This window comes from Streptomyces sp. AA4, from assembly GCF_000158875.1.
GTDB lineage: Bacteria > Actinomycetota > Actinomycetes > Mycobacteriales > Pseudonocardiaceae > Amycolatopsis.
In genome coordinates this window covers 7,133,433-7,248,775 of record NZ_GG657746.1, presented here as the reverse complement: position 1 = coordinate 7,248,775, position 115,343 = coordinate 7,133,433, and the positions used below count along the sequence as shown (strand labels likewise).

General features: G+C 69.7%; 99 protein-coding genes and 2 pseudogenes (1 of these 101 only partly in view). 53 read left to right on the top strand and 48 right to left on the bottom strand.

Annotated features, from left to right (window positions below):
• On the bottom strand, positions 1-519 hold the 5' portion of the coding sequence (locus tag SSMG_RS32935) for a response regulator transcription factor (protein WP_009083281.1). 123 nt of this gene lie to the left of the window's left edge; 519 of the gene's 642 nt are visible here — the first part of the coding sequence; its start codon is at positions 517-519; its stop codon lies beyond the left edge, outside the window.
• Positions 507-1,706: a sensor histidine kinase gene (locus SSMG_RS32930; RefSeq protein ID WP_037715635.1), complete on the bottom strand. Its 1,200-nt coding sequence runs from the start codon at positions 1,704-1,706 to the stop codon at positions 507-509. Before SSMG_RS32930 ends, SSMG_RS32935 begins: the two co-directional genes overlap by 13 nt.
• 149 nt (positions 1,707-1,855) lie before the next feature.
• On the opposite strand from SSMG_RS32930, the gene SSMG_RS32925 reads away from it, so the two are divergent.
• The 4 genes from SSMG_RS32925 (at position 1,856) to SSMG_RS32910 (ending at position 7,880) form a co-directional block, all read left to right on the top strand.
• Complete coding sequence (locus SSMG_RS32925; protein WP_037715632.1) at positions 1,856-2,596, top strand: ABC transporter ATP-binding protein; 741 nt, start codon at positions 1,856-1,858, stop codon at positions 2,594-2,596.
• Positions 2,597-2,601: 5 nt separating this feature from the next.
• Complete coding sequence (locus SSMG_RS32920) at positions 2,602-5,172, top strand: FtsX-like permease family protein (protein ID WP_078561171.1); 2,571 nt, start codon at positions 2,602-2,604, stop codon at positions 5,170-5,172.
• A gap of 7 nt (positions 5,173-5,179) precedes the next feature.
• Positions 5,180-6,745, top strand: a complete 1,566-nt coding sequence (locus tag SSMG_RS32915; protein ID WP_009083274.1) for an amidase — start codon at positions 5,180-5,182, stop codon at positions 6,743-6,745.
• Between the two features lie 280 nt (positions 6,746-7,025).
• Positions 7,026-7,880 carry a trypsin-like serine protease gene (locus tag SSMG_RS32910; RefSeq protein WP_037715631.1) on the top strand — a complete coding sequence of 285 codons (855 nt, stop codon included), beginning with the start codon at positions 7,026-7,028 and terminating at the stop codon, positions 7,878-7,880.
• Positions 7,881-7,884: 4 nt separating this feature from the next.
• Here the strand turns inward: SSMG_RS32910 and SSMG_RS32905 are convergent, their stop codons facing one another.
• Positions 7,885-8,625 carry an IclR family transcriptional regulator gene (locus tag SSMG_RS32905; protein WP_009083271.1) on the bottom strand — a complete coding sequence of 247 codons (741 nt, stop codon included), beginning with the start codon at positions 8,623-8,625 and terminating at the stop codon, positions 7,885-7,887.
• A 120-nt stretch (positions 8,626-8,745) separates the two neighbouring features.
• On the opposite strand from SSMG_RS32905, the gene SSMG_RS32900 reads away from it, so the two are divergent.
• Both SSMG_RS32900 and SSMG_RS32895 read left to right on the top strand, forming a co-directional pair.
• Positions 8,746-10,023, top strand: a complete 1,278-nt coding sequence (locus SSMG_RS32900) for an MFS transporter (RefSeq protein WP_037715630.1) — start codon at positions 8,746-8,748, stop codon at positions 10,021-10,023.
• Positions 10,020-10,913 (top strand): 2-hydroxyacid dehydrogenase, encoded by an 894-nt coding sequence (locus SSMG_RS32895; RefSeq protein ID WP_009083267.1) that lies wholly within the window; start codon positions 10,020-10,022, stop codon positions 10,911-10,913. Before SSMG_RS32900 ends, SSMG_RS32895 begins: the two co-directional genes overlap by 4 nt.
• Here SSMG_RS32895 and SSMG_RS32890 read toward each other — a convergent pair.
• Positions 10,906-11,724, bottom strand: coding sequence for a TIGR02569 family protein (locus SSMG_RS32890; protein WP_009083266.1), 819 nt, complete (start codon positions 11,722-11,724; stop codon positions 10,906-10,908). The genes SSMG_RS32895 and SSMG_RS32890 overlap by 8 nt on opposite strands.
• 257 nt (positions 11,725-11,981) lie before the next feature.
• Between SSMG_RS32890 and SSMG_RS32885 the strand changes: the two genes are divergently transcribed.
• Positions 11,982-13,154, top strand: coding sequence for a thioester domain-containing protein (locus tag SSMG_RS32885; RefSeq protein ID WP_037715628.1), 1,173 nt, complete (start codon positions 11,982-11,984; stop codon positions 13,152-13,154).
• A gap of 569 nt (positions 13,155-13,723) precedes the next feature.
• Here the strand turns inward: SSMG_RS32885 and SSMG_RS32880 are convergent.
• Entirely contained in the window at positions 13,724-15,199 is a 1,476-nt protein-coding gene (locus SSMG_RS32880) for an LCP family protein (RefSeq protein ID WP_037715625.1), read from the bottom strand.
• A gap of 210 nt (positions 15,200-15,409) precedes the next feature.
• On the opposite strand from SSMG_RS32880, the gene SSMG_RS32875 reads away from it, so the two are divergent.
• On the top strand, positions 15,410-16,429 hold the full coding sequence (locus SSMG_RS32875) for a glycosyltransferase (protein WP_009083263.1): 1,020 nt from the start codon (positions 15,410-15,412) through the stop codon (positions 16,427-16,429).
• The gene (locus tag SSMG_RS43995; protein ID WP_009083262.1) at positions 16,426-17,175 is read left to right on the top strand and encodes a polysaccharide deacetylase family protein; all 750 of its coding nucleotides are present in this window, start codon (positions 16,426-16,428) and stop codon (positions 17,173-17,175) included. The genes SSMG_RS32875 and SSMG_RS43995 overlap by 4 nt, the downstream gene beginning before the upstream one ends.
• A 306-nt stretch (positions 17,176-17,481) precedes the next feature.
• Here the strand turns inward: SSMG_RS43995 and SSMG_RS47385 are convergent.
• Together SSMG_RS47385 and SSMG_RS32865 are read right to left on the bottom strand one after the other, a co-directional pair.
• Positions 17,482-17,643, bottom strand: a pseudogene (locus SSMG_RS47385) (M48 family metalloprotease); the annotation flags it as partial.
• A 383-nt stretch (positions 17,644-18,026) separates the two neighbouring features.
• On the bottom strand, positions 18,027-18,404 hold the full coding sequence (locus tag SSMG_RS32865) for a BlaI/MecI/CopY family transcriptional regulator (protein ID WP_009083260.1): 378 nt from the start codon (positions 18,402-18,404) through the stop codon (positions 18,027-18,029).
• Between the two features lie 89 nt (positions 18,405-18,493).
• Here SSMG_RS32865 and SSMG_RS32860 point away from each other — a divergent pair, with 89 nt between their 5' ends.
• The 7 genes and pseudogenes from SSMG_RS32860 (at position 18,494) to SSMG_RS32830 (ending at position 23,348) form a co-directional block, all read left to right on the top strand.
• Entirely contained in the window at positions 18,494-19,096 is a 603-nt protein-coding gene (locus SSMG_RS32860) for a DedA family protein (RefSeq protein ID WP_009083259.1), read from the top strand.
• The gene (locus SSMG_RS32855) at positions 19,093-19,662 is read left to right on the top strand and encodes a phosphatase PAP2 family protein (RefSeq protein ID WP_009083258.1); all 570 of its coding nucleotides are present in this window, start codon (positions 19,093-19,095) and stop codon (positions 19,660-19,662) included. Before SSMG_RS32860 ends, SSMG_RS32855 begins: the two co-directional genes overlap by 4 nt.
• Positions 19,659-20,027 carry a DUF1707 domain-containing protein gene (locus SSMG_RS32850; RefSeq protein ID WP_009083257.1) on the top strand — a complete coding sequence of 123 codons (369 nt, stop codon included), beginning with the start codon at positions 19,659-19,661 and terminating at the stop codon, positions 20,025-20,027. The genes SSMG_RS32855 and SSMG_RS32850 overlap by 4 nt, the downstream gene beginning before the upstream one ends.
• A gap of 9 nt (positions 20,028-20,036) precedes the next feature.
• Positions 20,037-20,772: pseudogene (locus SSMG_RS47820) on the top strand (SDR family oxidoreductase).
• A 136-nt stretch (positions 20,773-20,908) separates the two neighbouring features.
• Positions 20,909-21,940, top strand: a complete 1,032-nt coding sequence (locus SSMG_RS32840; protein ID WP_009083254.1) for a Dyp-type peroxidase — start codon at positions 20,909-20,911, stop codon at positions 21,938-21,940.
• Complete coding sequence (locus tag SSMG_RS32835) at positions 21,937-22,734, top strand: family 1 encapsulin nanocompartment shell protein (protein ID WP_009083253.1); 798 nt, start codon at positions 21,937-21,939, stop codon at positions 22,732-22,734. The genes SSMG_RS32840 and SSMG_RS32835 overlap by 4 nt, the downstream gene beginning before the upstream one ends.
• 86 nt (positions 22,735-22,820) lie before the next feature.
• Positions 22,821-23,348 carry a M15 family metallopeptidase gene (locus SSMG_RS32830; RefSeq protein WP_009083251.1) on the top strand — a complete coding sequence of 176 codons (528 nt, stop codon included), beginning with the start codon at positions 22,821-22,823 and terminating at the stop codon, positions 23,346-23,348.
• Between the two features lie 24 nt (positions 23,349-23,372).
• Here the strand turns inward: SSMG_RS32830 and SSMG_RS32825 are convergent, their stop codons facing one another.
• A complete protein-coding gene (locus SSMG_RS32825; RefSeq protein ID WP_009083250.1) occupies positions 23,373-24,578 on the bottom strand; it encodes a glycosyl hydrolase family 8 in 1,206 nt (401 codons plus the stop codon).
• Between the two features lie 1,010 nt (positions 24,579-25,588).
• Between SSMG_RS32825 and SSMG_RS32820 the strand changes: the two genes are divergently transcribed.
• Positions 25,589-26,443: an ion transporter gene (locus SSMG_RS32820; RefSeq protein ID WP_009083249.1), complete on the top strand. Its 855-nt coding sequence runs from the start codon at positions 25,589-25,591 to the stop codon at positions 26,441-26,443.
• A 588-nt stretch (positions 26,444-27,031) separates the two neighbouring features.
• On the opposite strand, the gene SSMG_RS32810 is transcribed toward SSMG_RS32820, so the two are convergent.
• From SSMG_RS32810 to SSMG_RS32790, 5 genes are all read right to left on the bottom strand, one after another.
• Positions 27,032-27,265 carry a hypothetical protein gene (locus SSMG_RS32810; protein WP_009083248.1) on the bottom strand — a complete coding sequence of 78 codons (234 nt, stop codon included), beginning with the start codon at positions 27,263-27,265 and terminating at the stop codon, positions 27,032-27,034.
• 134 nt (positions 27,266-27,399) lie between these two features.
• Positions 27,400-28,776: a GH1 family beta-glucosidase gene (locus SSMG_RS32805; protein WP_050788338.1), complete on the bottom strand. Its 1,377-nt coding sequence runs from the start codon at positions 28,774-28,776 to the stop codon at positions 27,400-27,402.
• Between the two features lie 2 nt (positions 28,777-28,778).
• On the bottom strand, positions 28,779-29,633 hold the full coding sequence (locus tag SSMG_RS32800; protein WP_009083245.1) for a carbohydrate ABC transporter permease: 855 nt from the start codon (positions 29,631-29,633) through the stop codon (positions 28,779-28,781).
• On the bottom strand, positions 29,630-30,610 hold the full coding sequence (locus tag SSMG_RS32795) for a carbohydrate ABC transporter permease (protein WP_037715620.1): 981 nt from the start codon (positions 30,608-30,610) through the stop codon (positions 29,630-29,632). Before SSMG_RS32795 ends, SSMG_RS32800 begins: the two co-directional genes overlap by 4 nt.
• Before the next feature lie 2 nt (positions 30,611-30,612).
• Entirely contained in the window at positions 30,613-31,911 is a 1,299-nt protein-coding gene (locus SSMG_RS32790; protein WP_009083241.1) for an ABC transporter substrate-binding protein, read from the bottom strand.
• 155 nt (positions 31,912-32,066) lie between these two features.
• On the opposite strand from SSMG_RS32790, the gene SSMG_RS32785 reads away from it, so the two are divergent.
• From SSMG_RS32785 to SSMG_RS32765, 5 genes are read left to right on the top strand one after another with little or no spacing between them, the layout of a single operon-like run.
• Positions 32,067-33,095 carry a LacI family DNA-binding transcriptional regulator gene (locus tag SSMG_RS32785; RefSeq protein ID WP_009083238.1) on the top strand — a complete coding sequence of 343 codons (1,029 nt, stop codon included), beginning with the start codon at positions 32,067-32,069 and terminating at the stop codon, positions 33,093-33,095.
• 59 nt (positions 33,096-33,154) lie between these two features.
• Positions 33,155-34,498, top strand: a complete 1,344-nt coding sequence (locus tag SSMG_RS32780; RefSeq protein WP_009083236.1) for a hypothetical protein — start codon at positions 33,155-33,157, stop codon at positions 34,496-34,498.
• Positions 34,498-34,980 (top strand): hypothetical protein, encoded by a 483-nt coding sequence (locus tag SSMG_RS32775; RefSeq protein ID WP_009083234.1) that lies wholly within the window; start codon positions 34,498-34,500, stop codon positions 34,978-34,980. Before SSMG_RS32780 ends, SSMG_RS32775 begins: the two co-directional genes overlap by 1 nt.
• Entirely contained in the window at positions 34,973-37,456 is a 2,484-nt protein-coding gene (locus SSMG_RS32770) for an Hsp70 family protein (RefSeq protein ID WP_009083232.1), read from the top strand. Before SSMG_RS32775 ends, SSMG_RS32770 begins: the two co-directional genes overlap by 8 nt.
• A complete protein-coding gene (locus tag SSMG_RS32765; protein WP_037715618.1) occupies positions 37,456-38,325 on the top strand; it encodes a hypothetical protein in 870 nt (289 codons plus the stop codon). Before SSMG_RS32770 ends, SSMG_RS32765 begins: the two co-directional genes overlap by 1 nt.
• Here the strand turns inward: SSMG_RS32765 and SSMG_RS32760 are convergent.
• A complete protein-coding gene (locus SSMG_RS32760) occupies positions 38,294-39,658 on the bottom strand; it encodes a cytosine permease (RefSeq protein ID WP_009083229.1) in 1,365 nt (454 codons plus the stop codon). The genes SSMG_RS32765 and SSMG_RS32760 overlap by 32 nt on opposite strands.
• A 210-nt stretch (positions 39,659-39,868) precedes the next feature.
• On the opposite strand from SSMG_RS32760, the gene SSMG_RS32755 reads away from it, so the two are divergent.
• Positions 39,869-41,029: an NAD(P)/FAD-dependent oxidoreductase gene (locus SSMG_RS32755; protein ID WP_009083227.1), complete on the top strand. Its 1,161-nt coding sequence runs from the start codon at positions 39,869-39,871 to the stop codon at positions 41,027-41,029.
• Positions 41,030-41,051: 22 nt separating this feature from the next.
• On the opposite strand, the gene SSMG_RS32750 is transcribed toward SSMG_RS32755, so the two are convergent.
• Both SSMG_RS32750 and SSMG_RS32745 read right to left on the bottom strand, forming a co-directional pair.
• On the bottom strand, positions 41,052-41,435 hold the full coding sequence (locus tag SSMG_RS32750) for a hypothetical protein (protein WP_009083226.1): 384 nt from the start codon (positions 41,433-41,435) through the stop codon (positions 41,052-41,054).
• Between the two features lie 42 nt (positions 41,436-41,477).
• On the bottom strand, positions 41,478-42,389 hold the full coding sequence (locus SSMG_RS32745; protein ID WP_009083224.1) for a PHB depolymerase family esterase: 912 nt from the start codon (positions 42,387-42,389) through the stop codon (positions 41,478-41,480).
• 99 nt (positions 42,390-42,488) lie between these two features.
• On the opposite strand from SSMG_RS32745, the gene SSMG_RS45005 reads away from it, so the two are divergent.
• Entirely contained in the window at positions 42,489-43,910 is a 1,422-nt protein-coding gene (locus tag SSMG_RS45005) for a tetratricopeptide repeat protein (protein WP_100266956.1), read from the top strand.
• Positions 43,911-43,913: 3 nt separating this feature from the next.
• Here the strand turns inward: SSMG_RS45005 and SSMG_RS47370 are convergent, their stop codons facing one another.
• Both SSMG_RS47370 and SSMG_RS32735 read right to left on the bottom strand, forming a co-directional pair.
• A complete protein-coding gene (locus SSMG_RS47370; RefSeq protein WP_286156990.1) occupies positions 43,914-44,045 on the bottom strand; it encodes a hypothetical protein in 132 nt (43 codons plus the stop codon).
• 205 nt (positions 44,046-44,250) lie between these two features.
• Positions 44,251-45,222, bottom strand: a complete 972-nt coding sequence (locus SSMG_RS32735) for a glycoside hydrolase family 3 N-terminal domain-containing protein (RefSeq protein WP_037718372.1) — start codon at positions 45,220-45,222, stop codon at positions 44,251-44,253.
• Positions 45,223-45,623: 401 nt separating this feature from the next.
• Between SSMG_RS32735 and SSMG_RS32730 the strand changes: the two genes are divergently transcribed.
• Genes SSMG_RS32730 through SSMG_RS32715 form a run of 4 tightly spaced genes read left to right on the top strand, consistent with a single transcriptional unit; the run spans position 45,624 to position 49,211 of the window.
• Positions 45,624-46,217 (top strand): LuxR C-terminal-related transcriptional regulator, encoded by a 594-nt coding sequence (locus SSMG_RS32730; protein ID WP_009083220.1) that lies wholly within the window; start codon positions 45,624-45,626, stop codon positions 46,215-46,217.
• 14 nt (positions 46,218-46,231) lie between these two features.
• The gene (locus SSMG_RS32725) at positions 46,232-47,497 is read left to right on the top strand and encodes an ABC transporter substrate-binding protein (RefSeq protein WP_009083218.1); all 1,266 of its coding nucleotides are present in this window, start codon (positions 46,232-46,234) and stop codon (positions 47,495-47,497) included.
• 5 nt (positions 47,498-47,502) lie between these two features.
• Positions 47,503-48,387, top strand: a complete 885-nt coding sequence (locus tag SSMG_RS32720) for a carbohydrate ABC transporter permease (RefSeq protein WP_050788337.1) — start codon at positions 47,503-47,505, stop codon at positions 48,385-48,387.
• Entirely contained in the window at positions 48,384-49,211 is an 828-nt protein-coding gene (locus tag SSMG_RS32715; protein WP_286156989.1) for a carbohydrate ABC transporter permease, read from the top strand. Before SSMG_RS32720 ends, SSMG_RS32715 begins: the two co-directional genes overlap by 4 nt.
• 1 nt (position 49,212) lies before the next feature.
• On the opposite strand, the gene SSMG_RS32710 is transcribed toward SSMG_RS32715, so the two are convergent.
• The 3 genes from SSMG_RS32710 to SSMG_RS32700 form a co-directional block, all read right to left on the bottom strand.
• Positions 49,213-50,283 (bottom strand): dienelactone hydrolase family protein, encoded by a 1,071-nt coding sequence (locus SSMG_RS32710; RefSeq protein ID WP_009083214.1) that lies wholly within the window; start codon positions 50,281-50,283, stop codon positions 49,213-49,215.
• A 69-nt stretch (positions 50,284-50,352) separates the two neighbouring features.
• Positions 50,353-53,973 (bottom strand): BTAD domain-containing putative transcriptional regulator, encoded by a 3,621-nt coding sequence (locus tag SSMG_RS32705; RefSeq protein WP_037715616.1) that lies wholly within the window; start codon positions 53,971-53,973, stop codon positions 50,353-50,355.
• 63 nt (positions 53,974-54,036) lie between these two features.
• Positions 54,037-57,276 (bottom strand): BTAD domain-containing putative transcriptional regulator, encoded by a 3,240-nt coding sequence (locus tag SSMG_RS32700; protein ID WP_009083210.1) that lies wholly within the window; start codon positions 57,274-57,276, stop codon positions 54,037-54,039.
• A gap of 320 nt (positions 57,277-57,596) precedes the next feature.
• Here SSMG_RS32700 and SSMG_RS32695 point away from each other — a divergent pair, with 320 nt between their 5' ends.
• The 4 genes from SSMG_RS32695 to SSMG_RS32680 all read left to right on the top strand — a co-directional run bounded on the left by SSMG_RS32695 (position 57,597) and on the right by SSMG_RS32680 (position 60,199).
• Entirely contained in the window at positions 57,597-57,869 is a 273-nt protein-coding gene (locus tag SSMG_RS32695; RefSeq protein WP_009083209.1) for a WXG100 family type VII secretion target, read from the top strand.
• Positions 57,866-58,129, top strand: coding sequence for a WXG100 family type VII secretion target (locus SSMG_RS32690; protein WP_037715613.1), 264 nt, complete (start codon positions 57,866-57,868; stop codon positions 58,127-58,129). The genes SSMG_RS32695 and SSMG_RS32690 overlap by 4 nt, the downstream gene beginning before the upstream one ends.
• Positions 58,130-58,230: 101 nt before the next feature.
• A complete protein-coding gene (locus SSMG_RS32685; RefSeq protein WP_037715612.1) occupies positions 58,231-58,866 on the top strand; it encodes a LuxR family transcriptional regulator in 636 nt (211 codons plus the stop codon).
• A gap of 10 nt (positions 58,867-58,876) precedes the next feature.
• A complete protein-coding gene (locus tag SSMG_RS32680) occupies positions 58,877-60,199 on the top strand; it encodes an amidase family protein (protein ID WP_037718369.1) in 1,323 nt (440 codons plus the stop codon).
• 109 nt (positions 60,200-60,308) lie between these two features.
• Here the strand turns inward: SSMG_RS32680 and SSMG_RS32675 are convergent, their stop codons facing one another.
• The 4 genes from SSMG_RS32675 to SSMG_RS32660 all read right to left on the bottom strand — a co-directional run bounded on the left by SSMG_RS32675 (position 60,309) and on the right by SSMG_RS32660 (position 66,005).
• The gene (locus tag SSMG_RS32675) at positions 60,309-61,454 is read right to left on the bottom strand and encodes a cell division protein DivIVA (RefSeq protein WP_037715609.1); all 1,146 of its coding nucleotides are present in this window, start codon (positions 61,452-61,454) and stop codon (positions 60,309-60,311) included.
• Between the two features lie 119 nt (positions 61,455-61,573).
• Positions 61,574-63,565, bottom strand: a complete 1,992-nt coding sequence (locus SSMG_RS32670) for an SDR family oxidoreductase (protein WP_037718367.1) — start codon at positions 63,563-63,565, stop codon at positions 61,574-61,576.
• Positions 63,566-63,782: 217 nt separating this feature from the next.
• Positions 63,783-64,499: a class F sortase gene (locus tag SSMG_RS32665; protein WP_037715607.1), complete on the bottom strand. Its 717-nt coding sequence runs from the start codon at positions 64,497-64,499 to the stop codon at positions 63,783-63,785.
• 18 nt (positions 64,500-64,517) lie between these two features.
• On the bottom strand, positions 64,518-66,005 hold the full coding sequence (locus tag SSMG_RS32660; RefSeq protein WP_009083197.1) for a collagen binding domain-containing protein: 1,488 nt from the start codon (positions 66,003-66,005) through the stop codon (positions 64,518-64,520).
• A 321-nt stretch (positions 66,006-66,326) separates the two neighbouring features.
• On the opposite strand from SSMG_RS32660, the gene SSMG_RS32655 reads away from it, so the two are divergent.
• The 4 genes from SSMG_RS32655 (at position 66,327) to SSMG_RS32640 (ending at position 71,096) form a co-directional block, all read left to right on the top strand.
• Positions 66,327-67,187: a Bax inhibitor-1/YccA family protein gene (locus SSMG_RS32655; RefSeq protein ID WP_009083196.1), complete on the top strand. Its 861-nt coding sequence runs from the start codon at positions 66,327-66,329 to the stop codon at positions 67,185-67,187.
• Between the two features lie 148 nt (positions 67,188-67,335).
• Complete coding sequence (locus SSMG_RS32650) at positions 67,336-67,953, top strand: hypothetical protein (RefSeq protein WP_100266954.1); 618 nt, start codon at positions 67,336-67,338, stop codon at positions 67,951-67,953.
• 190 nt (positions 67,954-68,143) lie between these two features.
• Positions 68,144-69,382 carry a YeeE/YedE family protein gene (locus tag SSMG_RS32645; RefSeq protein WP_286157088.1) on the top strand — a complete coding sequence of 413 codons (1,239 nt, stop codon included), beginning with the start codon at positions 68,144-68,146 and terminating at the stop codon, positions 69,380-69,382.
• A 181-nt stretch (positions 69,383-69,563) separates the two neighbouring features.
• Complete coding sequence (locus tag SSMG_RS32640) at positions 69,564-71,096, top strand: DHA2 family efflux MFS transporter permease subunit (protein ID WP_037715602.1); 1,533 nt, start codon at positions 69,564-69,566, stop codon at positions 71,094-71,096.
• 62 nt (positions 71,097-71,158) lie between these two features.
• Here the strand turns inward: SSMG_RS32640 and SSMG_RS32635 are convergent, their stop codons facing one another.
• Entirely contained in the window at positions 71,159-72,379 is a 1,221-nt protein-coding gene (locus SSMG_RS32635) for an acetyl-CoA C-acetyltransferase (RefSeq protein WP_009083192.1), read from the bottom strand.
• Between the two features lie 120 nt (positions 72,380-72,499).
• On the opposite strand from SSMG_RS32635, the gene SSMG_RS32630 reads away from it, so the two are divergent.
• The 6 genes from SSMG_RS32630 (at position 72,500) to SSMG_RS32605 (ending at position 79,132) form a co-directional block, all read left to right on the top strand.
• Entirely contained in the window at positions 72,500-73,402 is a 903-nt protein-coding gene (locus SSMG_RS32630) for a pentapeptide repeat-containing protein (RefSeq protein ID WP_009083191.1), read from the top strand.
• Between the two features lie 33 nt (positions 73,403-73,435).
• Complete coding sequence (locus tag SSMG_RS32625; protein WP_009083190.1) at positions 73,436-74,806, top strand: cystathionine beta-synthase; 1,371 nt, start codon at positions 73,436-73,438, stop codon at positions 74,804-74,806.
• Between the two features lie 115 nt (positions 74,807-74,921).
• A complete protein-coding gene (locus SSMG_RS32620) occupies positions 74,922-76,358 on the top strand; it encodes a hypothetical protein (protein WP_009083189.1) in 1,437 nt (478 codons plus the stop codon).
• 227 nt (positions 76,359-76,585) lie between these two features.
• Positions 76,586-77,131, top strand: a complete 546-nt coding sequence (locus SSMG_RS32615) for a hypothetical protein (protein WP_199786047.1) — start codon at positions 76,586-76,588, stop codon at positions 77,129-77,131.
• A gap of 85 nt (positions 77,132-77,216) precedes the next feature.
• Positions 77,217-77,873: a hypothetical protein gene (locus tag SSMG_RS45000; RefSeq protein WP_050788336.1), complete on the top strand. Its 657-nt coding sequence runs from the start codon at positions 77,217-77,219 to the stop codon at positions 77,871-77,873.
• A gap of 101 nt (positions 77,874-77,974) precedes the next feature.
• Positions 77,975-79,132 (top strand): cystathionine gamma-synthase, encoded by a 1,158-nt coding sequence (locus tag SSMG_RS32605; RefSeq protein WP_009083187.1) that lies wholly within the window; start codon positions 77,975-77,977, stop codon positions 79,130-79,132.
• Positions 79,133-79,606: 474 nt separating this feature from the next.
• On the opposite strand, the gene SSMG_RS32600 is transcribed toward SSMG_RS32605, so the two are convergent.
• On the bottom strand, positions 79,607-79,870 hold the full coding sequence (locus SSMG_RS32600) for a hypothetical protein (RefSeq protein WP_009083185.1): 264 nt from the start codon (positions 79,868-79,870) through the stop codon (positions 79,607-79,609).
• Positions 79,871-79,966: 96 nt separating this feature from the next.
• On the opposite strand from SSMG_RS32600, the gene ilvA reads away from it, so the two are divergent.
• Positions 79,967-81,169 (top strand): threonine ammonia-lyase, encoded by a 1,203-nt coding sequence (gene ilvA / locus SSMG_RS32595; RefSeq protein WP_009083184.1) that lies wholly within the window; start codon positions 79,967-79,969, stop codon positions 81,167-81,169.
• Between the two features lie 4 nt (positions 81,170-81,173).
• On the opposite strand, the gene SSMG_RS42735 is transcribed toward ilvA, so the two are convergent.
• The 6 genes from SSMG_RS42735 to hppD all read right to left on the bottom strand — a co-directional run bounded on the left by SSMG_RS42735 (position 81,174) and on the right by hppD (position 90,493).
• Positions 81,174-83,039, bottom strand: coding sequence for a hypothetical protein (locus SSMG_RS42735; RefSeq protein WP_009083182.1), 1,866 nt, complete (start codon positions 83,037-83,039; stop codon positions 81,174-81,176).
• A 40-nt stretch (positions 83,040-83,079) separates the two neighbouring features.
• On the bottom strand, positions 83,080-83,931 hold the full coding sequence (locus tag SSMG_RS32580; RefSeq protein ID WP_009083181.1) for an immunity 49 family protein: 852 nt from the start codon (positions 83,929-83,931) through the stop codon (positions 83,080-83,082).
• Between the two features lie 5 nt (positions 83,932-83,936).
• Entirely contained in the window at positions 83,937-88,193 is a 4,257-nt protein-coding gene (locus tag SSMG_RS42730) for a hypothetical protein (protein WP_009083179.1), read from the bottom strand.
• A complete protein-coding gene (locus tag SSMG_RS32570; protein ID WP_009083178.1) occupies positions 88,193-88,498 on the bottom strand; it encodes a type VII secretion target in 306 nt (101 codons plus the stop codon). The genes SSMG_RS42730 and SSMG_RS32570 overlap by 1 nt, the downstream gene beginning before the upstream one ends.
• A gap of 30 nt (positions 88,499-88,528) precedes the next feature.
• A complete protein-coding gene (locus SSMG_RS32565) occupies positions 88,529-89,092 on the bottom strand; it encodes a YbaB/EbfC family nucleoid-associated protein (RefSeq protein WP_009083175.1) in 564 nt (187 codons plus the stop codon).
• Positions 89,093-89,293: 201 nt separating this feature from the next.
• Positions 89,294-90,493 (bottom strand): 4-hydroxyphenylpyruvate dioxygenase, encoded by a 1,200-nt coding sequence (hppD, locus tag SSMG_RS32560; protein WP_009083173.1) that lies wholly within the window; start codon positions 90,491-90,493, stop codon positions 89,294-89,296.
• Between the two features lie 121 nt (positions 90,494-90,614).
• Here hppD and SSMG_RS32555 point away from each other — a divergent pair, with 121 nt between their 5' ends.
• The gene (locus SSMG_RS32555) at positions 90,615-91,085 is read left to right on the top strand and encodes an Lrp/AsnC family transcriptional regulator (RefSeq protein ID WP_009083170.1); all 471 of its coding nucleotides are present in this window, start codon (positions 90,615-90,617) and stop codon (positions 91,083-91,085) included.
• Here the strand turns inward: SSMG_RS32555 and SSMG_RS32550 are convergent.
• The 3 genes from SSMG_RS32550 to SSMG_RS32540 all read right to left on the bottom strand — a co-directional run bounded on the left by SSMG_RS32550 (position 91,069) and on the right by SSMG_RS32540 (position 93,099).
• Positions 91,069-91,872, bottom strand: coding sequence for a hypothetical protein (locus SSMG_RS32550; RefSeq protein ID WP_009083168.1), 804 nt, complete (start codon positions 91,870-91,872; stop codon positions 91,069-91,071). The two genes, SSMG_RS32555 and SSMG_RS32550, sit on opposite strands and share 17 nt — an antisense overlap.
• A gap of 98 nt (positions 91,873-91,970) precedes the next feature.
• Entirely contained in the window at positions 91,971-92,471 is a 501-nt protein-coding gene (greA, locus tag SSMG_RS32545) for a transcription elongation factor GreA (RefSeq protein ID WP_037715598.1), read from the bottom strand.
• Positions 92,472-92,658: 187 nt separating this feature from the next.
• Entirely contained in the window at positions 92,659-93,099 is a 441-nt protein-coding gene (locus tag SSMG_RS32540) for a DUF4307 domain-containing protein (protein WP_009083166.1), read from the bottom strand.
• A 249-nt stretch (positions 93,100-93,348) separates the two neighbouring features.
• On the opposite strand from SSMG_RS32540, the gene mca reads away from it, so the two are divergent.
• Together mca and SSMG_RS32530 are read left to right on the top strand one after the other, a co-directional pair.
• On the top strand, positions 93,349-94,209 hold the full coding sequence (mca, locus tag SSMG_RS32535) for a mycothiol conjugate amidase Mca (protein ID WP_286157087.1): 861 nt from the start codon (positions 93,349-93,351) through the stop codon (positions 94,207-94,209).
• On the top strand, positions 94,206-94,565 hold the full coding sequence (locus SSMG_RS32530; protein WP_009083162.1) for a hypothetical protein: 360 nt from the start codon (positions 94,206-94,208) through the stop codon (positions 94,563-94,565). Before mca ends, SSMG_RS32530 begins: the two co-directional genes overlap by 4 nt.
• A gap of 21 nt (positions 94,566-94,586) precedes the next feature.
• On the opposite strand, the gene SSMG_RS46460 is transcribed toward SSMG_RS32530, so the two are convergent.
• The 5 genes from SSMG_RS46460 to SSMG_RS32505 form a co-directional block, all read right to left on the bottom strand.
• Complete coding sequence (locus SSMG_RS46460; protein ID WP_009083160.1) at positions 94,587-95,306, bottom strand: ESX secretion-associated protein EspG; 720 nt, start codon at positions 95,304-95,306, stop codon at positions 94,587-94,589.
• A 14-nt stretch (positions 95,307-95,320) separates the two neighbouring features.
• Positions 95,321-96,517, bottom strand: a complete 1,197-nt coding sequence (locus tag SSMG_RS46455) for a hypothetical protein (protein WP_009083158.1) — start codon at positions 96,515-96,517, stop codon at positions 95,321-95,323.
• Positions 96,517-97,242 (bottom strand): DUF3558 domain-containing protein, encoded by a 726-nt coding sequence (locus SSMG_RS32515; RefSeq protein ID WP_100266952.1) that lies wholly within the window; start codon positions 97,240-97,242, stop codon positions 96,517-96,519. The genes SSMG_RS46455 and SSMG_RS32515 overlap by 1 nt, the downstream gene beginning before the upstream one ends.
• Entirely contained in the window at positions 97,128-97,529 is a 402-nt protein-coding gene (locus SSMG_RS45710; RefSeq protein ID WP_009083155.1) for a hypothetical protein, read from the bottom strand. The genes SSMG_RS32515 and SSMG_RS45710 overlap by 115 nt, the downstream gene beginning before the upstream one ends.
• 232 nt (positions 97,530-97,761) lie before the next feature.
• Positions 97,762-99,240: a hypothetical protein gene (locus tag SSMG_RS32505; protein WP_199786045.1), complete on the bottom strand. Its 1,479-nt coding sequence runs from the start codon at positions 99,238-99,240 to the stop codon at positions 97,762-97,764.
• A gap of 244 nt (positions 99,241-99,484) precedes the next feature.
• Here SSMG_RS32505 and SSMG_RS32500 point away from each other — a divergent pair, with 244 nt between their 5' ends.
• From SSMG_RS32500 to SSMG_RS32490, 3 genes are all read left to right on the top strand, one after another.
• The gene (locus tag SSMG_RS32500; RefSeq protein ID WP_009083153.1) at positions 99,485-101,476 is read left to right on the top strand and encodes a thioredoxin domain-containing protein; all 1,992 of its coding nucleotides are present in this window, start codon (positions 99,485-99,487) and stop codon (positions 101,474-101,476) included.
• A 94-nt stretch (positions 101,477-101,570) separates the two neighbouring features.
• The gene (locus SSMG_RS32495; RefSeq protein WP_037715594.1) at positions 101,571-102,125 is read left to right on the top strand and encodes a hypothetical protein; all 555 of its coding nucleotides are present in this window, start codon (positions 101,571-101,573) and stop codon (positions 102,123-102,125) included.
• 59 nt (positions 102,126-102,184) lie between these two features.
• Complete coding sequence (locus tag SSMG_RS32490; protein WP_037715592.1) at positions 102,185-104,080, top strand: acyl-CoA dehydrogenase; 1,896 nt, start codon at positions 102,185-102,187, stop codon at positions 104,078-104,080.
• A 90-nt stretch (positions 104,081-104,170) separates the two neighbouring features.
• Here the strand turns inward: SSMG_RS32490 and SSMG_RS32485 are convergent, their stop codons facing one another.
• Positions 104,171-104,845 (bottom strand): hemolysin III family protein, encoded by a 675-nt coding sequence (locus SSMG_RS32485; RefSeq protein ID WP_009083146.1) that lies wholly within the window; start codon positions 104,843-104,845, stop codon positions 104,171-104,173.
• 87 nt (positions 104,846-104,932) lie between these two features.
• On the opposite strand from SSMG_RS32485, the gene uppS reads away from it, so the two are divergent.
• On the top strand, positions 104,933-105,733 hold the full coding sequence (gene uppS, locus SSMG_RS32480) for a polyprenyl diphosphate synthase (RefSeq protein ID WP_286156988.1): 801 nt from the start codon (positions 104,933-104,935) through the stop codon (positions 105,731-105,733).
• A gap of 55 nt (positions 105,734-105,788) precedes the next feature.
• Here the strand turns inward: uppS and SSMG_RS47365 are convergent, their stop codons facing one another.
• Positions 105,789-106,037 (bottom strand): hypothetical protein, encoded by a 249-nt coding sequence (locus SSMG_RS47365; RefSeq protein WP_037715588.1) that lies wholly within the window; start codon positions 106,035-106,037, stop codon positions 105,789-105,791.
• A gap of 630 nt (positions 106,038-106,667) precedes the next feature.
• Here SSMG_RS47365 and SSMG_RS32470 point away from each other — a divergent pair.
• Positions 106,668-108,059 (top strand): PhoH family protein, encoded by a 1,392-nt coding sequence (locus SSMG_RS32470; RefSeq protein WP_009083141.1) that lies wholly within the window; start codon positions 106,668-106,670, stop codon positions 108,057-108,059.
• Between the two features lie 71 nt (positions 108,060-108,130).
• Here the strand turns inward: SSMG_RS32470 and SSMG_RS32465 are convergent, their stop codons facing one another.
• Complete coding sequence (locus SSMG_RS32465) at positions 108,131-109,570, bottom strand: GuaB1 family IMP dehydrogenase-related protein (protein WP_009083139.1); 1,440 nt, start codon at positions 109,568-109,570, stop codon at positions 108,131-108,133.
• Between the two features lie 67 nt (positions 109,571-109,637).
• Between SSMG_RS32465 and SSMG_RS32460 the strand changes: the two genes are divergently transcribed.
• Complete coding sequence (locus SSMG_RS32460; RefSeq protein WP_009083138.1) at positions 109,638-110,105, top strand: DUF309 domain-containing protein; 468 nt, start codon at positions 109,638-109,640, stop codon at positions 110,103-110,105.
• Positions 110,106-110,496: 391 nt separating this feature from the next.
• Here SSMG_RS32460 and SSMG_RS32455 read toward each other — a convergent pair whose 3' ends face one another.
• Positions 110,497-111,120: an MBL fold metallo-hydrolase gene (locus SSMG_RS32455; RefSeq protein WP_009083135.1), complete on the bottom strand. Its 624-nt coding sequence runs from the start codon at positions 111,118-111,120 to the stop codon at positions 110,497-110,499.
• Between the two features lie 94 nt (positions 111,121-111,214).
• On the opposite strand from SSMG_RS32455, the gene SSMG_RS32450 reads away from it, so the two are divergent.
• A complete protein-coding gene (locus SSMG_RS32450) occupies positions 111,215-112,435 on the top strand; it encodes an NADH:flavin oxidoreductase/NADH oxidase family protein (RefSeq protein ID WP_037715586.1) in 1,221 nt (406 codons plus the stop codon).
• Here SSMG_RS32450 and SSMG_RS32445 read toward each other — a convergent pair.
• From SSMG_RS32445 to SSMG_RS32435, 3 genes are all read right to left on the bottom strand, one after another.
• Positions 112,395-113,042: a Pr6Pr family membrane protein gene (locus SSMG_RS32445; RefSeq protein WP_009083133.1), complete on the bottom strand. Its 648-nt coding sequence runs from the start codon at positions 113,040-113,042 to the stop codon at positions 112,395-112,397. The genes SSMG_RS32450 and SSMG_RS32445 overlap by 41 nt on opposite strands.
• 134 nt (positions 113,043-113,176) lie before the next feature.
• Complete coding sequence (locus tag SSMG_RS32440; protein WP_199786044.1) at positions 113,177-114,481, bottom strand: S8 family serine peptidase; 1,305 nt, start codon at positions 114,479-114,481, stop codon at positions 113,177-113,179.
• Positions 114,482-114,639: 158 nt separating this feature from the next.
• On the bottom strand, positions 114,640-115,343 hold a 704-nt coding region (locus SSMG_RS32435), incomplete at its 5' end, for a hypothetical protein (protein ID WP_199786043.1).

Here is a 115,343-nt window from a genome sequence, read left to right as displayed (position 1 = left end):
CAGCAGTTCCGCGATCGTGGCGTTGTTGTAGCCCTCCGCCATCAGGCCGAGCACCTCGCGTTCGCGGGCGGTCAGGGCGTCGAGCGGGTCGCGGCGGTGGGCCAGCAGCTGGGTCACCACCTCCGGGTCCATCGCCGTGCCGCCTTCCACGACCCGGTGCAGCGAGTCGAGGAACTTGGCGACCTTGCCGACGCGTTCCTTCAGCAGGTACCCGACCGCGCCCTTGCCGTCCGCGAGAAGCTCGGCCGCGTAGCCGGTTTCCACGTGTGCGGACAGCACCAGCACCGGCAGCCCGGGGTGCAGCTGCCGCGCCTGGACGGCCGCGCGCAGGCCCTCGTCGGTGTGCGTCGGGGGCAGGCGGACGTCGGTGATCACCGCGTCCGGACGGTCCTCGCGGACGAACGCGAGGAACTCGTCGGTGTGGTCGAAAGCCGCGGCGACCTCGATGCCCGAGGTGTCGAGCAGCAGGACCAAACCTTCTCGCAGCAGGGCGTCGTCCTCGACGATCACGACCCGCATGGCAACTCCACTTCCAGAACAGTCGGTCCGCCGGGCGGGCTCGTGAGCGTGACCGTCCCGTCGAAGGCCTCGGCGCGTTTCCGGATCCCGGCCAGCCCGCTGCCCTGGGATTCGTCCGCCCCGCCGCGTCCGTCGTCGCGGATGCGGATCCGCAGGGTGTCGACGGTGCCGTCGAGCGTAATCGACGCGTGTTTCGCGCCCGAATGCTTGGTCACGTTCGCGAGAGCTTCGGCGACGATGAAGTACCCCGCCGCCTCGACCGCGGCCGGTCGCCGCGCACTGCTGCGAACGTCCACAGTGCACGGAACCGCGCACCGGTCGGCGAGGGCGGTGATCGCGCCGTCGAGGCCGCGATCGGTCAGCAGCGGCGGGTGGATGCTCCGCACGACCGTGCGCAGTTCGGCGAGTGCTTCGGTGGCCGCGTCCTGCGCCTTGCCGAGCAATTCCCGTGCCTTGGCCGGGTTTCCTTCGAAAAGCTGGTCCGCGATCCCGAGCTGCAGCACGACCGCGGACAGCCGCGCTTGCGTCCCGTCGTGGAGGTCGCGTTCGAGCCGGCGGAGTTCGGCGCCGTGCGCCTCGAGCGCGGCCGCACGGGTCGCGGTCAGCTCGACGACCCGGTCGGTCAGCGCGGCACCCGGCTTCGTGCCGAGAAACGCCCGCGTCGCAAGGGCTTGCCAGCGCGCCAGCGGCGAGGCCCAGAAGGTGAGCGCGATCATCACGAGCCCGCTGAACACGCAGAGCGCGGCCAGCGGCCACGAGTTCACCACGAACTCCAGCGAACTGGGGATCCCTCCGGGCACCAGCCACCAGAACAGGCCGGTGAGGATCTGCCGCACCCCGCCGAGCGGCAGGCCGAACGCGAGAATTCCGACGAGGAAGCCGACCACCGCGTGCACCGCGAGCCACGCGAGGTCGCGCAGGCTCGCCGGGTCGCGAATCGGCGACACGTTGGCGTACGGCTCCGCGATCGGCTCGTCCAGCCTGCGCCCGGCGCGGCGGCGTTCGAACCGCAGCGGGCGGCGGATCAGCTTCAGCGCGACCGGCAGCGCCGGGATCCCGACGCCGATCAGGCACGTCATGAGCACGACGGCCATGGCGAAGAAAAGCAGCATGGCGAGGAACGAGGTCGCGGCCCCGACCAGCAAGTAGCGGAGTCCGGACCACCACGAGCGCAGCCAGCCTTTCACCCGCACAGTGTCCCATTAGGACTTCCCCACCGGGGGTGGTGGTGCCTGCGCTACCCCCAAGACTCCCGCGCTCGGGATCGTTTTCGCGCACCCGCCGCCATAGCTTCGTTACCGACAGAGAATCTGCTGGTCCGAGGAGCGACACGAACATGAACACAGGCGGAACACACGCCCTGAGGCTGGAAGCGGTGCGCAAGATCTACGGCTCCGGCGACGGCGCGGTCACCGCGCTGGACGGCGTGTCGGTCGGGATCCAGCGAGGCTCGTTCACCGCGGTGATGGGGCCGTCCGGATCCGGCAAGAGCACCTTCCTGCACTGCGCCGCCGGACTGGACCGGCCGAGTTCCGGACGCGTGCTGCTCGGCGAAACCGAACTCGGCGGGCTCCGCGAGCGCGCGCTCACCGAACTGCGCCGGACCCGGATCGGGTTCATTTTCCAGGCCTACAACCTGCTGCCGTCGCTGAACGTGCTGCAGAACATCACCTTGCCGATGCGGCTGGCCGGCAAGAAGCCGGACGCGCGCTGGCTGCGCGAGATCGTCGACGGCGTCGGCATCGCGAAGCGGCTCGAACACCGCCCGGCGGAACTGTCCGGCGGGCAGCAGCAGCGCGTCGCGATCGCCCGCGCGCTGATCACCCGGCCCGAGGTCGTGCTCGCCGACGAACCGACCGGCGCGCTCGACACCCGCACCGCCCGGCAGGTGCTCGACCTGTTGCGCACCGTGGTCGACCAGATGGGCCAGACCGTGCTGATGGTCACCCACGACCCGGTCGCCGCGTCCGCCGCGCACGGAGTGCTGTTCCTCGCCGACGGCAAGCTCGCCGGCCATCTCCCGCAGCCGACCCCGGAACGGGTCGCCGAGCGGATGACCCACCTCGGGGAGTGGTGACCGCCATGTGGTCGTTGGCTTGGCAGACGACGAAGGCCCGGCTGAGCGGGTTCGTCGGCGCGTTCATCGCGATTCTCTGCGGCACCGCGCTCGTCGCGGGCTGCGGCATTCTCATGGAATCCGGCCTGCGCGCCGGGGTCCCGACCCAGCGGTACGCCGACGCGGCCGTGGTGGTCGGCGGGGTGCAGACGACGAAACCGCCGGGCGCGGATTTCGGCGAGTCCGAGCAGGTCACCGAGCAGACGACGGTGCCCGAGACGTTGGTCAAGCGGATCGCCGAGGTGCCGGGGGTGCGCCAGGCGGTGCCGGAGCAGGACTTCCCGGCGAACGTCGTGACGGCCGGCGGCAAGGTGCTCACCGGCCCGAACGGCACGCAGTCGCGCGGACACAACTGGGACGCGGCCGTGCTGGCCCCGTTCACCCTCCGCGAAGGCCACGCGCCCGAAGCGGCGAACGAGGTCGTCCTCGACGCGGAACTGGCGGCGCGCGGCGGCGTTTCGGTCGGCAGCACGGTGCGGATCTCGACCCGCTCCACGCCGATGGAGTTCCTGGTCACCGGCATCGCCGCGGCGAAATCCGGCAACGGGCTGACCCGGCAGTCGGCGTTGTTCTTCTCCGCCGCGCGCGCCGCGGATCTCGCCGGAAAGCCCGGCCAGGTGCACGCGGTCGGCGTGCTCGCCGCACCCGGAGTGCCGGCGGGCGAGCTGGAAGACCGCATCGGCGCGGCGGTCAAGGGCGAACCGGTCACCGTGACCACCGGGATGGGCCGCAGCACGGTCGAATTCCTCGACGTGAGCCAAACCCGGGTAATGCTGTTCGCGCTCGCCGGTTCCTTCGGCGGGTTCGCCATCCTGGTCGCGGTGTTCGTCGTGTCGAGCACGCTGGCGCTGGTGATCAACCAGCGGCGGCGGGAATTCGCGCTGCTGCGGGCGATCGCGGCCACGCCGAAGCAGATCCGCAAGCTGATCAGCGCCGAAACCATGCTGGTCGCGACCCTCGCCGGAGTGCTCGGCGCGGGACTGGGCGTGGCCGTCGGCTACGGATTGCGCAACGCGTTCGCCGGGATCGGCGTGATTCCGCCGGACTTCGGTCTCGCGATCGGCCCGCTCCCGCTCGTCGTCGCGTTCCTGCTCGGCATGGGCGCGGCGCGGCTGGCGGCGTGGTCGGCGGCCCGGCGTCCGTCGTCGATCCGCCCGATCGAAGCGCTCGGCGAGGCGGCTGTCGAACGCCGCGAACTCGGCCGGAGCCGGGTCCTGATCGGCTGGCTGCTGGTGGTGCTCGGCTTCGGCGGCGCGACCGTCCCGATGTACGTGACCGGCCCGGGTGCGCTGGCCGCCTCCTCGATGTCCGCGCTGGTGGTCGTGATCGGGCTCTCGGTGCTCGGGCCGAAGGTGGTCGCCTTCATGACCCGGATCATCGCCCCGGTCTACTCCGGCGTCTCGCGGATCAGCGGCTACCTGGCCGCCGCGAACAGCCAGGCCAACGCCCGGCGCCTCGCGTCGGCGGTGACCCCGGTGATGCTCGCGGTCGCGTTCGCGATCTCGATGTTCTACAGCCAGACGTCGTCCGCCGCGGCCCAGCAAGAGCAGGCCGTCCGGTCGACCACCGCGGACCACGTCCTCACGAGCACCACCGGCGCCCTGTCCCCGGAAGTCGCCGCGGCGGCGCGGGCGATTCCCGGCGTCGTGGCGGCGACCTCGGTGATCCGCACCGACGTCGTCACGACGGTCCAGGAGGACAAGCGGCTGCGCGTCATGAAGTACCCGGCGCAGGGATTGGACGGCGACCAGGTCCGCGGCGTGCTCGACCTCGGCGTCGTGTCCGGGAATCTGGCCGACCTGCGCGGCGGCGCCGTCGCGATGAGCAAGGGCGAGGCCGATTGGTACGACAAGAAAATCGGCGACGAGGTCGACTTCTGGTTCGCCGACGGCCGTCCCGCGAAGGTGAAACTGGTCGCGGTCTATACGCACAACCAGGCCTTCGGCGAGTACGTGCTGCCCTCCGAACTGGCTCGCGCGCACACCGGCGACCGGATGGACAATTCCGTTCTGGTGCGCCAAGACCCGAAGGCCGATCCGGCCGCGGTGACCGCCGCCCTGCGCGACCTCAGCGCGCGTTACCCCGGCCTCACCGTGACGCCCGGTTCCACGTTTTCCGCGGTGGAAAGCGCTTCGGGACAACAGCAGTTCTATCTGAACCTCGTCGCGGTCGGCGTGATCCTCGGCTACGTGGTGATTTCGGTGGCCAACACGCTGGTGATGACCACCGCGCAGCGGTCGCGGGAGTTCGCGCTGCTGCGGTTGATCGGCACCACGCGCGGCCAGGTCGTGCGGATGATGCGCCTGGAAGCCTTGACGACCGCTGGTATCGCGGCCTTGCTCGGCACCGTGGTGGCAGCGATTCCGTTGGTACTGCTCAATCTTTCCCTGCGCGACACTCCGCTGCCGTCCGGAACGCCCGCGGTGTTCGGCGGAATCATCGCCGGAGCATTCCTGCTCAGCCTGGTCTCGCTCGGTCTGTCCACTCGGGTCACCTTGCACGCCAAGCCCATGGACGCCATCGGCCTTCGCGAATAGGAACTCCATGCGCACCTCGCTGAAACGGCTTTCGGCGGCAGTCCTCACCGCGGCGGGCCTGTTCGTGCCCGCCGCGGCGGACGCCTCGCCGTCTCGATTCCTCGACCGAACCACGATTCCCGACCTGCAGCGCGCCATGGACCACCGGCAGCTGACGGCGGAACAACTGACCCGGGGCTACCTGCGCCGGATCGAAGAGCTGAACCCCAAGCTGCACGCCGTCGTGCAAACCAATCCCGACGCGCTGGCGGCGGCCAAGGAAAGCGACACCCGCCGCCGCGCCCATTCCTCCCGCAGTGCGTTGGAAGGAATTCCGGTACTGCTGAAGGAAAACATCGACACCGCGGACCGGCAAACCACCACCGCCGGGTCGACCGCGATGCTCGGTTCGCGTCCGGCCAAGGACGCGTTCCTGGTCCAGCGCCTGCGCGCCGCCGGTGCGATCGTGCTCGGCAAAGCGAACCTGTCGGAATGGTCGAACTTCCGCTCGGACGCACAGATCCCCGGCTGGAGCGGAGTCGCGGGCCAGACCCGCAATCCGTACGCGCTGGACCGCAGCCCATGCGGTTCGTCAAGCGGCTCCGCGGTCGCCGCGGCGGCCGGTCTCGCGACGGTCGCCATCGGCACCGAGACCGACGGTTCGATCGTGTGCCCGGCGGCCGCGACCTCGACGGTCGGCGTGAAGACCAGCCTCGGCGTGGTGAGCCGCAGCGGTGTCGTGCCGATCACCGCTCAGCACGACACTCCCGGTCCGATCGCGCGCAACGTCACCGACGCCGCGCTCACCCTCTCCGTACTAGCCGGTGCCGACCCAGCGGACCCCGCCTCGGTCGCCGCCGAGGCAGCGATTCCGAAGGACCTGCGCTTGGACCGAAACGCCTTGCGCGGCCAGCGAATCGGTATCTGGCGTAAGGGTCACACCGGCATCGACGAGCAAGCCGATCGCGTCTTCGAGTCCACAGTGCACACTCTGCGCTCGCTGGGCGTGACGGTCGTTGACGGGGCCGACGTCGAGGACATCTCCTGGTCAGTCACCCCGGATCTCCTCCCCGCGTTGCTGACCGAGTGCAAGCATGACCTGAACGCCTACCTGGCCGTGACCCCCGGCGACCATCCGCGGAATCTGTCCGAGCTGATCGCCTACAACGACCAGCACCGCGACGTCGAAATGCCGCTCTTCGACCAAAGCCTGCTGATCGACGCGAACAAGGCCGACGGCATCCTGACCGACCAGACGTACCGCCGCCACCGCGCCGCCGCGACGGGACTCGCGCAACGGTCGATCGACGACGTGTTGGCCGCGAAAGGCCTCGACGCGATCGTCACCCTGAGCGGCTTGCCCGCCTCCCCTCTGGACCGCCCCGGCGACCCGAGGTTCCTGAGCAGCACCCGCAACACGTCCGTCGCGGGCTGCCCGAACATCACGGTGCCAGCCGGATTCGCCGGTCCGCTGCCGGTCGGGATCTCGTTCCTGGGCGCGAAGTACCACGACGCTCAGCTGCTCGCCTTCGCCTACGCGTACGAGCAGGCGTCCCACGCGCGGCAGGCACCCCGGTACCTGCCGCACGCCTAGCCGGGGAGTCGCCGGGAGCCAGGTGTCCCGCTGAACGGGAACAACCGCCACAATCCGGGCCCGGCGGCCGAACGGCCCAGCCGCCAGGCAAAACGCACCCGCGCCGTTAGCATTCCGTGACCAACCGCGGACGTGGCGTATCAGCCGTGTCAGTTTCTACCCTGGTCGCCGGATTAATCGGGCACACTCACTCATTCGGGTTAACAACTTCGCTATCTTGGACCCCGTGGTGAACGCAAAGTCACGCTCCGCTCAGCGGACGAGCCTTCGGCTGGGTGCCGTGGCGGCCGCCACGATCGTGGGGGCCGGGCTCGCCGGGGCCTACGTCGGCCTGCACCGGACCGCCGAGGCCGAGACCGCGAAGCCGGTGTCGAACGTCGCCGTCGCCCGCAGCTCCGGCGGCAACGCGGGCAACGCGAGCAGCACCGTCAGCGGCGGCAAGGCCCAAGCTTCGACGGCGCCGCCCGCGTTGCCCGACCACCCGACGCCGTTCAGCGTCAAACTGTCCGCAAAGGACATTCCGGAGAAGGGCGGCGGCGTCCGCACCGGCGGCTGCAGCGGTTCGCTGATCGCCCCGCAGTGGGTCATCACCGCGGGCCACTGCTTCCACGACCTCGACGGCACGCGCGTCAGCGGCAAACCCGACTACACGATGACCGCCGCGATCGGGAAGCTCACCGATTCCGACCCGCGCGGGCACGTGCTGAAGATCGTGGACACGCGCCAGTCCGCGGTCAACGACCTCGCGCTCGCCAAACTCTCCGAGCCGGTCACCGACATCGAACCGCTCGCGCTGCCGGACGGCCCGCCGGATCCGGGCCAGCACACGACGTTCGTCGGCTGGGGTTCGCTGTCCTCGAAGGTCATCGTGCAGACCGACCACCTCAAACGCGGCGACTTCCAGGTCGACGAGGTGCGCAAGAACGAGATCACCCTCGAACCGCTGAAGAAGCGCACCGTCGAGAACAGCCCCTGCCCGGACGACTCGGGTTCGCCGTTTTTCGTGCCGGTGAAGGGAAAGAACACGCTGATCGCGGTCGAGAACTTCGGCCCGGACTGTCCGCAGCCCGGCCTCGAAACCGCGGCGCGCGTGGACCAGCTCGTCTCGTGGATCCGGGAGCAGATCGGCGCGTAAGCGCTCACCGGGGCAGCACTGCCGCCAGTTCCCGTGCCGCAGCACGCAAAGCGGGCACGAATTCCTCCAGCTGAGCCACCGTCAGCCGATAAGCCGGTGCCGCGGTGGACAACGCGGCGATGGCGGTCCCGTCCGGAGTCCGGATCGGCACGCCGACCGCGCGGATGCCTTCCTCGTGCTCCTCGTCGGCGATCGCGAAACCCCGTTCGCGCACCGCCGCGATCTCCGCCGCGAACGCCTCCCGCGAGGTGATCGTGCGCGGGCCCAGCGCAGGCAGCTCCAGGGAGGCGACCAGCTCGTCCCGGTTCGCCGCGAACGCGATCAGGCATTTGCCCATCGACGTGCAGTGCAGCGGCCCCCGCGCGCCCGGTTCGCCGCGGATCTGCAGCCGCTGCGACCCCTGCACCGAGTGCACGTAGACCTGGTTGTGCCCGTCCAGCACGGCCAGCAGCGTCGGCTCGCCGGTCTCCGCGGACAGCTTCTGCATCACCGGCAGCGCGACCCCGGCGAACCCGCGCGCCTGCGATACCGACTGGCCCAGCTCGAACAGCCGCAACCCCAGCGAATACCGCTTCGAAACCGGGTCGTTGCGCGCGAATCCCTCGCTCTGCAAGGAACTCAGCAGCCGATGCGTCGTGCTCACCGGATACCCGGCGGCCCGCGCCAGTTCGGAGAGCGGCACGCCCTCGGGGTAGCCGCCGAGCAGGGACAGCACCCGCAGAGCCTTGCCGACCATGTCCGCCATCGGACCCCCTTGACGTCCCGCGCGCGGCGACGCACACTGCCTCTCACCGCATTGCGGAATAGCTTTCCAGATGACGGAAAGCGCGTCAAGGACTTGGGTCAGCGGCGACAGGAGTACCGGATGAACACCGTCGAGCAGGCGGGCACGCTCGGGAGGCAGCGCTGGCTGCGGTTGATCCCGATCGTCTTCGTCACCTACAGCCTCGCCTACCTCGACCGGTCGAACTTCTCGATCGCGACCGCGGGCGGCATGGCCGAGGAACTGCACCTCACGAGCACGACGTCCGGCCTGATCGCCGCGTCGTTCTTCCTCGGCTACTTCCTGCTGCAGGTCCCCGGCGTGCTCTACGCCGACCGCCGCAGCGTGCGGAGCCTGATCTTCTGGTCGGTGCTCGCGTGGGGCGTCCTGGCGACCGCGCAGGGCCTGCTCAGCTCGGTGCCGGTGCTGATCGTGGTCCGGTTCCTGCTCGGCGCGGTGGAAGCGGCGGTGCTGCCCGCGCTCGTGGTGCTGCTCGCGCGGTGGTTCACGAAGGCCGAACGCGGCCGGGCCAACGCTTTCCTGATCCTCGGCAACCCGGTCACGGTGATGTGGCTGTCGGCGGCGTCCGGGTATTTGATCGAGGCGACGTCCTGGCGCGGCATGTTCGTCATCGAGGGAATCCCGGCGCTCATCTGGGCTTTCGTGTTCCGCGCGCAGGTCCGCGACCGGCCCGCCGACACGCCGTGGCTCGACCCGGCCGGTCGCGACGCGGTCGAACGCGCGATCGCCGCGGAACAGGCGCAGCTGCCGGAACCGGCCGAGCGTCCGGTGCGCGAAGTGCTGCGGTCCAAGGCGGTTCTGCTGCTGGCGGCGCAGTATCTGTTGTGGAGCATCGGGGTTTACGGCTTCGTGTTCTGGCTGCCGTCGATCGTCAAGGCGGGTTCGTCGGCCGGGATCGGCGCGACCGGGTTGCTGTCGGCGATTCCGTACGCGTTCGCGGTGGTGGCGATGCTGCTCAACTCGCGCGGTTCGGACCGGTCCGGAGCGCGGCGGCGGTTCGTGTGGCCGTGGCTGCTGGCCGGCGCGGTCGCGTTCTACGGTTCGTACCTCTTGGGCAAGCAGCACTTCTGGTGGGCGTTCGTGCTGCTTGCGGTCGCCGCGGTGGCGTTGTACGCGCCGTACGGCCCGTTCTTCGCGATGATTTCCGAACTCCTGCCGCAGCGGACCGCCGGGGTGGCGGTGGCCGTGGTCAACGCCGCGGGCGCGCTCGGCGGGTTCCTCGGGACCTACCTGGTCGGCTGGCTCGAATCCGTCACCGGCAGCACGGCCGCCGCGTTCTTGATGCTGGCGGGGACAATGGCCGCGGCCGCGGTGCTCGTGCTCGCGGTTCCGGCGAAGACGAAGGAAAGGCGAGCATGACCGCGCGTGTACTGGTGCCCTGGTCCGACATTTCCGTTCCGGCCGAACTGAACGCGGTCGTGTGGGACGGCCGCGGCGCCCCGCCGGACGGCCTCGACGACGTCGAGTTCTACGTCCTGCCCTACGACCAGGGTCCGGCGGCGGCGAAGCTGATCCCCGAACTGCCGTCGCTGCGCGCGGTCCAGACCCTCTCCTCGGGTTACGACAACCTGCTGCCGCTCGTCCCGTCCGGCGTGCGGCTGGCGAACGGACGGGGCCTGCACGACCTCAGCGTCGCCGAGCACGCGCTCGCGCTGATCCTTGCCGCGCAACGGTATTTCCCGCGCTGGTTCGCGCAGGAGCGGACCGGGTCGTGGGACCGGGTGCACACGCGCTCGCTCGCCGACTGCCGCGTCCTGCTGGTCGGCTACGGCTCGATCGGCCGCGCCATCGAGCGGTACCTGGAAGCGGGCGAGGCCGAGGTGGTCCGGGTCGCCAGCACCGCGCGCTCCGGCGTGCACGGCATCGCCGAACTGCCGGAACTCCTGCCGACCGCGGACATCGTCGTCCTCGTCCTGCCCGACACCCCGCAGACGCGCGGCCTCCTCGGCGCCGCGGAACTGGCTCTGCTGCCGGACACCGCGCTGGTCGTCAACGTCGGCCGCGGCACCGCCGTGGACACGGACGCACTCACCGCCGAAGTTTCGGCCGGTCGCCTACGGGCCGCGCTGGACGTCGTAGACCCGGAACCGCTGCCCGCCGACCATCCTCTGTGGACCCTCGACGGCGCGATCATCACCCCGCACATCGCCGGCGGTTCGGATTCGTTCTACCCGCGCGCGAAGCGGCTGGCCGAACGGCAGCTCGCCCACTACGCGAAGGGCGAGCCGCTGGAGAACCTGGTCAACTGAGCACGGCCGCGACCGCGGGCTGGTAAGCGGCGACCTGGCCGGGCGTCCAGTCCTCGGCGACGTCGTGCGTGACGATCCGGTAGATCAGCGCGCGGATCAGCATCTGCCGCCATTCCGGCAGATGCGCCCAGCGCTCGATCAGGCCGGGATCCGCGCCGTACCAGCACAACGCGTCGACGACCGCCACCGCGGCGGCCCAGGACGGCGGTCGCCAGTAGACCGCCCAGTCGATCACCGCGGGCGGCTGTCCCGGCGCGAAGAGGACGTTGCCGGGGAGATCGCCGTGCACCGCCTGCGCGGGCATCTCGACCCGGCGGCGCGCCTCGAACAACGGGCGAAGGAGGTCGCGCGCGGTCGCCGAGCCTTCGGGCGGCAATTCCTCCCAGGCCATCCGGTCGCCGACGGACCAGGGATCGTCGCGGAACTCGAGGAAGTCCGGACGTGGCAGGTGAGCGATCGCCTGATGGAACGCGATCCCGGCCCGAATCGCGTCGTCGGGCCGGGAAGTGTCCGGGCGGCCCGGGACCAGCCGGCTCGCCTCCCAGCCGAGCGGCGGATCACCGGCGGAGGTTCTGTTCCCGGCGATCCATTCTCCGTCGCGAGTCCGAAGCGGACGAGCGATCCGGAACTCCGCGGACTCCGCCACCTCGGCGAGCGCCGCCGCCCGCCACCGCGTTTCCGGAGCGAACTCCACCGGTTTCAGCACCACGTCCCCGGCGCGCCAAGCCTCGCCTTTCCCGCCCTCCATCCGAACCGGCGCACCGGCACAGCCGAACGCGGCCAGCACGTCCGCCGAAGGTTGCTTGTTCAACGTTTACGCCCTTTCTTTCGCGGGTTTCCCCAGCTCCTCGCACACCTACCCAGAGCAACGCAAGAGGAGGAACGACTCCGACTGGTGGTACGGAAGCGCACACGGGGGACCACCCACAGTGCACATGTGCGCCCTGTGTATGCTTCGCCATCGCTTGACTGGGTGGATTCTTCACCCGAATTGGTGGCCGCTGTGGTCGGGGAGATGTTGTCTCACGCGGTCCGTCGTTCGTGGTTCGGGACTTGATGGGAGAAAGCATGCACGGCAGGTCAATGCTGGTCCGGGGAGGGGCCGCGGCGGCGTCCGCGGCAGCGGCGCTCATGATCGCCGCGCCGGTCGCCCTCGCGGATGACAACGCCCCCGCGGCGCGGAGCGGCGCCGCCTCGGGCGAGCTGGTGTCCGGCGGCACGTCGGGCTTCGACGTCAACATCGCCGGCAAGGGCAAGGTCCAGACGACCCTGTTCAACTTCAAGCTGTCCGACGGCGCCCTCTCGAAGATGTACTGCGTGCAGATCGAGGTCGGCGCGCGCTTCGGCGAGCCGATGCTCGAGCACGCCTGGAACGACTACCCCGACGCGAAGTCGCCGTTCCGCAAGAACAACAAGAACATCAACTGGGTGCTGCACCACAGCTTCCCGGCCGAGGACGTCGCGACCCTCGAGAAGACGCTGAGCGACAAGGGCGTCAAGCTCCACGACGGTCTGTCCACGGAGGAAGCGCTGACCGCGACCCAGGCCGCGGTGTGGCACTACAGCGACGGCAAGGATCTCGACGCCAAGAACCCGCTGGCCAACGGTTCCGAGGACGAGGCAGCCGACGTGCTCGCGCTGTACGACTACCTGACCGGCGACGCGAACACCGGTGTCGAGGAGACGAAGCCGGCGCTGAGCATCACCCCCGCCAAGGCAAGCGGCGAAGCGGGCACGAAGATCGGCCCGTTCACCGTCGCGACGACCGGCAGCATCACCGACTTCACGAGCAAGCTCCCCGAGGGCGTGAAGCTGGTCGGTGAAAATGGCGAGGAGATCAAGTCGTCGGCGATCAAGAACGGCACGAAGCTGTTCCTGGACGTCCCGAAGGACGCAAAGCCCGGCACGGCCGAACTCGCGGTGAAGGCCGCGGGCGACGTCAACACGGGCCGCCTGTTCGTGGCGAAGAACTACGCCGACAAGCCGGCGCAGTCGCTGATCGTGGCGCAGTCGCAGAAGAGCAGCGTCCAGGCCGCCGCAACGGGCACCTGGACCGAAACGGGCCCGGTCACCACCGCCCCCGCGACGACCGCCCCCGCGGCCGGCGGCAACAACTCGGGCCAGACCCCGCTGGCGAACACCGGCGTGAACGCCGCGCTCCCCATCGGAATCGGTGCCGCCCTGGTAATCGCAGGCGGCGCAATGATGCTGGTGGTCCGCCGCCGGCGCAGCAACGCCTGATCGCTGCTTAACCCAATAACAAACGGGCCGGTCCGCGAGGACCGGCCCGTTTTGCATTCCCTCGCGATCCTCCGCCGTCCGTGAGGGCCACCTTCACGGACCCTGAGTCCCTCAGGGTTCCCCTCACGACCCCTCTGTCGGACGTGAAGGGCTCCTTGAGGGAATTAGATTCCCTCAAGGAGCCCTTCACGGACCGCTCCCCGCCGACCCCGCCGAGATCTCCCCAATGTGGCATTGGGTGCGTCTGACGCACCGAACGCCACATTGGGTGCGTCCCATGCACCCAATGCCACATTGGGGCGCTACCCGCTACCCGCTACCCGGACGCCGCCCCACTCAAAGCAACCACGCACCCAAGCCGCGCAACAAACCGCCGCCAGTGCACCCAAACACCGGGGGCACCCACTCCCTCCCCCATCCCCGATACGAAGCCTCTCTGCGGTTCGGGGGTGCTTGTCAAGGCATCTTTCCCGCCTTGACAAGCACCCCCGAACCGTCAGCACAATCAAACTTCGGGGTGCCCCACGCAACCCACAACCAGCAATGTCGCCCCCCAGGGCGACGAGCAGTCAGTTAACGCAAGTAACCCCATCAGCCGTAATCTCGGGAGCACCCCCAGCAGGAGGCCCCATAACCACCGGAGCAGCAGCCGGACGAACCGAAGAATCATCCGAATACTTCTGCCCCAAATAAACCCGAAAATGATCCTTCTCCAACGAAGAATCCGAAGCTACCGCAACCCCGCCAAGCTTCTCCGCAATAGCATCAGCCTGAGAACGCTGCCCATGCCCGTAATAAACAGTAGAAGTCCGCCGAGTAGCACTATTGGAAATAGACCCCCGCTGATACCCGGCAGCAGCAAGCTTGTCAGCAACCCGATTAGCCAACCCATCCACCCCAGACGAGTTGCGCACATCCACCACGTAAGACGCCAGCGCAGGATCCCCACCAGACGACGACGGCGGCGGCGCAGAAGCAGAAGAAGACGGCGAAGAAGGACCCCCACCAGTCTGCTCCCGAACAAACCGCTGCACCTGCTGCGGATCCACCTGCACCGCATCCCCGTCATTGGGCGTCTTCAACGTAATACTAACCACCGGCACAGTGACGAAATTGATACTCCCAGCACTCATCCCATGCAGCTGCTGAGCAAACGCCAACAAATCCCAGTTAGTATCAACAATAACAGCCTTCTTAACCGCCCCAATCAACGCATCCAGCTTACTGGGATCCGTCAACGTCCCAGCGGAAAGAATAGTCTTGGCCATGGAAGCCATGAAAACCTGCTGCCGCTTGATCCGATCCAGATCCCCGTTAGGCAACCCATGCCGCTGTCGAACAAACTGCAACGCCTGCGCCCCGGACACATTCTGCGGCCCAGCGCCAAAATTAGCCCCAGAATAAGAATCCTTCACGGGGGCCTTAAGGCAAACCGGCACGCCGCCCACAGCCTGGCTGACATAATAAAACCCAGCAAGATTAACCGCCGCATAATGCGTGATCTTCAGCCCGGTCAACTGCTGCACAGTCTCAATAGCAGTCTTGGCCCCAGCCTGCGCCGAATCAGTCTCCAGCTGCGCCCCAGACTCGCCAGCGGCCTTCAACTCGGCCTTCCGCGCCATCTGCCCATAGGTATAAGCCGAGTTGATCTTATGCTTCCCGAACTTCCCGGCAAGCTGGACATAAGAGTCACGCGGGATCGAAATGGCCGTCGCTTGCCCGCCCCCGGCCGGAATGTGCACGACGATCATCGTGTCGGTCGTGTCGCCGCCGTCCTCCGCGCCGCCCGCGTGCAGCTGGTCGAGCACGTCCTCGGGCAGCGGATTGCCCTCCGCGTCGGTGCGCGTGTCCAGGCCGACCATCAGGATGTTCTGCTCGTCCATCGGCGAGTTCGAGCCGGAGCCGATCACATCGGACCTGGTCAGGCCGTCGGTGATCTGGTTCAGCTTCGACCACGCGAACGCGGTGCCGCCGAGGACCAGCAGCGAAACTACGGCCAGGAGCACCTGGGCGACGCGGAGCGCGCTTGAAGTCTTGCGACGCATCGGGGTTCCTCTTCCTGCCACATCCGGTGGTCGAAAGACCCACGGTAGCGGGCGTCTCACCTGGACGGGTTACCGCTTACCCCAATTTGCGGAGACGGCGCCCGGAATGTCGGACAGACGGTGTATCTCCGCGAAGCGGCCCGGCCTCGACTCTCATTCTACAGCGATGTAGTTTTACTACAGCAGTGTAGAAGCAGAGAGAGGTGCCCGATGGCCCGCGTGGTGATCGTGTCCGCCCGGATCGGAGCGGGGCACGACGGTGCCGCCAGGGAACTGGACCGGTGGTTTTCCGGCCGCGGCGCGCAGGTCGTCCGCGCCGATTTCCTGGACCTGCTGCCCGGAAGGCTCGGCGAACTGCTCTGCGGCGCCTACCACCAGCAGCTGAACACGGTCCCGCGCAGCTGGGACTGGCTGCTCAGCGCCCTCGGCACCCCCGCGCTGGCCGGAGCCGCCCGCCGGTTCGCCGGACTCGCCACGCCGCGGCTGCGGGACCTGCTCGCCGAGAACTCCGAAGACACCGACGTCGTCGTATCGACCTACCCGCTCGCCACCCACGCGGTAGCCCGGCTGCGGCGGTCGAAAGAACTGACCGCGCCGCTGGTTGTCTACCTCACCGACCCGTCGGTGCACCGGCTGTGCGTGAGCCCGGACGCGACGCTCACCGTCGCCCCCAACGAAACCGCCGCCCGTCAAGCCCAAGCGCTCGGAGCCGGTCGCACGCTCGTCTCGCGTCCGCTGGTCGCACCCGCCTTCCGGCCCGCCGCCGGGATCACCGAACGGCTGCGGCTCCGGCTCGCCTTCGGCCTTCCGCACGACGGCCCGCTCGCGTTGGTCGTGGCCGGTTCCTGGGGCGTCGGCCAAATCGGACAGACCGCCGACGACCTCCTCGCGACCGGTCTCGTCGAGCCGGTCGTGGTGTGCGGCCGCAACGAAGTGCTGGCCGAAAAACTCCGGAAAACCGGACACCGGCACGTATTCGGTTGGGTCGACCGGATGCCGGAACTGATGCGCGCGTGCGACGTCGTGGTGCAGAACGCGGGCGGGCTGACGACGTCGGAGGCGCTCGCGACCGGCCTGCCAGTGCTGACCTACCGCTGCCTGCCCGGCCACGGCCGAGCCAACGCCGCGGTGCTGCACAACGACGGCATCGTGCCGTGGGTCCACTCGCTCACCGAACTGACCGAGGCGCTCGAGTGGCTGCTGCGCCGACCGGTCAAGGCGGCCGGATGATCCGCGGACTCGCCGCCGCAGCAGTCGCGCACGCGGCGCCAGCCGCGTTGTTCGTCCCGCAGCTGCGAACGCCCAAGCTGGCCGGACGAGGCGACCCCGGCCACGTGGCACTCACCTTCGACGACGGCCCGAACCCGGAGTCCACGCCACAGTTCCTCCGAGCGCTTGAGAAGCTCGACGTCCGCGCGACCTTCTTCGTGCTGGGCCGGGAACTGGCCGCCGCGCCGGAGCTGGGCCGGGAGATCGCCGCGGCCGGACACGAGATCGCGGTCCACGGCTGGGATCACCGCTGCTTCCTGCGCCGCTCCCCGAAGGCCCTGCACGACGACCTGACCCGCACCGTCGACCTGATCGAACTCATCACCGGCACGCGACCCCAGTGGCTGCGCGCGCCGTACGGAGTGTTCAGCGCGAGCGCCTTGGTCTCGGCGCACAGGCTCGGACTTCGGCCCGTTTTGTGGACTACCTGGGGATTCGACTGGACCAGTCGCGCCACTCCGCGCTCGGTCGTGCGCACCGTGTGCCGAAGGCTGAACGGCGGCGGCACGATTCTGCTGCACGACTCCGACGTCGCCGCCGCGCCGGGGGCGTGGCGCTCAGCGCTCGGCGCAGTCCCGGTGCTGGTGTCGGAGTGCCGGGAGCGCGGACTCGCCGTGGGACCCCTGCGCGAGCACGCAAGCGGCGCGCTGCGCGGTCTCGAGTCCGGAGTGGAGGTCGGTCGCCGCGTCGAGCGTGCTGGCCGCTGACCAGGCGCACGCGCCGAGCACCGCCGCCACGGCCACCGCTGCCAACGGGTTCCGCCGCGAATGCGACGACGGGGCGGACAGCAGCGCACGCACCCGTTGCGGCACCGGCCCGCCGGTCGCGGCAAGCGCGAGCGACGGCTGGGACCGGCTGGCCAACGCGGCCTTCGCGACCGCCGTGGCCACCAGCTTCCGGTCGCCGACGCGGTCCGCGGCCGCCTCGTCCGCCCAGCGTTCCAGCGCGAACCGGGCCGCCGCGCCGAGCGGACGCAGCAGTGGATTGACCGTGGTCGAGACCGTCACGATCGCGGCGAAAACGTGGTGCCGCAGCCGCAGATGCGCGCGTTCGTGGGCCAGCAGCGCGCGGCGTTCCGAGGGTTCCAGCGCGGAGAGCATGCCGCTGGACACCGCGATCCGGCCGCCGCCTCCGGCCACCGCGAACGCGACCGGTTCCTCGCCCGGCAACAGCACGAAGCCGGCCTCGCGGGTATGCGTGTTCAGCTCGGCGTGCACCTTCCGATGCCAGCGCACGTACTGCAGCGCCGCACGCGTCAACGCGGCCCCGGCGACGACGAGCGCGACCCCGCAGGCGATCGCCAGCCACAGGTTCACCGCGTCGGCCCCGTGGAACGCGACCGCGGAGAAATCGCCCAGTTCGCCGACGAACGGCAGCTGCGCGAGCCCCGCCGCCGCGAGCACCGCGAGCGTGGCCGTGCTGCCTATCGCCAGCACCAGCGCGGAACCGGCGAGCAGCCAGCTGCCCAGCCGCGGCGACAACCGGGGCGCGACCCAGCGCGCCACCGGCCAGGAAGCCAACGGCAGCAACAGGGGAGTGAGCAGGTCGAGGTTCACGGTCAGCCGCCGCTCTGGCGCAGCAGGTCGCGCAGCACGGCTTCGTCCGATTCGGACAGGTTCGAGACGAATTTCGCGAGCACGCTGGACCGGTCCGCTTCCGCGTCGAGCACCTTGCTCATCCGGCGGGCGGCGAGCCCGGGTTCGTCGTCGGCGGCGCGGTAGGTGAACGAGCGGCCCTGTTTCTCGCGGGTCGCCACGCCCTTCTCGAACAGCCGGGACAGGATCGTGACGACAGTGGTGTAGGCCAGTCCGCCGCCGAGCCGCTCCTGCACGCCGGCGGCCGACATCGGCTCGTCGGATTCCCACAGCACGGCGAGCACCTCGGCCTCCAGCTCGCCGGGTGCTCGCCGGGCGCTCTCGCCCCGTCCGTTGCGCATGCCCCAAATTCTACCGGTTTGTCGAAGCAGCTCAGCTCACTACTACGTTCATGTAGAATTTCGACAGTTGTGTAGTAGTTGGAGGTGGCATGCTCGACCCGAAGTGGCTGCTGGCCGCGTTCGGCCCGCTCGGCGTCTTCGCGGTGATGTTCGCCGAGACCGGCCTGCTCGTGGGCTTCTTTCTGCCCGGCGACTCGCTGTTGTTCACCGCGGGGGTGCTGGCGGCCTCGTCGAAGCTCCACCTGCCGCTCGCGGCCGTCATCGTCGCCGCCGCGGCCGGAGCGCTGCTCGGCGCGCAGACCGGATACGTCCTCGGCCGGCGAGGCGGCGGCGCGCTGCTCGTCCGGGTGCGGAACAAGCACCTGCACGAGGGCGTCGCGCGCGGATCGGCGCTGCTCACCCGGTACGGCCTGGGCAAGGCCGTGGTGCTGGCGCGGTTCATCCCGGTGGTCCGCACCGTGCTGAACCCGCTCGTCGGCATCGCCGGGATGCCCGCCGCGAAATTCGCGTTGTGGCAGGTAATCGGCGGTCTGCTGTGGACAGTCGGGGTTACGCTCGCTGGATACGCGCTGGGCGCGTCGGTGCCGAACATCGACACGTACCTGCTGCCGGTCATCGCCGTGGTGGTGCTGCTTTCGCTGAGCCCGCTGCTGGTGGAACTGGTCCGCGCACGAAGGAGGGCGATGCGATGATCGACGCTGGCTGGTATCGCGACGTCACGGATTTCGCCTGGGCACAGCATTGGCTGGCCGGAATCGTGACGACGTTCAGCGAGTACGGGGTTTTCCTGGTGGCGCCGGTGATCCTCGCGCTGCTCTGGCGGGCTCGCACGAGGGGACCGGCGGCGCTGGCAGCCGCGGCATGGGTGCCGATCGCGATCGCGGTGGCGTTCGCCGTGGACACGGTGCTGAAGTCGGTGTTCGCCGAGGTCCGGCCGTGCCGCGTGGTTCCTGGTGTGCACACGCTGCTGCCGTGCGACCCGCCGACCGACTACGCGTTTCCCAGCAACCACACGGTCATCGTGGCGGCGTTCGCGGTGGCGTTGCTGCTGGTCAACCGCAAATGGGGGCTCTGGGCGCTCGTTTTCGCGGTGCTGATGGGGATTTCGCGGGTGTACGTCGGGGCGCATTACCCGCACGACGTGCTCGCGGGGTTCGTGGTCGGCGCCGGGGTCGGTGCGCTCGGGCTCGTGGTCCGCGAGCCGCTGGCGAAGCTGGCGGCTCGGCTGATTCCTGTTTTGCCCGGGAGGAAAGCATGACTGACGATCGACCCGTCCGCTGCTCCGACGCCGAACGCGAGCAGACGACGAAAGCCCTGAACGCCGCGGCGGGGGAGGGGCGGCTGAGCCTGGCCGAGGTGGAAGAACGGGTCACGACGGTCTACGCGGCGCAGTACCGGCACGAGCTGGACGCGGTGGTCGCGGACCTGCCCTCGCCGGCGCCGCGGACCCGCTGGCAGCCGTTGCTCCTGCTGGCCGGACACCAGCTGGTCACGGAGTTCGGGACCGCGCCGCCGCGGCGGAAGCTGGCTGCCGGGATTTTGCTGATGTTCGCGGTGGCGATGCTGGTTTTCCTTGCCGCGCACGGTTTCGCCGACGAAGGGCATCATTTCGGGCGCCACTAGACTGGTGCTGTGCAGACCGAAGCAAGCGTCGCGTTGGTCACCGGAAGCTCGCGGGGGATCGGCAGGGCGATCGCGGAACGGCTGGGCGCGGACGGGCTTTCCGTCGCGGTCAACTACCGCTCGGACCAGGCGTCCGCCGAAGCCGTCGTCGCGAAGATCCGTGCGGACGGCGGGCAGGCCGTCGCCCTGCGCGCGGACGTCACCGACGACACTGAGCTGCGCGGCCTTTTCGACCGCACGGAAAAGGAATTCGGCGGTCTCGACGTGGTCGTCGCCAACGTGGGCATCGCGCGGTTCGTGCCGCTCGCGGAGGCCTCCGACGAGGTCTTCGACCTGATTTTCAACACCAACCTGCGGCCCACCTTCGTCGCCTTGCGCGAGGCGGCCCGGCGAGTGCGCGACGGCGGCCGGATCGTCGTGGTGTCGAGCGGGGTCGTTCAGACGGCGCGGCCGGGCACCGCGATCTACGGGGCCGCGAAGGCCGCCGGAGACCAGTTCGTGCGCGTGCTGGCGAAGGAACTCGGCCCGCGGCGTGACGGTGAACAGCGTGCTTCCGGGCGCGGTCCGCACCGAGGCGCTTCTCGCCGACGGGCCGCCGGACGTGGTCGAGTACAGCGCGAAACAGACGCCGCTCGGCCGGATCGCCGAGCCTGGCGACATCGCGGACATCGTGGGGTTCCTGGCGTCGGACCAGGCCCGCTGGGTCACCGGCCAGACGGTCCACGCGGGCGGCGGCCAGTTCTGACGCGCTGTGGAGCCGGACAAGGTCGCTTGTGCCGCGCCACTCGGTTACCCCGCCGGAGTGGCGATGCCGGGTGCGCTCGCCCGTCCGTGGTTAGGATGCGCTCGGACGGTCACCGGGCGAAAAGGGGTACGCGAGCGTGCAAGCGGGGGACCTTGAACCGCCTGAGCCGCAGGCCGTTTCCGCACCGTTGACCAGGGCCGCGATCTTCCTGATGGTCCAGGTCAACGCTGGCGCCGAGCAGATCGCGAAAGACCTCCTCTCCGACCTGGCCGGACTGCAGCGCGCGGTCGGTTTCCGCGACGCCGGGGCCGGGCTCACCTGTGTCGCCGGGATCTCGTCGGCGGCGTGGGACCGGATCTACGGCGGTCCGCGGCCCGCGGAACTGCACGAGCTGCCGGTCTTCGCCGGCGAGAAGCACACGAGCGTCCTCACCGCCGAGGCCGACCTGCTGTTCCACCTCCGCGCCGAGCGGCTCGATCTGTGCTTCGAGCTGGAATCGCTGATCATGGACCGGCTGCGCGGTTCGGTGCAGGTGCTCGACGAGGTGCAGGGCTTCCGGTACTTCGACGCGCGCGACGTGCTCGGGTTCGTCGACGGCACCGAGAATCCGACCGGCAACGGCGTCAATCAGGCCGTGCTGGTGGACGACGACGAACCGTTCAATCGCGGCAGTTACGTGGTCGTGCAGAAGTACCTGCACGACATGGCGGCGTGGAACGCGCTCACCACCGAACAGCAGGAGCTGGTGATCGGGCGGCGCAAACTGTCCGATGTGGAGCTTTCGGACGAGGAAAAGCCCGCCGATTCCCACATCGCGCTCAACGTGATCACCGACGACGAGGGCAACGAACTCGACATCCTGCGCGACAACATGCCGTTCGGCCGTCCCGGGCACGACGAGTTCGGCACGTATTTCATCGGCTACACCAAATCTCCGGCGGTCATAGAGAAAATGCTGGAGAACATGTTCGTCGGGTCGCCGCCGGGCAATTACGACCGGATTCTCGACTTCTCCACGCCCCACACCGGCGCGCTGTTCTACGTGCCGACCGCGGACTTCCTCGAAGATCCGCCGGACGCCCCGCCCGAGCCGGAACCGCCGGCTGCCGCGACGCCCGCCGGGACGTCGCTGGGCATCGGAAGCCTGCGAAGGAGCACTCGGTCATGAACAACCTGCATCGCGAACTCGCCCCGATCTCCGCCGCCGCGTGGGCGGACCTGGAGGAGGAGGCGAAGCGCACCTTCGCCGAGTTCGCCGCGGCGCGCCGGGTGGTCGACGTCGTCGTCGCCGGGGACCCGGCACTCGCCGCGGTCGGCACCGGACGCCGCGAACGCGTCAGCGGCAAGTTCGACGGCGTCGCGACAAGCCTGCGCACGGCGCAGCGGATCGTCGAACTGCGGGTGCCGTTCACGGTGTCGCGCGAGGAAGTCGATTCGGTCGAGTGGGGCGCGAAAGACGCGGACTGGCAGCCGGTGAAGGACGCCGCGCAGCAGATCGCGTACGCCGAGGACCGGATCGTGGTCGACGGTTTCGCCGAGGCGGGCATCACCGGGATCCGCCCGGCTTCGTCGCTGTCGCCGATCGCGCTGCCGCCGGAGGCCCCGGGCTACCCGAAGGCGATCGGCGACGCGATCGCCGAACTGTGCGACGCGGGCGTGGCCGGGCCGTACACCGTCCTGCTCAGCGACGACGAGTTCACCGCCGCGTACGAGGCGGCCAACCACGGTTATCCGGTGCTGGAACACCTGAAGCAGATCGTGGACGGCGAACTCATCCGCACGCCCGCGATCAACGGCGCCTGTGTGCTGTCCACCCGCGGCGGCGACTACGAACTCCACTTCGGACAGGACCTGTCCATCGGGTACTCCAGCCATGACGCGTCCACTGTGGAGCTGTACTTCTACGAGACGCTGACGTTCCTGGTCAACACCGCCGAAGCGGGGATCGGGCTGACCGCCTGAGGCCCGTTACCTGACCATGCGGTCTTGTTACGCAGCGCGGACATTCGCCGAACCTTCCGGGGATACCCGCTCGCGATAGTTGCGGCGTGCTGCGGAACAAGATCCTGCTCGTGCTGCCCGCGTTCGTCGTCGCCGGGTGCTCCGGCCTTCCGGTGCTCGACGGCGACCCAGACCACGACCCGGCTCAAGGCGGTGCCCCGGAAGGCGTCACGCTCACGCCCTTCGACACGAACTACCCCGCGGTCGGGAATCTCGACCCGGCATTGCGAAAAGCATTGCAGGAGGCGGCAACTGACGCTCGGCAGCGCAAAGTGGACATTCGCATCGCGTCGGGCTGGCGGACGAAGGAGTACCAGCAGAAGCTGCTTGACGCCGGCATCGAAAAGTACGGCAGCCTGGAACAGGCGCGGAAATTCGTGAACACGCCGGAAAAGTCGACGCACGTATCCGGCAAAGCCGTCGACGTCGCCCCCACCCGAGCCGCTGACTGGCTGATCCAGCACGGCGCGAAGTACGGGCTGTGCCAGGTGTACGCGAACGAGATGTGGCACTTCGAACTGCTGACCACCCCCGGCGGAACGTGCCCGCCTGCCCGCACGGACGCCGCTGGCTAGCCGTCCGCGCGGGCAGGTCCGGGGTCACGGGGCCCAGTAGTTGCCGGACATCACCAGGTAGACGAGCAGTTTGATGGTCTCGCCGTAGTACGTGTCGTCGTACGGGTTGGTCGCCATGTACTTCCACAGCGTGTCGGTCCAGGCCTGATCGCCCGCGACCATCGCCGCGACCCCGACCGGGTTGGCCGCGACCTCGGACTGGTCACTGGTCTTGGTCGGCGTGCCGTCCAGTTTGGTGTGCGGGTAAATCTTGGCCGGGTTGGCCCCGGAGTGGCTCTTGTAGCTGGCCGATTCCTTCTTGGCGACGTCGGTCGCGACCTTGCCGCCGTACAGCAGCGCGTCCGTGCCCATGTGCCAAGGCACGCGAACCGAGTTGTAGCCGACGATGTTGTCCGGCTGGTTCTCCAGATGATCCGCGGGCGCCGGCTTCGGGCTGTTGGTGTTCGCCCCGACCACGAAGTCGGACAGCAGATTCGCGGTCGGCGAATACTTGGCGGTGAACTGCGTGATCAACTGCTCGGTGCGAGTGACGACCTTGTTCCAGTCGTGCGCGGTGTCATACTTGGCGAACGCGCGCAGGTGGTCGAGCATGAAGTCGGACGGCCGGGTGTCGTCGTTGCCCGCGCCGTCGGCGATCTTGAGATGCCCATCGGACGCGACGTCGTTCTGGTAAATCTTGGCAAGCCAGTCCTTGGCGGCGGAGCTGTAGCCGCCCCACTGCTTGTCCGCGAGAATCAGCCCGTAACCGACGTCGAGGTCGCCGTCGGTAGCGGAGTCAGGCGTGCCGTCGTCGGCGTACTTGCAGGTCTTGCCGTCGATCTTCCACTGGAAGAGCCCCTTGCTGTCCCGGTGGTCCTGAACGAACTTCCACATCCCGTCGAAAATGGTCTTGGCCTGGTCGTCGTACCCCGCCATCAACGGGACGATGTTCATCCCGTACCCCTGCGCCTCGGAAACGGTGCCCTTGTTGGGCGCGTCGTCGGTCGCCCAGACGAGGTAACCGCCGCAAGCCTGGCGGAGGTAGGTTTGCTTCCAGGAGTCGTACTGCTTCTTGACCGCAGCGTCCTGATCAGCCTGACTGACCGACGGCCGGACACCGGTCTGGTAGGTAACGTGCGCGGGAAACGGACGAGCCACGGAAACCGCGGAGGCGGGCCCAGCACCAGCCAACACAGCGGTAACCGATACGGAAACGGCGGCGAACAACGCCACCTTCCGGGAAGCAGGCATGCGGGACTCCTTGTTAGTAAACTTTCCTAACTAGGCGGCGTGAGAAAAGCCTGCTGCACGGGGTGTTTGGTGTCAAGATGTCGGACTCGAACTCCCCAGGTGAACCGGTTCCGAAGCGTTCCGTGAGGGACTCCTTGAGGGAATCTGATTCCCGGAAGGAGCCCTTCAAGGCTCAGGTCCCCTGCGGGTTCGGCGGGAAGGCCGGCAGCGGATGGCTCCGGGACGCGAGCAGCGCGGTCCGGACTCCCGCAGTCCGGAGCCCTCGCGGCCTGTGCCCCGGCGATGTTCCCCTGACGGCCCTCCACCGAACGGTGGCGAAGAACTCCACCACCTCTCGCCGACGGCGCACCGGTTCGTGAGGGTTCCCCTCGCGATCCTCCGCCGTCCGTGAGGGCCACCTTCACGGACTCAGAGTCCCTCAGGGTTCCCCTCACGACCTTTCCGTCGGGCGTGAAGGGCTCCTTGAGGGAATTAGATTCCCTCAAGGAGCCCTTCACGGACCGCTCCCCGCCGGCGCCGCCGAGATCTCCTCGCACCGAACGCCACATTGGGTGCGTCGCACGCACCGAACGCCACATTGGGTGCGTCGCACGCACCGAACGCCACATTGGGTGCGTCGCACGCACCGAACGCCACATTGGGTGCATCACATGCACCCAATGCCACATTGGGGCGCTACCCGCCCGCCGCCCCACTCAAAGCAGCAACGCCAGAGTCGCGCAAAAACCGCCGCCAGTGCACCCAACCACCGGGGGCACCCACCCCTCCCCCAACCCCGATACGAAGCCTCTCTGCGGTTCGGGGGTGCTTGTCAAGGCATCTTTCCCGCCTTGACAAGCACCCCCGAACCGTCAGCACAATCAACAATCGGGGTGCCCCACGCAACCAGGGGCGGCGCAATGTCGCCCCCAGGGCGACGAGCCGAAACCCACCCCCCACAGCTCCCAGCCCCACCGACCACCCCATGGGATCATCACCAGGGCCACACCCCCAGTGATCAGGGAGCCAGCATGACCACCGGCCGTTCAGCCGAAGCCGAAGCTGAACTCAACAGCGGCATCCTCCCCGGCAACGTCCGGGCCGACGACTGGATCATGCTAGCCCTGGCCGTCGTCTCCACCGGAATGCTGGCCTGGCTCCTCATCAGCCCCCCGCCGCCCGACATCAGCCAATGGTTCTTCCCGGCAGACTGCGTAATCTGCGGCATCTTCCTCCTGGAACTCCTCCACCGCTGGCGCAAACAAGGCTGGCGAGCCGCCTTCCTCGCCCGCACCTGGTACGAGGTCTTCGCGATGATCCCGGTGGCCCACCCGGCCTTCACCGCGCACCACCACGTCATCGGCGTGATCCTCCTGATCGTCCGCCTGGGCAGGGCGGCCGACCGCGCGGTAGGGGAGCAGTTCACCTACCGCCTGGTGGACAAACTCTCCGAACCCATCGTCCACGCCATCAAAAAGCCGGTGACCATCGCCGTCCTGGACGAGGTGGTCAAGGTTCTCGAAACCGGCAACTACCCGGAGAACCTCGCCAAATCCCTCAGCGAGAACAAGACCGAACTGCGCGCGATCATCACCGAGAAGATCTCCGAGGACCCGCAGCTCGGCAAACTGCGCAGGCTGCCGTTCCACGACGAGATCGTCCGCGCGACCGTCGACACGTCCTTCCGGGTCCTGCTGGAAGTCCTTCTGGACCCGCGCATCGACGACTTCTTCTCCTCCGTCGTCCGCGACAACCGCGAGCAGATCCGCCGTGCGGTCGCGCTCGGACTGGCCGATGTGGACGACTCCCCGGACGAGAAGCTCCTGCGCACCCGTACTCAACGCACCGCCGCGCACGAGTACGACGTCAATCATCCGCGGCGCTGATCATCCACTGTGGACATACCTACCGTGCGCCGTCGGACGCGCACTCTCCGTTGCAGCACAGGAAAATCACCGGGAACGCCGCGCACGGGAGGCGTCAACCGCTGAAAGAGTGCACTGTGGTCGCGCGGTGCGCGCACAGGTGCCTGGAGTAGGCTGGGACTTCCCGTTCCGTTGCTGCACAAGGGTTGTGTTGGCGCGAGTGCGGGGCGTTCCCGCCGGAGCCGAGGCAGACTGGAGCCGGCGGGGAGGTTGAGCGCGGTTTGGAGTCGTGGACGTGATTGATAGCGGGCAGCAGGTACGCAGGTGTCGTCGGCGGGACTGTGCGGAGGATTCCTTGTGGCGCGGACTGTGCGCCGTGCACTGGAACCGCTGGCAGAGCGGCGCGGACGCGCTCGAGCTTCCGGACGATGACGTTCCCCCGCCGCCCGCGCAGGTCTGGTGGCCGCCGGAGCGTTCGCACGCGCCGTTGAGCAGCCGGGTACCGGGCTCGTAGCGGCCCGCGGCGCGCGCCGGACACGGTCGGCGCGCGGCCGGTTACCTCATGCCACCGGAGGAACTCGGACCCGTGGGGGTCCGGGGGCAAACGGCTTATCCCCGGGAACGCGGGATGCGCGGCTCTTCCGGCACGGAGAGCATCCGCACCAGCCGGGCCCGCGCCACGCGGTACAGCAGGTCGCCGTGCTCGTCCGGGACGACCCGGCCGTCGAGGTCCCGTCCGGCCGCCCGCACCACCACCTTGACCGCCTCGGCGGGCACCCGGCCCGCGAATTCCCCGGTCAGCCACGCGGTGACCTCGTCGGCCACCCGGCTCCGCACCGTCATCGGACGCTCCAGTCTCCGCTCGCGGGACCGTTCGGGGCGGCCCCGGCACTGGTCCGACGGCCGCGTCCGGACCCCGTGACGCGAAACACCAAGAGAAAGTCATTCCCGGCGGTGCGGATAAACCCGGGAGTAGGTCACGGCAGAGCGTTGCGCGCGATCACCTCCGCATACCACCGCGCGCTGCGCTTCGGCGTGCGCCGCTGGGTGCGGTAGTCGACGTGCACCAGGCCGAAGCGCTTCGCGTAGCCCTCGGCCCATTCGAAGTTGTCGAGCAGCGACCAGTAGAAATACCCCCGCAGGTCGACTCCGTGGGCCAGCGCGTCGTGCGCGGCCCGCAGATGCGCGTCGAGGAAGGCGATGCGGTCGTCGTCGGAGACCTCGCCGTCGCGGATCGGATCCGGATACGCCGCACCGTTCTCCGTGACGTACAACGGGACCGGCGGGTAGTCCCGGTGCACTTGCAGCAGCGATTCGGTCAGCCCGCCGGGACGCACCTCCCAGCCGGAAGCCGTGCGCGGCGCGGCCGGGTCCGGGACGAAGTGCACCTGGTCGGCTCCCGGCCATTCCCGGCCCGCCGGGGTGCTTCCCGGCCGCGCCGAACCGGCCACCCGGTAGCCGCGGTAGTAGTTGACGCCCAGCCAGTCGATCGGCTTGCCGACCACCGCCTCGTCACCGTCGCGCACCACGGTGTCGAAGCCGAACCGGGCGAGGTCCTCGCGCAGGTCAGCGGGGTAGCCGCCGCTCAGCAGCGGGTCTAGGAACAACCGGTTCTGCAGTCCGTCGATCCGGCGAACCGCGTCAGCGTCCTCCGGGGAGTCCGCGACGACCGGGTACAGGTTGAGCGTGATCCCGGACGGCGTGCTCGTGTGCTGCCGGAGCACGTCCATCGCCAGCCCGTGCCCCAGCAGCAGATGATGCGCCGCGGCCACGGCCCCTTCCGGCGACGTCCGGCCGGGCGCGTGCACGCCCGAGCCGTAGCCGAGCATCGCCGCGCACCACGGTTCGTTCAGCGTCGACCAGCTGGCCACGCGGTCGCCGAGCCGGGCCGCGATGGTCTCGGCGTATTCGGCGAACCGGTACGCGGTGTCGCGCGCGGTCCAGCCGCCGCGGTCTTCCAGCGACTGCGGAAGATCCCAGTGGTACAGCGTCGCCCACGGCTGGATTCCCGCCGCCAGCAGCCGGTCCACGAGCCGGTCGTAGAAGTCCAGCCCGCGCGGTTCCGGCTTGCCGTGCGGCAGGATTCGCGGCCAGGAAAGGGAAAACCGGTACGCGGTGAGCCCGAGCGAGCGCATCAGCGCGACGTCGTCGGCATAGCGGCGGTAGTGGTCGGCCGCCGGGTCGCCGGTGTCGCCGCCGGCCACCGCGCCCGGACGTGCGGCGAAGGTGTCCCAGACGGAGGCCTCGCGACCGTCGGCGGTGGTCGATCCTTCGACCTGGAAGGCCGCCGTGGCGGCGCCCCAGACGAACGCGTCCGGGAACGCGAGCACGTCGGGGATCGGCTGTGCGGACATGGTCACCCTTTCACGGCGCCTTGCATGATCCCGGCCACGATCTGGCGGCCGAGCAGGAGGAAGACGATGAGGATCGGAATCGTGGCCAGCGTGGTGCCCGCGAGCACCAGCGAATAGTCGACGTAGTAGCCGCTCTGCAGTTTTTCGAGCGCCACCTGCACGGTCGGATTGCCCGCGTCGAGCACCACGAGCGGCCACAGGAAATCGTTCCAGGACGTCATGAACGTGAACATCGCGAGGATCGCCGCGGCCGGGCGGACGGCGGGCAGGCACACGTTCCAGAAGATCCGGATCATGCTGCACCCGTCCATGCGCGCGGCTTCGATCAGCTCGTACGGCAGAGCGTCCACTGTGTACTGTCGCATCCAGAACACGCCGAACGCGGTGACCAGGTTGGGCACGATAACCGACTGCAGTCCGCCCGCCCAGCCGAGTTTCGACATCGCGATGAACAACGGGATGATGCCGAGTTGAGTCGGCACCGCGAGCGTCACGACGATGAAGACGAACAAACCGTTGCGGCCGCGGAAGCGCAGTTTGGCGAAGGCGAACCCGGCCAGCGACGAGAACAACACCGTGGTGAGCGTGACCGTGCCGGAGACGATGACGCTGTTGGCCAGCGCTCGCCAGAACGGCACGGTGTCGAACACCCGTGCCGCGTTGGCGAAGAAGTTGCCGCCCGGCAGCAGCGGCGGAATCCGTTCGGTGAGCATTCCGTTGTCGCGGCTGGCGACGAGAAACGACCAGTAGAACGGGAACAGCGAACCGAGCACGAACACGATCAGCACGCCGTAGGTCGCCTTGCGCGGTTTGCCGAGCCGGGCCGCGCGGGCCCGCAAGCTGGGGTGCCCGCTCATTTGCGCCTCCCCGCGAGCCGCCCGGTGAGGAAGTAGTTGATCAGCGCGATCACGACGATGATCAGGAAGAGCACCCACGCGATCGCGGACGCGTAGCCGAGATCGAAATTCTCGAAAGCGGTCTGGTACAGATACAGCGTCACGGTCTGGAACTGATGGGTGGAACCGCCGTTGTTCGACCCGGGCATCGCGTCGAACAGCTTGGGCTCGGTGAAAATCTGCAGCCCGCCGATCGTCGAGGTGATGGTGACGAAGATCAGTGTCGGCTTGAGCAGGGGCAGGGTCACGTGGGTGAACCGGCGCACGGTGCCCGCGCCGTCGATCAGCGCGGCCTCGTGCAATTCCTTCGGAATCGCTTGCATCGCAGCGAGAACGATCAGCGCGTTGTAGCCGGTCCACCGCCAGTTCACCATGATCGCGATGGCGACGTGGCTGGCGAACCGGTTGGCCTGCCAGTCCACCGGGGACAGTCCGAGGGTCTGGAGCACGCCGTTGACGAGCCCGTAGCGCGGGCCGAACAGGTTCGCGAAGATGATCCCGAGCGCCACCAGACTCGCCGCGTACGGCAGCAGAATGCCGACGCGCCACCCGGTCGCGCCGCGCAGCCGCAACGTGAGCACCGCGGCGAGCAGCAACGCGATGATCAGCTGGGGAACGCTGGAGAGCAGGAAGATGCTGACCGTGTTTTCCAGCGCGTGCCAGAACTGTGTGTCCGCAAACAGTTCCTTGAAGTTGTCCAGGCCGATGAAATCCGGATCGTCGTCGCCGGCTTTCCAGGAAAACAACGACACGTACGCGGTGTACAGCAACGGGAACATGCCCACGATGGCGAAGACGATGAAGAACGGCGCGACGTACAGATAGGGCGAGATTTTGACGTCCCAGCGCGCCAATCGGTCCCGCAGGCCGGGCCGCGGCGCGGTTTGCGGCCGCGTCGTGGCCCGGCTTTCCGGAGCGGTCTTGTTGGTGACAGTCATCGTCAACGAGCGAGTTTCTTCGCGCCGTCGACGAGACGCTGCCAGCCGTCCGCGGCCGAGGCGCCCTGTTCCACCGACTGCAGTGCCGGGCTGGCCACGTTCTCCTGGATCTGCCCGTCGTTCGGGCCCTTGTACTGCGGTTTCGCCACCTTCTTCGCCTGCTCGGCGAACAGTTCGCCGATCTTCGCGCCGCCGAAGTACGCGTCGGTCGCGTTCAGCAGTTGCGGGCTTTCCAGCGCCTTCGTCTGGCTCGGGAAGTTGCCCTTCGCCTCGAACGCCTTGATCTGCTGCTCCGGCGCGGTGAGCCAGGCGGCCAGTTCAGCGGCCTCCCGCGGATGCTTGCTCTGCTTCGGCACGGTCAGGTACGAACCGCCCCAGTTGCCGCCTCCGCCGGGAAACGCCGCGGTGACCGCCCATTTGCCCGCGTTGTCCGGCCCGGCCTGCTCCTTGATCACCCCGAGCATCCACGCCGGACAGGCCTTCGTGGCGAACGCGCTCTGCTTGAACCCGGAATTCCATTCGTTGCTGAACGCGGTGAGCTTCGCCGATTCGCCCTTCGCGACCGCGTCGGTCACCTTCGTCCAGGCGTCCTTGATGCCCTGGTTGTTCTCGACGGTGAGCTTGTCGCTGGTGTCGAGGTAGCCGACCGGCAGTTGGTTGACCATCGAGTTGAAGTTCTGCGCCGCCGAATCGAACCAGGCCTTGCCGGTTTTGGCGGTGTACTGGGCACCGGCCGCGAAATAGCTGTCCCACGTCGCGAACAGCGGTTTCACCGCCTCCGGGTCGCTCGGCAGGCCGGCCGCGGCGAGCAGGTCCTTGCGGTAGCACATGGCGAGCGGGCCGATGTCCGTGCCGTAGCCGATCAGCTTGCCGTTTTTGTCTTTGCCCGCCTCGTATTTCCACGAAAGCCACCGGTCCGGCGAAACGCCCGAGGGACCGATCTGGCTCAGGTCGTTCAACTTCGAGGACTTGCTGAGGATGTCCGACAGGTGGCCTTCCTCGACGGCCTGCACGTCGGCCAGCCCGGAGCCCGCCGCGAGCTTCGTCATCATGTCCTGGGCGTACGGTCCGCCCTGGCCGGTTTTGCGGTGGGTGATCTTGATGTTCGGGTGCAGCCGCTCGTACTCCGGGATGAGTGCCTCGTAGCCGAATTCCGTGAACGTCGCGAGCGTCAGCTCCACGTGCTCGTTCGGCCCGGCCGCGGCGGGCACGTCGCCGTCGCCGCCGCCGCACGCCGCGGCGCTCACCGCGGTCATCGTGATGCCCAGTGCCAGCACCAGGCCCTTCCGGAACGTTGTCACCGTCGTCAACCCCTTGGAAGTCGTTCTGGGAGCGCTCCCAGATGCCGAACGAGTGTGTTGCAGGTAACGGGGGATGTCAAGGCTGCAGTCTCCGGGAGCGCTCCCGGGCGGACCCGGTTAAGCTGGGCCCGATCGACAGGCAGGGGGTGGGCGGAGTGGCGCCTCGGTCCGAGGACGAGCGGCCGACGCTGGAGGACGTCGCGGCGTTCGCCGGGGTCTCGCGGTCCACCGCGTCGCGCGCGCTGAACGACGACGCGTACGTCAGCGCGCGCTCGCGCGAGAAGGTGCTGGCCGCGGCGCGGGACCTCGGGTATTCGCCGAATCAGGCCGCGCGCTCGCTCGTCACCCGGCGGACCGGCGCGATCGCGGTGGTGCTGTCGGAACCGGAAGCGCGGCTGCTCGACGACCCGTACCGGACCGCGGTGATGCGCGCCGGCTACCGCGAACTGGCCGACGTCGGCTGCCAGATGGTGCTGCTTTTCAGCGACACCCGCGAGGATCTCGGCCGCACCGTGCGATTTCTCGAGGGCGGACACGTCGACGGGGTCCTCGTCTTCGCTCCGCACCGCGCCGACCCGCTGCCCCGGGCATTGCGGTTGCTGAAGCTGCCCGTGGTGTTCGGCGGGCAGGCGGCCGATCTGCGCCGAGGCGTGCATCTGGTTGATTTCGACAACGAGGGCGGCGCTCGGCAGGCGGTGACGCATCTGGTCGATTCCGGCCGCCGGCGGATCGCGACCATCGCGGGTCCGCAGGACCAGGGCGCGCCGATCGACCGGCTCGCCGGCTGGCGCAAGACCCTGGTGGACGCCGGGATCGACCCGTCTGGCCTGGCCGAGGAAGCCGATTTCACGCTGGCCGGCGGCGCGAAAGCAATGGCCGCGCTGCTGGAGCGGGTGCCGGATCTCGACGCGGTGTTCGTCGGCAGCGACATGATGGCGGTGGGCGCGTTGCGCACGCTGTCAGACGCCGGACGCGCCGTGCCCGGCGACGTCGCGGTGGTCAGCTTCGACGACAACGCCGCGCTCGCTCCGGCCATGACGCCGCCGTTGACCTCGGTGCACCAGGATCCGCGCGAGCAGGTCCACGCGATGGTTTCCACGCTGATGCGGCTGCTGGACGGCGAGGACGTCGCGCCGGGCGCGCAGATCTTGCCGGTGTCGCTGGTCGTGCGCGAGTCCAGCTAGTCCCGCGGGCCCGGTTGTTCCGGGACCCCTCCCCGCCGGGTCGCCCTACCTTCCCCGGCATGGAAGCGAACGAGGGGCGCGGTCGGACCGCCGCGGCGCGGGTGCGGGAGGTGTCGACGCCCGAGTTGTACCGGCGCAACCCGTTCCGGATCGTCGGCCTCCCCGCGACCGCGACGCGGCGCGAGGTGCGGGAGCGGCGGCTTCGAGTCCTGGGGGTGCTTGAAGTCGGCGGTGCGCCGCCGGACGGGGTGCCCGCGGAGGCCACGGCCGACGAGGTGCGGGCGGCCTTCGACGCGCTCGGCAACGCCGAGCATCGGCTCGTCGACGAGGTCTTCTGGACCTGGGGCTCGCCGGCCGAATGCGGATGCCCGCTCCAGTTGCACCGCAAGCACGACAACGCGGTCGCGGCCTACGCGGCGGCCCTCGACGCGGAAGCTGGCCGCACCGACGACCATCCCACTCCATTGTGGACCGAAGCTGCTCGGTGTTGGGCAGTTGTCCTCCGAAGTGAATCGTTCTGGCGGCATCTGAACCATCGCGTCGAGAAGCTGGGCGACCGGCGGCTTGATGAATCCACTGTGGACGGGTTACGGGCCGCGTTGCCGGACGCGGTGCTCGCGCCGATGATCGAAGTCGCCGCGAAATCGGCTGAGCCACGGCGGTTCACGGGGTACCTCGCGTTGTTCGGGGCTGATCGGCACACCATCGAGGACGCGCGGACGGCTATCGCGGACGGGACGTATCGGCGGGTCGAGGCGTTGCTCAAAGACCTTCGGGGCGACCTGGACGGAAATCGGGTGCAAGCGGCGGCGGAGCGGACGGTCGAGGAAGCGGAGCCGCTGTTCGACCGGCTCGAAGAGGTGGTTCCGCGGGCGGAATTCCGGCGGACAGCGTCGCTTTCGGAGGCGATCGCGGTGGTGGCGAACAACATCGGGGTCGCGCTGGCAGAGGTGCGGGGCGGGTCGGCGGGCCTGATCCGGGAGGTGTTCGCGGTCGCGCGGCGATGCAGCCGCGATCCGGAAACGCTGGAGGCCGTGGCGCGCAACGAGCTCGCTGCCACGACGTATGTGCCAAGCCTCGCTCCAGCGCGGGAACCTTCGGGGGCGCGGGTTTTCGCCGCCTTGCTGCACGCGGTGGCGGCGACGGTCTTTCTGGCTTTGAAGCTGCCGGAGGACGCGTTTCCGGCGATCATGTTTCTCGTCGCGGTTCCGGGCGCGTTGACGAATTGCCTGGTCGCGGCTCGGCCGTGGACCACGCCCCGGCGGTATCCGGCTCTGCTGGGGCTGGACGTCGGGATCTATCTGGCGCTCAGTCTGATTGCCCTGCCTTATTGGCTGGCGGTCGCGATGGCGGCGGTGCTGGTGTACGTCGCTCCGTTCGTTCGAGTGCGAAGGGGCTGGTGATGCGAGACCGGCAACGCAAGCAGCACAAGGAATTCCGGATCGCCGAACCTGGTCTGCACGAGGAGGAACGCGCCCGGTTGCGAGAGCTGCTCGAACAGCTGTCCGCGGTAGCGACCGCAAAGGACGCCGCATCGGCACTGTCCGAATCGGACTTGGCGGAGGCGGCGACGGCGTTGTGGCGGGCGCGGCGCAAGCTCGCCGGCGCCGAGGACCGGGTGGCCCGGCAGGCGGGCCGGTTCCTCAGCGCGAGCCAGGACGCGCTCGACGCGGCGGGGGTGCTGGTGCAGGACCACGACCGGATCCCGTTCGGTTCCGGGATGGCGCTGGAGGTGCTGTTGTTCCAGGACGAACCGGGCCTGGACGTCGAGCGGGTGGTGGAGACCGTGCGGCCGTCGATTTACCTGACCGGCCGCCGGATCCAGATGGGACAGGTCATCGTCGGGCGCCCGGCCGCCCGGGGGAACGGGGAAGCGGATGCGTGACACGATCGATTTCGGGATCGACCTCGGCACCACGAACAGCGCGATCGCGGTGCTGGAAAACGGTGCGGTGTCGGTGCTCAAGAACAACGCGCAGACGGACTACACGCCGTCTGCCGTCTGGATCCGCAAACGCGGGGTGATCGAGGTCGGCGCGGGGGCGCGGCGCCGGCTCGAGGACGATCCGGACAGCGTGCAGATCGAATTCAAGCAGTCCATGGGATTGCCGGACGCGCGGCGGGAATTCCCGAAAGCCGGGGTCAGCCTGACGCCGGTGGAACTGTCCGCGGAAGTGCTGCGAACCTTGCGCGGGTCCGTCCCCGGCGAACCGCCGGACGCGGCGGTGATCACCGTGCCCGCGGCGTTCCTGCTCAACCAGACCGAGGCGACGCAGGAAGCCGCGAAACTGGCCGGGTTCACCGGGAACTGCCCGCTGCTGCAGGAACCGACCGCGGCGGCGTTCGCGTTCGGGTTCCAGAACGAAAGCAAAGGCGCGCACTGGATGGTGTTCGACCTCGGCGGCGGGACGTTCGACTCCGCGGTGGTCAGCACGGGCGAAGGGGAATTGAGCGTGCTGCACCACGCTGGCGACACGCACCTCGGCGGCCGCAACATCGACCAGGCGGTACTGGACCAGGTGCTCGCGCCGGAAGCGGCCCGGCAACTCGGGATCCCCGATTTCCGCCGGGACCACCCGCGCTGGCGACGGAACTTCGCGCGGCTGCGCAGCGCCGCCGAGACCGCGAAAATCCAGCTCTCCCAGTCCGAACAGACTCAGCTGCTGCTTGACCTCGACCGGGGCGACGGACAGGAGGAGGTGTTCGAGTACACCCTGTGCCGCGAGCAGGTCGACCGGCTGGCGCGGCCGTTCTATCTCCGTGCCGTGCAGTTGTGCCGCACCGCGCTGGAGTCGGCGAACCTGCGTCCGGCGGACATCGACCGCCTGCTGCTCGTCGGCGGCCCGACCCTCGCGCCCGGGTTGCGCGAACTGCTGGCCGACCCGACGGCCGGGCTCGGCATTCCGCTCGACCACAGCCAGGACCCGAGCACGGTGGTGGCGCGCGGTGCGGCCGCCTACGCCGGAACAGTGGCGCGCCCGCGCCCGGTGCGCCCGGCGAAGCGCGGGGAGTACTCCCTCGCACTGTCGTATCCCGCCACCACCAGCCTGCCGAGCGTGCCGATTTCCGGCCGCTGCTCGACGGACGGTGCGGCCGGCTGGTCCCGGTTCCGGATCGCGCTCAGCGCACCGCAGCGCAGGCCGGTCTACCGGACGTCCGAGGTTTCCCTTTCCGCCGACGGCACGTTCACCGTCGACGCGGTGCTCGACGAGCTGAGCACGAACCGGTTCGAGATCGAACTGCTCGATCCGACAGGCACGCGCGTTCCGGTACAGCCCGATTCGCTCACGATCACCCACCAGCGCAACGAAATGATGGGCCAGACCGTGGTCAACACGGTCGGCTTGACCGAGGCCGACGGGTCCTTCACTCCGATGCTGAGGAAAAACGCGCCGCTGCCCGCGGCGAAGCGGCAAACGTTCTTCACCACGGCGACCCTGCGGCGCGGCGACACCTCTTCGGTGATCCGGATTCCGGTCGCGGAAGGCGAACGTCGCCGCGGCGAGCGGAACCAGCAGGTGGGCGTCATCGAAATCCGCGCCAAGGACGTACGCTTCGACCTGCCGCGCGGCAGCGAGGTCGTGATGACCTTCGAGATGGACGATTCGCGGCAGGTGTCCGTGGTCGCCGAGGTTCCGTTGCTGGACAACGAGTTCGAGGCGGTCATCGACCTCAAGCAACAGCATGTCCCGGACCCGCAGACGCTGCGGCGGCTGCTGAACGAGCTGGAAGCGCGGCACGAACAGGTGCGGACGCAGGTCGAGGGGACGCGGTCGGACCGGGCGCGCGGGCTGCTGAACCGGCTGGACGCGCAGGGCAGCGTCGCGGCGGTCCGGGACGAGGTGCGCTCCGGCAGCACCGACGACGGGGCGGCGGTCGCGGCGGAACGGCGGATGCGGGACGTGCAGGCAGACCTCGACGACATCGAGGCGGAACTGCGCGTTCCCGAGGTGCTGGAACGGCTGCGAGACCAGCTCGACCACTGCCGCGAACTGGTCGACCGGGTCGGCGCGGACGAGGACCGGGCCGAACTGGCCGAGATCGAGCGCCGGTACGCGGCGATCGCCGAATCGCACGACGTCGAGGCGGGCGAGCGATTGTCCGAACGGGCGCTGGACCTGCAGGTCTTGCTGATGCGCCGCGACGGTTCGCTGGATGTGGAGGTGTTCAACGCACTTCGGGCCGCGCGCGACCGCATGTCCGACCCGGCCCGCGCGCGGGAGCTGATCCGCGAGGGCGAGCGGGCTGCCGCGACGTCGAACTGGGTGGCGCTGACGGACGTCAACCGCCGGTTGCGCCGCCTCCTTCCGGACGACCGGCGGGACCAGCCGGGCGGCGGCATCCTTCGCGGGGAGCGATGATGATCGAACTTTCGCGGGCATTGGAACGGGAACTCATCCTCGCCGAAGGCGCCGACCTCGCCCGGCGCGGCGACTTCGAGGCAGCCGTCGCGCTTCTGGAACCGGATTCGGCAGGCGATCCGGCACGGCTCGATCTGCTGGCCCGCGTGCACGCACAGTCCGGCGACCTCGCCGCGGCGGACGCGGCGTGGGCGGCCGTTTTGACCTTGCAGCCGGGCAATTCCGCGGCGAAGGCGGGTCGGCGCGTCATCGCGAAAGTCCACTCCGGACGGTTGCGCCGACGGCCGATCCGCCGCTACCTGCTTACCGCCGGGGCCGCGGTGATGATTGGCGGCGCGATCGCGGGCGGGGTGGTGCTGACCACTCGGCAGCCGCCTCAGGCGGTCACGGTGGCCAAGCCGGACGACCGTTTCCGCGCCGAACTGGACCGCCTGCACCGCGTGGAATCCCGTGATGCCGCCGCAGCCAAGGAGCGGCGAGAGCAGCTCCAGCAGCTAGCGAAAACCTTGGCGGCACCAGGTGCGTCGACACGCATAAGCGCTGACGCGGTGACCGTCAGCTTCGATCGCAGTCTGTTCAGTCCTAACGCGACAGAGCCCAATGAGGCCGGGCAAACAACGCTGACCAACTGGGCGTCCGTCCTGAAGGGACAGTCCATTCGTATCACCGTGCTCGGTCACGGCGTCGCGGTTCCCGGCGGTCCAGCGAGCGGCGGGTCAACGGTCTCCTTGGCCCGCGCGGCCTCCGCGGCCCGGGTGCTGGCCGGGGCGAGCGGCTTGCCGTTGACCGCGTTCGCCGTCTCCAGCGCGGACCAGGGCGCGAACCCGGCCCGGACGGTCACCCTCGAAGTGCGGCCGACCGGCGCATGAACGCCACGTACAGCGCGCCGGGCACGATCAGGCCGAGCAGCCACGAGATGTCCGCGCCGCCCAGCAGCGGCGCGATCGGACCGACAAAAATGCCTTCGACGTTGGCGAACGGGATCTGCACGGCGATCCCGAGCACGTACGCGGCCAGCGCGGGCCAGGCCCAGCGACCGTAGCGGCCGTTGGGGTCATAAAGCGCGTCGAGGTCGTACTTCTCCTTGCGCAACAGGTAGAAGTCGACCAGGTTGATCGAACTCCACGGCGTGAGGAAGTACAGCAGGAAGTCGAGGAACAGCACGAAGTTCGACAGGAACTGGCCCCGGCCGAGGATGGCGATCACCGCGCCGACAACGCCGACACCCGCGATGTAGCCGATCCGCGTGGCCTGGGAGAGCGCCGCGCGGCGACCGAAGCCGGTCAGTGCGGTCGCGACGGTCATGTAGCCGCCGTAAATGTTCAGCACGTTCACCGTGAACTTGCCGAGCGCGATAGCCAGTAGCAGCGGGATCAGCAGCGCTTCGCCGCCAAGGCCGACGACGTATGCGACTTCGTGGCCCTTGAACGCCTTCCCGGCAATGGCGTACGCCAACGCGCCGAACGACATCGCCCACACCGCGCCGAGCACCGTGCCGCCGTACGTCCACCAGAACGTCGCGCGCACCGACGTCGCCGACGGCAGGTAGCGGGAGGTGTCGGCGACATACGGGCCGAAGGTGAGCTGCCACGACGCGGTCAGCGAGACAGCGAGCAGGAACTTCGGGAAGTCCAGGTGCGGCGCGGCCAGCACGGCGCCGAGGTCGTGTCCGCTGAACAGCCGGATCGTCAGGTAGAGGAAGACGACCACGGACAGCGCGGACGCGATCCAGCCGAACCGGTGGATCAGCCGGTATCCGACGATCGCGATCAGTGCCGAGGCGAGCGCGTACACCGCGATCGCCGCGTCGGTCGGCAGGTGCGTGATCTGGGCGACCGCCTGGCCGCCGAGCAGCGAACCGCTCGCGAAATACCCGAGGTACATCACCACGACCAGCACCAGCGGCAGCGCCGCGCCGTACACGCCGAACTGTGCGCGAGACTGGATCATCTGCGGGATGCCGAGCTTCGGCCCCTGCGCGGCGTGCAGCGCCATCGGAATGCCGCCGAGCGCGTTGCCTGCCACGACGGCCACGATCGCCCACAGCGGATGAACGCCGACCAGCACGGTCAGCGCGCCGGTGACCGCCGAGGTGATCTGCGTGTTCGCGGCGAACCACAGGGTGAACAGGCTGCGCGGATGCCCGTGTCGCTCGGACTCCGGCACCGGGTCGATCGAGCGTCGCTCCAGTGTGGCCGCCACGTGCCCCTCCTGCGGTTTCTTCGGTGAATGCGCTGGACGAACTCAACGTCAGCGCGGGCCGGGCGGCCAAGTAGCCGTCCGGCGATTCTGTCTCGGATCCCAGACTCTCACGCGCTGTCAGTGCTTGGCAGCGGACTGCCAGCGAAGTGTGCGGCCGATGCCAGCGACGTCCGCGAATCTTCGGAGGTCATCGACGCACAGGGGAGAACAATGCAGACTCCAGTCACCATCATCGGCGCCGGCCTCGGCGGACTCACTTTGGCCCGGGTCCTGTACGTGCACGGGATTCCCGCCACGGTGTACGAGGCCGAGCCGTCGCCGATGTCGCGGTCCCAGGGCGGGTTGCTCGACATTCACGACTACAACGGCCAGCTCGCGGTCGAGGCGGCGGGTTTGCTGGACGAGTTCCGCGGCCTGATCCTCGAGGGCCGCCAGCAGATGCGGATCCTCGATCCCGACGGCACCGTCCTGCTGGACCACCCCGACGACGGCACCGGTGGCCGTCCCGAACTCTTGCGCGGCGAACTGCGGCAGATGTTCCTCGACTCGCTCCCGGAGGGCACCGTCCAGTGGGGACGGAAGGTCAGCAGCGTCCGCACGGTCGCCGACGGGCACGAGATTTCCTTCGCCGACGGGGGTTCGGTCGTCGCGAAGCTGCTGGTCGGGGCGGACGGCGCGTGGTCGCGGGTGCGGCCGCTGCTGTCCGACGCCGTTCCGGAATACACGGGCCGGGCTTTCGTCGAGACCTACCTCTACGACGCCGAGACCCGGCATCCGGAGGCCGCGAAGATCGTGGGCGGCGGCGGAATGGGCTCGCCCGGACCGGACCGGCGCATCATGGTGCACCGCGAACGCGACGCGCTGCACACGTACGCGATGCTGAACAAACCGCAGGAATGGTTCGACGCACTCCACGGCCTCGGCACTTCAGCCGCCCTCGCCCGCGTCGCGGCCGAATTCGCCGACTGGGCCCCGGAAATCCGCGAGTTGATCGCGGGCGGCGACACCGCGCCGATCTTACGGAGGCACTACACGCTGCCAGGCGCGCACCAATGGGAGCGGATCCCAGGCGTGACGCTGATCGGCGACGCGGCACACCTGTGCGGCCCCAACGGAGAGGGCGCGAACCTGGCCATGCTCGACGGCTCCGACCTCGCCGAACTGCTGGCCGCGCATCCGGACGACGTCGAGACCGCGCTGACCAGGCACGAGGAACGGATGTTCGCCCGCAGCGAGGAGGTCGCGGCGGAGTCCGCCGAGATGGTCAAGCGGATCACCGCGAATCACGGCAAGGACACCGCGAAGGTGGTCGCGGAGGGGTTCCGCCGGATGCTCGCCAAGAAGCGGGAGCCGGCGGGTCGGGCTGGCTGAGGCGCAGGCTCCGCGCGAGATCTCAGCGATCGGCACGAGGCGGGTCGAGGGCCTTGAACTTCTCGAGCAGGCGCTGCGCGGGCGCGGAGCCGGCATCGAACGCGATGAGGTCTTGCTCGCCCCGGCCGGGGAGCAGGGTCAATGCGCCGTGGCAACGGAAGCAGAAGGCGATCTCGAACAAGACCCCCGCGGAACCGTGCGCGCGAATCCCGTAGCGGGGCAAGAAGCAGCGCATCAACTCCCCATCGGGCAGTTCGGCGAGGAGCTCGGCGACCGCGGCGGCGTCCTCGCCGTCCCACTCGCCGAGCACTTCTCCGGGAACGCTGGCCCAATCCTGGGTCTCGATGTCCGTGATCCGGAGACCTTCGAATCGCCGGATCTGGTTGGCTGCGGAGGGCAGGTGCACCCGGTCACCATGCCACAGTCCGCGATGGCACGGCGCGGAAATTCAGACTCCGGCGAGCCGGTGCGCTTTGAAGAACTGGAGGATCACCGGCGTGGCGTCGAGGGCGGTCGGGGTGTCGGAGTCGTTGTTCGGCTTGGTGCTGGGCCAGACGTGCCCGGCGCCCTCCACCCGGTAATGCGCCAGCGAACAGCCCGGCCACCACTGCTTCACCACACCCGGCACCGGAGAAACCGATACCGGATAAGGGAAACACCGGTCGCGATCGGCCCAGCCGTGCAACCAGTCCGGAATGGACGGTAGCCCCTTGGCCGGATTGCCTGCGTAGGGAATGGTGGTGTCGGCCGTGCCGTGGAAGTCGAGCAGCGCGACCTTCCGGCTCGGCCGGCAGGCGCCGCCCTGCGGGTAGAACGCGCCGGAAACCGGGGCGAACGCGGCGATCCGGTCGGCCATCCGGCACGCCAGCACGCCGACGAACCCGCCGCCGTTCGATTTGCCCGCCGCGTAGATCCGCGCCGGGTCCACGCACATCCGGTGCCGCAGCGAGGTGAGGAGGTCGCCGGTGAACCGGACGTCGTCGACCGGGGCCGAGTAAGGCGCGCCGGTCCAGGCGGATTTGCCGTCGGTGCCGGGGACGCCCTGCGGGTACACCGCGATCACGTCCGAGCCGGAGAAGCCGGACAGCTCCTCTTGGTACTCCGCGGTGCGGCCGTGCCCGTGATAGGAGAGGACGACGGGGTACTGCCGGTGCGGGTTGTAGCGCGCCGGCACGTAGATCCGGTACTCGCGCTCGATGCCGCCGGACGTCAGATGCTCGACCGTCGTGGTGCCAGCGTTGGGCACCGCCGTGCCGCACCCGGTCGTCGGCATCGCTGCGGCCGATGCGGGCGCGGCGAGCACTCCGAACCCAATCGCCGCGGCCAGTACGGCAACGCCTGCACGGAAACGTCCGGACATCCGATCCTCCTCGATCGACGGGCGAGCGCGACCATCGTCACCCTGGATCCGCTCCGAAGGCCCCTTTCGTTCATTGAGTTAACGGCTAGGCTCGTCGGGGTGACGGACGCGGAAGAGTCCTCTGCCAACCGCATCACCGGCGGCCGCTTCGACAAGGTCGTCATGGCCGGGGCGGTGCACGGCGACATCAACGTCGGCCGAGCGGGCGACAGTCCTGCGGATCTGGCCGACCCGCTCATCGCCTCGGTCCGCCTGAAACCCGGCAGCACCCTGGCCGATCTGGTGCTGGACACCGATCCGCCGCGGGTCGCCGTGCCCGGCGGAACGGTCCACCTCATCACCGTGGAAGCCCGGACGAACCGAGCCGTCGTCCTGCACTCCGCGCGGGTCGTGGTTGTCTCGCGAACGCCTCCGCGTCCGGCCTGCCTGCTGGTCCGGGTCGGCGGGCACCTGGAACCGCGCCCCTTCACGACCGATTTCGACGCCCCGGCGCCGCGGCTGGTCGCCCAGGGCCTGGACTTCCCGTTCACCGTCAGCGCGACCGACGTCGAGCAGTTCGAAATCGAACCGATCACCACCACCCACGAGGTCGCCTGGCGCCTGGAAGTGGACTGGACCTGCGCGGGCCGCCACGGCACCACCGTCATCGACAACGAGGGCGAGCCGTTCCACGCGTACCCGGTGCCGGTCCTCTACTCCGGCCGCCGGCATTCGGTGCTCAGCTCCGGCTGCGACCTCTTCCACGAGCGCGGCTGCCCGGCCAGCCTGATCGAGGACGGCCCCGCTTCGCTGTGGGACCGCGGGCAACCGGTGCTCTATCCCGTCCTGCCGCCTCTCGCGGAGGCTCCGGCTTTCGTGGACCTGGACCCGGACCGGAAGGAGTCGTGGCCCGAATACCGCCAGGTCGCGATCGGCATCCGGATGGCCGCCGCCTCCGGCGATCTCCGCAGCCACGAACCGCCGGAGTACCGCGAGCTGCTCATCCGAGTGCTGCGCTACCTCTTCGTCTCGGGCCAAGCCCACCCCGGTGCCGCCCTGGGACGGCTTCTGTACGCGGAATGGACCGAGGCACTGGGCGAGGACCACCCGGACACCCTCGCCGTCGCGAACCGCCTGGCGGGTTGCCTGATCGGCACCACCGAACACGCGGAAGCGCGCGACCTGCTGGCCGCGCTCCTGCCGCGGGCCAGCCGCACCCTGGGCGAGGACGACCCGCTGACGCTGACCGTCGCGAACAACCTTTGCGTGGCATATATGGGGCTGAACGAATACGAACGCGCCCGCGACCAGACGGAAGACGTCCTGGCCCGCACCCGCCGCGCCCTCGGCCCGGATGCGCTGGGCACCCTGCGGACCACCGGCAACCTGGTCCAGATCCACCTTCGTTTGGGCGACCGAGCTTCGGCGCTCGCGGTGCTGGAGGACCTGGTGCCGAGGTGCCGGAGAGCGCTGGGGGAGGAGCATCCGCAGACGGTGAGCGCTGCCGCGGTGTTGGCTCGGGTTCTCGCGGAGGAGGACTGAGTCTCAGGATTTGCCTTGCCGGAGTGCGGTTTCCGCAACGGCGAGGTGGTCATCGAGCCACGCCAAGGGATGCCCAGCCGCGAAACGGCCAACCGCGCCGTACTTCCAGTCCGGGCGCTCGTCGTAGGCACGCACCCCGACTACGGGAAGCGCGGGCAGCCCGAGCGCCGGGCCGACGCCAGGCCCGTCGCCCGGCCTTCCGCCGCCAGCGCGAGATACGCCACTGGTGCTCGACGTAGCCGAGCGGCGGGCACTCAGCCGCGAAGGGATTCAGCGGCCCGTCCACGTCGAGCAGCAGAATCGGCTTCACGCTCCGACGCTACCCGGCACCGTCCGCAGGTCAAGGACGGCAAAACCCCTTGCCCGCCAACACCCGCTCCACCGAAGCCGCCACCTGCGCCGCCGGCAGTTCCCCGCTCTCCACCGCCCGCTGGAGCCGGTCCACCACTGCCCCGACGTCGTTGTGCCCGGACGAGAACAACGCCTGGTCAGCCCCCGCCTGCAACGCCTTCAGCACCGCGTCCGGCAGCGCGAACCGGTTCGTGATCGCCTTCATTCCGCCCAGGTCGTCGGTGATCACCGGTCCGGTGAAGTGGAACTCGTTGCGCAGCAACCGATACGCCTCCGGGGCCAGTGACGCCGGTTCGTCCCCGGTCAGCCCCGGCACCTCGAGATGCCCGACCATCACTCCGACCTGGCCGTACTCCGAGATATCGCGATAAGGCACCAGATCGACCCGGCGCAGCTGTTCGAGCGGCGGCGTGACGACCGTTCCGCGGTGCGAATCGCCCGAACCGTGGCCGTGGCCCGGGAAATGCTTCAGCACCGGCTGCACCCCGCCCGCGCGCAGGCCCTCGGCGAAGGCCATCGCGTACTGCCGCGCTTTTTCCGGGTCCGCGCTGTACGAACGGTCGCCGATGACCGCGTCGTCGGGTTCGTCGCTCACGTCCGCGTCCGGTGCGTAGTCGACCGTCACCCCGCGTGCACGCAGTTGCTTGCCGCGCTGTTCGCCGATCGCCCGCACCTCGTCCGGCGTCTTCGAGGCCGCCAGTTGCCGGGCGCTCGGGAGCGAGCCGTCGAGGTCGTCGATGCGCTGCACCCGGCCGCCCTCCTCGTCGACCGCGACCGAAACCGGGATCTTCGCCGCCCGCTGGACGCCGTCGAGCGCGCCATTTTGCAACAGCGTGGTCTTTTTGTCCCCCACGAAGATCCCGCCGACCTGCTGCGTCCGCACGAGGTTCGCGACGGCCGCCGGATCGCCCGCGTTGACGCCCGGCACCACGAGCTGCGCCACGCGCGCCCGCGGATCCATCACCGACACCGCCGAAGCGCACGATCCCTGGCCCGGCACAGTCTGCGCCGGCGAGGTTGCCGCAGGTGGAGCGGCTTGCGGCGAACTTGCCGCACTCGGCGGGGCGAGCGCGGCGGACGTTGCCGTTCCGGAAACGGAACGATCCCCGGAGCACGCGGAAAGCGCACATATGAGCGTTAACGCGCTGACGGCTCCTGCGGTGCTCCGGCGGGGTCGTGCGTGCGCCTTCATCATTTCCTTTGCTGGTCCGGACAGGTCCCCGTGACGGTAACCGAACCCCACCGGCGGGCCCAACTTCACGCTGTGAAGAATGAGCGCGTCCCGACTAGAGATTTCGTGAAGCCGCGGTGGGCACACTGACCGGCACACGACAAGCACAGGCTCTGCACGGGGAGGCAGCGATGAATCAGGTCAAGGTTGCGGCATGGGCTTCGGACCCGATCACGCTCGCCGGCCTCATCGACCATTTGCGCACGCGCCGCGAGGTGCGGGTGATGCCGGGCCAGCAGCGCGGGGAAGCCGCGGTGCTCGTGTTCGCCGCGAACCGCGTCACCCGCGAGGTGAAGGCGGCGCTGCGGGCCGCGGCCTCGGAGACGCCCGCGGCCATCGTGTTCGTCGCCGGATACGTGGACGCCGACGATCTCGCCGAACTGGCCGCCTGGCACGTCGCCGCGGTGCTGCCGCGCGACGCGATCGGCGGCGACCAGCTGGTGCGCAGCATCGTGGCCGCGGCTTCCGGGCGCGAGACCTCGATGCGGGATCTGCTGCAGCAGGCCGAGACCCTGCGCCGCAACGGCGACCGCACCAACCTGTCGCCGCGCGAGGTCGACGTGCTGCGGCTGATGGCCGAGGGCTGGGACACCGCGGAAATCGCGAACAAGCTCTGCTACTCGGAGCGGACCGTGAAGAACGTGATCTACGGGATGACGAACCGGCTCAAGTTGCGGAACCGTCCGCACGCCGTCGCTTACGCGCTGCGCGCCGGAGTGATTTAAAGGATGCTCACCACGTGCGAAAGCTGACCCGGCGCCCGGCCGTTGCCGCGCTCGCCGCCGCATTCCTGTTACTGGCGGCCGCGTGCGGTTCCGCCGCGTCCTCGGGAAAGATCACGCTGAGCGTGGCCACGTTCGGCGAGTTCGGTTACGCGCCGTTGTTCGAGCAGTACCAGAAGGACCACCCGAACATCGAGATCCGCGGCCGGGTCACCGATTTCGACACGCATTTCAAGAGCCTCGCCACGCAGCTGGCGGCCGGTCGCGGCGCGGCCGACGTCGTCGCGGTCGAGGAGCAGTACCTTCCGAAGTACATCCGGGCCAAGGACAAATTCGTCAACCTCGCCGAGTACGGCGCGGACAAGCTCAAGCAGCAATGGGCGCCGTGGAAATGGGCGCAGGGCACGTCGGGCGATTACGTGTTCGGTCTCGGCACCGACATGGGCAGTCTCGCGATGTGCTACCGCCGGGACCTGTTCCAGCAGGCCGGGTTGCCCACCGACCGCAAGGCCGTCGCCGAGCTGATGCCGGACTGGCCGGGGTACGCGAAGGTCGCCGCCCGGTTCACCGAAAAGCTCCCGAAAGTGAAGTTCGCCGATTCGGCGGGCACCGTGTACACCGCGATGCTCAACCAATCGCCGGAGAACTACTTCTCCGCGAAGGACGATTCCTACATCGCCGATCGCAACCCCAGCGTGCGCAACGCTTTCCTGTTGTCCGGCGGTCTCGCGCAAGCCCGCGAAACGGCCGGGGCGACCACCTACACGCAGGCGTGGAACGTCGCGATCAAACAGGGCGCCTTCGCGACCATCGCGTGTCCGGCCTGGATGCTCGCGCAGATCAAAGAAGCCGGCGGCGACGCGGGCAGCGGCAAATGGGACGTCACCACGGTGCCGGGCAACAGCGGCAACCAGGGCGGTTCCTTCCTCGCCGTGCCGAAGCAAAGCGCGCATCCGAAGGAAGCCTACGAACTCGCGCAGTGGCTGACCGCACCCGCGCAGCAGAAACGGCTTTTCCTTTCCGACGGAATCCTGCCGAGCGAACCGAGCGTGTACCAGGATCCGCAGGTCATCGCGCACACCGATCCCTATTTCTCGAACGCGCCGGTCGGCCAGATCTACGCGGCGTCGGCAGACCGGCTGCGCCCGAATTACCGCGGCCTGCACGACGCGGACGTGCGTCCCGAGTTCGGCCGCGCGCTCGGCCGGATCGAGGACGGGACCGAGAACGTCGAGCAGGCGTGGGCCGACGCGGTCCGGATGGGCCGCGACGCGATCAAGTAGCCGCCGTGGACCGGAAGCTCACCACCTACGCCTTCATCCTGCCGTTCTTTGTCCTCTTCGGACTCTTCGGCGTGTTTCCGCTGCTGTACACGTCGTGGGTTTCGCTGCACCGGTGGGATTTGCTGTCCGGCCCGGAAGGCGGGCTCGGCCTCGCGAACTACGCGGAGCTGTTCGCCGATCCGCGATTCTACAACGCGTTTTTCAACACCGTCAGCATCTTCCTGCTCGCCGCGATCCCGCAGTTCTTCCTCGCTCTCGGCATCGCCGCGCTGCTGAACCGGCCGCTGCGCGCGGCGACCTGGTGGCGGGCCGGGCTTTTGCTGCCGAACCTGGTGTCCGTCGTCGCCGTCGGGCTGGTGTTCGCGCAGCTGTACAGCTCGGGCTACGGCGTGGTCAACGAGGTGCTCGGCTGGTTCGGAGTGCCGCCGGTTTCCTGGCAGGCGCACCAATGGTCGTCGCACCTCGCGGTCGCGAGCATGGTGATGTGGCGCTGGACCGGCTACAACGCGCTGATCTACCTGGCCGCGATGCAGGCGGTGCCCCAGGATCTCTACGAGGCCGCCGCGCTCGACGGCGCCTCGCGCTGGCGGTCGTTCTGGTCGATCACCGTGCCCGGCATCCGCCCGACGATCGCGTTCACCGCGGTCGCGGGCACGGTCAACGGGCTCCAGTTGTTCGCTGAGCCGCAACTGTTCGACGCCACCGGCAACGGCGGCGCGGGCGGCAACGACCGGCAGTTCCAGACCCTCACGATGTATCTGTACGAAAAGGGCTTCGGCAAATTCGACGCCGGATACGCGGCGGCCTTGTCGTGGGTGATGTTCCTGATCTGCCTGGTGTTCGCGATCGTCAACTACCGGCTGGTGCGCCGCTTCGTGGGTGCGCCGTGATCCGCCGGGGCCGGGCCGGGGCCTGGGTGTACGCCGTGCTGGTCGGCTTGGTCGCCGCGTCGCTGTTCCCGCTGTACTGGTCGTTCGTGGTGTCCACTCGGGACAACACGGCAATCGGCGAGACCTCTCCGCTGCTGCTGCCCGGCGGCCATCTCTTCGATAACATCCAGCGCGTCTTCACCACCGTCGACTTCTGGCTTGCGATCGGCAATTCGCTGATCGTCGCGACGACGGTGATGGTGTCCAATGTGGTCCTGTCCAGCTTCGCGGGCTTCGCCTTCGCCCGGCTCCGATTCCGCGGCCGCAACACGCTGTTCTTCTTCGTGGTCGGCTCGGCGATGGTGCCCGCGCAGCTGGGCGTGGTCCCGCTTTACCTGGTGGTGAGCGATTTCGGCTGGTACGGCCGCCTGGAGGCGGTGATCGTCCCTGCCCTGGTGAGCGCGTTCGGCGTGTTCTGGATGCGCCAGGCCTGCGAGGGCTCGATCGACCAGGACCTGGTGGACGCGGCCACTGTGGACGGAGCGTCGATCCTCCGCACGTTCTGGCACGTCGCGGTCCCGGCGCTCCGTCCACAAGCGACCGTCCTGGCGATGGTGACCTTCCTCGGCGCGTGGAACGACTACTTCTGGCCGCTGGTAGTCCTCGACCCGGCGGAAACGCCGACCGTGCAGGTGGTCCTGTCCCAGCTGGCCAGCGGCTACTTCACCGACTACGCCCTGATGCTGACCGGCGCGACGCTGGGCGTGCTGCCGGTGATCGTCCTGTTCCTGCTGCTCGGAAGGAACCTGGTGCGCAGCATCTCGACCGGCCTGACCCGGGCCTGATTCACGAGACATAACGCCCGAAGAACCCGGCGATCGCGGACCGCTGCACGTTGATGCTCGTCCGCGGATCAATCGTCCCGATCCGCGTCTGCCGCACCTTCGGATCGACCGGCACCCGCTGCGCCAGCTTCGGAAGGAACCACTGGACGTCGGTGTAGCTGTAGTGCATCGCGGTCGCCAGAGCGATGTCCTGCTTCGGTGCCGAAGTGCGCTCCCACAACGACTTCCACGCCGGTGCCGTCCGATGGCTGCGCGCCTGGCCGTCGCTGGTGCTGCCGGACGAGCCCATCAACAGCACCGGCCGCGGCACCCCGTCCGAGCCCGCGCGAGTGAGCTGCTTGCCGTCGACGTCGTAGGCGAGCCACCCGTCCAGGTCGGCCACCGCGTCCACTCGGGAGTCCACGGTGGACACTTCGGCCGCTGTGTCCCCGCCGAACGAATGCCCGATCAACCCGAGCCGGCTCACGTCCATTGCCTTGCCCAGCCCGGGAATCCCCGGCAGCTGGTCCAGGACGAACCGGACATCCGCGACCCGCGTCCGCATCCCGGCGACCAGGTCCTTGCTCTGCGAAGAGAACACCACCCGTCCGTCGGGGAACACGACGAACGGTGCCTCGCCGGTGTGGTCGATGGTCACCACGATATACCCGCGGCTGGCGAGATCCTCGGCGGTCGCGCTGCCCAGCGCCCGCAGCGACGCCCAGCCCGGCGAGTAGACAACCACCGGCCACCGCCCCGCTGCCGGCGCGTTCGCCCGGGCATGCGTCTCGACGGCCGCCCAGTCGACCTTGCCGGTCGGCAGGCCCAGCGCCGGTGCCGCGCCCTGGTCGAAGTACGACGCGGCCTGAGCGGGCAGGTACCGCGCCTTCGGCCCGGTGCCCGGCCGGGCGGGGTACCAGACGCTGATCATCAGCTCCCGGTTCCGCGCCTGGTCAACGAGGTGGACGTCGCGTTCGCCGATCGCGTGCGGCCCGGTTGGCGTAGGCAGCTCGAAAGTGGTCTCCGCCGCGGCGGGCGCGACCCCTACGGCGGTGACGAGGAGGGAGGCGGCGAGGACTGTTCGGAAGCGCATGCCGGAACTCTGCCGTCTCAGCCGGGCTTTCCGCGTCTGCCGACCGTCTCCGGCGACCCCCGACTTTCGTCACCCCGTCCGGCGCGCCACCGCGTTCGCCAGCTCGCTGCGGGACGGCGCGTTCAGCTTCCCGAGCAACCGCACCACGTGCGCCTGCACCGTCCGCCGAGGCAGCCGCAGTTCCGTCGCGATCTCCGGATTCGACCGGCCGGCCGCGACCAGCCGGGCGATGCGGACTTCCAGCGTCGACAGCGACTCCCAGCCGCGCTCCGGCCGCGCCGACGTCAGCGAAGCCCCGCGCTGCACGCCGACCGCCTGCAACCGCTTCTCCGCGTGCTCCAGGTTCCAGGCTGCCGAAAGCTCCGTGTACAGCGAAGCCGCCTCGTCGAACGCGGCCTGCGCGGCGTCCAGCCGACCGACCCGGGCCAGCAGCACCGCCGAGTCCTCCAACGCGCTGGCCAACTCGGGTTTCCGCCCCACCGCACGGAAATGCTCCGCCGTCCGCAGCACCGGCTCCGGATCCTCGCCCAGCAATCCCCGGCACCATTCCGCGGCCGCGAACGCCCGTGCCGGTTCCAGTTCCTTCTCCGCCTCTTCGACACACACCGCCAGCGCCCGCTCCGCCGCCGCCCGGTCGCCCGCCGCCAACGCGATCTGCGCGAACTGCGGCAACCACTGATGCCGCAACATCATCTGCGCGTAAGTCGGATTCAAAATCGGCTCGAACACCGTGATCGCCTTCTGCAGATCACCCTGCTGATAGGCGACCAGCGCGTGCGCGGCCAGCAAAAAGTCGAAACTTTCCCGCTCGGCACTGGTCGCGGGCGCGTGTTCCTCCGCCGCGTCCAGCAACGCGGCCGCCTGCGCGTGCTCGCCCCGCCGCGCGGCGATGAGGGCCGCGACCCCGTGCAGCAGCAGCGCCGCCGCTCCCGGTTCACGAAGGCCGAAAAAGGTGATCGCTGGACCGTCCTCGGTCACCGTGTCCAGTTCCACCAGCGCTTCGTCCCACCGGCCTTCCCAATACCGGTGCACCGCAACGGAAACCTGCAACCCGCTCGGCATGCTGTGCCGCCGCGTCACCTCGGCGGCTTCCTGCAGCGTGCGGTTCGCGTCGTCCAGCCGGTCGAGGTTCTGCATCGTGAAAACCCGGTTGTCCAGCAGATCGAGGTGCAGGTCGGCCAGTTCGTGCTCGTCACCGACGGCCGCGATCGCCTCGTCCACGTGCTTCAGCGCGCTCGTATGATGCCGCCGCACGGAATCGACCAGCCACAACGTCTGCAGCGCGTGCGCGGTCAGATAGCCGTCGCCGTTCGCCTCGGCCCGCGCGACGTGCGCGTTCTTCTCCGCGACGGCGAGGTCGTCGAGTCCGCCGCGCCGGAAGTTCGCGAGCAGATGACGGCCCTTGACCCGCCACAGCTCCGGCACCCCGGGGTCCTCCGCCGGATTTCCGAGCGTCTCCACCGCGAGCTGCACGTCGCCGCGGCGGAACCGCATCGCGGACACGACGTGCCGCATCTCCGCCGCGTTGTCCGGATCGCGCGCCACCTCAAGTGCTTGCAGCGCAAGGTCTTCCGGGCTCCGTTCGAGCCGGAACAACACCCGCACCAGCGCGACCAGCAACGGCTCGCGGCGCGGATCGTCGTCCTCGACCACGGCCAGCGCGCGTTCCAGCAGCTCGACCGCGATCAGCGGGGCCCGGTTCGAGACGGCGCTCTGGTGCTCCACGAGCCAGTCCAGCACCCACGGGTCCACAGTGGACGGAACGGCCACGAGCTGCTCGGCGACCCGCTTGACCGGCGCGCCGATCTTGGCCAGCGCTTCGGCCGCCTGCCGATGCTGCGCGGCTCGCGTTTCCGGCGGCAGATGGTGGTACAACGTCTGCCGCAGCAACGGAAGCCGGAACGCGAGCTGAGTGCCGGCGTCGAGCAGGATGTTGTCCGCCACGGCCGTTTCGAGCGGGCCGAGCAGATCCGACGGACGCTGTCCGAGCACCGCCGCGATGTCGCCGACCGCGAACTCCATGCCGAGGATCGCGCCCCAGCCCAGCACGTGCCGGGTCTGCTCGGGCAGCAGCTCCAGCCGCCGGTTCACCGCCGCGACAATCGATTCCGGCGGCTCGAAGCGCAGCGGATCCGGGACGTCGGCGCGTCCGTCGAGATGCTCGACCGCGCCCGAATGCACCAGCGCGTCCAGCATTTCCTTGAGGTACAACGGATTGCCGCCAGCCCGCCCGGTGAGGTCGCGCAGCCGCGGCCCGGGATCCGCGCCGATCTGCCGCTGCAGCAGGCACAGGACGTCGTCCTCGCCGAGCGGGCCGAGGTCGAGCACGATCCCGTCGCGCGTCTCGACGCCGCGGCGCAGCTGGGTCATCTCCGGCCGCTCCGGGGCCGGTCGCGTCGCGGCGACCAGCAGCAACGGCAGCTGCCGGGCCGCCGCGGACAGCCGATGCCACACCAGCACGCTCGATTCATCCGCCCACTGCAGGTCGTCGACCACGAGCAGCAACGGCGATTCGGCGCACAGTTCGTCGACGAGCGCCAGCAGCCGGTCCACCGAATCGAGCACCGGGTCGCCGGCCCGCCGCCCCGGTTCCTCGCTGCTCAACGCGACGCGCGCCCGGCGCGGATCCGGCGAATGCGGGTCGATCGCCAGGCATTCGTGCATCACCTGCAACGGGAACCGCATGCTCAGCTCGTCCGCGGCGACCCACGCGACCTGCAGGCCGCCAGCTTCGCCGAACGCGTGCGCCAGCAGCTCCGACTTCCCGATCCCGGCCTCGCCCTCGATCCACACCGCCCGGCCGCGGCCCGCCCGGACGTCGTCGAGCAGCTGATGCAGCTCGCGGACCTCGGTTTCCCGGCCCAGCAACGGATCCTGCGGCGTCCGCACGACCGGCTCGGGCACCGCGGGACGCGGCAGGTCCAGCGCCGGGTCCTCGGCGAGCACGCGCTGGTGCAGTTCGCGCAATCCTGGTCCAGGCTCCACGCCCAGTTCGGCGCGGAGCGTGTGGCGCACGTCCTGGAAGACGTCGAGCGCGTCGGAATGCCGACCGCTGCGGTAAAGCGCGAGCATCAGCGAGGCCCGCAGCGATTCGCGCAGCGGATATTCGGCGGTGAGCGCGGTCAGCTCGGCGATGATCTCCTGGTGGCCGCCCAGCTCCAGCCGGCTGCGGGCAGCCCGGTCCAGCGTGTCCAGCCGCAACTCGGCCAGGTACGCGCGATGCCGTTCGGCGAAATTGCCGGGCACCCCGGACAGCGCTTCGCCGTGCCAAAGCTTGAGCGCGGCGCCGAACTCGGCGACCGCTCGGTTGTGCGCCCCGGCCTCGGCCTCGCGGATGCCGTCTTCCCGGTGCTGCTCGAACCTCGCCGCGTCCAGGGCTTCCGGCGCGAGGTCGAGCGTGTAGCCCGCCGGGCCGGACCCGAGCACGGTCGACGCGGACCACCGGGTGCGTTCCGGCTCCAGCGCACGGCGCAGCCCGGAAATGTAGGTGTGCACACTGCCTTCGACACTGGCCGGCGGCGAATCGCCCCAGACTCCCGCGATCAGCTCCGCGCGCGGCACCGGCCGTCCGGCTGCGACCGCCAGCATGGCGAAGACCGCCCGCTGCCGCGCGGGTCCGAGCGAGATTTCGGTCGTCCCGCGCCAGGCGCGCAGCGGGCCGAGCGCTGTCACCCGCAAGTCCCCTGGCATGCCGTTCCATTCGCCGTGTTGACCGAGTTTACCGGTCGATCATGGACGCGAGTCCACCCCGGTTCACTCTCCTGCCGCACGCGCGCGGACCGGACTGGCCCGCCGGATGCCGTACGGCTGCATCCGCGTCTCGGCCCGCCGCACGTCCCAAGCCGCGCCGACCGAGGTGTAGCTGGTGAGTGCCGCGAGGAAAGCCGTGCGCGCCTCGTCGAGACGGCGGTACTCGGCGAGCAGGATCGCGGCGTCCTCGCTGGCCCGGGCGTGTTTGAGCATCCGCCCGGCGGACTCGTAGTGCGTGGCCGCGCCGAGGATCGCGTCCGGATCCGCGGTGACCAGGCCCCGGCAGTGCGCGGTCGCCGCGGTGTGCGACGGCGGAGTGTCGTATCCGCTGGTGTCGCCCATCAGCCGCAGCGCCCGGAACGCGTGCGGCTGGTCGCCGAGCTGCATGGCGAGCCGGGCGAGGTCGGGCAGCCATTGCTGGCGCGCCGCGGGCGGGTAGTTCTGGTCCAGCAGCGGGAGAAGCGCGGCGAGAGCGGCGTCCGGATCGCCTTCCAGCTCGGCGAGTTGGGCGCGCGCGGCGAGGAGGTAATCGCCGCCGTTCGGTTCGAGACCGTGCGGGAACTGGTGCCGGGCCGCCGCGTCGAGATGCGCGCGCGCCTCGTCCGGCTCGTCCCGGTGACTCGCGATCAGCGCGCCGACCCCGTGCACCAGCAACGCCGAACCCGGGCTGCGCAACACATACGACGCGGTTTCCGCGCCGCCCCGGATCACCGTGTCGAGTTCGGCGAGCGCCTCGCCCCAGCGGCCGCGCCAGTAGTAGTGCACCGCGCCGGCCAGGTGCATTTCCCCCGGCACCGCCCGGGTCGCGGCCAGCCGGCGCGCGGTGCTCAGGTCCGCGTCGTTGTCGAGTCCGTCCAGCACGCCGAGTTCGGACAGATCCGGGGCGGCCGCTTGATGGTCTACGGCGAAGCGTTCGATGGTCGCGCGCAGGGTTTCGTGCCGCCCGCGCCACATCTCCGGCACCTTCGGATCGGCCAGCGTGCGGCGGACTTCCGCGGATGCTTCGGCGAATTCGCCGCGGCGGTAATAGATGTAGGCGAGGATCCAGCGCATTTCCGCCGCCTGCCTGCTGTCCTTGGTGCGCGCGACGACCGACCGCGCCTCCGCTTCCGGTTCCCGGCCGAGCCAGAACAGCAACCGGGCGAGCGTGGCGGTGAGCGGTTCGCGCGCCTCGGCGGGCAGCACGGCCTGTTTGACCACCTGTTTCAGCAGGTCGACCGCGATCCGCGGCGACTGCGCGGCGACCGTGCCGATGTGCTCGACCAGCCAGTTCGCCATCCACGGGTCCACCTGCGCGGGCGCGGCGGCCAGTTGCTCGGCGACGCGTTCCGCGCCCGCACCCGCTCCGTCGAGCGCTTCGGCCAGCTGCCGGTGCAACGCGACGCGCATCGCGGCCGGCGTCTTTTCGTACAACACGCGGCGCAGCAACGGATGCCGGAACGCGAGCAGATCGCCGGACTCGACCAGCACGCCCGCGGTGAGCGCTTCCTCGACGGCGGCGACCAGGGCGGTCGGCGCGCGTTCGGTGGCGATCGCGATGTCGGCGAGCGAGAATTCCTTGCCCAGCAAGGCCGCCCAGCGCAACAGGTCGCGCGCCGAGCTGGAGAGGAAGATCAGGTACAGCGTGATCCGCGAGCCGAGCGGCGACGGGATCGAGCGGCAGGAGTTGCCGTCGACGATCGCGTGCGCGCCGTCGAGCAGGATCATCGAATTGGCCAGCAGAGTCTCGACGATTTCCGTGGCGTAGCGCGGGTTTCCGGCGGCGTGGCCGAGCAGGACCGAGAACATCCGGTTCGGCGGCGCGCCGGTGAGTCCGGCGGCGATCTTCCGGATGTCGTGGTCCGGCAACGGATCCAGGCACAGCAGCGAGGTCGTGCCGGACGACAGGTCCGCGGCCAGCGCTTCGAGCGCGGCCGAGCGGGGGAGCGGACGGCTCGCGCCGACGAGCAGGAGCGGCAGCCGCCGGGTCTCGCGAGCGAGGTGCTGCCACACCCGCAGCGTGGTTTCGTCCGCCCACTGCAGATCGTCGACCACGAGCGCGAGCGGTCCGTCCGCGCAGAGCTGCCGAACCAGCCCGAGAATGCCCTGAACCGGGTCCAGCTCCGGGTTCTCGGCGAGCGCCACTGCCAGTTCCGCGCGGCGCAGGTCCGAGGCGCGCGGGTGCACCCCGAGCGCGTCCAGCAGCGGTCGCAGCGCGAAGCCCTGGTCAAGCGAATCCGCGGCGGCGAACAGGGCGGGATAGCCGGTTTCGTGTGCCAGCGCGACGGTTTCGGCCAGCAGCGCGGTCCGGCCGATGCCCGGTTCGCCCTTGACCCACACGGAACGGCCGAGGCCGCCGCCGAGACCGGCGACGGCCTCGCGGAGCAACTGCAGCTCGTTTTCCCGTCCGACAAACGTCGCCGGACGCGGCGGCAGCACCGGCAGCGGGAAGCGGGGGACCTTCGCGGCTGGCGCGGGCGCGGACGAATCCTCGGTGGCCAGCAGCTTCTCGTACAGCTCTCGCAACGCTGGCCCCGGCTCGGTGCCGGAGGCTTCGACCAGCCGCTCGCGCAGTTCGGTGTAAACGGTGAGAGCCTCGTGACGGCGGCCCGCGCTGTCGAGCGCTCGCATGAGCAGACCGTGCAGCGGCTCGCGGAACGGATGCGCCGCGGCGAGTTCGCCGAGCTGCGTGACGAGCCCAGCGGACTCGCCCGAGTCGATCGCCAACTCGGCCCGGCGTTCGACGGTCGCCAGCCGGAGTTCCTCCAGCCGCACCCGCTGCGCGGTGGCGTAATGCCCGGAGAGACAGTGCAGCGGCGTGCCGTCCCATTCCGCGAGAGCCTCGTCGAGCACGCTCCGCGCCTCGGCCCGGCGTCCCTCGGCGAGCAGCCGGTTGCCGAGGTCGCGCAGCGCGCTGAACCGGTGGACGTCGATCTGCTCCGGTTCGATGCAGAGCGAGTAGCCGGAGCCGGTCGAGGCGATCAGCTGCGATTCGGCGCCTTTGCGGCGGCCCGGTTCGAGGACGCGGCGCAGCCCGGAGATGTAGGTGTAGATGCTCCCTTGCGCGCTGGCCGGGGGCGCGTCGCCCCACACCGCGTCGATGAGCACTTCGCGGGAGACGGTGCGGTTCGCCGAAAACGCGAGCACCGCGAAGACTGTGCGCCGATGAGCGGAACCGAGGTCGAGCTGCCGGTCGCCGAGCCAGGCTCGCACCGGTCCGAGCAGCTGGATTTCCGGCGCCGGGACGCCGCCGGATGCCGACATCGGTCTCCCTTCACGCGCTGACGGATCGTCACACGCCGGATGCCACTGGTGAGCTTACGCCGAAAAGGTGACGTGACGGGACTGCCCCAGGTTGCTTTTGCCTGTCTTGTCCAGCGAATTGTCCGGTAGACAGAAACCACGGGGAGGCCCGCCGGTGAACGCCGGGCAAACCGGCCGGGCGGTCCGGCAGGCACACCTGCCGTGACAAAGGGGCATCGGCCGCGTGCTCCGGTTTCCGGACCGGAATCCCTGCGGCAGCCTCGACGAGGAACCCGCGCGCTCGATTCGCGGCTTCGGCGCGGCGAGGGGGAGGAGGAGGCGTGGACCCGGTTCCGGCGGGGGCGAGGTTCGCGGCGGCGATCGACGCGGCGAACGCCTGTTTCGGCACGGTGAACAGCGAAATGGCGGCGCTGCAGGCATCGTGGCGCGGCGAGGCGGCGGTGCGGTTCGGCCAGGCGATGAACGATTGGGAGCAGCAGTTCGATCGCATTCTGGCAAGTCTGGCAGATCTCGTGGACGTCGCGCGCGCTGCGGCCGCGTCCAGCACCGTAAAGTGCTCAAATGAGCGCGTGCGGTGCGCCGATCACCCATGACCGGCGATCCAGGCTTCGAACAGGCCGCCGAGGTGCTGTCCCGGATCCGCCGCACGACCGGCGACCTCGGTGCGGTGCTCGCCGAACTGGAGTCCGAGGTGGAGCCAGAGGTGGCCGGCTGGCCCGTCGCCGCGCGAGCCCGGTACCGGGAGGCCAAACGCGAATGGGCCACCGCGCTCGACCGGATGCCCGAATGCCTCGACCGGGCCGCGCAAGCCTTCCGCGAGATCTCCGCCCCAGACCCGAAAAGAGACAGCTGAGCAGGGAAAACCCCGGTTTTCTTCACCGGCCTTCACGCGCGCGCCAGAAAACGTGAAGTCTCGCCCGACACACTGCGTCCAGGCAATGTGGAGGGGTAGTCATGAAGCTCGTCAAGGTCGCAGTGCTCGCGTCGGACCCGATCACCCGGGCCGGCGCCGCGAGCCTGCTGGGTTCGCGTCCGGAGCTGGTCCTGCTCGGCCAGGAGGCGGCGAGCCAGGCGGACGTGGTCCTCGTGATGGAGGAGCACGTGACCGACCGGGTGCTGTCGCAGGTGCGGGACCTCGGCAGGCAGTCCGAGCAGCTGACCGGACCGCATCTGGTGATCGTGGTCGACCATTTCCGCGAAAGCGACCTGATGACGGCGGTCGAATGCGGGGTCGTCGCGATCCTGCCGCGCCGCGAAACTGGTGGCAGCGAGCTGGTCTCGGCAGTGCTGGCCGCCGGAGACGGCACGGCGACGCTCCCGCCGCGGCTGCAGGGCGCGCTGCTCGCGCAGGTGCAGCGAATGCGCCGCGATGTGCTGGAACCGAACGGCCTCACGCTGTCCGGCCTGGCGTCGCGCGAATGCGACGTGCTGCGGCTGGTCGCCGAAGGTTATGGCACCGAGGAGATCGCGACGAAGCTCTGTTATTCGGAGCGGACGGTCAAGAACGTGCTGTACGGCCTGATGACCCGGTGCGGTCTGAACAACCGCGCGCACGCCGTGGCCTATGCCTTGCGGGCCGGTGCGATCTAATGTGCTGACCATGGCGCAGACGGCGGTAGAGATCGCTCGCGGAGTGCGGGCCGGAGAGCTGGACCCGGTCCAGGTGACCGAGGAAGCCCTCGCCCGGATCGCCGCGGCGGACGGCGTCGTCGGCGCCTTCCGCCGAGTGCGCTTCGCCGAGGCCCGAGCCGAAGCCGCCGAAGTCGCGGCGCGCCCGGACCTGGCTTCGCTGCCGCTGGCCGGCGTGCCCGTCGCGGTCAAAGATGTCACCGAGGTCGCCGGGGAATACCAGGGCTGGGGCTCGGAAGCCGGACCTCGCACGGTGGCGGACTCCGACGGCCTGATCGCCACCCGATTGCGCGCGGCGGGCGCGGTCATCGTCGGCCTGACCCGCGTGCCGGAGCTGTGCATCTTCCCGGCCAGCGACGACCCAGGCGGGATCGCCCGCAACCCGCGCGAGCCGTCCTTCACCGCAGGCGGCTCTTCGGGCGGCAGCGCCGCCGCGGTAGCCGCGGGTCTGGTCCCCATCGCCCACGGCACCGACGGCCTGGGCTCTATCCGGCTGCCTGCCGGAATGTGCGGAATCGTCGGCCTGAAACCGGGCCGGGACGTCGTCCGCGAAGAGGCCCCGGGTTGGTTCGGCCTCTCCACTCACGGCCCCCTGACCACGACGGTCGCCGACGCCGCCCTCCTGATGTCCGTCCTGGCCGACCGCCCGGAATGGGCCACGCTGGCGACTCCGGCTTCCTTGCGGGTCGCGACCTCCACCCAGGTCCCGTTCACCCGCGCCCCGCTGCCGCGCCCACTCCGCGCCGCCGTCGACCAAGCCGGGAACCTTCTCCGCAGCGCGGGCCACACCGTCGCTTCCGCGACCCCCGCCTACCCGATCCGCGCCCTAGGCGGCCTGCTCGCCCGCTGGTTCGCCGGTCCGGCCGAGCAGGCTGTGGGTTCTTTCGACCTGTCGCGCCTGCAACCCCGCACTCGCACGCACGTCCGCCTAGGCCGCCTGACGTCGCGCCTGGTCAACGACCGAGCCCGTGACGAATGGCAAGCGATCGCGGCGCAGTTCTTCGAGTCCCATGATGTGCTGGTGACCCCGACGCTGGCCACGCTGCCGCTGCAAGCCCGCCGCTGGCACCGAAAATCCTGGCTGGCCAACGCGATCCCGTCGACCAGGGTGGCCGGGTTCACCGGCCCGTGGAACCTGGCCGGATACCCCGCGCTGTCGATCCCGGTGACGCGGCATCCCGTGCATGACCTGGCGATGTGCGTGCAGTTGGTGGCCCGCCCCGGCGGAGAGCCGCTGCTGCTGGGATTGGCGGCGGAGTTGGAATCAGCCAACCCCTGGCCGCGGACGGTTTAGGGACGCACTGCCTGAATGCCGTGAAGGGCTCCTTGAGGGAATCAGATTCCCTCAAGGAGCCCTTCACGGACTTGATCTCCAGGCACCCCCGGCTCTGCGTGCCGGTGGGTTAGCTGCTCGGCTTGCCCGCCGTCTGCGGCTGGGACTTCGCGCCGTTCCCCGTAGAACCGTTCCCGTTCTTCGCGCCGTTCCCCGACGAGCTTTCCGACCCGCCGTTAGCCGACGAGCCATTCCCGGCCGGAGCCTTCGCGGCCGAACCGTTCCCAGTCTTAGGCGACGGCGACGGCGCGGCCTTCGTCTCGACCGGTGCGGGCGAGGGGTCCGGCTTGGCCGGGTCGTCGCCGCCGACGAGCTTTGAGGCCGCAGGAAGCACCGATTCCGACGGCAGGGCCGTCAGCAGACCTTCGCTCCGGCCGAGGACCTCGTCCGCCAGCGCCAGGTTCTTGCGGGCCTGTTCGCGGATCTCGGCGAGCCGCTCGACCTTGCGCGTCGCCGCGGTCGTGCGCTGGGCCGCCTGCGTGGTCGCCTCGTCCAGCCGGCGCTTGGCCTCCGCCGTCGCCTCCTCGACGCGGCGGGTGGCTTCCGCGGTGGCTTCCGCGATGCGGCGCTCGGCCTGGTTCTTGCTGGCCGTGCGCTGGTCGGCGATCATCTTTTCGTGCGCGGTGCGCTCGGCGGTGATCTTCGCGTCGAAATCGCGCTCGATCTTGCGGCGCTTGCGCTCGGCTTCGTTGTCGAGGAGTTCCCGGCGCTGCGCCGCCTCGACCGTCAGCCGCTGCACTTCGGCGCGGGTTTCCTTCAGCGCGGCCTCGTGCTCCGAGTGCAGCGCTTCGGCCTGCTTGTCCAGCTCCTCGACCAAGCGGCGGTACCGCTCGCGCAGCTTCGTGGACGCCTCGGTCGACGACGCCCAGTGCTTCTCGGCCGCCACCTCCGCGCGCTTGGTGATCTCCTCGGCCCGCGCCTGCGCCAGCATGACGGTGCGCTGCATCCGCTCGTCCAGGTCCTCGAGCCGCTCCGGCGGCTTCATCAGTTCCTCTACGCGGGCCTGCAGCTTCGCCGTCTCGCCGCGCGCCGCTTCGAGTTCCCGCGACAGCGTGGCGACCTGAGTCGCCGCCGCGTCGCGGTCGGTGATCAGCCGGTGCAGCTGGGCCTCGAGGTGGTCGAGGTACTGCCGCACCTCGGTGCGGTCGAAGCCGCGCCAGGCTTCGGTGTACTCGCGCCGCAGCGGGAGGAGGCCGTTGTCTCGCTCGGGAACCATGCCCACGACCGTACCCGCGCACCTGGCGTGCGTGCCGCCAGGAGTGGCGAATCACCGCCCCGGGTCGGTTCTTCGCGATGATCTCGCCTGAACGGCCTCACCCGCCGCGCGAACCGTCACTACCAGTGGAAGCCGCGCGACAGCCGGGCCAGCGCCATCGCCGCGCGGGACAGGTGTTTCTCGCCCCGCCCGATCTTCAGTTTTCCGCTGCCGCCCGCCGCCGCGGAATCCGGGAAGATCCGGAAACCCTGGTACGCGATCGCGTCGGTCAGCCCCGGCGCGAGCGTGTAGGTCAGCCCGATCGCCTGGCCCGCCGGGGTGCCGATGTGCTTCGGCCGCCGGACCAGCGCTTTCAGCACCATGTCCGCCGCCTGCTCCGGCGATTTCGTCGGGAACGCGTCGTAGATCTTCGTCGGCCGGATCATCGGCGTGCGCACGAGCGGCATGTGGATGGTGGTGAAGGTGATGCCGTCGCCGTGCGTTTCGGTCGCCGCGATCCGGGAGAAGTAGTCCAGCGCGGCCTTCGACGCGGCATAGGCGGAGAACCGCGGCGCGATTCCCTGCACGCCGATCGAGGACACGTTCACGATGTGCCCGAATTTCCGCTCCGACATGTGCGGGAGGACCGCCAGGATCAGCCGCACCGCGCCGAAGTAGTTGATCGCCATCGCGCGCTCGTAGTCGTGCATCCGGTCGTACGACAGCTTGATCGAGCGCCGGATCGACCTTCCGGCGTTGTTCACGAGCATGTCGATCCGGCCGTGCTCGGCGAGCATCGCGTCCACGGCCTTGCGCACCGAATCCTCGTCGGTGAGGTCCGCCGGGTACACCGACGCGGTGCCGCCCGCCGCGATGATCTCGTCGCGCACTTCTTCCAGTTCGTGCTGCCGCCGCGCGACCAGCAGCGGCACCCCGCCCGCCGCGGCGACCTTCAGCGCGGTGGCCCGTCCGATGCCCGACGACGCGCCGGTGATGATCACCCGGCGGCCGTCCAGTTCGCCGCGCGGACCGTGCTTGCGCGCGCGGAACGGGTCGAGGTGTTCGCGCCAGTAGCGCCACAGCGTCGGGGCGTACTCCTCGAGCTGCGGCACCTCCACACCGCTTCCGGCCAGTGCCTTCCGCGTTTCCGCGGACGCGAACACCGACGGGAAAGCCATCGTCTCCAGCAGCACCGGCGGAATGCCGAGCCGCTCCAGCACCGCGTCGCGGGCGATGGTGAACCCGGGGATGTGCTCGCTGAGCTTGACCAGCCCGACGATTCCCTTCGACACCTTGTCGCCGAGCTGCACGGTGATCGTCGGCGCCCCGGCGGCGCGGGCGAACGCGTTGTAGACCGACACCACCGGCTGCGGTTCCGGGTTCACGAGGTGGAATGCGCGGCCGTCGAGACCGGGCGTGGTGACCAGTTCGAGCAGGGCCTTCGCGACGTAGTCGACCGGAACCACGTTGGTGTCGCCCAGATCCGGGCCCGCGGACGGGAGGTCGGGCAGCCCGGCGAGCCTGCTGATCGCGGGGAAGAGGTAGTACGGGCCGTCGATCTTGTCCATCTCGCCGGTCTGCGAATCGCCGACCACGACCGCGGGCCGGTACACCCGCCACGGCACCTCGTGCTGTTCCCGGACGAGCTTCTCGGCCTCGAATTTGGTGCGGTGGTACGGCGTGATCAGCCGCTGGCCCACGTCGAACATGTCCTCGGTGAACAGTCCTTCGTGGTCGCCGGCGACGGCGACCGACGAGACGTGGTGCAGGCACCCGGCGTTCAGGTTCGCGGCGAGGTCGAGGACGTTCTGCGTGCCCTCCACATTGGCCCGGATGCTGGTTTCGTCGTCGGCGGTGAGGTCGTAGAGCGCGGCGAGGTGGATGACGTGGTCGACGCCGCGCAGCGCCTCCCGGTCCGCTTCGGACACCCCCATCAGCGGTTCGCCGAGGTCACCGGGCACGAGTGTCACGCGGTCCGGATGCGGCCATCCGTCGACGAGCGCGGCCAGCTTCTCCCGCGACGACGCGCGCACCACGAGCGCGACCCGTTCCACGTCCGGCCGGGTGAGCAGCTGCCGGGTGACCTGGCGTCCGATCAACCCGGTCGCGCCTGTCACCAAGAACGTCGCCATCTCCATCACCCTCCGCCGTGCCGCCGCCTGGACCCATGGGCATTCTGCTGCATGGACGCCGCGCTGACCACAACGCGGCAGGGTGAGGTTACTCGCAAGTAACTTAGTGTCGGAACGGGGTTCCCCAGGTGGCGGCGGATTTCCGCGAGCGCCGGGCCGTTCAGAAACCGCGCGAACGGACCCCTCGCGCGGCTTCAGCGGGGCATGAGGGGACCCTTCACTCCGGGTCCGCGATCACCACGCGGTTCTCCTCGTACCCGTCGCTCCCGCCGATCCAGCGCCCTCCGCAGGTCACCAGGACCACCCGGTGCGGCCCGGCCTGCCCGAAGAGATCGTCGGCGCGGCCCGGCAGGTCGTTCTTGTGCACAGTGACCAGCTGGGAAATCCGGTACCGGCTCGTTTTGCCCGCGCGGTCCACGATCGTCACCACGCCGCCGATGCGCTCGTTCCACAGTTCCGAGAACGGCCCGGTCGCCCCGCGCCAGTTCACGTGGCCCGCGAACACGCTCGCGCCGCTGACCGCTTCCAGATCCGCGCCCCACCACGCCGCCTGCCCGATGTCCGACGGCACCGGAAGCGTGTTGCCCGGCCCGAGGTCCTGGCGCACCATCGCCGCGGTCCCGCCGCCCGGCAGCCGGATCGTGCCCGGCGCCTGCGGTCCCGGTTCCGGAGCTTGCCGATGCTCCGCGGGCGCGGCGGGCGGCGGAGCGGCCGCCGAACTGCTGGGCGGCGGTGCCGCACTGCTCGACGACGGCGGTGCCGCGGGAGCCAGCTGCTGCGGGGAAGCGGCCGGAACGGCGGCGGTGGCCGGGGACGCGCTCCCGGCCACCACCGTCGTCGGCGGCGAACTGATCACGACGGTCGCGAGTTCCACTGCCAGCACGCTTGCCGCGCCGAGCACGAACCCGCCGACCAGCCGTCCTTTTCCGCTCATTGCCCTTGCTGCTTTCGATTACCGCCGGGCCGACCGCCGAGCGGCGAACCCGACCAGCGCCGAACCGACGAGCGCCAGCGCCGCGAGACCCGCGATGCCGCCGGTGGAGAAGCTCGTCTCGACAGTGCCCTTGGCCATCGTCACCGGCAGGTCGCCGGCGGGAATCGCGTGCGGCACTTCGTTCGGCGTGTTGGCCACTGTCAGCGCGAGGGTTCCGCCCGGCGTCAGCGAGCCGCACGCGGCGGGCGGGTTGTTCGGGTCGAACGCGTTGGTGTAGCCCGGCGGCGCGTTCACCTCGACCACGCAGACTTCCTGCGGGGCCAGCAGATTCTCGACGGTCGCCGTCCCGTTGTCCCCGCTGGTGGTGACCACGGCGGGCTGCCCGTCGGGCCCGGTGAGCGGCTTGCCGTCCTGACCGGTGGCGGCGGTCTTGCGGTCCTTGCCGGTGACCCGCAGCGTCGCGCCGCCGATGCCCTTGCCGGTCTTGGCATCGGTCTTGGTGACCTGCACCTTGCCCGGCTTCGCCACGGCGACGACGCCCTGCGCGGTCAGTTGCTGTTCCCCGCCGGTGCCGACGACGCTCTGGATCCCGTCCTTGGTGTTGACCGGGTTCTGCACCTTCGGCTTGTCCGCGGGCGCGGACAGCGAGGCGACGAGCTTCGGCTGGTCGCCAGTAGGCGTGACCTTCACCGTGACCGTGCCGCTCGCGTCGGTCTTCAACGTCGCGTCCTTCGCCGCGGCCTGGGGCGCGGAGTTGCCGGACGAAGAGTCCGAAGCCTTCTCGGCGTCGGCCTGCTTGTCCGCTTGGCCGACGGTCCCGTCGGTGGCGGTCAGCTTCACCGGAACGTCCGGGATGCCCTTGCCCTGGGAGTTCTTCACCGTGACCGTCCAGGTCGCGGGCTGGCCGAGGTGCTGATCGCCCTTCGGTGCGGTGACCGACGCGGTCCACGGGCCGCGGTTCGCCTCGGCCTCGGCCTTCATCTTGGCCACGTCGTTCTTGGCGGCCGCGCTGAGAGCGTCGAAGTACTTCTGCTCCGGATAGGCGGCCTTCTCCGGGGGCGTGCCGAAGTTCGTGTCGCCGGGCGTGTGCGTCTTGGCAGTCCACGAGTGCAGCAGGTGGGCCAGCGCGGCGGCCTCGTCGTTGTTGGAGGTGTTGCCGTAGCGCAACAGCAGGTACGAGATGTTGCCTGCGATGTCGGGCTCCAGCGGCTCGCCCCACTTCGTCAGCAGTTCGTCGCCCGGCTGGTAGGCCTCGTCGCTGCCCGGCGCCTTCAGATGGAACCGGACGCAGAAGACGTCTTTGCCGCCCACCTTGTACGAGCCGAGCCAGTCCTCGTAATTGGTGCCGCCCTCGTTGTGGACGATCGGCAGGCCAGCGCCCTTGACCGGGTCCGCGGCGGCCGAGGCGATCCCCGGCGTGGTTACGGAGAGTGCGCCGAGCAGTGCGGTCGCGACCAGCCCGGTGGCCGCGCGCCAGCGAGCGCGCGGGCGTGAGATCCACCCCATGGTGTGTTGGCTCCTTCGACGTGCCTGGCCGACGCCGAAACGACGTCTTCGCAGTTCACCTGATCGAACAACTCCCCGACACGCGTTCGGTCACTTCCCGGACACGCGATGTGAAGGTTCGCGGGTCACCATGGGAGTTGTCTAGAGACCATCGGGTGACCTGCGGTGAACGGTCGTGACCTTTATCGCCTACGGTGGCCGTAACGGGGGCCGCCCCACCCGTGCGGGTGATGAGTAAAATCGGCTTTACCCGAACGGGAACCAGCGAGCCGCCGCGGTCGTTGAACCCGATGCAAGGTGCCATAAAGTCCAGGAGGACAGGTGCGTTCCAGCAGCAACCCGGCGTTCCGCAATCTCCCGCGCGGCGCGGCCGCGACCGGGCAGTACGGGCCGAACGTCGGCTTCGACCAGCCCTACGGCCAGCCGCAGGGGCAAGGCGGCGTCCCGGGTTACGGCCCCGGCCAGACGGGCACCGCCTCCGCCGACCGTCCGATGACGGTCGACGACGTCGTGATCAAGACCGGCATGTCGCTCGGCGTCGCGCTCGTCGTCGGCGTGCTCACCGCGATCTGGGCGCAGTCCCAGCTCGTGCGCGACTCCCTCGGCAGGCTCGCGCCGAGCGGTCCGCTCCTCGGCGCGCTGATCGGCGGGCTCGTGGTGGGCCTCGTCGTGTCGCTCGTGATCATCTTCAAGCACAAGCCGAGCGGTCCGCTCACGCTCGTCTACTCCGGAGCCGAGGGCCTGTTCCTCGGTGCGCTCAGCGGGTTGTTCGAGGTGTTCCTGCCGGGCATCGCCCTGCAGGCGCTCATCGGCACCGCCGGCGTGTTCGTCGCGATGCTGGTCGTCTACAAGACCGGCGCGGTGAAGGTCACGCCGAAGCTGACCAAGTGGATCGTCGGCGCGGTCGCCGGCGCGGCCATCCTGATGCTGGTCAACCTGATCACCGCGGTGTTCTTCGGCTTCAACCCGCTGCGCGACGGCGGCCCGATCGCCATCGTCTTCAGCCTGGTGGTCATCGGCATCGCCGCGTTCAGCTTCCTGCTCGACTTCGACCAGGCCGACCAGATGATCCGCGCCGGCATGCCGTCGAAGTGGGCCTGGTACGCCGCGTTCGGCCTGATGACCACGCTGGTGTGGCTGTACCTCGAGATCCTGCGTTTGCTGTCTTACCTGCGCGACTAGCTTCTCGCGCAGGTTTCCCGGGAAGGGGCGCTCCGCGTTGCGCGGAGCGCCTTTTCTGTTTTTCTGTCCCGAACCTCTGCGAGCCCCGGCGGCCGTCGTGTTGGATGTGCCCGGTCGGAATCTTCTTTTCGGGTCTGCGAGGCACTACGTGAGCGTTCCGCCGCACGGGCACGGACCGCGGCCGGGCTACGGACAGCCCGGCCCGTCGCCGTACCAGCAGCACTACGGGCCGGGCGGGATGCCGCCCCAGCAGAGTCCGAAGCGCGGCTTCCCGACCCGGATCGTGGTGCTGGTCGCCGTCGCGGTGGTGGTCGTGGCGGCGGGGGTCGCGATCGGCTTCTTCGCGTTCGGCAACTCGACCAGCAACACCCACGCGAACGACTGCATGCACATCGAGAAGTCCGGCTCGACCACGTCGACGAGGACCGTCGACTGCGCGGACCCCGGCGCGAACGTCAAGGTCGCGGTCAGCCGCGCCAGCCGGAGCGGAACCTGCCCGCGCGGGGACTACTACCGCTACCTCACCGGCGGCAAGAACCGCCGTGTCCTCTGCCTCATTCCCAACGTGCAGCAAGGGGATTGCCTGGCCGGACTCCAGACGGCCACGACGACGTACCAGAAGGTCGCGTGCACGGATCCGCAGAAGAACGCGGAAATCGTCAAGCTGGTGCCCGGTGCGAAGGACCGTTCGGTGTGCGAGGGCAGCGGTTCGACCACCGCCCGCTGGTACTCCGATCCCGAGGAAGCCATCTGCATCAAGAGCTGACGGGGCGGTACAAAGAGGCCGTCCGGACGCCCGGTTTCGGCCGTTCGTCGCACTCCGTGAGACAGGCTGCGTCCAGGGCTCACGGGGACCTAACGTGGACCGCCGCCCGCCGCCGGGCGGGTCCCGTTAATCCCCGACACCCCCAGGAGACGTGGTGGCGACCACCGATTCCCCTGTCGACGAGCGAAAACTGCTCGATTTCCCGACCTCCTGCGAGGCTCCGGCACCGAAACCGGAAGAGCCGGTCAAGGTGGTCCCGCTGGCCGTCGCGGCGGTGCTCGCGGTCGGGCTGACCGCCTACGTCTGGGCCGCGCACGGCGCGAAATTCGGGGTCCTGCTCGTGCTGGGGCTGCTGCTCGGCCTCGCCCTTTTCCACTCCCGCTTCGGGTTCACGTCCGCCTGGCGGCAGCTGATCGCCGTCGGCAACGGCCAGGGCCTTCGCGCGCACACCCTCCTGCTCGGCACGGCCGCGACGCTCATCGCCCTGATCTGCGGCACCGGCGCGGGTCTGTTCGGCAGCAAACCGCTGCCGGTGGCGAACGTCGGGCCGATCGGGCTCGCGTTGTTCGTCGGGGCCACGCTGTTCGCGATCGGCATGCAACTCGGCGGCGCGTGCGCGTCCGGAACGCTCTTCGCGGTCGGGGCCGGGCAGTCGACGATCGTGCTGACCCTCGGCGGGTTCATCGCCGGTTCGGTCCTCTACACCTGGGGCTACCCGCTTTTCACCGGCTGGCCGCAGGTTTCCGGCTTCCTGCTGTCGGACCACGTCGGCTGGTTCGGTTCGTGGGCGATCACGATCGCGGTGCTCGCCGCGATCGTCCTCGCGACCCGCGTGGTGCAGAAGCGCCGCGTGCCGCCGCCGGTCGACACCGTGCCGACCGCGCGCGGATTCGCCCGGATCTTCCGCGGCTCCTGGCCGATCCTCGTCGGCGCGGTCGTGCTCGGCGTGCTGGCCGGCGCGGTGTACCTGGTTTCCGGCGGCATCTGGGGCGTCACGAGCGCGTTCAGCCTGTGGGGCGCGAAAATTCTCCAGGTGTTCGGCCTGCACCCGGAGCAGTGGGAGTTCTGGCGGCTGAAGGCGAACGCGGCGTCGCTGTCCAAGCCGATCTGGCAGGACAAGACCAGCCTCACCGACATCGGCATCATGATCGGCGCGTTCGTGGCCGCGGCGGCCGCGGGCGCGTGGAAGATCCACAGCTCGATCCCGTGGCGCACCGCCGTCGCCGCGGTTCTCGGCGGAATCCTCATGGGAATCGGCGCGCGGCTGGCGAACGGCTGCAACATCGGCGCGTACCTGGGCGGCATTTCCGTCGGCAGCCTGCACGGCTGGCTGTGGGGCGCGTTCGCGCTTTTCGGCACCTGGATCGGGCTGAAACTGCGGCCGTTGTTCGGTTTGGGCAACCCCGTGCGCACGGACAGTATCTGCTGAGCCGGTGGGGACTTTTCCCAGGTCAGCAGGGATGAGAAAAGTCCCCACGTTTTCCTCCGGAAGCGAAACGGACTACGTCCCCGCTTGCCGCTCGGCTAGTCTGGAGCGCGCGCAAGGGGGAACCGCGGTCGTATTGTCGCGTCGCGGGCTTGCGCATCACCACTCACAGATGGGGTTCCGCATGTCCGCACCCGCGAATCCGGCCGCGCCGGATGCCGGTGACAAACTCGACCGGGGAGTGCTGAAGGTCGCTTCCGTGGTGGTGCTCGGCGCCATCATGGCGATCCTCGACACCACCGTGGTCAACGTCGCGCTCCAGAAGCTCACCATCCAGTTCGCCACGTCGTTCGACACCATCCAGTGGGTCGCGACCGGCTACATGCTGGCGCTGGCGACGGTCATCCCGGTCACCGGATGGGCGTCCGACCGGTTCGGCACGAAACGGCTGTACCTGCTCGCGATCGGCACCTTCCTGGTCGGCTCGATGCTGGCCGGGCTCGCCTGGAACGTCGAATCGCTGATCGCGTTCCGCGTCGTGCAGGGCCTCGGCGGCGGCATGCTGATGCCTGCCGGGATGACGATCCTGACCCGCGCGGCCGGTCCGCAGCGGATCGGCCGGGTCATGGCGGTGCTGGGCGTGCCGATGCTGCTCGGCCCGATCTGCGGCCCGATCCTCGGCGGCTGGCTGGTCGATTCGGTGAGCTGGCGCTGGATCTTCTACATCAACGTCCCGATCGGACTGATCGCCTTCGTGCTCGCGCTGCGCCTGCTGCCGAAGGACGAGCCGGAACCGGGCAACCGGTTCGACTTCCTCGGCATGCTGATGGTGTCGCCGGGTCTGGCCGCGCTGATCTTCGGCGTTTCGCGGATTCCGTCGACCGGCACGGTCGCCTCGCTGGAAGTGTGGCTGCCCGCGCTGGCCGGGCTCGTGCTGCTGGTCGCGTTCGTGCTGCGGGCGCGGACCATGGAGCATCCGCTGATCGACCTGAAGCTGTTCCGCAACCGCTCGTTCTCGGTCGCGATGATCACGATGGCCGTGTTCTGCGTCGGGTTCTTCGGCGCGATGCTGTTGCTGCCCACGTATTTCGTGCTGGTGCGCGGGGAGACCGCGCTGAACGCCGGTCTGCTGCTGGCCCCGCAGGGCTTCGGCGCGATGCTGGCGATGCCGATCACCGGACGCCTCGCCGACAAGATCGCGCCGCGCCGGATCGTGGTGCCCGGCCTGGTCCTGATCGCGCTGGGCATGGTGGTCTTCACGCAGGTCAGCGCGACCACTCCGTACTGGCAGCTGCTGACCGCGCTGTTCGTGATGGGCATCGGCATGGGCTGCACGATGATGCCGATCACCTCGGCCGCGCTGCAGACGTTGCGGTCCAAGGACATGGCGAAGGCCTCGACCGCGACGAACATCCTGCAGCAGACCGCGGGCGCGATCGGCTCCGCGGTGATGTCGATCATCCTGGCGGCGCTGCTCGCCGGGAAGTTCGGAGTCCCGACGAGCCAGGGCCAGCTGGTCGCCACCGCGGCGACGATGAACCCGGCCACGCACGACGCCGCGGCCGGTCTGGCGGGCGAGTCGTTCGCGACGACGTTCCTGTGGGGCACGATCCTGCTCGCGGTGTGCCTGGTGCCCGCGCTCTTCCTGCCGAAGAAGCGCGTGGTGCCCACGGCGACGGAATCCGACGAGACCGCTCCGCCGGTGCTGATGCACTGACGCTTGACCGAAGAAAAGGGCCGCCCGCGCTAAGTCGCGGGCGGCCCTTTTCGTTGCCGGAACTAGGAAAGCCGCTCCAGCACCATCGCCATGCCCTGTCCGCCGCCGACGCACATCGTCTCGAGGCCGAACTGCTTGTCGTGGTGCTGCAGGGAGTTGATCAGCGTGGAAGTGATCCGCGCGCCGGTCATGCCGAACGGGTGGCCGACCGCGATCGCGCCGCCGTTGACGTTCAGCCGGTCCAGGTCGATGCCGAGGTCGCGGTACGACGGGATGACCTGCGCGGCGAACGCCTCGTTGATCTCGACCAGGTCGATGTCCGAAATGGACAGTCCAGCGCGGGACAGCGCCTGCTTCGACGCCTCGACCGGGCCGTAGCCCATGATCTCCGGCGACAGGCCGGTGACACCGGTGGACACGACGCGCGCCAGCGGGGTCAGGCCAAGTTCGCGCGCCTTCGTGTCGGACATGATCACGACCGCCGCCGCGCCGTCGTTGAGCGGGCAGCAGTTGCCGGCGGTGATCCGGCCGTCCGGGCGGAAGACCGGCTTCAGTCCGGAAACGCCTTCCAGCGTGACGCCCGCGCGCGGCCCGTCGTCCTTCGACACGACCGTGCCGTCCGGCAGCGTCACCGGCGTGATGTCCTTGGCCCAGAAGCCGTCCGCGATGGCCTTCTCGGCGAGGTTCTGCGACCGCACGCCGAACTCGTCCATCTCTTCGCGGGTGATGCCCTTGAGCCGCGCGAGGTTCTCCGCGGTCTGGCCCATCGCGATGTAGACGTCCGGGAGCTGGCCGTTCTCGCGCGGGTCCTGCCAGCTGTCCGCACCGGACTCGGCGGTGGCCTGGGTGCGCGCCTCGGCGTCGGCGAACAGCGGGTTGTGCGTGTCCGGCCAGGAGTCGGAGCTGCCCTTGGCGAACCGCGACACGGTCTCGACGCCCGCGGAAATGAAGACGTCGCCCTCGCCCGCCTTGATCGCGTGCAGCGCCATCCGGGTGGTCTGCAAGCTGGAGGAGCAGTACCGGGTGATCGTGCAGCCGGGCAGGTGGTCGTAGCCGAGTTCGACGGCCACCGCGCGGCCCATGTTGAAGCCGGACTCGCCGCCGGGCAGGCCGCAGCCGAGCATCAGGTCGTCGATGTCGGCCGGGTCCAGCTCGGGCACCTTGTCCAGTGCCGCGCGCACCATCTGCACGGCCAGGTCGTCGGGGCGCATCCCGACCAGCGAGCCCTTCCCGGCGCGGCCGATCGGGGAGCGGGCGGTGGAGACGATGACAGCTTCGGGCATGACAGACACATCCTCGGGTCGGCGGCACTAAGCGGTTGCTCACCATCTTGCCGCGTCCGGCGTCGGTTCGAAAGCCGAAGGCGACATGCACCACCATGCTCCCGTGGGAGGATTTCCGCCGTGACCGAGCGCAACCGGGTGTTGTCCACGCGCACGATCGCGTGGTGGGGGACCGGCATCGTGCTGCTGGCGGCCGTCGCGGCGGCACTGCTGCTCTGGCTGCTCGGCGGCGGCACCCCGGCGGATTCGTCGCGGCTCGACGCGCTGCGCACGGCCTCGAGCATCGTCGTCGGGACCGGCGGCGCGGCCGCGCTGCTGCTCGCCGCGCGCCGGCAGCGGTCCGCGGAACTGGATCTGGAACAGAAGGACCACGACGCGACCGAGCGCCGGATCACCGACATGTACGGCAAGGCCGCCGACCAGCTCGGCAGCGACAAGGCCCCGGTCCGGCTGGCCGGGCTGTACGCGCTCGAACGGCTCGCGCAAAGCCACGCCGACCAGCGGCAGACCATAGTCAACGTGCTCTGCGCGTATCTCCGGATGCCGCTGGACGGCACCGCCGAGGAGGTGCAGGTGCGCAAGGCCGCGCAGCGGATCCTGATGCTGCACTTGCGGCCGGGCGGCGGGGAGGAGCCGAACGGGTCGTACTGGCCGGACATCGACCTCGACTTCTCCGGCGCCCACCTCGTCGAGCTGACGCTCACCTATTGCCGGATCCGTTCCATCGTCTGTCACGAAACGACGTTCACCGGAAAATCGACGTTCTGCTGCACCGAATTCCGCACCAAAGCCGATTTCACCGACGCGGTCTTCACAGAACGCGCGGACTTTCGCGGCGCAGTCATCGGCGGCGAACGCGACGCATTCCGCGGTGCCCAGTTCGAACAGCACGCGGAATTCGCCGACGACGCGAAAGTCCGGCTCGCCGGAGCCCTCGCGAAACCCGGATACCGCCGCGCCTGGCCCGCCGGATGGGCGGAGGAACCCGGCGACGACGGCTGGCTCCGGCTGGTCCCGCGCTAGCCGGTCCGGGGCCCGGCTGTTTAGGCTGGTCGCGTGGAGTACGCAGAACACATCGTGGACCTCGTGGGCAACACCCCGCTGGTCAAGCTGAATTCGCTTACGCGGGGGCTCAAGCCGCTCGTGCTCGCCAAGGTCGAGTACGTCAACCCGGGCGGCAGCGTGAAGGACCGGATCGCGCTGCGGATGATCGAGGCCGCGGAGGCGTCGGGCGAACTGCGCCCCGGCGGCACGATCGTGGAGCCCACCTCGGGCAACACCGGGGTCGGGCTGGCCATGGTCGCCCAGCGCAAGGGCTACCAGTGCGTGTTCGTCTGCCCGGACAAGGTGAGCGAGGACAAGCGCAACGTGCTGCGCGCGTACGGCGCGCGCGTCGTCGTGTGCCCCACCGCGGTCGCGCCCGAGCACCCCGATTCGTACTACAACGTGTCCGACCGGCTCGTGCGCGAGATCGAGGGCGCCTGGAAGCCCAACCAGTACGCCAACCCGGAGAACCCGGCCAGCCACTACCACTCCACCGGCCCGGAGCTCTGGCGGCAGACCGACGGCAAGATCACCCACTTCGTCGCCGGCGTCGGCACCGGCGGCACGATCTCCGGCACCGGCAAGTTCCTGAAGGAGGTCAGCGACGGCCGCGTCCAGGTCGTCGGAGCCGATCCGGAGGGCTCGGTGTACTCCGGCGGCACCGGACGGCCGTACCTGGTCGAGGGCGTCGGCGAGGACTTCTGGCCGGAGACCTACGACCGGAACGTCGCGGACCAGATCATCCCGATCAGCGACGCGCACTCCTTCGAGATCACCCGCCGCCTCGCGACCGAGGAAGGCCTGCTCGTCGGCGGTTCGTGCGGGATGGCCGTGGCCGCCGCGCTGAAGCTGGCCGAGGGGCTGACCGAGGACGACGTCGTGGTCGTGCTGCTGCCCGACGGCGGACGCGGCTACCTCACCAAGGTGTTCAACGACGCCTGGATGTCGTCCTACGGCTTCCTCCCGCCGGATTCCTCCGGCGCGACGGTCGGCGACGTGCTCACCCGCAAGTCCGGTGCGCTGCCCAGCCTCGTGCACTCGCACCCGAACGAAACGGTCGCCGAGGCGGTGGCCATCCTGTCGGAGTTCGGCGTCAGCCAGATGCCCGTGGTCAGCGCCGAACCGCCGGTGATGGCCGCCGAGGTGGTCGGCGCGGTCAACGAGCGCGACCTGCTCGACGCGCTGTTCACCGGCAAGGCCCAGCTCGCCGACCGGCTGGAGACGCACATGTCGCCGCCGCTGCCCACGATCGGAGCCGGCGAGCAGGTGAGCGCCGCGATGAAGGCGCTCGAAGGGGCCGACGGCGCGTTGGTGCTCATCGACGGCAAGCCGGCGGGCGTCGTCACCAGGCACGATCTGCTCGCGTTCCTCGCCGGCCGATAGGCGCAACCTCACGGCGACCGGCCGGGGCGTCTGCGCGCGTTCTGGCCGGGCATCCGATAGCGTTACGGCCGAATAGAACTTTTTCGCGTCCTCGTCAAGGGGGTTCAAGACCCACATGAGTGCTCCGCAGCCACCGAACCAGCCCTGGGACGGCGGCCAGCAGCCGCCGCAGGGCCCGTCGAGTGGTCCTACACCGCAGCAGGACAGTCCCTTCGGCGCGTCGGAGCCGACCCAGGTGGTCCAGCCGGGCCAGCCGCAGCAGCCCTCGCACGGCGGCGGCGCCTTCGGCGACACCCCGGAACCGACGCAGGTCGTGCAGCCCGGACAGCCGGCTGACTCGAACGCCACGCAGGTGGTCAACCCCGTGAGCGCCGAGGGCAACGCCGAATCGACGCAGCTGGTCCCGCCGAGCCAGCAGCCGCAGAACATCCCGTACGCCCCGCCGCCGAGCGCGGCGGACAACCCGGCCGCGGTCGCCGGGTTCGGCGCCCCGCAGGGCTTCGGCCAGCCGGGTCAGCCCGGGCAGCCGGGCCAGCAGCCGCCGCAGGGCTTCGGCCAGCCGGGCGGGTTCGACCAGGGCGGCTTCGGCGCCCCGCCGCAGGGCGCGTTCGGCCAGCCCGGACAGCCGGGCCAGCCGGGCTTCGGCCAGCCCGCTCCGTTCGGCGCGTCCCCCGCGCCCTCGAGCGGCGGCGGGAACGCGCTGTACGGCTACATCGCCGGCGGCATCACCGCGCTGCTCGGCCTGATCGCGCTGATCGTCTCGTTCAGCTACATGAGCGACACCAGCGACTACTCGAAGCTGTACGACAGCTCGAGCCGCTACCAGAAGCTGTTCGACGAGGCCGGTCTCGCCTCGCCGGGCACGCTGTGGTTCTACGTGATCATGATCCTGGTCGGCGCGGTGGTCGCGCTGGCCGGCGGCGTCGCGCTGGCTCTCGCCTCGCGCGCGGCGGTGCTGCGCAAGCTCGCCCCGATCGGCGTGCTCGTCGGCGGCGTGCTGTTGCTGCTGTTCTCGATCCTGGCGAAGTCCGGGACGTCGGTCAGCAGCTCCTTCGCCGACAAGTACGGCGGCGCCGGCTCCAGCGCCACGAGCGGCGGCGGCATGCTGACGCTGATCCTCGGCGTCATCATCCTGATCATCGGCGTGGTCGCGATCATCCCGGCCACCTCGCAGTACGTCGGCCTCGGCGCGTCCTCCGGCGGTCCGGGCGGCCCCGGCGGCCCGCAGCAGCCGGGCGGTTTCGGCGGCGGACAGCCGGGCTTCGGCCAGCCGCACGGCGGCGGTTTCCCGCCTCCCGGCGGCCCGAACCCGAACAGCGGCGGCTTCCCGCAGCCGGGCGGTCCGAACCCGGGCAGCGGCGCGAACCCGCAGCCGGGCTTCGGACAGCAGCCGCCCCCCGGGTACGGCCAGCCGGGCCAGCAGCCGGGCTACGGCCAGCCGCCGCAGCAGCCGGGCGGCTTCGGCCAGCCGGGCCAGTACCCGCCGCCGGGCGGGCAGCAGCCCCCTCCGGGCTACGGCCAGCCGGGCCAGCAGCCGCCGCAGCAGTGGTGACTCGCTGAATCTCCGCGAAGGGCGCCTCCGTCTCCCGACGGTGGCGCCCTTCGTCTTTTCCGGTCCTTTTTTCGCGGGATTCGCACAGAACTGGTGGCCTTTTCCCCACCGTTCCGGCAGCCGGGGGAATTGCGCCGGACATGCGCCGCGGCCGGTCCCCAACCGCGCATTTCCCGGCTAGGGTGGGCGCCGTCCGAATCGCCTTTCCAGCCCGAGGGGGACTTGCCGTGAGCGGCCTGCACGGACTTCCGGCACGGCAGCGGGAACGGGAATTCTCCCCGGCGGAGCCGGCGCCGCGCCGGCCGAACGGAAGCACCGCGATCGCGGCCGGACTGTTCGGGCTCGTCGCCGCCGCGACGTCCGGCTATCTCCCGGCACGGCTGTTCCTCGACATTCCTTCCGGATTCAGCCTCGGCGACCTCTCGCCGCTGACGCTCGCCGACCTCGCCGCGTACCTGGCCGCTTCGCTGGTCTTGCTGATCGGCGCGATCGCGACGTTTTTCCGCGCCACAGCCGGTGCGGTCCTGCTCATCGCGGGCGCGTTGCTCGCCCTCGGCGCGCTTCTGCTGGAGCCCGCGCTGGGCGGTTCCCCGGCGTACGCCGAGTACTTCCGGACGCTGCTGCGGTTCGAGAATTTCGCCGCGCTGGACCGCGTCGCGCTCGCGGCGGCGGTGCTGTTCGTGCTCGTGCTGGCGGGGCTGCCGCGTACGTTCGGCTACCTGCGCTACCGCGTGCCCGTGGTACCGGTCTCAGCACCCTCACGACCTTGGTAAATCCTCCCCGAAAGCGGCGCGGGCCTGGCACGATACAGGCACCCCACCCGCCGTCCGGCGGGACCAGATACGCCGAGGACTCCCCGTGACTTACCCCCAGAACCCGCAGGGTCAGCCCCAGCAGCCGCAGAGCGGCCCGTTCCCCGGGCAGCCGTACCCGGCGAGCCAGCCGACGCCGGCCCAGCCGTACCCGGGCGCCCCGCAGCAGCCGTTCGCCCCGCCTGCTGCCGGTCAGCCGTACCCGGCGTACCAGGGCGGGCCCGGCGTGTACCAGCAGAAGCCGAACGGCGCGACCGCGATCATCGCCGGGATCCTCGCGATCATCGGCGGCATTTTCGCGATCATCTCGATCATCGTCGCGGTCGTCGCGCTCTCGGCTGTCCACGTCACGATCTGGCAGCTCTACGTGGGAATCGTCGTCTACGCGGTGCTCGTCGGCCTGCTGTTCTTCGGCGGCATCGGCCTCTTCCTGCACAAGCCCGCCGCCCGCGTGTGCACGATCGTCGGCTGCGGGCTGGTGATCGCGTACACGATCCTGAGCGCCGTCCTCACCGGAGTCGCGACCTCCGGGTACAAGGGCAGCGCCCAGATGCTGGGGGCGGGCATCGGCGGCGCCGTGGTCGCGCTGATCCCGCCGGTCGCGACCCTGGTGCTGGCGATCGTGAAGCCGACCGCGGACTGGGTCAACTACCGTCCGGAGGCGGCTGCCCAGGGCGGGTACCCCGCGCCGCAGGCCTGGTGACCTCGGGGCTGCCGGTGCGTTTTGTACCGGCAGCCTCTCCCGCATGGTGAGTTGCCTCCCAGCTGATGGGATTGTCGGGGGTGCCCCGTACCCTGGGACGCATGGCCGACGACTACTCCGTCCTGGGTTTTGAAACACGCGCGATCCACGCCGGGCAGCAGCCCGATCCCCGCACGGGTGCGGTCATCGTGCCGATTTACCAAACGTCCACGTACGCGCAGGACGGGGTCGGCGGCACCCGCGAGGGCGGCTACGAGTACTCGCGCACCGCGAACCCCACGCGGACCGCGCTGGAGGAAGCCCTCGCGTCGCTCGAGGGCGCCCGGCACACGCTGGCGTTCGCGTCCGGCATGGCGGCGTCCGACGCGGTGCTGCGCACGGTCCTGCGCCCCGGCGATCACCTGGTCCTGGGCAACGACGCGTACGGCGGCACGTTCCGGCTGATCGACAAGGTGCTCAGCCTGTGGGGCGTCGAGCACACGGTCGCCGACCTGAGCCGCATCGACGAGGTCCGGGCCGCGATGCGCCCGGAAACCAAGCTGATCTGGTGCGAGTCGCCGACCAACCCGCTGCTGGGCATCGCCGACATCGCCGCGCTGGCGGGCGTCGCCCACGACGCGGGCGCGCGACTGGTCGTCGACAACACCTTCGCCACGCCGTACCTGCAGACTCCGCTGGCCCTCGGCGCGGACATCGTGGTGCACTCGACCACCAAGTACCTGGGCGGCCACTCGGACGTCGTCGGCGGCGCGGTCGTCACCAACGAGGACGAACTGCGCGAGCAGCTCTTCTACCTGCGCAACGCCGCCGGTGCGGTCCCCGGCCCGTTCGACGCGTGGCTGACCCTGCGCGGGCTCAAGACGCTCGCCCTGCGCATGGAACGGCACAGCGACAACGCGGATCTGGTCGCCCGCACGCTGGCGAAGCACCCGAAGGTCACCAAGGTCTACTACCCCGGCCTGCCGGAACACCCCGGCCACGAGGTCGCGGCGAAGCAGATGCGCCGCTTCGGCGGAATGGTGTCGTTCCGCGTAGAGGGCGGCGAGGAGGCGGCGCTGGAGGTCGCGTCCCGCACGAAGCTGTTCGTGCTGGCGGAGTCGCTGGGCGGCATCGAGAGCCTGATCGAGCACCCGGGCAAGATGACGCACGCCTCGACGGCAGGCTCGACGCTGGAAGTCCCGGAGGACCTGATCCGGCTGTCGGTCGGTATCGAGGACGGCCGGGACCTGGTGGCGGACCTTACGCAGGCGCTGGGCTGATCTTTTCGCGACGACGGGGCATCGGGCTGGGTTCCGGTGCCCCGTTCTCGTTCGAGGTGCTGACCGGGGACTGCCTGGCTTGCCGTTTCGGGGCGAAGTTCTCGCAGCTGGCGCGGTGCAGTTGCGGGGAAACTCGGTGCCGGGGGAAGCCTTTCGTGGGCACGAGCGCTTCGGCGGGTTTCGCCTGTGAGTGGGGGTGCGCGAGGGCGTGCGGGTTTGCTCGGTGTGGCTGCCTTGCCGAGTGTCGGGCGGGGTTGCCCGTGAGTGGAGGCGCGCGAGGCGAGCGGGTTCGCCCGGAGAAGCTGCCCTGCCGAATCTCAGGCTGGGCCTCGGCTGATATTGCCTAGCGGAAGTCGGTGCCGGTTGCCGGTGAATCCGCCCGGCCGCCGTCTCGACGAAGCGTTCTCGCCACCTGAACCCGGCGAAACCCCTTGCCGCCCAAAGCCAAGCTGCTCAGCTCAGCCGAAGCGTGGATCAGGGCTTGCTGTTCTCCGGCTGGGCATTGGCCTGCCGGGTCCCGGTCGTCGTCGGGAGGTCCGCGCCGTTGATGCAGCCGCCGACCAGTTCGACGTGATTGTCGTGCCGGATGTACTGGGCGGGGCCGGCGCAGCCGGCCGCTTCGACGGTCGCGAAGGCGGCTCCGGTGAGGGCCACCGCGGACAGAATGCCCGCGGCGAGCGGCAGCAGACCGGTGCGGGACTGGGCCCGGGAGGTGGTCCCGTGCTGCGCGCGTGCCATGGTCGCACTCCCTGGTCATGTGTGGCTGCCGTGATCCAGGGTACCGGTCCGGCGGGCGGCGCACCCCGGCCGTCCGTCGGTGGCATCATCGGCGCCATGGAACTGGTCAGCGTCGAGCGCATCCAGGAAGCTCGGAAGCTTCTCGAGGGCATCACCCGCGTCACGCCGATGGAGCACGCCCGCGACCTGCGCCGGCTGCACGGCGGCCCGGTGTATCTGAAGTGCGAGAACCTGCAGCGCACCGGTTCCTTCAAGATCCGCGGCGCCTACACCCGCATTCACGGCCTGACCGCCGAGGAACGCGCGCGCGGCGTCGTCGCGGCCAGCGCGGGCAACCACGCGCAGGGGGTCGCGCTGGCCTCGTCGCTGCTCGGCATTTCCTCGACCGTCTTCATGCCGCTGCGCGCTCCGCTGCCGAAACTCGCCGCGACCCGCGGGTACGGCGCGGAGGTCCACCTCCACGGCGCGGTCGTCGACGAAACCCTCGCCGAGGCCATCGCGTTCTCGGAACGCACCGGTGCGGTCTTCATCCACCCGTTCGACCACCCCGACGTCATCGCCGGTCAGGGCACCGTCGGGCTGGAGATCCTCGAGCAGGTGCCGGGCGCGAAGACCGTCCTGGTCCCGACCGGCGGCGGCGGGCTGGTCGGCGGCGTCGCGGCGGCGGTGAAGGCGCTGCATCCGGAGATCCGGGTGGTCGGGGTCCAGGCCGAGGACGCCGCTGCTTATCCGTCTTCGCTGGCGGCGGGCGCGCCGGTCCGGCTGCGCGACGTGCACACGATGGCCGACGGGATCGCGGTCGGCGAGCCGGGCAAGGTCAGCTACGCGCACGTCCAGTCATTGGTCGACGACGTCGTGACGGTGACCGAGGAATCCTTGTCCCGCGCGGTATTGCTGTGCCTGGAGCGGCGAAAGCTGGTCGTGGAACCGGCCGGAGCCGCTTCCGTGGCCGCGCTTTTGCAGCACCCCGGCGCTTTCGAACCGCCGGTGGTGGCGATCCTCTCCGGCGGCAACGTGGATCCCGTGCTGCTGCAGCAGATCATCCAGCACGGCATGACCGCCGGCGGCCGCTACCTGAAGCTGCACCTGCGCGTACCGGACCGGCCGGGCTCGCTGGTTTCGGTGCTGTCGTGCGTGAAGGACCTGGGCGCGAACGTCCTCGACGTCGAGCACTCCCGCATCTCCGGCAGCCTGGCCCTCGGCGAAGTCGACGTCGCCCTCGCCCTGGAAACCCGCGGCCCCGAGCACTGCAAGGAGGTCGAGGCCGCCCTCGCCGACGCCGGGTTCACCGTCGTCTGACTGTCTACTGTGGACGCTCCGGCAGCCGGGCGCTGAACCACAGCGGGAGGTAATCCTCGTCGCGCGGGTAAAGCTCCTGGTCCAGCGCGTAATCCTCGGGACGGGGCGGCGTGTGGAACGCCGGTTCGTCGTCCTCGTTGAAGCTGGCCTGGTAGTTCGACGGCGGGTCGACGACCAGCGACAGCGAGTACCAGGTGCCCCGTCCTCGCACGTACTTGGAGCGCCGCAGTTCGGCCAACGGCCTCGACAGTTCCCGCGCGACCGGGACTTGTCGCGTGCTCCCGTCCGCCATCCGCGCGCCGCATGCGAGATTCGCGTGCCTGCCCAACGCCATGAAGTCGAAGGCGATTCGCTGCCACCCCTGCGGAGCCGCCGCGACGAGTGCCGTCGAGATCTCGCCCAGCAGCTGCTCCGGATCCGCCGTCGGTTCCGCTTCCCGGGGACGGCTTTCCTCAGCAGGCGGGCTGGTCATCGCCGCCAGCATCCGGTCCCGCGTCGCCTCGTCCACCTCCGGCACGGTGTATCCGACCGCCCGGATGTGCCCGACCAGCTCCGGATCTGGTGAAATCCCGTGCTCACGCAGGTAATAGGCGACCGCGCCGGGCCACACCCAGCTGCCGTCGGTCCGGAAGTTCAGCGGAACCGCGTCCGTGCGCGACGGATCGAAGGCATCGGTGTCGTTGCTGCGCGACGCCAGGATGACCGGCGCGTTGTCGAGATACGCGAGAACCCGCTCGCGTTCTTCCGCCGACAACGCTTCCCGCTCCACGACCGGATTTTCCGCCTCGTCGAACCCGTCGTAGACGCGCGGCGTCCGCAACTCACCCGGCGAGCCCGGGGAATCCCCTTTGGGGACAACGGCTTCCGACTCGGACTTCTGTGACGCAATCTGAGCCGCCGCGACCTCACTCGGCTCGGACTGCGCCTCATCGCCATCGGACGCCGAGGCTGCCTGCTCAAGATCAGGCAACGGCGGGGTAGCGGCCACAGGCGGAGTCGTGTTGGGCTCGTCCACGGGGAGCCCCGGGACAGAGTCCGCAGTCGAAGTCGGCTGATTCTCGGTTCCCGGCAACGGCGGCGGCGCGCTCGGCTGATCGACCGGGAGCGCGGGAACAGAGTGCTCTGCGTCCGCGGCCCGTTCCGGATGCGCGGCAGACCCAGCCGAGGATGGCGGGTTTTCCGCCCCAGCCGACGGCGGCGGGGTGCTGGGCTCCGGAGCCACGGCAGACCCGGTCGAGGGCGGCGGGTTTTCCGCGCCTGGCAACGGCGGCGGCACCTGCCCAGGCAACGGCGGCGGCGCGCTCGGCTGTTCCGGAGTCACGCCAGGCCCAGTCGAGGGCGGCGCATTCTCCGCACCCGGCAACGGCGGCGGCACCGCAGGGTTCGCCCCAGGAACAGGCGGCGGAACCGGCTGTCCAGCAACACCACCAGGAACCACCCCGGCCCGCTGCCGCAACCACGGCGGCACGAACCGATCCTCGCGCGGGAAGAACCGCAGCTCGTCCTGGAAGCCGATCGGCGGGGGCAGCTGCCGCCACCGTGGCTCGACGTCCGGCTGGTAGTCCGCGTACGGCGGCCGCTGCGGGGAGAACACCAGGGTCGCGCTCAGCCACGTGCCGCGGCCCGGCTGGTACATCCCGGTGCGCAGCACGCCGAGCAGCCGCGGCAGATCGGGATGCGGCTGGACCGGGTAGGTCCGGTTGTCCGGGGCGAGCACGGCGACGTCGACTTCGACGTGCCGTCCCGCGGCGCGGCAGACGACCTGCAGCTGCTGCCAGCCCGCGGGCAGCGCGGCCGCGGCCGCCTGGCCGATCTGCTGGACGAGCTCCTGCTGCTGGGCAGCGGTGAGCGGCACCGGAGGCCGGGTCATGGGGTCAGCGGCTCCTCACCGGGCGAACGCTTCATGCCGTTCAGCCGTTCTGCGGCGGGAGAATGCCCGCGAGCAGGTTGGCCGGCGTGTAACCGGACTGGACGTCGAACGTCATCCCGACCGAACGGGCGAGCACCGCGACCGCCAGCGGGGCCAGTGCGAGGAAGCCCTCCGGGTCGGTGGAGCGGTCCTCGGCGGTCCAGTACTCGCGGTGCCGCTCCAGCGCGGAGACGAACGCCTCGGCGAACTTCTCCGAGTCCCGGCGCAGCACGTAGTAGAACATCCGGATCGGCGGGTACACGAGCTGCAGCATCGCCGCCGGAGGAGTGAACTGCGCGGTGTCCGGGTCGGTGCCGTCCATCGCGGGCAGGAACATCTCCGGGGTGACCTCGCGGTGCGCGAGGAACGTCTGCAGCGTCTCGACCCACGGGTACATGTAGGCGTCGTGCTCGATGCCCGACGCGCGCAGCACGTCCAGCGGGACCGCGGCCAGCTGCTGGATCAGCACGTCGTCGCGCTGGATCACGGCGAGCCAGGCCGCGGTGAGCCAAGCCGCCGGGTCCGTCCGCGGCGTCGGGCCGGTGGCCGCGAAACGGCGCGGGCGGCCGATCACCGCGTCGACCTCCTGGCCCTCCGGCGCGCACGCCGCGGTGAAAGCGGCGGCCGCGGCCTGCGCGGCGAGACCGAGGTCGCCCCAGGTGTCCGGGTCCTCGGCGTCCGGGTCGACGACGCTGCGGTACTGCGCGAGCATCAGCTCCCGGCGCAGGACGTTCGCCAGCGCGCTGGTGTCCTGGGTGATGTAGTCGAAGTAGAAGGCCACCTGCGGCGACAACTTCTCGATCTGCTTCCACGCGACGTCGATGCTGACGGAGTGCCTGGGAACGGCGGTCATCTATCTCATTCCTCACCGGACGCTGGGGTCAGCGGCGACTGGTAGTCGTAACCGTTGAAGGGTTTGTAGGCGTAGCCGAGGTTCTTGTGCGTGTGCTCGGTCTGGTCGACCAACGCCCGCACCTCCACATAATCGAGCCTCTTCTGGAGCTTCGCACGCTCGAGCGCGTCCGCGAGGTCGGGGTCGGTGTGGGCCATCTTCTTGACGATGTCGTCGAAGTACTTCGGGTGGCCCTGCCGGTAGGTGCGCATGTCCTCGGGCACGTACCGCGTGCTGGGCTGGCCGCCCGGCCCCTTGGCCTCGTGCACGATGTAGTGCGGTTCGCCGCCGTTGTGGTAGTCGACCTCCCAGATGTGGTCGAAGTTCCCGGCTCCCGGCTTCTCGCCGTCGATCGGATGCCGCGGCGTGATGTCCGCGCGCACGTTCCCGTCGCCGTCCACGATCTGGTACCGGTGGCTGCCCTCGGGTGCGTCCGGGTGTTCCCGGACGTCGAAGTGCTGGTCAGGATGGGCCTGGGTGAACTCGCGGTGCAGCCGGTCGCGCACCGCGTGCCCGGACGCCTCCTCGCCCAGCTTCTCGGACGCGTCGTTCTTCGCGTTGTGCGCGTCCTTCCACTCCGGGGAATCCTTCGGGGTGTCGTTCAGCTCGTGGTACTTGGTTTCGCGATCGTGCACCTTCTGGTCGATCGCGTCGTAGTCCTTCTCCCGCCAGTTCGACGTGTCGGAATGCGTTCCGGGCACGTGCTGTTCGGCGGGAGCCTGGTCGTGCTGGCCGTTCCCCGAGTCGTGCCCGGCGTGGTCGCCCTGGTGCTGGCCGCCGTCGTGCTGGCCGCCGTTGTGCTCCGGGGCCGTCGCGTCGCCTCGCTGCGGGGCGTGCGTGCCCGACCGCGCGTCGTCGTAGCCCATGAACTCCGCCGCCGGCCGGTCGTGCTTGAACACCGGCTTGCCGTCGACGAGGTCCACCGGGTGCGGCGGGTTCTCCGGATCGACCGCGGAATGCCTGATCCGCAGCTCGGTGCGCCCGGTTTTCTGGTCGGTCCACTCGTAGTAGTGCTTCTTGATGTACTCCGGGTCGGCGAGGTTTTCCCGGGGCGTGCGGCCGTCCGGGCCGGGCCGGTCGCGCCAGTCGAGGTCGTCGTCGTCCCCGTCTTCGCCGCGGTGGCGGGAGCTGTCGGCGTCGATGTCGTGCGGGTCGTGGTGCTTTCCGTCCGGCGCGAAACCGTCGTCGCCGACGTGGTGCGCCGTGCCGTCCGGACGGTGCACCGCCCATTCGCCGTCCGGCGGGATCCGCGGCCGCATCCGTCCGTCGGGACCGATTTCGTAGTCGGACGAGAAGACGCGGCCGTGCGAATCGGTCCACGCCGGCTTGCTCGGCGCCAGCACCTCGGTGTCGAGGTCGCGCGAAAGCCGGTGCGCGAAATCGTTCGACCCCGCGTCGCAGCCGATCAGCCGGATCGGCCTGCCGTCGTAGTTTCCGTTGTGCCGCAGGACATCGGCGAACTCCTCCGGCGTGTACAGCCGGTCGCCGATGCGGGCGTGGCCGTCCGCCGTGACGTGCACGTCCACCGTGTACCGCCCGTCCGGGTCCGGCTGGACGCGGTGCGGCAGGTCGCCGAGTTCCGGGTCGCCGCGGTGGTACGAGCTGCCCGCCGGGGTGTCCTCGGCGTGCCGGTGGTTGACCTCGTCCGGCGACAGCGGCTCGTCGTGGTGCGGCGGGGCGCCGTCGGGGCCGGGGTCGTCGTGGTGGTTCGACCCGTCCGAGTCGTGGTGCTTCGGGTCCTGGTGCTCCGGAGCGGCGTGCTCCGGCTTGTGCTCGGACGCGTCGCTGCCCGGTTTGTTTTCCGCGCCGTCGTGCTGCCCGGGCTTCTTGTCCGGGGCGGCGTTCTCCGGCTTGCCGCCGTCCTTCGGCTTCCCGGGCTCGTCGACCTGGGGTTTGCCGTTCTGCGCCGGGGACTCCTTCCCCGTCCGCGGTGTTTCGCCGGGCTTGGCGGGCGGCGCGTCAGTACGAGCACCGCCGCGTGCGACGGGCTCGGGAGAGCCGTCCGGACGCCGTGCGCCACCGCCTGCTTCCGGGCCGCGCTGGGCTCCGCCGGGACCGGTCGCGACAGCCGCGGCTGGGGGCGCGGAACCGTCGCCGGACCCGCGGTTCGCCGACGCGGGCGATCCGCCGCCGGACGTCGGTGCCGGTTCCGAACGGCCGAGACCCGGTTCCGTACCAGGCCGTTTGGGCTGACCGGCCTCGCCGCCGTCACCGGGACGTTGCGGACCGCCGCTCGACGAATCCGCCGGACGCTGCGGCGAGGAACCACCGCGTCCGGTGGAATCGCCAGCACGCGGCGAGGAACCGCCGTCACCAGTGCGCTGCGGAGCCGAACTGCCGTCGCCAGTGCGCTGCGGCGTCGAGGAACCGCCGTCGCCAGTGCGCTGCGGCCCGGGCCCGGAACGATCCGGCGTGCGGCTCGGGCCGCCACCGTCCGCCGTACTCGGCCCGCCACTCGGCCGCCGACCCGAAGGCCCGCCGTCCGGAACCCGGTTCGGTGCGACCTCGGGCGCCCGCGACCCTGGCGTCCCGGTCCAGCCGCCGCCGCTGGGCCGCGGCGACGGACTGCCGCCGCCAGCCGGGGCACTGGTCGGACTGCCCCCGCCGCCCTGCTGTGGAATTCCTCCGCCCGCCGGACTCTGGTTCGGTGCCGAACCGCCACCGTCGTTCGAGCGGATGTGCTGCGGGGGAGCGGATTGCGGGGAAGGCGCGTCCGTGCGAGGCGGGGCGTACCCGCTCGCCGACGTCGAGTCGTTGCTGCTCGAATGATGCGGACTCGGCTCGTTGCCGCCGGAATGCGTGCCGCCGCCCGACGACGAGGACCCGCCGGAATGCGGGGCGCCACTGGAGTGCGGCGTCGTGGACGGCGCGCTGACCGAGGACGGGCCGTCGCTGTGCGGCGAGCTTTGCGGCGAGTACGAGCTGTCCGAGGAACCGTTTCCACTGCGGGAGGTCGGGCTCGAATCACCGGCCAGCGTCGACGGGCTGGAGTCAGGATGGCTCCCGCCGGGGCTGTCGGAACCACGCCGGGTCGACGACGTCGCGGTGTCTATTGTGGACGGTCCGGTGCCGTCCGGTGCCGAGGAATGCGAGCCCGGCGACGACGGGCTGTCGCTGCTCGGGCTGTCGGATCCGTTGCGGCCGCCGGAATCGCTGGAACCGCCGGAGTGGTCGCCGGGCGTGTCGGAGCCGTCCGAACCGTTGTGGCTGCTGTTCGGGCCGTCTCCGCCGTCGGCGTTGTCCGAGCCGTTGGAGCGCCGCGAACCGGACGGCGAGCCGGGTTCCGCGTCCCCGTCGCCGGATCCGCCGTGGTGCCCGCCGCCAGAGCCGCCGGAGCCGCCCGCGCCGCCGCCGGAACCGCCGCGGTGGAAGAAGCCGCCCGCCTTGATGTTCTTCGTGCTGATTACGTCGAGGCCGGTGGCCTTGCCGGCCAGCTTGCCCAGCACCTTGATGATCTTGGTGAAAACCTCGGCGAGCTTGCCGAGCAGCGGCGAGACCCGGCGCATCGTCTCGCACAGCTTCGTCAGCAGCTCGCTGATCTTCTCGCCCCACTTGGAAATCGCCGTGACGGCCTGCGCGACCACCAGCGGCGTCCCGAATCCGAGCGAGAACACCTCCTCCATGACCCAGGAGATCAGCTTGCCCACCAGGTCCGCGATGAGCTGGCGCACCAGGCCGCGCACGAACGCGACGACCTGGCCCATGATCATCGTGACGGTGCCGATCGCGTTCGCGACCGTCGCCGCGCCGCCGATCGCCTCGGCCGCCTCCGCCGCGGACTTGCGATAGGCGTCCGCGCCGTCGCCCTTCCACTCCGCGGTGCCGGTCTTGACCGCGTTTTCGAGGTCTTTCTGCCGTTCCTGCAACGCTTTCGCGACGTTGCCCCAGGTGTCGGCGTAGGACTGGATCACCGGCGGGTTGCCCGCGACCGAGTCCAGCATGTCCTTCAGCGGCTGCACGTGCTCCATGAGGAACGACGCCACCGACGACATCAGGTAGCCGAACGGGTCGATCGCCGCGCCCGCGATCTCGCCGGCGAGGCTCGCGACGCCGAGCCCGCCGGAAACCCAGTCGCCGTCCGCGATCCCCTTCCACGCGTCGGTCGCCGATTCGGCGATGTTGATCCCGGTGGCGTAACCGTAATCGCCGTTGCCCTCGGTGAACGGTCCCGGTCCGTCGCCGTCCTTTTTGGACTCCGCGACCAGCGGATTGGCGTCGGGCATCAGTCGCTCGCCTTCATCGAACCGGCAGCTTCGCCTTCGTAGCTGTCGTACGCCTTCGCCGCGTCGCGCACCTTCTGCGCCTGCGCGTCCATCGCCGTCACGGTGTTCTGCAACGCCTCGATACCGTAGTTCTCGACCGGGTCGAGCATCATCCGGAACGGCTGGCAGAGAATGCCGTACGCGTCAGTGGGCATGCTGACCTGGTGCGCGGCGTCGACCGCCTGCTTCAGCCCGTCGGCGAGCGCGTCGAGCTGACGCGCGTGCGCCTCGAGATCGCCGCCGATCTCGTAACCCCTGGGTGCCATGGTTTTTCTTCCCCCTGGAACGGCTTGAAGTCAGGACAGGATCGATCCGCCGAAGTCGTCGTCCTCGTCCGACGAACTCCGGCGGCGGCGTTGCTGCTGCTGCGGGGGCGGCGGTGCGGGCGGACCTGCCGGACGCGCCGGCGGCGGTGCGGGAGCCCCGGTTTCCTCGGCGTCCTCGGGCAGGAACCGGCGCACCCGGTCGGGTCCGGACTCGGCCGGTTCCTCGGCGGGCGGCGCGGGAAACGTCCGCTGCGCGTCCGCCACCAAGGTTTCGGTGGTCTCGTCGCCGCCGACGGTCTCGGCCGCGGCCTGCTGCAGCAGTTCGGGGATCCGGGCCTGCGCGCGCTGCACGAGCCGCAGCACCTCGGCGGAGACGTCGGCCATCTTCTTGCCCGCCGCGGAGTCCGCGAGCACCAGGTTCTTCAGCAGCCCCTTGGCATCCACGGTGACCTCGACCGAACCGTCCTTCGACCGCTCGGTGACGGTTTGGCCCTGCATGCGCTCGGCCATCGCCTGGTAGCGGGCAGCGGTCTGCTGGAGCTGCTTGGTCCAGCCCTCGATCATCTGCTCGCTGGCGTCGACGCTGTCCGGCATCGGGCCCCTTTCTCCGCGGTGACGTCTCCAGAATGACGGACGCGCGACCCCGTCGGTTCCGCGCGGGTCCGAATTGGGACGCGCGGCGCGAATCACTATGTGCTGCCGACTACTGTACGCGAACTTCCGGTTGCGCGCCGTAATATTAAACGGCCCGCCCGCGAAGGTTCGCGGACGGGCCGGGGAAAGGGAAGGAGCGGATCAGAGGTTGCCGCGGCGCTCCTGCTCGCGCTCGATGGCCTCGAACAGGGCCTTGAAGTTGCCCTTGCCGAAGCCGAGCGAACCGTGCCGCTCGATCAGCTCGTAGAACACGGTGGGCCGGTCCCCGATCGGCTTGGTGAAGATCTGCAGCAGGTAGCCGTCCTCGTCGCGGTCGACCAGGATCCGGTGCTCCTTCAGCGTTTCGATCGGCACCCGCACCTCGCCGATCCGGGCGCGCAGCTCGGGGTCGTCGTAGTACGAGTCCGGGGTGTCGAGGAATTCGACGCCCGCGGCGCGCATCGCGGTGATGGTGGCGATGATGTCGTTGGTGGCCAACGCGATGTGCTGGCAGCCGGCACCCTCGTAGAACTCGAGGTACTCGTCGATCTGCGACTTCTTCTTCGCGATCGCCGGCTCGTTGAGCGGGAACTTGACCCGGTGGTTGCCGTTCGACACCACCTTGCTCATCAGCGCCGAGTAGTCGGTGGCGATGTCGTCGCCGACGAACTCCGCCATGTTCACGAAGCCCATGACGCGGTGGTACCAGTCGACCCAGTAGTCCATCTTGCCGAGTTCGACGTTGCCGACGCAGTGGTCGACCGCCTGGAACAGCCGCTTCGGCGCGCCCTCGGGCCGCTTGACGGTGCCCTCGCGAGGTTCGTAGCCGGGCAGGTAGATGCCGTTGTAACGGGACCGGTCGATGAGCGTGTGCCGGGTCTCGCCGTAGGTCGCGATGGCCGCGCGGCGGATCGTGCCGTGCTCGTCGGAGACGTCGTGCGGCTCCTCGAGGATCGTCGCGCCCTCCTTGCGGGCGTGTTCGACGCACTTGTCGACGTCGGTGGTCTCCAGGGCGAGGTCGACCACGCCGTCGCCGTGGCGGCGGTGGTGGTCGAGCAGCGGGGAATCCGGCTTCACGCCGCCGGTGATCACGAAGCGCGCCGAACCGGACTTGAGCACGAAGGCCTTGTGGTCGAGCTGTCCCGTTTCGGGGCCGGAGTACGCGACCAGCTGCATGCCGAACGCGACCTGGTAGAACCACGCGGTCTGGGTGGCGTTGCCCGCGATGAACACCACCGCGTCCAGTGCCTTGACCGGGAACGGGTCGGTCGAGGCGTCGTGGTCCACCAGTCCGACGAGCTGGCGGAGCTGGTCGTAGCTGACGTCGTCGAGTGCGCCGTGCGGATCCATCGTGGAGGTCATGCACTGAGCATGAGTCGCGCCCGGCAAGCTGCGCAACGGTTTCCGTTTCAGCTGGACAATATGTTCAGCTTATCCTGGAGAAGCTCGGTCATCTTGGACAACCTGCGCAGGGAGAAAACCGGTGCTTGACTCGCTCGACGCGCGACTGCTGCTGTTGCTCACCGACTCGCCTCGCCTCGGCGTGCTCGAATGCGCGCGCCGGCTCGGCGTCGCGCGCGGCACCGTGCAGGCGCGGCTGGACCGGCTCACCGAACGCGGCATCCTCGGCGGCTTCCCGCCGGAACTCGATCTGGCCGCGATGGGCTACAGCCTCACCGCGTTCGCCGTGCTCGAAATCGCGCAGGGCAAACGCGCCGGTGTCGCGGAGGCACTGGCTGCGATCGACGAAGTGTGCGAAGTGCACGCCACCACCGGACAAGGCGACCTCTTCGTACGCCTTGTCGCGCGTGACAACGACGATCTGCAACGCGTCATCGACGAAGTGGTTGGCGTGCCGGATGTCTTGCGTACGTCGACTTCGATCGCGTTGTCGACACCAGTGCCGCCGCGAGTGCGGCCGTTGCTCGAACGGACGGCTAGGACACGTACGTGAGATAGCGCTTCGCGGAGCGCTGTACGACGTTATGGCCGTCTGTACGCACGATGGCGTCCCACCACGCGCCGTAAATGGCGTCGAAAGCGTACGGCTCCAACAGTTCCGCGGCGTGCCGTACGACGCTCGGCCGCTCCGGGATGAGGTTGGGGTAGCTGTACATGAAACCGACGTGCGTGCGGTCCGGCACCACCTGCACGATGTCGCCGGTCAGCAGTGCGCCGCGGCCTTCCTCGCCGTCCGGCCAATGCATGACGGTGCCGCCGGTGAAGTGCACGCCGAGGTTGATCAGCTGGAGATCCGGCGAGACGTCGAGCGTCGTCCCGGTCCACAGCTCGATCGACGGATCCGGCCTGCCGATCCACTGCTGGTCGTTCTCGTGCAGGTAGACCGGGACGTCGAAGGCGTGCGCCCATTCGACCATCGTCGTGTAGTAGTGCGGGTGGCTGATCGCGATGCCGGTGATGCCGCCGAGTTCGGCGATCTTGCCGATCAGCTCGTCGTCGAGGTAGGCGGAGCAGTCCCAGAGGAAGTTGCCGCTCGCCGCGCGGACCAGCAGCGCGCGCTGGCCGATCGCGAATTTCGGGTCCGAGCCGATGCCGATGAGCCCCGGCCCCTGCTCCTCGACCCGCGGCTTGAGGTCGCCGTCCGAGCGGAGCGCGGCCAGGTCGGTCCACTTCTGCCCGCCCGGCGGAACGTACTGGCGCTCGTCCTCGCAGATCGGGCAGTCCGCGCGCGGGGCGGCGTACTGCGTCCCGCAGGTCAGGCAGAGGGGGTGGGTGCTCATCGGTGTCCTCCAGTGGTTCAGCTGAAAGACACGCTAGACCGCCGAACGCGCGCCGGGCCACGGAAAACCGGGCGGGCGCGCGTTCGGCGGAAGACGGGTCAGGACTCGGTGTAGGGCACTGCCTTGACCAGGGTGACCTTCATGGTCTTGCCGTTCGGCAGCTCGTACTCGCGGGACTCGCCCTCCTTGGCGCCGAGCAGCGCCTTGCCGAGCGGCGATTCGGGGGAGTACACGTCGAGCGCGCCCTCCGCGCCTTCCTCCCGGGTGGCGAGCAGGAACTTCTCCTCCTCGTCGTCCCCGTCGTACTTGACGGTGAGCACCTTGCCGGGGCCCGCCGTGCCGTCGTCGTCCGGAGCCTCGCCGACCTTCGCGTTGCGCAGCAGCTCCTGCAGGTGCCGGATCCGGGCTTCGGCCTGGCCCTGCTCTTCGCGGGCCGCGTGGTAGCCGCCGTTCTCCTTGAGGTCGCCCTCTTCGCGGCTGTCGTTGATGCGGGCGGCGATGACCGGACGATTCTCGATCATTTCGTCGAGCTCGTGCTTGAGCCTGTCGTAGGCATCCTGGGTCAGCCAGGTCACCTTGGTGTCGCTCACGGTCACCATCTCCTCGTAGGGCCTGCCAGGCTTGGGTGTACAAGCCGGCCACCGCGTACGCACGCGGCTGAGATAAAGGAAAAACACGGCCCGTCGGGGGCCGTGCTGGTGTACGAGCGTATCACGGCAGGACAGGTCGACGCCGGTCCATTTCACGCCGCGCGGACGCTCGCCGCGCATTTCACTCCGTTGGCCGCTACGGGGTTGACAGATAGCGTGGTATGGAATACGAGCAGCCGAACACGTCGGCGGTCACCGGGGTCCCGATGCTCTTCACCACCGTGTTCACCCTGCTGTGGCTGGCCCCGGCGGGAACCAGCACCTCCCGGCGGCCGCTTTCCGCGCCGGACTTGTCGCGCACCCGGACGACGCACACGCCGGGCTTGCTGTCGTCGTCCCGGGTGACGTTGAGCGTGACCTGCATCGCGTCGCCCGGCCGTTCCTCGAAGCCGACGCGCTCCGCCTCGATCGGGGTCTTGCCGAGGTTGAGGTAGTAGACGAAGCCGATCGCGCCGCTCACGACCAGCGCGACGGCCACGAAAAGCCACCTCCGCCAGCGCTTCGACGGTTTGCCCTTGCCCGCGGCGCCGTACCGGTCCGCGGGCCGCGCCGGAACGGCGTCGCCCTCGGCGGTCACGGTCTCCCCGCTCTGCAAATCCGGGCCTCCGGTCAAACTTGTCGTACCCCTGGGGACAATAGGCGGTGCGGCCGGTCCGGGGCACCACCCTGGTCGAGTATCCGCGACCCGTTCCGGCGGCGCGGAGCCGGGGCGGTTTACCGCGGCGCAACCGGGTGTCACGGAATAACAGGACAGGAAAGGGCCGTTCGGACCATGGTGGGAGCCGACGAGCTGACAACAGAAGACCGCAAGCAGCGACTGCGCCTGATGGCGGTGCACGCCCATCCCGACGACGAGTCGAGCAAGGGCGCCGCCACCATGGCCAAATACGTCGCCGAAGGGCACGAGGTCATGGTCGTGACCTGCACCGGGGGCGAGGCGGGCAGCATTCTCAACCCGGCCATGGACCGGCCGGACGTGCTGGCGAACATGACCGAGATCCGCCGCGAGGAGATGGCGCGCGCGGCGAAGATCCTCGGCGTGAGCCACCGCTGGCTGGGGTTCATCGACTCGGGGCTGCCCGAGGGCGACCCGCTTCCGCCGGTGCCGGAGGGCTCGTTCGCGGTGATCCCGCTGGAGGAGGCCGCCGAGGCGCTGGTCCGCGTGATCCGCGAGTTCCGTCCGCACGTCATCACGACCTACGACGAGAACGGCGGGTACCCGCACCCGGACCACATCCGCACGCACGAGGTGTCGATGGCGGCCTTCGACGCGGCGGGCGACCCGGAGCGGTTCCCGGAGGCGGGCGAGCCGTGGCAGCCGCTCAAGCTGTACTACATGCACGGGTTCTCCAAGGCCCGGATGGTGGCGTTCGACACCGCGCTGAAGGAGGCCGGGCTGGAGTCGCCGTACGAGGAGTGGCTCAAGTCCTGGGACCCGGACCGCGCCGACATCATGGAGCGGGTGACGACCCGGATCGAGTGCGGGGAATACTTCGAGGTGCGCGACGAGGCGCTGAAGGCGCACGCCACGCAGATCGACCCGACCAGCCGCTGGTTCGCCGTACCGCTGGAGATCCAGCGCGAGGTGTGGCCCACTGAGGAGTACGAGCTGAACCGCTCCCTGGTGGACAGCACGCTGCCGGAGGACGATCTGTTCGCAGGCATCAAGGAGAAGGTGAGCCCATGAGTTTCGGTGTGCCGGCCGTCGCGGTCGTCCCGCTCACCGCGTCGGCGCTGGTCCTGTCCCAGCAGCCGGACAGCGGGGACAACGGCGGCCAGGGCGAGGACTTCGGCAAGTCCTCGCCGGTCGGCCTGCTGGTGCTGATCCTGTTCCTGGTCGCGGTCGTCTTCCTGGTCCGGTCGATGAGCAAGCACCTGAAGAAGGTGCCGCAGACGTTCGACCAGGAAGAGGCCGCTTCGGAGACTGGTTCCGCGGACGGCTCGGTTTCGGCTGAGGCTGAGGCGGATTCGGAGACGGCACCGGCACCGGCTGCGGCTGCGGAGAAGAAGCCGGACGCGGCGACGGCCAAGAAGAGCGACTGACCTCCGGCGGCGGGCGAGGCGCTACCTGGCGAGCCCGTCGCGGAGGGCAGTGAGCTTGTCCGTGAGCAGGCTGTCCTCGCCGGGCAGCACCGTGATGTACCGGTTTCCCTCGGGCCCGGAGACCTCGAACGCGACGCGCCCGTCGGTGAGGTCGAGGTAGCTGAGCGGCCCGGCTTCCGCGCGCCCTGGTCGCGCCGGTTCGCGCACGACGACGGTCATCTCGCCGACGCCGAACCAGGTCTGCTGGAACAGGTCGTCGACCACGCGTGCGGCTGGGCTGCGATCGTCCGAGTGGTCCGCCTGGAAGTCCTCCTGGGGCAGGGAGAACGCAGTCAGCTGGGCCGGCCGGTACCGCGGCAGGCTCGCGACCAGCGCACCGGCCGGGGTATGGGTCCCGTCGAGCACCTTCAGCCGCACTCGGTTGCCGCGACACAACGCTTTGACGCCGGTCCGTCCCCGGACGGCGACGAGCACGCTGTAGCGGATGTCCTGATTCTCGACGTGGGCGACGTATTCGGTGTCGGCGCGGCCCAGCGCGTAGAGGACGTCCTCGAACTCGTCGACGAACCGCCCGTGCTCGGTCAGTCCGAGCCACGCCAGCTCTTCGCGCACGGTCCGGTCGAGCCGCCGTTCGTCGGCCGTGAACCGAAGCCGCCCGGAAAACACCGGATGCGGCTCGTCGAACCCAGCTTCCCGGAGCGCGCCGAGAAGGGCGTCGAGGGACAGCTCGGTCGCGCGCACCGCTTCCTCCCGGCCTAACGGACCGGCCGGTCCCCGATCACCGGCGGCGTCGGTTTGCCGTCGCTCCCGCCGAACACGTCCGGATCGGTCTCCCGCAGGTAGGGCGGAGCGGTTCTCTCCTTGTCCTTTTCCTTGCTTTTCCCGGGCATTCCGCTGCCGGCCATGCTGCCGTTTTTCCCTGCCGCGCCTGGCGTTCCGGCCTGGCCGCTGCGGGCCGGAGCCGGTCCGCCGGGAGCGCGGGCACCGGTCCGGTTTCCGCTTTCCGGGCCGCCGTTCGGGTCGCCGCCGGGGCTGCTGAGGGCGTAGCCGCTGCCGGGTACCGGATCGAATCCGGGAGCGCCGAGAGGGTTGATCGGCTGGCCGGAAGGCCCGAATCGATATCCGGGCGGCAATGCGATCGGGCTGGGAGCGGACGAACTGAGGCGAGTCGAATCCGGCGGTTTGGCCGCTTCGGACGGCGTTGCCGAGGAATGGCTTTCCGCCGGGTCGGGTCCGCGACTGCCCGGATGATGCGCCGGGCGCTCGCTGCTTGGCGCAGGCCTCGGCTGCCGTGGGTTCGGCATCGGACCCGCGGAGCCCGCGTTGCCCGGAGGCGGTTCGCTGACGCCAGCACGGCGGTGGTCGGGCGGTTTGCCGCTCGGTCTGCTGGGACCCGCGACTGGTGGCCGCGGTGTGCTGGTACTGGCGGGGGAAACGGACGCACCGGTGTCGCTCAGTTCCGCGTAGTGCGCCGGAATCCGGCCGGAGTTGACGCCGGTCGTCGAGTGGTATCCGGTGTAGGCGTCGATGTTGTGCTGGGCGTCGGTCTGCCATTGGTTCAGCTCGGCGAAGTAAGCGAGCTTTCCTTGAAGCAGGTCGTACACGTGCTGCGGGCCGATTTCCGGGCGGTCGCCGATCGGTTTCACCGTGTTTTTGACAGTCTGGAAAGCCGAGATCTGCCCGTCCGCCGCGGCCTGCGCGAACACGAGATTCGTGCTGATCGACGCGGAAGCGGACATCAGCGGACCAGCCGAGCCAGCGGCTTCCTCAGCGGTGGCTCCGTGCCATCCGGTACGGATTTTGTCCGCGAGGGCCGCGATTTCGTCGATCCGTTCCGTCAAGTCCCGGCTGAGATCCGCCGCGGACCTCGCGGTCTCGCCCAGCGATTCGGGCCCCTGCCCGCCGGTGATGTGCTGGTAGATCTCCGCCGGGGTCAATGATCGACCGTCCATCAGCGTCCTCCTCGCAGATTGCCGAGCACTTTCCCCGCGACCTCGCGCGCTGATTCGCACGGATCCTTCTCGCCTTTGTGCGCCGGCGATTGGGTGATCGACACGTCAACGGTTTCGCGGTCGCTCGTTCCCAGCGCGACATTGCACTCGCCGAGCCGGGCCCGCACGTCCTCTATGCCGTAAGCGACGACCGGGTAACCGTCCACCGGGGCGAGGGGCGCGAAGAACGGATAGGTGCCGCCTTTGGCGCGATAGATCGAGGTCAGACCGAGTTTGTCGACGTTCGGGAACAGCACCACGAGGTGCGCCTGGGAGAACCAGCCACAGCCGGGTCCGCCGGCGCCTTTCGGGTCCGGAACGACGCGTGCCTCGTCGCCGAGCAGACTCGAAATCTGCTCCGCGGTCAGAGCGGCGCAGGGATTCTGCTTGAATCTGGTGATGTCGATCGGGTTCGGCACTTTCGGCACGCCGGGGCCGGGAACCTCGTCCGCCGGGGTGGTTCTCGCCGTCGGCGGACCGGTGCTCTCGGCCGGGACGGCTTGCCCCGGGGTCGTGGCCGAGCAGCCGGCGAGGGCGAACAGGGCCAAGGGGGCGAGCGCCAGGGCGCGTCTCACAGACTTCCCCCGGCCCGGTGCATTTCGGTCGAATGCGCCTCGTCGGCATCCGAGTATTTTTGGAGCGCCGCGCGATGTTTGGCAGCTTGATCGCGGCAATACCGTTCGCATTGCTCCAGCGAGCCCCACAGGACTTCTCCGGAACTTCGGAAGACGGCCGCGTTGTCGGTGCTGGAAAAATCCAGCCCGGGCGGCTGGGTTCGCGCGATGACCCCTGCGCGATCCTTGTCGAGCCGGAACTTGTCGGCGAGTTTTTCGTAGCGGGTCGCGATTTCTTTGAGCGTCGCTTTGTCGTACGAGTACCCGTCGCCCGGCGGCGGCGCGACCGCCGTCGTCTCGATCGACGCGGCGCCGCGCCTCCGGTTCGGAGGCAGGTCGGACTGCTGATTGTCGGCCACGATGTACGCCTCCCCGTGCGTAGATCGTCCCGGGTCCGCTGGGCCCAGGTGTATTCGTCACCCTGTGGAGCCGGGTAGTTACTCTAGTCGCCGCGATTAAGCCTGTCTGCATTTGCGAACTGCAACTCGCAACGGAGTTCACCGTTTATGGACTTGAGCAGGGCGACTGTCGTACGGCCAACAGCAAGCATCACTCGAATGTCTTAAGCCGCAGACAGCGGGGAAGGCTTCGTCAGCGCCGTTCGGCCAGTTGCTCGTCGTAAAGGCTTTCCGGCGGAAGGTGCGTGCCGGGCGACCCGATCTCGCCGGTCCGGTGGCCCGACGGCGGCTTGTCCTGAGTTCCGGTGCACCCGAGCGCCCAGTTGTGCGCGGTCGGCGGGTTTTCCACGAGATAGGAGCCGGCGGCGCAGTTCCACAGGACCGAATTCGCGCCCGCCCAGCCCTGGCCGCTGCCCATCCACTGCCGGTCGGACAGCTGAAGATGACCGGACGGCGGGCTCATCGCCAGGTCGTCGTAGAGAGTGCCGCTGGCCCAGCGCTGGTGCGGGCCGGCGTCGAGGATCCGTGCACCGGTGTTCGTCGCCGTGCAGCGGCTGATCACGTTGGGGCCCGGCACCCTCGCCTGCGTGACCCAGGCGTGCACGTTGCTGCCGGTGACGGTGCATTGCCGCACCAGGGTTTCCTGGCCGCTGATGGTGTAGGCGGCGGGTTGGTCGTGGATGTCCTGCGGGACGGACTCGTCGAGAGACGAGGTGCGCAGCAGGCTGATCCGGAGCGCGTTCTGCCCCACCGTGAAGGCGGAACCGAAATGGTCCGCGACCACGTCGTCGATCCAGCTGTCCTGCGCGGTGTCCACGGAGACCAGTTGGGATTTGAAGAAACCGTCGTCGTGCCACGCGGGATCCCGCTCGAACTGGGCGCCGTCCGCGGACAGGTGTGCGAGGCCGGAACCGCTGATCCGCCCGGGATACGCATAGCGGGTGACGGTCGCGTGGGCGTACTGGCTTTCCAAGGCGTTGGTGAGCGGCACGTCGAAGCGGACCGTTTTGCCGTGGACAGCGGTGATCGTCCGGTCGAACTCCAGGCCGGCGTTCGGAGTCCACTGCTTGCTCGGGGTGCCGTCCGGCCGCGGCGGGATCTGGTCCATGCCGATCGCGTGAATCCACGCTTGTTCCTGCGGTCGCTGCACGATGACGTGGTCGCCGACGTGCAGGGACGAGGAATCGGTGACGTCGAGCTGATCCGCACCGACCGGGACGTAGCCGCTGGCGACCGGGATCGCCGATCCGGCCGAGGCACGCGAGCCGGTGCCGGCGATCGTGACCAGGGTGTGCAGGGTGCCCGCCGCGACCAGCCGCGTTCCGTTCGCGTCGCTGCCCGCGCCGCGTAGTTCGACGTTGCCGGCGCTGATCCGGAGAGTGCCTTCGAGTCGGTAGTCGCCTGCCGACAGTTGCACGGCGCCGGGCTTGCCGCTGTTCGCGACCTGGTCGATGGCCTGCTGAATCCGTGCGGTGTCATCCCCGGACGGCTGCGGCCCGACAGTCGCCGCGACCGGCAGTTCCGGCGGCGGAGCATCGCCGTTCCGGTAGCCGACCCGGGAGAAATCGGGGATCCGGTTGCCCTGCGCATCGGTGCCGTACGCGAGGCGGCCGTTCGCGAAACTGATCCAGTTCGGTGCCGCGGAAGCCGCATGGACACTGCAACCGGACAAACCAAGACATCCGATGAATGCGAGTGCGGTGAGGGATTTCAGGGAGCCAACGCGAGCGGATCGCCTCATGGAGGCGGACTCTAGCGAGCTTCTCTTCGGGCGACCAAGGCCAGTGGTCGGATTTCTCAGCGTCCGCTCAGCGGATCGGCGCGAGTTCTGCCCGACCTCGGCGGGGTGCGGTGGCCGTTCTGGCCGATTGTCCCGCTCCATGTGCCGACTACCGGAATGCGGCACACTCGGCACCATGTCGAACCGCCTCGCCGAAGCGACGTCCCCGTACCTCCTGCAGCACGCCGAGAACCCGGTGGATTGGTGGGAATGGGGTCCGGAAGCGCTGGCCGAGGCGCGCCGGCGCGGGGTGCCGATTCTCTTGTCCGTCGGGTACGCCGCCTGCCATTGGTGTCACGTCATGGCGCACGAGTCCTTCGAGCACGAGGGCACCGCGGCGCTGATGAACGCGCATTTCGTCAACATCAAGGTCGACCGCGAGGAGCGGCCGGACATCGACGCCGTCTACATGGCCGCCACGCAGGCCATGACCGGCCAGGGCGGCTGGCCGATGACCTGCTTCCTCACGCCGGAGGGCGAGCCGTTCCATTGCGGCACTTACTATCCGCCCGCGCCGCGTCCAGGGATTCCGTCGTTTACGCAGCTGCTGCTGGCCGTCGCGGAAGCCTGGGAGGAACGGCCGGACGACCTGCGCGAGGGCGCGAAACAGATCGTCGGGCATCTTGCCGAGCAGAGCGGTCCGTTGAAGGAGGCCGCCGTCGACGCGGACGCTTTGGCGGAAGCGGTGACGAAACTCGCGCAGGAGGCAGACCCCGTGCACGGCGGTTTCGGTGGTGCGCCGAAGTTTCCGCCGTCCATGGTGCTCGAGTTCCTGCTGCGGCACCACGAACGCACGGGCTCGGCCCAGGCGTATGCGCTCGCCGAGTCCGCGGCGGAGGCGATGGCTCGCGGCGGCATTCACGACCAACTGGGCGGCGGGTTCGCGCGCTACTCCGTGGACGCGGAGTGGATCGTGCCCCACTTCGAGAAAATGTTGTATGACAACGCGTTGCTGCTCCGAGTGTACGCGCATCTCGCCCGCCGTGGGTCGGCGTCGGCGCGGCGGGTGGCGGAGGGGATCGTCCGGTTCCTCGAGCACGATCTTCTTACGCCGCAAGGAGGTTTCGCCGCGTCGCTCGACGCGGACACCGAAGGTGTCGAGGGGCTGACGTACGTGTGGACTCCCGCGCAGCTCAACGAGGTGCTCGGCGAGGACGGTCCGTGGGCAGCGGAGCTGTTCAGCGTCACGGAAGAGGGCACCTTCGAGGAAGGCGCGTCGACCCTCCAGCTGCGGGCAGATCCGGACGATTTCGCCCGATTCGAGCGCGTCCGCCAGGCATTGCTCGAAGCGCGGGCGGCGCGGCCACAACCGGGGCGAGACGACAAGGTAGTCGCGGCCTGGAACGGTCTCGCGATTTCCGCGCTGGCCGAAGCGGGCGTCGCGCTGGAGCGTCCACAGTGGATCGAACTCGCTCGCAACGCGGCGTCCCTGCTGTTGGACCTGCACCTCGTGGACGGACGCCTGCGGCGCAGTTCGCGCGACGGTGCGGTCGGGGCTCCGGTCGGCGTGCTGGAGGACTACGCGTGCCTCGCGGACGGTCTTCTCGCCCTCCACCAGGCCACCGGCGAACCGCGCTGGCTCACCGAAGCGACCCGGCTGCTGGACGTCGCCTTGACGCACTTCGCCTCGGATTCCGCTCCCGGCGCGTATCACGACACCGCCGACGACGCCGAAGTCTTGGTGCAGCGTCCGTCCGATCCGACGGACAACGCGAGCCCGTCCGGCGCTTCGGCACTGGCTGGCGCGCTGCTCACCGCCTCCGCACTGGCCGGGTCTGACCAAGCGGCGCGTTACCGCGATGCTGCTGAACTGGCGTTGCGTCGCGTCGGCCTGCTCGCCGCGCGCGTGCCGCGGTTCGCTGGCCACTGGCTGTCCGTGGCGGAGGCGGCGCAGTCCGGACCGGTGCAGGTCGCGGTGGTCGGCGGGGAACGCGCGCAGCTGGTCACTGCCGCCGCGCAGCACATCCACGGCGGCGGCATCGTGCTCGGCGGCGAACCGGACGCGCCCGGCGTCCCGCTGCTGGCCGACCGGCCGCTGGTCGGCGGCGAGGCGGCGGCGTACGTCTGCCGCGGCTACGTCTGCGAACGCCCGGTGACCGCGGCGGACCAGCTCATCGCCCAGCTCTGACGAATTCCGCCCCTGGTGAACGCGCTACCCGCTGCAGTGGAATCAGCGTAGCTTCAGTAGTGACGTAATCATGTAATCAAGGATGGTGGACGTCATGGGGCGAGGTTGGAAAGGCCGGGGCTGGCAGCAGGCCGAGGCGCCGTCGGCGGACGACGCGGCGGCGTGGTTCGGCGGACGGCTCCCGGACGGCTGGTTCACCGGCGAGCCGGAAATCACCGTGGACCGCGAAGAGATCCTGGTCGTCGGCGAGCTGCCCGCGCTGACCGGCGAATACGCCGACGACGCGGCCCGCGCGGCCGCGGAGGACGGGCGGATCAGCCGGTTCCGCGAGGAAACCCGCGACGAGCGGATCGAGATCGCGCGGCAGGCCGAGCACCGCTACCAGCGCAAAGTGGCGTGGGGCGCGAAGCTGGGCGGCACGACGGCGCACTTCACGACGCTGTCGGTGCCGGTGATGACCCGGCTGCGGCAGCCCGAACGGCTGGTACTCGACACGCTCGTGGACGCCGGCGTCGCGCGGTCGCGGTCCGAGGCGCTGGCCTGGGCGGTGCGGCTGGTCGGCGAGCACGCGGACGCGTGGCTGACCGAACTGCGCGAGGCGATGACCAAGGTCGACGACCTGCGGTCGAAGGGGCCCGATTTGGGCTGAGCTGCGGGACTTCCTCCGCTGCGGCAGGCTGGAGGCAGCCTGCTGTATCGGAGGAACCTGTGGACGTCCCCGCTGTGCCCGAAAAAGTCGACCCGGACGCGCTGACCGAGGTCCTCGATGGACGCTGGGCCGAGTTGAAGCGCGACGTGCGCGCGCAGATGAGCGCGGAGAAGTTCCGGGAAACGATCGGTCTGGACGTCGAGGCGCACCGCGTCCAGGTCTTGGACCAGCTGCGGAAACTCGCCGAAACCGACCGTCCGGCGCTCGGCTTCGACGCCGCGTACGGCGGGCTGAGCGACGTCGGCGGGTCAGTGATGTCGTTCGAAATGCTCGGCTACGGCGACCTGTCGCTGATGGTCAAGGCCGGCGTGCAGTGGGGCCTGTTCGGCGGCGCGGTGCAGCTGCTCGGCACCGCGACGCACCACGAGAAGTACTTGCGCCGCATCATGAATCTGGACCTGCTGGGCTGCTTCGCGATGACCGAGCACGGCCACGGCTCCGACGTCCAGCACCTGCGCACCACGGCGACGTACGATCCGGCCGCGCGCGAGTTCGTCGTGCACAGCCCGGATCCCGGCGCCACCAAGGAATACATCGGCAACGCGGCCCGCGACGGACAGCTCGCGGTGGTCTTCGCGCAGCTGATCACCGGCGGCGAATCCCGTGGCGTGCATGCTTTCCTGGTCCCGATCCGCGACGATTCGGGTGCTCCGGCCCCCGGCGTCACGATCGCGGACTGCGGGATCAAAGCCGGTCTGAACGGCGTCGACAATGGACGTTTGACCTTCGATCAGGTCCGCGTGCCAAGGGAAGCGCTGCTGAACCGCTTCGGCGACGTAGCCGAGGACGGGACTTACTCGAGCCCGATCGAAAGCGACGGCCGCCGGTTCTTCACGATGCTGGGCACGCTCATCCGAGGCCGCGTGAGTGTCGGCGGCAGCGCCGGATGCGCCACCCAGCGAGCCCTGACGCTGGCCATCCGCTACGGCGACCAGCGGCGGCAGTTCCAGCGTCCAGAGGGGGACGAGGTCGTCATCCTCGATTACCTGGGACACCAGCGGAAGCTGTTGCCCGCCTTGGCGAAGACCTACGCCCTGCACTTCGCTCAGGAGGAGCTGGTCGCCGCCCTGCACGACATCGCCCCGGACGCGCCGGAAGAAGAACAACGCGAACTCGAATCCCGCGCGGCCGGTTTGAAGGCCCTGAACACCTGGCACGCCACCGCGGCGATCCAAACGGCCCGCGAAGCCTGCGGCGGCAGCGGATACCTGGCGGAGAACCTGCTGGCCGGTTTGAAGGCCGACACCGACGTCTTCACTACCTTCGAAGGCGACAACACTGTGTTGTTGCAGCTGGTCGCGAAGGGCTTGCTGACGCAGTACAAGGAACACTTCGAGGACCTCAGCCCCCTGGCGACCGCGCGATTTGTCGCCGAGCAGCTGGTGGACACCGTCATGGAACGCTCTGCCGCGCGGAAGTTCCTTGAGCGGCTCACAGAGTCCGACGACGCTTCAGTGCTCTTCGACCGCGAGTGGCAACAGCGTCTCTTCGAGGATCGCGAAGAGCATGTACTGAGCGGTGTAGCCAACCGTCTCCGCGGCGCTGCTTCGGACCCCTTCGGCGTCTTCAACTCCGTACAAGACCACGTGCTGCTCGCTGGCCGTGTACACGTGGACAGGTTGATCCTCGACGCCTTCGCACGCGCTGTCGCCGCCTGCCCCGATACGGACGCGGCTGCGCTGCTTTCGCGGCTCTGCGACCTGTACGCCCTGTCGACGATCGAAGCAGACCGCGCGTGGTTCCTCGAACACGGCCGCATCTCGGCGAGCCGCTCCAAGGCGGTGACCGCTGCGGTCAACGCGCTGTGCGGGGCGTTGAGGCCGCACGCGCGGACGCTGGTGGACGGGTTCGCGGTCCCGGAGCAGTTCTTGGCGGCCCCGATGCTGAACGGCTGAACCGGTCTGGCGGAAACGACTCAGGCCGTCCCTAGGCTGCGTGACAGCCTGGAGACGGCCTGAGGAAGATCGATAACCGCAAACCCGCAGCTAGGAGTACATCGCCAACCAGATCGCGATGTAATGCGACACCGCTGCCAGCACCGTGCAAGCGTGGAAGAACTCGTGGTACCCGAACGTCTCCGGCCAATGATTAGGCCACTTCACGGCGTAAAAAACCGCCCCAACGGTATAAAACAGCCCACCCACGCAAAGCAACACCAAAGCCGCGACCCCGGCGTGGCTCAGCAGTTCCGGCAGGACGAACACCGCGACCCACCCGAGCGCGATGTAGATCGGCACTCCCAGCCAGCGCGGGGCGTGCGGCCACAGCATCTTCATCGCCACCCCGAGGATCGCGCCGCCCCAGACGATGCCCAGGACGATGTATCCCGTCGGCTTCGACATGGCCAGCAGGGTGAACGGCGTGTAGGTCCCGGCGATGAACAGGAAGATCATCGAGTGGTCGGCGCGCTTCATCCACTTGTACGCGCGCGGGCTCCACAGCCTGCGGTGATACAGCGCGCTCACGCCGAACACGCCCAGCACGGTGAGGCCGTACACGGACGTCGCCAGCGCGGCGACCGGGGAGACCGTCGCCGCGGCGAGGCTGATCAGCGTGGCGGCCGCGGCTACCGCGCCGAAGAACGACCAGAAGTGGATGTGCCCGCGCAACCGGGGGCGGGTGTCCTCGGGGACGGTGGGGGGCTCGGTCTTCACGCTCACCGTCCCAAGGTTACGGAACCGTAGGTTTTTTGCCAGCCCCCGTGGCGCGTCACACCTCTGATCCAGGGGTGCGTACGCTCGGGCGACGTGAGCCTCCGGTCCTTCATGTCCGACGTCGTCTACAGCATCTACAGCCGCCGCCTGATCCAGCAATCGGCGGGCCGGCATCCGCGGCATATCGCGATCATGCTCGACGGCAATCGCCGCTGGGCGCGCGAGGCCGGGTTTACCGACGTGGCCGACGGGCACCGCGCCGGGGCCAAGAAGATCGCCGACTTCCTGAGCTGGTGCCAGGAGGCCGACGTCGAGGTCGTGACGATGTGGCTGCTCTCCACCGACAACCTCAACCGCGATCCGGACGAGCTCACCCCGCTGCTGAAAATCATCACCGACGTCACTGACGAGCTAGCCGGGGCCGAGGCTCCGTGGCGGCTGCGCATCGTCGGCGCGCTCGACCTGCTGCCGCTCGAGGTGGCGCAGAAGCTCACCGCCGCCGCGGCTCGGACCGAGAACCACTCGGGCATGGAGGTGAACATCGCGGTCGGCTACGGCGGCCGGCAGGAGATCGCCGACGCCGTCCGCAAACTTCTCCTGCAGCACGCCGACGAGGGCACCTCGATTCGCGAACTCGCGAAAATCCTCGACGTCGACCACATCTCGGAACATCTGTACACATCCGGTCAGCCGGATCCGGATCTGATTATCCGAACGTCCGGTGAACAGCGGCTTTCCGGATTTCTTCTGACGTTCGGCGACGCCTACGCCACCTTCATCGAGGGCGGCGGCGCGGCGGGCTACGGTCTCGCTTCGCTGGCCGCCGGTGCCTACACCGGCATCGCGCTGACCCCGGCGCTGGTGGCCCACTCGATGGAGCACCACCACGGCTGAGCCGTCTTGCGCGAAGGCCCCGGAGCCGTGCTCCGGGGCCTTCGCGCAAGACGGCTCAGCCGTGGTGGTGCTCCATCGAGTGGGCCACCAGCGCCGGGGTCAGCGCGATGCCGGTGTAGGCACCGGCGGCCAGCGAAGCGAGACCGTAGCCCGCCGCGCCGCCGCCCTCGATGAAGGTGGCGTAGGCGTCGCCGAACGTCGGGTCCGGAGCGCCCTGGGTCGTGGCCGGGGAGGCGAACGCCGTCCCGCCGATCATCATCAGGCCCGCGGCCGCACCGGCGACAATTCCAGCCTTCTTCAGCACTTCGCACACTCCTAGGTAGAGATACTGGGATTCGGGGCACCGGAGTGTTCCGGTGGTGTGTCCCGCAGTAAGGAAATTACCCCCGAATGGCCTCTGGCGAATGGCGCGTACGCCCATTGTGTGAGCGCTGGAAGGCCCAGTTCACTCGGTCCGGTTCAGTGTCCAGGACGCGAAATGCATTCCGGTCTGCTCCGTGGTACAAGGCCCTTTACCTGGGAATTGCCTGCACTCGGTGATTAATTTTCCATGATCATCCATCTGTGCGACCCCCCGATCGCCGGACCCAGTGACGCTGAGTGAGCACTGTGGACACTCTGTTGCGGGCGACCGACGGTGGGATGACGAATCGGCGAATCACCTGTGTGGCTGCCTGCACGACGGGGCGGACGTAGGTACCTTCCGGAATAGAGAGCTCGCGTTCCGTGCGGGTTCTCGCGGGAGGCCCTGGTCGTGGCGTTGATCGAGGGGGCGGCTCAGCCGCCCACGAGATGCACGAGGGGGCCGGCACCCGGCCCTCGTGGCCGTGCCGCCTGACGCAGCCAGCGTCAGGGAGTGCGGACCCAGCCAGGGAGGTGCCCGGCCCAGCGAGTGCGGGCGTGGGGTGCACACGCCCTCGAGGGAGATGCCGTCGTGACTGCGCAGCGTTCACCCCGCAAGGCCTCTGGCCGTTCTTCGACCGGTGCTTCGGCCCCGGAGAAAGCCTCGATCTCGCCCGAATCCCCACGCATCACTTATGTGCTCGACACGTCGGTGCTGCTCTCCGACCCGTGGGCGGTCACCCGGTTCGCCGAACACGCGGTGGTGCTCCCGCTGGTCGTCATCAGCGAACTGGAGGCCAAGCGCCACCACTCCGAGCTGGGCTGGTTCGCCCGCGAATCCCTCCGGCTGCTGGACGACCTCCGGCTCCAGCACGGCAGGCTCGACGCCCCGATCCCGATCGGCGACCAGGGCGGCACCCTGCAGGTGGAGCTGAACCACACCGATCCGTCCGTCCTCCCGGTGGGCTTCCGCACCGACTCGAACGACCACCGCATCCTCGCGTGCGCGCTCAACCTCGCGACGGAGCGGCCGGCGGTCACCCTGGTGACGAAGGACATCCCGCTGCGGGTCAAAGCGGGTGCGGTCGGGCTCACCGCGGACGAGTACCGGGCGCAGGAGGTCACGCCGTCGGGCTGGACGGGCATGGCGGACGTGGACGCGCCCCAGGAGCTGATCGACGCGCTCTTCTCGGGCGGTTCGGCGGATCCGGCGGAGTTCGGGCTCGGAGAGGTGGGCGAACTGCCGTGCCACACCGGGCTGCGGCTGCTCGCGGGCAGTTCCAGCGCGCTCGGCCGGGTCACGGCGGACAAGCGGGTGCGGCTGGTGCGCGGCGACCGCGAGGCGTTCGGCCTGCACGGCCGCTCGGCCGAGCAGCGCGTGGCGCTCGACCTGCTGCTGGACTCGGACGTCGGCATCGTGTCGCTCGGCGGGCGCGCGGGCACCGGCAAGTCGGCGCTGGCGCTGTGCGCGGGCCTGGAGGCGGTGATGGAACGCCAGCAGCACCGCAAGGTCGTGGTGTTCCGCCCGGTCTACGCGGTCGGCGGCCAGGACCTCGGCTATCTGCCCGGGTCCGAGAGCGAGAAAATGCAGCCCTGGGCGCAGGCGGTGTTCGACACGCTCGGCGCGCTGGTCAGCCAGGACGTGCTGGACGAGGTGTTCGACCGCGGCATGCTCGAGGTGCTGCCGCTGACGCACATCCGGGGCCGCTCGCTGCACGACACGTTCGTGATCGTGGACGAGGCGCAGTCGCTGGAGCGCAACGTGCTGCTGACCGTGCTGTCGCGGCTCGGCTCGGCGTCGCGAGTGGTGCTCACGCACGACGTGGCCCAGCGGGACAACCTGCGGGTCGGCAGGCACGACGGCGTTTCCGCGGTGATCGAGAAGCTGAAGGGCCACCCGCTGTTCGCGCACGTGACCCTGACCCGGTCGGAGCGCTCGCCGATCGCGGCGCTGGTGACCGAGATGCTGGAGGACCACGGCTGAGCTAGCTCCGTGAAGGACTCCTTGAGGGAATCAGATTCCCTCAAGGAGTCCTTCACGGACTTGCCGCGGGGTTACCAGCCGGAAGGCAGCGGACGTCCCTCCGCGAATCCGGCCGCGGACTGCACACCCAACACAGCGCGCTCGTGGAACTCATCCAGCGTGCGCGCGCCCGCGTAGGTGCAGGACGAGCGGACGCCCGAGCAGATCGAGTCGATCAGGTCCTCGACGCCCGGCCGGGCCGGGTCCAGCGCCATGCGCGACGTGGAGATGCCCTCCTCGAACAGCGCCTTGCGTGCGCGGTCGAAGACGTTGTCCGTACGCGTGCGGGCTCCGACGGCGCGCTTCGACGCCATCCCGAACGACTCCTTGTACGGGCGGCCCTGTTCGTCGTACCGCAGGTCGCCGGGGGATTCGTGGGTCCCCGCGAACCACGAGCCGACCATCGCCGCCGACGCGCCCGCGGCCAGTGCCAGCGCGACGTCGCGCGGGTGCCGGACTCCGCCGTCCGCCCACACGTGTTTGCCCAGCTCACGGGCGGCCGCGGCGCATTCGGCGACCGCGGAGAACTGCGGGCGGCCGACGCCGGTCATCATCCGCGTGGTGCACATCGCGCCGGGGCCGACGCCGACCTTGATGACGTCCGCGCCCGCGTGGATGAGGTCGCGCGTGCCTTCGGCGGTCACGACGTTGCCCGCCACGACCGGCACCTTCGGCGACACCGAACGGACCGCCTTGAGCGCGGCGATCATCTTTTCCTGGTGTCCGTGCGCGGTGTCGACGACCAGCGTGTCGACGCCCGCGGCGAGCACCGCTTCGGCTTTCGCCGCGACGTCGCCGTTCACGCCGACCGCGGCGGCCACGCGCAGCTTGCCGTTCGCGTCGGCGGCCGGGGTGTAGATCTCCGAGCGCAGCGCGCCGACCGCGGTCAGGACGCCGGCGAGGCGGCCGTCGGCGTCGAGGCCGAGGGCGAGCCGTCCGCCGTGGCTGTGCAGGAGTTCGAAGACCTCGCGCGGCGGCGTGTCCAGCGGCACGGCGACGACGGCGGGCTCGGCGACGTCGGCCAGCCGCGCGAAGCGGTCGACGCCGGCGCAGGCGGCCTCGTCCACGACGCCGACCGGCTTGCCGTCGCCGTCGACGATGACGACCGCGCCGTGTGCTCGTTTGTGCACGAGGTTGAGGGCGTCGGCCACCGCGTCGCCGCCGGTGAGGACCAGCGGCGTGTCCCACACGGCGTGGCGGGACTTCACCCAGGAGACGATTTCGGCCACCGCGGCCGTGTCGACGTCCTGCGGAAGCACGACGAGCCCGCCGCGGCGAGCGACGGTCTCGGCCATCCGCCGTCCGGCGACGGCCGTCATGTTGGCCACCACCAAGGGGATCGTCGCACCTGTGCCGTCCACAGTGGACAAGTCGACGCCGAAGCGGGATTCCACGTCCGAACGGTTCGGCAGCAGGAACACGTCGTCGTAGGTCAGGTCGTGAGCGGGCACGTGCCCATCCAGAAAGCGCACGAGTCACCAGGCTACGTGGCTCGCGCGCGAGACGCTAACCCGGCGTGGCCCGTGGAACAATGGCCAGGTGGACAGCCGTGATCGCGACGACCGGGGACGGGCCCGCAACGCCCGCCCGCGTGACGGTCTGGGCCGCCCGCTGCCCTACGGCTCCGACGGCGTGCCGCGCCAGCCCGAAGGCGTGCAGCGGACCCCGGCGGAGACTCTGGCGGAGGCTCAGTACCTGCTGGACGCGGGCCGCCCGTTCCACGCGCACGAGGTGTTCGAGGACGCGTGGAAGGCGACGGACGGGCCGGAACGCGAGCTGTGGCGGGGTCTGGCCCAGCTGGCGGTGGGGCTGACACACGCGTTGCGCGGGAACGGGAACGGGGCGGTCGCGCTGCTGGAACGGGGCGCGGAGAACATCGCGCCGTTCCGGGACGAGCCGCCGCACGGGCTCGACGTGGCCGGGTTGCAGCGGTGGGCGCAAGCGCTTGCGGCGGAGGCCCGGGAGCGGGTCCGGGTGGTTCCGGAGGTTCCTCGGCTGGCCCGGTAGGCGGCTTCGTCGCGTCATCCGGCGGCCCTTGGCTCAGGGGCGGTTCGCCGGTGGGGCGGACGAGTCCTTGGCGGCCTGGAACTGGTCGTTGGTCGGTCGTGAGCGGGGCAGATCCGGCGGTGCGGTCTGGAACGACGGTTGGCGGGCGTCGAGTGTCGCTCGCGGGCGACCGGTGCGGCTCAGGCTCCAGCCGTAAGCGAGTCGCGGTCGACGCGGGGCGGCGTGGCCTGTGGCGACGCGAGCAGGCGTGGCGACGCGTTTTCGGGTGGGCAGCCAGTGCCGACCCGGCTGGTCCAGCTGGCCGCAAGCGTTTGCGGATCGGGGTCGAGCGCGGAACTCGCCAGGCGGGCCGACGACAAGCGTTGGCCCGCCTGGCGAGATGCGGGGCCGATCAGGCGGCGGGCCAGTCGGACGACGCGGCCTTTTCCTTGCCGATGGTCGTCGCCTCGCCGTGGCCGGTGCGGACGATCGTCGCGTCGGGGAGGGGGAAGAGGCGGTCTCGGATGGATTTCACGATGGTCGGGTAGTCGGAGTACGAGCGGCCGGTCGCGCCGGGGCCGCCGTGGAACAGGGTGTCTCCGGTGAAGAGGACTTCCAGGTCGGGGCTGTGCAGGCAGACCGCGCCGGGGGCGTGGCCGGGCGTGTGCAGCACGGTGAGCCCGGTTCCTGCGACGGTGATGACCTGTCCGTCGGCCAGGTCGCCGTCGGGGGCGCGGTCCGGGTGGGTCAGGTCCCAGACCACGCGGTCGGCCGGGTGCAGCAGGATCGGGGCGCCGGTGCGGTCGGCCAGCGCGGGGGCGGCGTTGACGTGGTCGTTGTGCGCGTGGGTGCAGACAATCGCGCGGACCGTGCGGTCTCCGACGACGTCCGCGATGGCGTCCGCGTCGTGCGCGGCGTCGATCACGATCACCTCGGAGCCGTCGCCGACTATCCAGACGTTGTTGTCCACGTCCCAGCTGCCGCCGTCGAGTTCGAACACGCCCGACGTGACCAGGTTCTGCACTATGGCCGTCATGCCGCAGACCCTAGTGGCCCGCGAGGCATACCGCCGGTACTTACTTTCGAGTATTCTTACTCGCGGTAAGTTAGCCGCGACGACGGGACTGCTCATGACCGACCCCCGGGACCTGCTCGCCGAGCCGCTCAAGCTGCAGTGCGGGGCCGTGCTGCCGCATCGCCTCGCGAAGTCGGCGCTCAGCGAGCAGCTTGGCGACCGTCGCAACGCGCCTTCGGCCGAACTCGCGCAGCTGTACCGGACTTGGGCGCGCGGCGGGGCCGGCCTGCTGGTGACCGGCAACGTGATGGTCGATCCCGCCGCGCTCGGCGAACCGCGCAACGTCGCGGTGCCCGCCGAGCCCGACCCGGCGGCGTACCGGTCGTGGGCCCAGTCCGTGGACGGGACGGACGCGCAGTTGTGGGTTCAGCTCAACCACCCCGGTCGGCAGAGCCCTCGGTACTTGTCCCGGCAGCCGGTCGCGCCGTCGGCGGTGCCGTTCGGCGATCGAGGGGTGCGGACGGCGTTCGCGGCGCCGCGGGCGTTGACCGGGGACGAGATCGAAGCGGTGGTGGCGCGGTTCGCGTTGTCGGCGCGGACGTTCGTCGACGCCGGGTTCGCCGGAATCCAGATCCACGGCGCGCACGGATACCTGATTTCGCAGTTCCTGTCGCCGTTGGTGAATCGGCGCGACGACGAGTGGGGGCGCGACCGCAGCCGGTTCCTGCTCGAGGTGGTGCGCGCGGTCCGGGGCGCGGTGGGGGACCGCGTGCCGGTTTCGGTGAAGCTCAACAGCGCGGACTTCCAGCGCGGCGGCTTCGCCGAGGACGAGTCGTTGCAGGTGGTCCGCGCGCTCGGCGAGGCGGGAATCGACCTGCTGGAGATTTCCGGCGGCACGTACGAGCGGGCCGTGATGATGGGCTCCGGCCGGGCGAGCACGCAGCGGCGGGAGGCGTATTTCCTGGACTACGCGGCGAAAGCCCGCCAGATCAGCGACGTTGCGCTGATGGTCACCGGCGGGTTCGCCACGACGGCCGGGATGGCGGAGGCGCTGGAATCCGGTGCGCTGGACGTGATCGGGATCGGCCGTCCGTTCACTGTGGACCCCGCGCTGCCGGGACGGCTGCTCGCGGGCGAGGACGTCCGAGCCGAACGGCGGTGCCCGCACACGGGAATCCGGCTCGCCGACAGTCTGCTCGAGATCCAGTGGCACACCCAGCAGATGCACCGCGTCGCCGCGGGCAAACCGGTGGACCTGAAGCGCGGCGCGTGGCGGGCGCTCGCCCAGGCCGGGCTCAGCGATCCGCTGAACGCGTTTCGGCGGGTGCGCGCGTGAGCCGCCGGTCGGCGACCCGGGCCCCGCTGGCGAGCACGATGAAGAAGACGCCGATGAGCAGGCAGTTCAGCGCGACCTGTCCGTAGCCGAGCTGGTCGGCGTTGACGAACGGATACGGGTAGTAGCCGTCGATCGCGCCGCGGACGAGCGTGAAAGCCAGCCACACCAACGGATAGACGAGCGACCACCAGACGGTGCGCCATTCCAGCACGCGCGGCGCGAAGAGCAGCCAGCCGAGCACGCACAGCACCGGGGTGACGCGGTGCAGCAGGATGTCCGCGGCGAGGCTGAGCCCGTGCAACTCGTACAGCCCGGCGAGCGCGACCTGGTAGACGACCCCGGTGACCACGATCCCGACCAGCGCGTCCAGCCACAGCACGCGCATCAGCCGCGAGGTGCCGCGGCCGCGGGCGAAAGCCGCGCTGGTGACGAGGACGAGGACGTTCGAGATGATCGTGAAGTAGGTGAACAGGTTCGCCACCCGCCCGCCGAAGCTGGCGTACCGTCCCTGCGCGGGCACCAGCGCGACGATCTGGACCACGAGCGCGGCCAGCACGACCGCCGCGGTCACCCCGAACCACAGCCGGGCCAACGCTTTCGACGACATGCGCTGACTCTACGGCTCCGGGACGGCCCGCCCGGCTCGACACGACCAGGATCGATCGCGTCGAGCCAGGTGAACTCGCGCAAGCCGAGCGACACCTGCCCTCCGGAGGCAGTGCTCGGTCGTTGACTACCGCATCACCGCACCGCCTTCACCAGGGCAGGCACGAAGACCGAGGCGTCGATCGTGCCCCAGCCGCTCGCGATGTCGTAGCCCGGACCGGCCTTGAAGCCTTCGACGTCCCACTGACTGTTGTCGCCCTTGGTGACGTCGACGATCCCGGCCGCGGTTCCCTGCGGACCCAGCTTCGAGTACAGCGCCGGGTTGATCTGGCCGAGCCGGCCGTGGTTGGCCTGCACCGCCAACGCCAGCACGCCGGCGAACAGCGGCGCCGACTGGGACGTGCCCTGGACGCCTTCCATGCTGATGTCCGGGTACGCCCGCATCGAGCTGCCGGTGACCTTCTTGACGCGGTTCTGCCACGACGGCCGCGCGTACGCCTTCGACAGGCCCGCCCCTTCGCTGAATCCGTTGTCCGCCGCGTTGACGAGGTCGTCCGGCCGGGTGCGGACGCCGTTCGCGTCGAGGTGCAGCTGGGTGCCGCCGAGGGCGGTGACGTTCGGGTCGCTGGCCGGCCAGCTCGCCACGCGGTACGGATACCTGCCGGGGCCTTGCAGGTACGCCCCGGTCGGCCCGTCGTCACCGGACGACGCGACCAGCGTGACGCCCGCCTTGCTCGCCCGCTCCAGCGCCGGGTCGAGGGTCTTGATCGACTCGAACGACGGGAAGTTCTCCTCGGTGGTGCCGAAGCTCATCGAGACCACGTCGGCGATCCGATGCTCGGTCAGGTAGTCCACCGCGTGCATCATTTCCGGCAGACCGGCGAAGCCCTGCGTCTCGGCGACCGGGGTGGCGGCGACGACGATCTTCGCGCCCGGAGCCATCGCGTGCATCATCGTGACGTCGAGATCGGTTTCCCCGCCCCACGACTGGCAGGTGGCCGTGTCGACCCCGGGATCGGTGCACGCGGGCACCGCGCCGGAGGGCTGCAGCACCTCGACGTTCGCCGGCGGCAGGCCGTGCTGCCGCGAGTACTCGTCCAGCACCTGCTTGACCTTGTCGTCGCCGAACGACACCAGCGTGGCCACGGTGGACCCGGCTCCGGTGATGCCCTGGTTCCACAGCTTCGTGGCGTTGTACGCGCCGCTTTCCTTCGGCAGCTTGGCCATCGCGGCGTTGAGCCGCGCCACCCGCTCCTGCACAGTGGTCGCGCCGACGAACGACTGCGCGGCAGCCGAGAAATGATGCCGCGGCGGCTGCTTCGGCGGAGCTGGCGCGGCACTGGCCGGTGCCGCCACCACGGTGGCGGCGAGCACCACGCCCGCCAGCAGGGTCATCGGCCGCCCGAATCCCCGGACGGCTGATTTCACCCGGAACGTCATGCTTTTCTCCCATCGACGCAGGCCAGTGCTCCCACTCTCGGGTACGCGGCCACGGGTGCGACATCGACTTTCGTCGGGCGTTTTCCTGAGTACGGCGGGGAAAAACTGCCCGATGTCCGTAATGTGCCCACTCATCCGGCGGACGGTCGCGGCGAACCTCATCCGGACGCCTCCTCGGAACCGGCCTGCTCTCGAGGACTGGTCCGCTCCGCGGAACCAGCCTGGCCCGCGGCCGCGGTCCCTTCCGCCGGGCCGGATTCCACCGCCGGACGGCTGCCGCGCAGCAACCCCCGGACGGTGTCGATGGTGTCGGCCTCGCCCGGGTCCTTGTCCGGCCGGTACCGCACCACCCGCGCGAACCGCAGCGCCAGCCCGCCCGGGTACCGCGTGCTGACCTGCGCCCCGTCCAGTTCGATCTCGACCACCGTCTCCGGGCGCACGTGGACGGTCCACCGGTCGCGGTGCGTCTCGATCTCCTGGAACCGCTCGGTCTGCCAGGCCAGCAGCTCGTCGGTGAGCCCCTTGAACGTCTTGCCCACCATGATCGGCGGCCCGCCGTCCGGATCGCGCGCGCCGAGGTGGAGGTTGGACAGTTTGCCGGTGCGCCGCCCGTGGCCCCATTCCGCCGCCAGCACCACCAGATCGATGGTGTGCACCGGTTTCACCTTCAGCCACGCGCGCCCGCGCCGTCCGGCCGCGTAGATCGAATCGAGGTCCTTTACCATCACGCCCTCGTGCCCGGCGTCCATCGCCGCGTCGAGCACCGCCGCCGGCGATTCCGGCCGGACCGAACCGGGAATCACGTGCTCGCCCGCGACCTTCCGCAGCGCCTCGTTGCGTTCGGACAGGGGCGCGTCGAGCA

Bases quoted from the DNA above. Each gene is read 5' to 3' on its own strand.
- SSMG_RS32925 (WP_037715632.1), top strand. From the start codon at position 1,856: ATGAACACAGGCGGAACACACGCCCTGAGGCTGGAAGCGGTGCGCAAG.
- SSMG_RS32920 (WP_078561171.1), top strand. From the start codon at position 2,602: ATGTGGTCGTTGGCTTGGCAGACGACGAAGGCCCGGCTGAGCGGGTTC.
- SSMG_RS32915 (WP_009083274.1), top strand. From the start codon at position 5,180: ATGCGCACCTCGCTGAAACGGCTTTCGGCGGCAGTCCTCACCGCGGCG.
- SSMG_RS32905 (WP_009083271.1), bottom strand. From the start codon at position 8,625: ATGGCGGACATGGTCGGCAAGGCTCTGCGGGTGCTGTCCCTGCTCGGC.
- SSMG_RS32900 (WP_037715630.1), top strand. From the start codon at position 8,746: ATGAACACCGTCGAGCAGGCGGGCACGCTCGGGAGGCAGCGCTGGCTG.
- SSMG_RS32895 (WP_009083267.1), top strand. From the start codon at position 10,020: ATGACCGCGCGTGTACTGGTGCCCTGGTCCGACATTTCCGTTCCGGCC.
- SSMG_RS32885 (WP_037715628.1), top strand. From the start codon at position 11,982: ATGCACGGCAGGTCAATGCTGGTCCGGGGAGGGGCCGCGGCGGCGTCC.
- SSMG_RS32880 (WP_037715625.1), bottom strand. From the start codon at position 15,199: ATGCGTCGCAAGACTTCAAGCGCGCTCCGCGTCGCCCAGGTGCTCCTG.
- SSMG_RS32875 (WP_009083263.1), top strand. From the start codon at position 15,410: ATGGCCCGCGTGGTGATCGTGTCCGCCCGGATCGGAGCGGGGCACGAC.
- SSMG_RS43995 (WP_009083262.1), top strand. From the start codon at position 16,426: ATGATCCGCGGACTCGCCGCCGCAGCAGTCGCGCACGCGGCGCCAGCC.
- SSMG_RS32865 (WP_009083260.1), bottom strand. From the start codon at position 18,404: ATGCGCAACGGACGGGGCGAGAGCGCCCGGCGAGCACCCGGCGAGCTG.
- SSMG_RS32860 (WP_009083259.1), top strand. From the start codon at position 18,494: ATGCTCGACCCGAAGTGGCTGCTGGCCGCGTTCGGCCCGCTCGGCGTC.
- SSMG_RS32855 (WP_009083258.1), top strand. From the start codon at position 19,093: ATGATCGACGCTGGCTGGTATCGCGACGTCACGGATTTCGCCTGGGCA.
- SSMG_RS32850 (WP_009083257.1), top strand. From the start codon at position 19,659: ATGACTGACGATCGACCCGTCCGCTGCTCCGACGCCGAACGCGAGCAG.
- SSMG_RS32835 (WP_009083253.1), top strand. From the start codon at position 21,937: ATGAACAACCTGCATCGCGAACTCGCCCCGATCTCCGCCGCCGCGTGG.
- SSMG_RS32825 (WP_009083250.1), bottom strand. From the start codon at position 24,578: ATGCCTGCTTCCCGGAAGGTGGCGTTGTTCGCCGCCGTTTCCGTATCG.
- SSMG_RS32820 (WP_009083249.1), top strand. From the start codon at position 25,589: ATGACCACCGGCCGTTCAGCCGAAGCCGAAGCTGAACTCAACAGCGGC.
- SSMG_RS32810 (WP_009083248.1), bottom strand. From the start codon at position 27,265: ATGACGGTGCGGAGCCGGGTGGCCGACGAGGTCACCGCGTGGCTGACC.
- SSMG_RS32805 (WP_050788338.1), bottom strand. From the start codon at position 28,776: ATGTCCGCACAGCCGATCCCCGACGTGCTCGCGTTCCCGGACGCGTTC.
- SSMG_RS32800 (WP_009083245.1), bottom strand. From the start codon at position 29,633: ATGAGCGGGCACCCCAGCTTGCGGGCCCGCGCGGCCCGGCTCGGCAAA.
- SSMG_RS32795 (WP_037715620.1), bottom strand. From the start codon at position 30,610: ATGACTGTCACCAACAAGACCGCTCCGGAAAGCCGGGCCACGACGCGG.
- SSMG_RS32780 (WP_009083236.1), top strand. From the start codon at position 33,155: ATGGAAGCGAACGAGGGGCGCGGTCGGACCGCCGCGGCGCGGGTGCGG.
- SSMG_RS32775 (WP_009083234.1), top strand. From the start codon at position 34,498: ATGCGAGACCGGCAACGCAAGCAGCACAAGGAATTCCGGATCGCCGAA.
- SSMG_RS32770 (WP_009083232.1), top strand. From the start codon at position 34,973: ATGCGTGACACGATCGATTTCGGGATCGACCTCGGCACCACGAACAGC.
- SSMG_RS32765 (WP_037715618.1), top strand. From the start codon at position 37,456: ATGATCGAACTTTCGCGGGCATTGGAACGGGAACTCATCCTCGCCGAA.
- SSMG_RS32755 (WP_009083227.1), top strand. From the start codon at position 39,869: ATGCAGACTCCAGTCACCATCATCGGCGCCGGCCTCGGCGGACTCACT.
- SSMG_RS32745 (WP_009083224.1), bottom strand. From the start codon at position 42,389: ATGTCCGGACGTTTCCGTGCAGGCGTTGCCGTACTGGCCGCGGCGATT.
- SSMG_RS32735 (WP_037718372.1), bottom strand. From the start codon at position 45,222: ATGGATCCGCGGGCGCGCGTGGCGCAGCTCGTGGTGCCGGGCGTCAAC.
- SSMG_RS32730 (WP_009083220.1), top strand. From the start codon at position 45,624: ATGAATCAGGTCAAGGTTGCGGCATGGGCTTCGGACCCGATCACGCTC.
- SSMG_RS32710 (WP_009083214.1), bottom strand. From the start codon at position 50,283: ATGCGCTTCCGAACAGTCCTCGCCGCCTCCCTCCTCGTCACCGCCGTA.
- SSMG_RS32705 (WP_037715616.1), bottom strand. From the start codon at position 53,973: ATGCCAGGGGACTTGCGGGTGACAGCGCTCGGCCCGCTGCGCGCCTGG.
- SSMG_RS32700 (WP_009083210.1), bottom strand. From the start codon at position 57,276: ATGTCGGCATCCGGCGGCGTCCCGGCGCCGGAAATCCAGCTGCTCGGA.
- SSMG_RS32690 (WP_037715613.1), top strand. From the start codon at position 57,866: ATGACCGGCGATCCAGGCTTCGAACAGGCCGCCGAGGTGCTGTCCCGG.
- SSMG_RS32685 (WP_037715612.1), top strand. From the start codon at position 58,231: ATGAAGCTCGTCAAGGTCGCAGTGCTCGCGTCGGACCCGATCACCCGG.
- SSMG_RS32680 (WP_037718369.1), top strand. From the start codon at position 58,877: ATGGCGCAGACGGCGGTAGAGATCGCTCGCGGAGTGCGGGCCGGAGAG.
- SSMG_RS32675 (WP_037715609.1), bottom strand. From the start codon at position 61,454: ATGGTTCCCGAGCGAGACAACGGCCTCCTCCCGCTGCGGCGCGAGTAC.
- SSMG_RS32670 (WP_037718367.1), bottom strand. From the start codon at position 63,565: ATGGCGACGTTCTTGGTGACAGGCGCGACCGGGTTGATCGGACGCCAG.
- SSMG_RS32665 (WP_037715607.1), bottom strand. From the start codon at position 64,499: ATGAGCGGAAAAGGACGGCTGGTCGGCGGGTTCGTGCTCGGCGCGGCA.
- SSMG_RS32660 (WP_009083197.1), bottom strand. From the start codon at position 66,005: ATGGGGTGGATCTCACGCCCGCGCGCTCGCTGGCGCGCGGCCACCGGG.
- SSMG_RS32640 (WP_037715602.1), top strand. From the start codon at position 69,564: ATGTCCGCACCCGCGAATCCGGCCGCGCCGGATGCCGGTGACAAACTC.
- SSMG_RS32635 (WP_009083192.1), bottom strand. From the start codon at position 72,379: ATGCCCGAAGCTGTCATCGTCTCCACCGCCCGCTCCCCGATCGGCCGC.
- SSMG_RS32620 (WP_009083189.1), top strand. From the start codon at position 74,922: ATGAGTGCTCCGCAGCCACCGAACCAGCCCTGGGACGGCGGCCAGCAG.
- SSMG_RS32605 (WP_009083187.1), top strand. From the start codon at position 77,975: ATGGCCGACGACTACTCCGTCCTGGGTTTTGAAACACGCGCGATCCAC.
- SSMG_RS32600 (WP_009083185.1), bottom strand. From the start codon at position 79,870: ATGGCACGCGCGCAGCACGGGACCACCTCCCGGGCCCAGTCCCGCACC.
- ilvA (WP_009083184.1), top strand. From the start codon at position 79,967: ATGGAACTGGTCAGCGTCGAGCGCATCCAGGAAGCTCGGAAGCTTCTC.
- SSMG_RS42735 (WP_009083182.1), bottom strand. From the start codon at position 83,039: ATGACCCGGCCTCCGGTGCCGCTCACCGCTGCCCAGCAGCAGGAGCTC.
- SSMG_RS32580 (WP_009083181.1), bottom strand. From the start codon at position 83,931: ATGACCGCCGTTCCCAGGCACTCCGTCAGCATCGACGTCGCGTGGAAG.
- SSMG_RS42730 (WP_009083179.1), bottom strand. From the start codon at position 88,193: ATGCCCGACGCCAATCCGCTGGTCGCGGAGTCCAAAAAGGACGGCGAC.
- SSMG_RS32570 (WP_009083178.1), bottom strand. From the start codon at position 88,498: ATGGCACCCAGGGGTTACGAGATCGGCGGCGATCTCGAGGCGCACGCG.
- SSMG_RS32565 (WP_009083175.1), bottom strand. From the start codon at position 89,092: ATGCCGGACAGCGTCGACGCCAGCGAGCAGATGATCGAGGGCTGGACC.
- hppD (WP_009083173.1), bottom strand. From the start codon at position 90,493: ATGACCTCCACGATGGATCCGCACGGCGCACTCGACGACGTCAGCTAC.
- SSMG_RS32550 (WP_009083168.1), bottom strand. From the start codon at position 91,872: ATGAGCACCCACCCCCTCTGCCTGACCTGCGGGACGCAGTACGCCGCC.
- greA (WP_037715598.1), bottom strand. From the start codon at position 92,471: ATGGTGACCGTGAGCGACACCAAGGTGACCTGGCTGACCCAGGATGCC.
- mca (WP_286157087.1), top strand. From the start codon at position 93,349: ATGGCGGTGCACGCCCATCCCGACGACGAGTCGAGCAAGGGCGCCGCC.
- SSMG_RS32530 (WP_009083162.1), top strand. From the start codon at position 94,206: ATGAGTTTCGGTGTGCCGGCCGTCGCGGTCGTCCCGCTCACCGCGTCG.
- SSMG_RS46455 (WP_009083158.1), bottom strand. From the start codon at position 96,517: ATGGACGGTCGATCATTGACCCCGGCGGAGATCTACCAGCACATCACC.
- SSMG_RS32515 (WP_100266952.1), bottom strand. From the start codon at position 97,242: ATGCGAACGGTATTGCCGCGATCAAGCTGCCAAACATCGCGCGGCGCT.
- SSMG_RS32500 (WP_009083153.1), top strand. From the start codon at position 99,485: ATGTCGAACCGCCTCGCCGAAGCGACGTCCCCGTACCTCCTGCAGCAC.
- SSMG_RS32495 (WP_037715594.1), top strand. From the start codon at position 101,571: ATGGGGCGAGGTTGGAAAGGCCGGGGCTGGCAGCAGGCCGAGGCGCCG.
- SSMG_RS32455 (WP_009083135.1), bottom strand. From the start codon at position 111,120: ATGACGGCCATAGTGCAGAACCTGGTCACGTCGGGCGTGTTCGAACTC.
- SSMG_RS32450 (WP_037715586.1), top strand. From the start codon at position 111,215: ATGACCGACCCCCGGGACCTGCTCGCCGAGCCGCTCAAGCTGCAGTGC.
- SSMG_RS32445 (WP_009083133.1), bottom strand. From the start codon at position 113,042: ATGTCGTCGAAAGCGTTGGCCCGGCTGTGGTTCGGGGTGACCGCGGCG.
- SSMG_RS32440 (WP_199786044.1), bottom strand. From the start codon at position 114,481: ATGACGTTCCGGGTGAAATCAGCCGTCCGGGGATTCGGGCGGCCGATG.